Here is a 111847-nt window from a genome sequence, read left to right as displayed (position 1 = left end):
CTCGTCGAGCCCGACGTGTACTGCAGGTAAGCGGGGTCGGTCATGGCGACCGCGGCGGGCGGCTCGACGTCGTCCGGCTCGACGTCGTCAATCGCCAGCAGCACCTCCGGCCGGGACGCCAGGCTCGCCAGGAGGTCCGTCGACGTCAGGATGACCGACGGCGTGGCGTCGGCGAGGGCCGACTCGAGCCGGGCGCGGTTGGTGCGGCCGGCCGGGACGGACAGCGGCACCGCGACGCGCCCGGCGTACAGCGTCCCGAGGAAACCGACGACGTACCCGAGGTCCTGGCGGGCGACGATCGCCACCCGGTCACCCGGCCGGGTGACGCGACGCAGCTCGCGGGCGACCCCGCGGACGCGCGCGAGCACCTGCGGCCACGTCAGGGTGTGATCGACAGGCCCTGGGAACACCCGGCAGGTGAACGCGGGGCGGTCGGCGGCCGCGTTGCGGAGCAGGAGGTCCGTGAGGGGCGTGGTCAGGACCTCGTCCGGGACGGCTGCGGGCGGCACCGCCTCATCCTGCCCTACGGTGTGGATCCGATGGACGAGTTCGAACGGCACGGGATCGCCGTGGTCGAGGGCCGCGACGCGGCGGCGCGCGCCCTGCGGTCGCCGGAGCTGACGTCGGATCCCGGCCTCGGGTCACCCAGCGTGCTGCTGCGCGACGGCGACGGCCACGCACGGGTGCGCGGTGTGCTGCGGGAGATCATCGCCACGCTGGAGCCGTTCCCGGACGCGCTACGCGACGATGTCGAGACGGTCGTCGGCGCGCTGGGGACGTCGTTCGACCTCGTGCGCGACTTCGCGCGGCCGGTCGCGGGCCTGGTGACGTCGGCGGTGCTGGGCGTGCCGCTCGACGACGTCTTCCTGGACCACCTGGAAGCGACGACGGCGAACCTCGACGTCTTCGGCGGCACCGACCGGCAGGGCCAGGCGTCGGCGTTCCGGCTGTCGGTGCAGCTCAGCCGAGCTCCGGCCGAGCCAGGCAGCGGCCTGGCGGCCCTGCGCGCGGCGCACGCCGAAGGCCGGCTCGACGACGACGAGCTGGCGATCAACCCGGTCGTCCTGGCGCACGCGGCGTACGAGAACTCGCTGAACTTCCTGGCGAGCGCCGGACTCTCGCTGGCTTCGGGCGTCGCGCGGACGAGCGCGCGTGACCTGGCGGCGGAGATCTGCCCGGCCCGGTACGTCCTGCGCTTCGGCCCCGACGGCCCGGTGGCGATCTCCCTGACCGACGGCTTGCCGTTCGGCCTCGGCCGTCACGCGTGCCCGGGCTCCGGCGTCGCGCTGGCCGAAGCCGAGATCGCGCTACGCGCGCTGGCCGACGTCCTCAGCGGCGGGTGCCGGGTCGAGGACGTGCGGTGGAAGACCCACCCGGTGTTCCGCGGCCTGGCCTCGGCGCGGGTCCTCGTGAGTGTTTAGGGCGGTTAGAACCGCCCTAAACACTCACGAGAGCCGCGGCAGACTACGAAACGGCGGAGACCACTCCGGCGAGGCGGTCGGCGGCGGCCTGGGCGGTGGCCTGGGCCGGGGCCTCGACCATCACGCGGACCAGCTGCTCGGTGCCGGACGGGCGCAGCAGCACCCGGCCTTCCTCGCCCAGCTCGGCCTCGACCTCGCCGACGGCGTCGCGGACCTCGCTCGACCCCGCGACCGCCGCCTTGTCGGCGACCCGGACGTTGATCAGCACCTGCGGCAGGCGGTTCATCACGGCCGCCAGGTCGGCGAGGGACTTGCCCGTCTCGGCCATGCGGCTCATCAGGCGCAACGCCGTCAGCAGGCCGTCACCCGTGGTGGCGTGCGCCGGGAGGACGACGTGGCCGGACTGCTCGCCGCCGAGGGCGAAGCCGCTGGACCGCAGCTCCTCGAGGACGTAGCGGTCGCCGACCGCGGTGGTGACCACGGTGATGCCGTGGGCCCGCATCGCCAGGTGCAGGCCGAGGTTGCTCATCACCGTCGCGACCAGCGTGTCCTTGGCCAGCTCGCCGGACTCGGCCAGCGCGAGCGCCAGCACGGCCATGATCTGGTCGCCGTCGATCAGCTCGCCGGCGGAGTCGACGGCCACGCAGCGGTCGGCGTCACCGTCGTGGGCGATGCCGAGGTCGGCGCCGTGCTTGACGACGGCCTCGCGCAGCCGATCCGGGTGGTTGGAGCCGCAGTGCTCGTTGATGTTGACGCCGTCGGGCTCGGCGTACAGCGCGACGACCTCGGCGCCGGCACGGCGGTAGATCTCGGGCGCGGCGGCAGACGATGCGCCGTTCGCGCAGTCGACGACGACCTTGAGGCCGTCGAGCGAGTGCGGCGTGACCGCGAGGAGGTGCTCGGCGTAGCGGTCGAGGGCGTCTTCGACGTCCGTGACGCGCCCCACACCGGCGCCGGTCGGCCGGACGGCGTTCGAGGCCAGGCCGGCTTCGATCTCGTCCTCGATGCCGTCGGGGAGCTTGTGCCCGCCCGAGGCGAAGAGCTTGATGCCGTTGTCCGGCATGGGGTTGTGCGACGCGGAGATCATCACGCCCAGGTCGGCCTCGAGCGAGCCGACCAGGTAAGCGACGGCCGGCGTCGGCAGGACGCCGACCCGGCGCACGTCCGCGCCGGCGGAGGTGAGCCCGGCCACGACCGCGGCTTCGAGCATCTCGCCACTGGCGCGCGGGTCCCGGCCGACGACCGCGATGGGCCGGTGCGAGCGGTCGTGCGCGGCGAGGACGCGGGCGGCGCTGGCGGCGAGCGCCAGCGCGAGTTCGGGCGTCAGCTCGGCGTTGGCCAGACCACGTACCCCGTCGGTACCGAACAGGCGTGCCATCGATCGACCTCCTCAGAGCGGCTGCGGCAGCGCAACCACCACGACAACCTAGCGAGCGTTCCCGGGCGCACTACCCCACCCCCGAATGTCGCTCCGAGCACGGGAAATGCGACATCCGCCTGGGCGGGTCGGTAAAAACGCCGGAGCGCCCATCCGATAGACGGATGAGCGCTCCGGTGGGTTGCGCCAGAGGCGCGATCAGCGCTTGCTGTACTGCGGGGCCTTACGGGCCTTCTTGAGGCCGTACTTCTTCCGCTCCGTGGCGCGCGCGTCACGGGTCAGGAAGCCGGCCTTCTTGAGGGCCGGGCGGTCGTCCGCGTCGACCTCGATGAGCGCACGGGCGATGGCCAGGCGCAGCGCGCCGGCCTGACCCGAGACGCCGCCACCGTGCAGGTTGGCGAAGATGTCGAACGCGTCCGGCTTCTCGACCAGGACCAGCGGGTCCTTGATGAGCTGCTGGTGCACCTTGTTCGGGAAGTACTCCTCGAGGGTGCGGCCGTTGAGCTTGAACTCACCGGTGCCCGGGACGACACGCACGCGAACGACGGCCTCCTTGCGGCGGCCGACGGTCTGGGCGTTGCCGCCCGCGGCCCGCGACGGGCGCGGGGCGGTGGCGGACTCGCTGGTCGCCGCCGGGGTCTCGCTGGTGGCCACCGGGGTCTCGCTCGTCGCGACCGGCGTCTCGCTGGTGGCGACGGCAGCCTCGGGAGCTTCCGTGGTTTCGGGAGCCTCGGTGGCTTCCGGGGTCTCGACGGCGCCGGTCTCGGTCGCCTCGGTGGTGACCTCGGCGGTCTCGGGCTCGGTGCTGGTCACAGACTGTTCCTCACTCACTGCGCGACCTGCGCGATCTTGGTGATCTCGCGCACCTGCGGCTGCTGCGCGGTGTGCGGGTGCTGCGGGCCGGCGTAGACCTTCAGCTTCTTGGCCTGGGCACGGCCGAGCTTGTTCTTCGGCAGCATGCCCTTGACGACCTTCTCGAGAAGGTGTTCGGGCTTGGTGTCGAGCAGCTCGCCGAAGGACCGCTTGCGCAGACCGCCGGGGTAACCGCTGTGCCGGTAGGCGAACTTCTGCGTGCGCTTGTTTCCGGTGAGCGCGACCTTCTCGGCGTTGACGATGATGACGAAGTCACCGGTGTCCACGTGCGGGGCGTAGGTCGGCTTGTGCTTGCCGCGCAGCAGCGTGGCGACCTCGGTCGCGAGCCGGCCGAGCACGACATCCTCGGCGTCGATCACGTGCCAGGCACGAGTGACGTCGCCGGGCTTGGGGCTGTACGTGGGCAAGGGTCTACCTCGTCGTCAACATTGCGTGTGGGTTCTGTGCGGGCCTAGCGCGCTGATGCGCCGCAACGCACAACGACATATGAAGATACCCCCACGCTCGCCGCAGCCACGCATCGGGGGTGGGTGGAAGCGCCGGGACAGGCCCGGCCACTGCGGACTCTACCCGGTTTTCCGGCCGAAGTGCCCGCACGCGCGGCCCCGACACGCGAGGATGAGACGATCCGGGCGCCCGGAGCACGGGCACAGGCGAGCAGGGGACGGCGATGAGGAAACGACCGACGGCGATCTTCGTCCTGGGGGCGTTCCTGGCGCTCGTCAGCGCCTGCGGCCAGGCCAAGGCGGGCACGCCGCTGCCGAAGGGCGACGACGCGGCGGACTACGTCGGCGGCAAGTTCGAGCAGGTGATCGGCAAGCTCGAGGACAGCATCACCGACACCCGCGACGTCACCAACTCGCTCGACGCCTACTTCAAGTTCGACGACAAGTGGGTCCACAGCACCGTCACGTCGGCCCGCACCGGCAGCCCGGAGAACCGGGTCGTGCGGCACCGCTCGCTGAAGAACCCCGACGAGATCATCGACACGTACACCCCGGCCGACGGCCCGGTCGAGTACACCTACCTCGGCCCGATGTACGTCCAGAAGGGCGTCTCGCCGACGGCGTGGGTGTCGATGCCGAAGCCCGAAGCCGGCCTGATCCAGCCCTGCGTCTGGGGCGGGGTGCTGACCCCGTGCCGGATGGCCGACTCGACGGTGGACGCCTACCGGGCCGACAAGCGGGCGGTCCGCGGGGCGAAGAGCCTCGGCGACGGCAAGACCGCGCTGACGGTCAACGTGCCCTTCGAGGTCTTCGTCAAGAACCGGGTCGAGATCCTGCCGGCCAGCGTCACCAGCCTGATCGGGCCGGAGCTGAACAAGGCCATGGTGCCGACCACGATCACGCTGAACCCGGACGGCAGCCTGGTCTCGTTCGCGATGGACGCCAAGTTCGGCGGCGACAGCCACCAGGTCGAGCTCAAGTACGAGTTCAAGTTCACCGGCCCGGCGAGCCTGCAGGACATGCCGAAGCTGCCCGACGCGTCGCAGATCACCGTGCTGCCCGACCGCGCGGCGATGGACGACTTCTACCGCCGGCTCGGCGACGCGCAGGGCAACTGATCCGTGGCCGTCTCCCCCCGCCCGACCCGAGGTGATCCCCGATGACCCAGCCGCCCGACCAGCAGCCGCAGTGGTGGCAGCCGCCGGCCAACCCGCCGGCGCCGGGCCACCCGCAGTCCCCGGCGTGGCAGCCGGAGCAGCAGGCGACCGGCCCGCATTCCGGGCAGTGGCAGCAGAACGACGCCCCGGGCGCGGCCACCGGGTCCTACACCGGCCAGTGGGCCCCGCAGCAGCCCGGCCCGAGCGGGTCGTTCTCCGGGCCGTGGCAGGGACAGCCGAACGCCCCGTGGCAGCCGCAGCCGCCGGCACCCCAGCAGAGCACCCCGGGCGGCGGCCGGCCGCCACAGCAGCCGGGCCCGCAGTACGGCGGCGGGTTCCAGCCGTCGCAGTACGGCGGCCTCGGCGCGTTCGCCGCGGCGCCCGAGAAGCGGCCGAAGTCGAAGAAACCCTTGCTGATCGCCGGGATCGTGGTCCTGGTGCTCGTGCTCGGCGGCGGTGGCGCGTGGCTGCTCGGCGCGTTCCGCGGGGACGTCCTGGACCAGGAGTCCCTTCAGGACGGTGTGGTCAAGGTCCTGAACGAGAACTACGGCGAGCCGGACGTGAAGAACGCGCAGTGCCCGTCGAACGAGGCGGCCCAGAACGGCACGACCTTCGACTGCACGGTGCAGATCGGCGGCCAAGCCAAGAAGGTCACCGTGCGGGTGCTCAACGACCGGCCCGAGTACGAGGTCGGCGCGCCGCACTGAGTTCCCGGCTCGCCACCCGTCCGGCCGGTCAGGCGCGGTCGTGGAGGGTGACCTGGTAGCCGTCGGGGTCGGCGAAGGTGAACGTCCGGCCGAAGGGGCCGTCGATCGGCGCGGCGACGATGGTGTGGCCGCCGGCGACGAGAGCGTCGTGGATGGCCTGGACGTCGGTGGCGTGCAGCCAGATCGCGGCACCGATGCCGGGCTGGGCAACGGATGCGAGGTCGGTGCCGGGAACGACGTCGCGGAGTGCGAACGCGATCGGCTTCGTCTCGAAGACGACGGCGTGCGGCGGTCCGGCCGGCGAGCGGACGAGGCCGAGGTACTGCTCGTAGAACGCCTGTGAGGCAGCGAGGTCGCGCGCCTGGAGCGAGATGAAGTCGGGGCCGGTGACGGGCATGTGGTGCTCCTTCTTTCCGTGTCAGTCTTCTGACACGGCTCAATCTATGTCAGAATACTGACATGAGTCAAGACGGAGTCGGCGTCGACCTGGAGACGTCACTGGGCTACCTGCTGAAAGAGGCGTCGAGCGCCCTGCGCGCGGCCATGGACGAGGTGCTGCGGCCGCTCGGGATGAGCGTGACGCACTACTCCTGCCTCGAACTGCTGGCCCAGCGACCGGGCTTGTCGAACTCCGAGCTCGCGCGGGGCGCGTTCGTGACCCGGCAGTCGATGAACGTGCTGCTCCAGAACCTGGAACGAGAGGGCCACGTGACCAGGCCCGAGGCGGCCCCCGTCGGGAAGGTGCTGCCCACGCGGCTCACGCCTCGCGGCCGGCGGAGCCTCGAGAAGGCGACCGTGGCGGTGCGGTCCGTCGAGGTCCGGATGCTGGCCGGGATGACCGAAACCGAGCAGTCAGGCGCGTTCCGGATCCTGCGGAGCATGATCCGGTCCCTGCGCGACGGCGGCTAGCCGCTTCTCCATCTTCCGCGATGAGCCGGTTTTCCTTGTCCGGAAACGGAAAACGGCGGGCCCCGCACCGAAGTGCGGGCCCGCCGTGGTTCCCGGGGCTAGCGGCTCAGAACAGGCCTTCGACGGCGCTGTCCGTCGACTGGTAGCCGTCGGCGATCTGCGGCAGGGCGGCGGCGATCTGCGCCAGAACCTGCTTCAGGTCCTCGAAGCTCTGGTCCCACGCGCGCTGGGCCTGGTCGTACTGCTCCTTGGCGGAACCGGTCCAGGTGGTGATCAGCGGCTTCAGGTCGTCCTTGAGGCGGTCGAACGCCTGCTGCAGCTCGCCGCCGGTCTGCGTGCAGTCGTCCGCGGCAGCGCGGATGGTGGCGTAATTGACGACAATGCCGGCATCGGACATGACGTACTCCTTCAGAAATCAAGAATTTTGGGTGAATGAAAGAAAGACGAGGGTGAAGCTCAGCCGAGCGCGTCGAAGCCGCGGTTGACGGCGCCCAGGATCTCCTGCTGCTGCTGCTCGGACTTCTCGTACTTCGAACCGGCCTCGCGGAGGAGCTCCGCGATCTTCTGCAGCGCCTGGTTCATCTTGCGGGCGTCCTCGTCGAAGCGCTGCATGACGTGGTCGAACGCCTTCTGCGCGTCGCCCTGCCAGCCGGCGCGGGTGGCCTCGATGCGGTCGCGCAGCGTGGACAGGTTGCTGTCCATGCCCGCGCGGACCTCGGTGACCTTGCCCTCGGCGTCGGTGAACTGAGCAACTGTCCCTGTGAATCCAGACATGCTGGAAACCCCCTTCATAAGAGTGGTTGGCCGTGCCAGGTCGTTCGTTTGTACGGCCCTACGACGCAGACCCTGCCATGCCCGGTTCCCTCTTGTCGTGCTTCACCGGCAAGTAGTTGCTTGCGTGAACGCTCCCTCTGGGAACCGATCGCCGCCCGTTGCGGCGAATCACCCCGATCCGGCGACTCGTCACCCGAAAATACGTTCTCCACCAGCGGGGTTAGCACACGCACAGCGAACACGCGGTGAACTCACTGGCCACGATTCATGATTCGCATTTGGGAAAAGTCTTCGTCATCGTCACTCGTTCGAGGGGCCCGAGCGGGAGATTGCGAACGCGAAGGAACCGAATCGGGAACCACGGGGGTCTCGGGAGTCTCCGGAACCGCCAGTCCGCGGGCCCGGCGGAACCGTTCGGCGGCCGCCCGCAGGGTGCCGGGCGTCGGATCGCCGGACTTGGCGCCGCGACCCGTTCGCTTCAGCAATTCGACGTTTTCGCTGTGGTGGCGCTGATTGCGCGCCTTCGCGTTCCCGGAGACGCGCCGGGCGTGCGTCACGGCGTCCTGGCCGATCCGCTTGAAGGACGCCGCGGCGCTCTCGAATTCTTCGGACGGCACCGCGTGCCCTCCTCTCAGTTGAGGATTTCCACCGTCCGCACGGCCTGCGTGCAGGCGGCGGCGACCCGGTCGCGCAGCTCGGGCTGCACGTACTGGCAGCCGACGTGGACCCGGATCCGGCCCTTCGCCACGACGTACCAGTCGACCTGGATGTCGGGGCGGTCCGGCTTGACCTGGTGGTAGAAGATCACCGTGCGACCCGCGTACGAGGCGCTCGGGTTGTACGCACTGTACTGGTCCGGGTCGTTGTCGGCGCTCTTCTTGAGCTCGTCCGAGAGCTTCTGCGGGTCCGCCGTCGCGTCGTAGTCCATGACGTACTCCTGCGCGACGAGCAGGTCGTTGCCGTCCGCCGACTCCTGCGGGTGGATGACGACCTGGCGGTCGGCGACCCGATCGTCGGTCTGGACCCAGTCGGTGGGCGCGACGAACTTGAAGTCGTACTGCGAGAGCGTCCGGCCGGTCTCGGCCTGGGTGCTGTCGCGCGTGAAGAAGAGCACCCCGCCGACGACGAGCGCGGCCACGACGACCACCGCGACGGCCACGACCCCCCACAGCTTCTTGCGGTCCTTCGCGGGCGGCTCGGGCGCGGGCGGAGCCGCGGACGCGCCACCGGGCCGGCCACCAGGGCCACCAGGCCCGCCGGGGCCGCTCTGGGCGGGCTGACCGGCCGCCGGCGTCCACGGACGGGCCGCGGGCTGGCCGTGGGGCGGTGACGGAGGCGGCCCGGGACGGTTCGCGTTCGGCGGGGTGAACTGAGCCGGTGCGGACCGGGGTGGCGCCGGGCGCGGGGCGACGTCGCCGGGGCGGACGACCTCCGTGCGCTGCGCCGCCGGGTTCAGCGCGCCTCCCGGGACCGCGCCCATCCGGGCCATCGCCTCACCGGGCAGCGCGCCGGTGCGGTCCGGGTCGACCAGCACCGCGCGCAGCGCGCCGCGCGCGACCACCGTCTCCGGCTGGTCGAGGCTCGTCGGGACGACGCCGGTGCGTTCGTGCACCAGCCGGGAGATCATCGGGATCCGGCTCGACCCGCCGACCAGGAAGATCGCGGTGAGCTGCTTCGGCCGCAGGCCGGCGTCGCCGATCGACGCGACGGTCAGCTCCACCGCGCGCCCCAGCGGCGCCGCGATCAGCCGTTCGAGGTCCTCGCGGGTGACGTGCGCGTCGGCGAACGGCGGCGGCATCGGGACGTCGGTGTAGGCGTGCCGCGACAGGGTTTCCTTCGCCCCGCGCACGTCCTGGCGCAGCACACGGCGGCGTCGGCGGTCGACGAGCTCCCGGCCTTCGACGAGCTGGCGCCAGGCGTCCTGCTCCCCACCCGCCACGAGCTCGCCGACGTGCTCCAGCAGCGCCTGGTCGATGTCCGCGCCACCGAAGGCGGGATCACCGCGGGTGGCGAGGACCTGGAAGCCGCCGCGCTGCGGGCGGCCGGCCCGGTCCCGGGCGGTGTCCGGCGGGAGCCGGCGCACGACGCTGACGTCGACCGTGCCGCCGCCGAGGTCCAGCACCGCGAGCGCGTCGCCCGGGCGGCCGCTGAACTCGACGGTGCGGTCGTTGGTGACGTCCTGCGGTGCGAACGTCGCGGCGTGGTAGACCGCCGCCGCGACCGGCTCCGGCACCAGCGCGACCTCGCGCGCCAGCCCGCCGGCCGCCTGCCGCAGCAGCCGGGTGCGGATGGCACCCCAGTCCGCCGGGTGGGTCAGCACGAGCAGGTCGACCTCGGCCTCACCGGCCAGCCGGCGCGCCTCGGCGACCGCGCGGCCGAGCACGGCGTGCACGACGTCGGTGACCCGCAGGACGCTGTCGCCGAGCAGCAGCTCGCCCTCGTCGATCCGCCGCTTGGGGTTCGGTTCGTAGCGCGACGGGTCGACCGCCGCCTGCCGCTCGGCCTCCTGGCCGACGAACAGCGTGCCGTCGGCCGCCGCGTACACGGCCGAGGACATCAGCGGCTGGCCGTCGATCACCACGACCTGCGGATCGCGCCCGTTGACCGAGGCGACGACACAGGTACTCGATGTCCCGAAGTCCACCGCTACCCGCACTGTCACCCGATGCTCCCGCAATACTCGCCGCGATCCCCCGCGCCACCGCGATCACGCCGGCGGCGCGCACCCTCGGGGAGGAAACCTACCCCGTCGTCGAAGGTGCGCCCCGCTGCACCGTTCCCGATCCGGCCAAAAGCAGGCCGCCGCCCCCGGAGGACGCGACCGTTCCACGAAACCCTTCGGCCGTGGCTGTGGCCGGATCGGGGACGAACGGCGCAGTTCAGTCCGGTTGGATCCACGACACCTGGATCAGCTGCTTGCCGTGCTTGCGGGTCAGCATCAGGCCCCGGCCCGGCGGCATCGCACTCGGCTTGATGTTGCCGATCAGCGCACCTTCGTCGCGCGAACCGTTCATCACCATGCCCGGCGCCGCGATCTCCTTCAGCTTGCCGATGATCGGGTCGTACATCGCCTTGCTCGCACCACCGGTGCGCCGCACGACCACCAGGTGCAGGCCGACGTCCTTGGCCTGCGGCAGGAAGTCCGAGATCTTCCGCAACGGGTTGTTGGACGAGGTGGCCACCAGGTCGTAGTCGTCGACCAGGATGAACAGCTCCGGGCCCTTCCACCACGACCGCGTCTTCAGCTGCTCCTGCGTGACGTCCGGGCCGGGCAGGCGCCGCGTCATCGAGTTGAAGACGTCGTTGACCATGCTCTCCAGCTGCGCCGCCGACACCGCGTAGCCGAGCAGCGAATCGCCCTGGACGAACCCGAGCATCGAGCGCCGGTAGTCGACCAGCAGGATCAGCGCTTCCTTCGACGTGAACCGCTCGGAGATGCCCCGGGCGATCTGCCGCAGCAGGTTCGTCTTCCCCGACTCGCCGTCGGCGAACGCGTAGAAGTGCGGCTCGGCGTTGAAGTCCAGGTAGATCGGCTGCAGGTCCTCTTCGTTGACGCCGATCGGGATCAGCTTCGACTCGCGGGCCGTGTCGAGCTTCAGCACCTCGTCGTAGGTGATCATCTCCGGCAGCAGGCGGACCTGCGGCGCCACCCGGCCCCGCCACGCCGCCTTGATCTTCGCCACCGCGTCGGCCACGCCGGACGCGATCGTCTCCGCGTCACTCGAGCCGTCGATCCGCGGCAGGCCGCCGAGCAGGTGCAGCTTCTCGCGCGTCAGGCCGCGGCCCGGCCGCCCGGCCGGGATGTTGACCGCGATCCGGCGGTCGATGTCCGACTCTGTCGGGTCACCGAGGCGCAGCTCGAACCGGGTGCCGATCATGTCCTTGATCGCCGGGCGGATGTCCGCCCACCGGTTGGCGGAGATGATGACGTGCACGCCGTAGGACAGGCCCTGGGTGGCGAGCCGGGTGATCGTTGTTTCGAGCTCTTCGAAGTCGTCGCGCAGGGCCCGCCAGCCGTCGACGATCAGGAACGCGTCGCCGAACGGGTCCTGGTCCGGCCGGATCTCGCCGCGGCGCTTCCGGTTGCGGAACTCGGTCATCGAGTCGATGCCCATCGCCCCGAACCGGCCTTCCCGCTCGACGAGCAGGGTGGTCAGCTCGGCCACGATCCGGCGGGCCTTGTCCGGCTCGCGCCGGGCCACGGCCACCCCGCCGACGTGCGGCAGGTCGGCCAGCCCGGCCAGGGTGCCACCACCGAGGTCGAGGCAGTAGAACTGCGCCTCTTCCGGCGTGTGCGTCAGCGCCATCGACATGATCAGCGTCCGCAGCATCGTCGACTTGCCCGACTGCGGGCCGCCGACGATCACACCGTGGCCGGCCGCGCCGGCGAAGTCCGCCCACAGCGGGTCACGGCGCTGCTCGTAGGGCCGGTCGACGATGCCCAGCGGCACCTGCAGCCGGCCGTTGCCGAAGAAACCGACCGGGGACAGGCCGCGGTCGTCGGTCGGGTTCAGGTTCGGCAGCAGCGTGTCGAGCGAGTTCGGGTCCTTCAACGGCGGCAGCCACACCTCGTGCGCCGGCGGGCCCTGCCCGATCAGCCGCGAGACGATGACGTCCAGCTCGCTCGGCTCGACCGCCTCTTCGGGCTGCTGCCGCTCTTCGACCTTCGGCGCCGCGTCGAACAGCTCCGGTTCCGGTTCCTTCGGCAGCTCGACGAAGTCCGGGACGAACAGCTGCGGGCGCTTGTCCGCGCGCACCACCGTCGCCGCCGGGCCCGCGGCCTGGATGCCGGCCGGCCGGTACGGGCCCGACACGTAGGACGCCTTGAACCGCACCAGCGTCGAGGTGTCGAACTTCAGGTACCCGCCACCGGGGACCGAGGGCAGCTCGAACGCGTCCGGGACGCCGATCGCGGCGCGGGACTCCGCCGCGGAGAACGTCTTCAGGCCGATCCGGTAGGACAGGTGCGAGTCGAGCCCGCGCAGCTTGCCCTCTTCCAGGCGCTGCGACGCGAGCAGCATGTGCATCTGCAGCGACCGGCCCAGCCGGCCGATCGCGACGAACAGGTCGATGAAGTCCGGCTTCGCCGCGAGCAGTTCGGAGAACTCGTCGCAGACGATGAACAGCGCGGGCAGCGGGTCGAGGTCGGCGCCGTTCTCACGGGCTTTCTCGTACTCCCAGACGTTCTTGAAGTTACCGCCGTTCTTCAGCGCTTCCTGCCGGCGGTTCATCTCGCCGGCCAGCGCGTCCTTCATGCGGTCGACCAGCGTGACCTCGTCCGCGAGGTTGGTGATGACCGCGGAGACGTGCGGCGCCTTGTCGAGACCCAGGAAGGTCGCGCCACCCTTGAAGTCGACGAGGACGAAGTTGAGCGTGCTCGACGAGTGCGTGGCCAGCATGCCCAGCACCAGCGTGCGGAGGAACTCCGACTTGCCGGAACCGGTCGCGCCGATGCACAGGCCGTGCGGGCCCATCCCTTCGGCGGCGGCTTCCTTGATGTCCAGCTCGACCGGCTGGCCGTACTCGCCGACGCCGAACGGGACGCGGTAGCGGTCGCGGATCGGGCGGGGCCGCCACGCCTGCTGGACGTCGAAGGTCATCGGGTCGCCCGGGATGCCGAGCAGCTCCAGCAGCGACGGGTTGGACAGCAGCGGCTCTTCGTCGCTGACGTCCTGCCCGGCCGCGCCACCGACGCGGTAGGGCGAGATGAGCCGCGCGAGCGACTCCGTCTCGACGACGCTCAGGGTGTCCGGGCGGCCGAACCACTCGACGCCGCCGGCACTGCGCGCGCCGAGCCTGTCGGCCTCGACGACCAGCCGCAGCCCGCGGCGGGCGGCGAGGTTGCCGATGGAGTCGGACAGGTCGATCAGCGTGACGCCGACCAGGCCCTCTTCGAGGATGATCTGCTCTTCGCGGGTCACCTCGGCGTCGTCGACGATGATCACGACGTGCGGCTGGTCCGGCGCCGGGGTGGCGTTGCGGGAGAACCGCTGGCGGTCACGCAGTTCTTCGTCGAGCCAGTTTTCGATCTGGGCCAGCGAGCCGGCCATCATGCGGAGCTGGCCGATGCCGTCGGACATCGTGGGGTGCTGGGCGTGCGGCAGCCACTTCGCCCACTCCCACTCCTCCTTCGCGCGCCCCGCGGTGGCGACCGCGATCAGCACGTCGTCGGGGCTGTGGAAGGTGACCATCTGCGCGAGCATCGCGCGGGTCAGGCCGCGGGTCAGCGCCCGGTCGCCCTGCATGCTCACCGCGGCGAACCCGCGCAGCGTGATCTGGGTGGGCAGGTCCGGCACGATCGAGTGCGCGCGCACGAACCGGCGCAGCGCGAGGGTGGCGATCGGCTCCAGCTCGTCGACCGGCCCGGTCTGCGGCGGGACCAGCCGCGTCGCGAGGCGGTGCGAGCTGCGCCCGACGCGCAGGTGCAGGAAGTCCTGGTCGTTCTGGCGGCGCTCCCACATCCGGCGGCTGCCCGCCAGCGGCCACAGGGACTGGGGGTCCGGGTGCACCCACTCGAGCGCGGCCCGCTGGTCGACCATCGCCTCGCGGGCGCGATCGCGCATCTGGCCCAGGTAACGGAGGTAGTCCTTGCGGTCCTCGTCCATCTCGGCGCGCTTGGCGCCACCGCCCTTGCCGCCACCGCCGGCCATCATCCCGAGCGTGCCGACGACCATCATGCCGCCCATGGCCATCATCATCGGGTTCCGGTTGCTGGCCTGGAACATGAAGACCATCATCCCGAGCGACGCCACGATCATCACGATCGGCAGCGCCTTCATGACGATGTTGCCGGGGATGACGCGGGGCACCTCGGGCGGCGGCTCGAGGTGCACCTCACCACCCGGCGGGCGCGGTGCCGCCAGCCGCGGCGACTTCTTGAACTGCAGCGTGCTCATCGAAGGACCCCTCATTCAAACTCGACGATGGCGGCCACCGTTTAGTGCACAAGGTGCGCGGAACAACCTAGCGAACGTCGCGGAGGAATTCCGGCGGATACCGCAACCGCCTCTGTGACCCACGTCGGGCGTCCCTGCCCTCGTCCGGCGAGTGTACGGCCCACGACCGACAGTCATGATCGCTCGGGGAAATCTGCCTTCACACTGTCGGTTACAGCCGGTTCACCCTTGGCGACAAGCGTGCTAATCATGATCTGGCGATGATCACCACGCGGGGAGGGACCATGAACGGGAACAGCCGCCGATTGACACTGGCAGGCGTGGCGGCGGCAGCGTTGCTGACCGCAACGGCCGCGTCGGCATCCGGCGCGGGTGTGACCGCCGAATCCACGGCCGCCTGTCACGAGACACCTCACGAGCTGGTCGGAGGGCAATGGCAGAACCTGTACTTCTGCGCCGACGTCGTCGGCTACATCGGCGGCTCACAACCCACCACACGCGTCTATCTGGACCGTGCCGACTACGGCCCCAACCCGAGCAGCTGGGCGGGACACATCGGCGAGCGGGTCGGCGTGGACAGCACCCAGCATGACATCCAGCCCGGCGACCATTGGTGGCGTGTGTGCCGTCACGACGACGGAAGCAGCCCGTACTACTGCACCCACTGGTACCACCAGTAGCCGACCTCGTGCCGACCTGCGGCGGGCAGTGATTTTCGGACGTTCGATGATGTCGGCGCCCGGGTCCGGTATAAGTTCCCCCGGGAGCAGTATCAACCGAGCGGGGGCAGTGCAGTGGCTACGGGCACGACAGTTTTCAGCAGGGTGACGGTGGTGGCGCCCTCCACCCGGATCGACGTGGCGCTGCCCGCCGACGTCGCGGTGGCCGATCTCCTCCCGATGCTGCTCGACATGGCCAAGGAGTCGTCGCCCGACGGCGGCGCCCGCCACGGCGGCTGGGCGCTGGCGAAGCTCGGCGACGCCCCGCTCGACCCCAGCCGCACGCTCGCTTCGCTCGGTGTCGTCGACGGCGAGCTGTTGCAGCTGCGCAAGCGCAACGAGAACCCGCCGCCGCCGCTGTACGACGACGTCGTCGACGCGATCGCCGAGTCCTCCCCGGACAGCTTCCGGCCGTGGACCAAGGAAACGGCCAACCGCTTCGGGCACGTCGCGGGCGGGCTGGCGCTGGTCGTCGCCGCCGTCGCACTGTTCTTCAGCGGGTCGTTCTACGGCGGCAGCGCGCTCGGCGCGGCCATCGCCGGCGGCATCGGCGCGATCGCGTGCGTCGCGGTCGGCGCGACGCTCGCCAAGGCGTACCAGGCCGAGTCGACCGGCGTGCTGGTCGCCGCGGCCGGTGGCCTGCCACTGGCCTTCGTCAGCGGCTTCTACACCGTGCCGGGGCTGTCGCTGCGGGCCAACCTGCTGCTGGGCGCGGTCCTCGTGATCATCGTCGCCTCGGTCTGCATCATGGTCATCGGCGCCGGCATCACGACGTTCATCGCCGCCGCCACCGCGGGCACCTTCGGGGCGCTGGCGTTCCTGTTCGGCACGCTCATCGCGCACCCGGCCGCCGGCATCGCGGCCGGCACCATCGCCGTCGCGCTCGCCTGCATCTCGATCCTGCCCCGCGCCACGATCTGGCTCGCGAAGCTGCCGCTGCCGCACGTCCCGGGCAGCGCGGAGGAGCTCAAGGAAGACTCCGGCTTCCCCGACTACCGGGCGATCGAGCGCCGCACGGCCATCGCGCACAACTACATGACCGGCCTGATGATCGGCTGCGGCGCCACGGTCGCGGTGGCCGCCGTCATCGCTTCTTCCGGGCCCGGCGTGTTCGGCATCATCCTCGGCGTCGTCGCGACGCTCGTGCTGCTGCTGCGCGCCCGCGCGTACGCGAACGGCAGCCAGGCCATCGCCCTGCTCACCACGGGCATGGTCTCGGCGACCGGCATCGCGATCGGCTGGCTGACGACGTCGAGCCCGCAGAACCGCCTGCTCATCGTCTTCGGTGTGCTGATCCTGCTGGCCGCCGGCGCGCTCGTGGTCGGCGTGATCTTCCCGAACCAGCGCTTCTCGCCGCCGCTGCGGCGCACGGTGGAGATCATCGAGGCGCTCTGCATCGCGTCGGTGCTCCCGCTCGCCCTGGGTGTGATGGACCTCTACACCACCCTGCGGCACCTGAACTTCAAGTGACCGGATCGGGTGAATCTCGGATGGCTGCAGGACGCCGCTTCGGCGCGACCCGGCGAACGACCACGGCGTTGCTGGCCGGCACCATCGGCGTGCTCGCGCCGCTCGGCGTCGCACTGCCGGTGTGGGCGCAGACGGCCCCGGCGGACGGCTACTACGCGACCCCGCCGCCGGTCGACGACAGCAAGCGGCCGGTGGACGAAAAGAAGCCCGACAAGGCCTACACGCAGACCAAGGGCTGCGTCCAGCGCGCCGTCCTGGGCCAGAACATCCAGATCAACAACCGGCCGTGGGGCCAGGAGTACCTGCAGCTGGCGAAGGCGCAGGAGATCGTCCGCGCCGCCACCTCCGACCACTCCGCCGGCGGCGGTGTCAAGGTCGGGGTGATCGACACCGGTGTCACCGGGCACCCGTGGTTCCAGAACCGCCTCGAGTCGGGCGGCGACTACGTCGCGGCGACGACCCACGGCCAGCAACCCGGACTCGAGGACTGCGACGGCCACGGCACCGAGGTCGCCGGGATCATCGCGGGCCGGCCCGACAACCCCGAGGTCGGCTTCGTCGGCGTGGCACCGGACGCGACGATCGTGTCCTTCCGCCAGCTGAGCGAGAACTACGGGCCCCCCAAGGAGACCCCCACCCCGCCGGCCGGCACCACCAGCAGCTCGCCGTCGTCGAGCGAGAACCCGCCCGCCGGGTCGGAGTCGCAGCTGCCGCCGAGCACCGGCGCCGGAGGCGGCGGGGAGGGCGAGGGCACTTCGCCGGGACAGACGAACGGCGGCCGCCAGCTCGAAAAGGACGGCACGGCAGGCACCCTGAAGACGCTCGCGGAGATCCTGGTGCGGATCGCCGACCGCGGCGACATCAAGGTCGTGAACATGTCGGTCGACAACTGCCGGGTGGCCGACGGCACGATCACCCTGGGCGAGCAGCAGGTGCAGGCGGCCGTCCACTACGCGGCTTCGAAGGACGTCGTCATCGTCGCCGCGGCCGGCAACGTCGGGGACAAGTGCCTGCAGAACGACCAGCCGGACGCGCGCAAGCCGAAGACGGTCGTGACCCCGCCGTGGTTCGCGGACGACGTGCTGTCGGTCGGCGCGATCGACGAATTCGGCAGCGTGGCGCCGTTCAGTGTGCACGGCCCCTGGGTGGGCGTCGCCGCCCCAGGCACGAAGATCATCTCGCTGGACCCCGCCGAAGGATCGACGGGGCTGGCGAACCTGACGTTCGAAAGCGGCGACAAGGCCAGCGAAATCCAGGGCACCAGCTTCGCGGCGCCCTACGTCGCCGGTCTCGCGGCGCTGGTCCGGGCGAAGTACCCCGACCTCAAGGCGAAGCAGGTCGTCGACCGGATCAAGGAGACCGCCCAGCACCCGGCCGCACAGGGCGGGCGAGACAACTTTGTCGGCGCCGGCGTGATCGACCCGGTGGCGGCCCTGACGCAGAGCCTGCCGTCGGAGGTCGGGGTCGTGGCGTCGGACCCGGGCCCGCAGATGGCCCAGCTCCCCCCGGCCAACGACCGCAGCTCGACCCCGATGATCGTGGCCCTGGCCGGTACCGGTGGTGGTCTGGTGGCCCTGCTGATCACGCTCTTCGTGATGCGCACGATCCGCCGCAACCGCCCGGAGCCCACCGGCCCGGTGCGCTGACCGCCGGAGCTACTGCGCGGGCGGCTTGGGCTTCGGCGCCGTCTCGTCCTCGCCGATCACCGGTGGGGCGACCAGGTCCGGCTCGCCGAGCAGCTCCGACGACTTGATCATCGGCCGGTTCTTCGACGGGCGGCGAGCCTGACCGCCGCCTCCGCCGAAGCCGCCGATGCCCATCATCGGCATCATCGGCATGCCCGACGCGCTGTGGTCCGCGGTGTCCGCCACGACCGGGGCGACCGGCGCCTGCGGGACGGCCGCGTCCGCGGGACGGCCGGAGTCGGTGTGCTTGCTGTCCTCCGCCGACGACGCCGTCATGACCTCATCCGAGCCTGAGCCCGAATCCGAACCGGTCGAACCCGTCGAAGAAACCGCCGTCGCACCGGATTCCGTGTCCTGCAACCTAAACCGGTCCTGCGGGTACCGGTGGTTGATCTCGACGCTCCGGGTGACGACGTCGGGGTCGTCGACCCCGTCGCACAGCCGGTCGAACGCCTCCAGGACGTCGCGCGCGGTCTCGTACAGCCCCTTCGCCGACTCCTGCGTCTCCCGCAGCTGCGTCCGCGCCCGCCGGGTGCCGCCGCTGGGGAGCGTCATCGACTCCGACACCAGCTCTGCCGCGTCCACCAGCACTTCGACGAGGTCGACGACGACGTGGCGCAGGGTCGTCACCAGGTCGTCGAGGGCGCCGGCGAGGACGGTCAGCGCTTCCTGGAGGTCGCCGCCCGCGGCACCGATCTCGCGGATGTACGCGACGAACGCGTCCGCGTCCCGGCCTTCCCAGCCGCCGTCCAGGCGGCCGAGCCGGTCGTCGAGCCGGGCGGACACCTCGGCCGCCGCGGCGGCCGCCCGGCGCAACCGGCCGGCCTCGGCACCGAGGTCGCCCCAGCGGCCGATCAGCGGGCGGAAGTACGTCTCGACGGGGTCGATCAGCCCGAGCTGCCCCGAAAGGTCGGTGAGGTACGACAGGTACGGCTCGGCCGCGGCGGCGATGTCGTCGCCCGCCGCTTCCGGCCCGAAGGTGACGGCGGGAGCCGCCGCGGGGGCGGCCGTCCGCTTGGCCAGGGGGTGCGGGATGGAAGCGGTGGACGCTTCCGGTTCGGCGAACATCATTCGAGCCTCCCGGCGCGCTTGATCAGCTCCGCGGCCTGGGCGTCGTGGTCGCTGTGGCGCACCGTGACGTGCCGCAGCGCCTCCGCGGCGGACCGCAGCGCCTCGGCGCCGTCGGCCAGCTGCTGCCGCAACGCCCCGGCCGCGCGGCCGTACGACGCACCTAGGCCGATCTGCGCCCCCAGGGCGCCGTAGGACTCGTCGGAAACGCCTTCGCCGCCCACCTCGGCCGCCGCCGAATCCAGCTCGGCTGCGGCCTCCTCAGCCGTCTTGGCGTACTCGGCGACGACAACGCCGTCCATCCTCAAGCCGGCCACGGCACCTCCGCTCGCGAAAAGACCATCCGAGCGTGTGTGACGCGCAGAGCGGCCCGATGGTTCCGCTCAGCTGCCGGGCTGCGGGCCGGGCGTCGGGAACGAGCCGGCGTTCGGGTCGATCGGCACGGAGTCGAACTCCCGCAGGACGTCCTGCGTGTTCAGCGAAGCACCGGTCGGCAGCAGGCCGATGATCGACTCCGGCGCCGGTTGCCGGTTGTTCAGGCCGATCGCGTCCGCGGTCGCGGCGTCCGGGACGCTGTAGCGGATGCCGCGGTCGGAGATCAGCTGGATCGAGCCCTTGCCGAAGCTCGCCTTGCCGGTGGCGGACTGGACGACCGCGCCGAACCCGGGCTGCAGGTAGAACCCGTTGACCGGCACGCGGTTCGGGCCGGGCGTGGTGACCTTGATCGTGCTGAACTTGTCGCCGTGGCTGTTCTGGCCCGGCAGCTGGGTGTCGATGTACACCGAGGTGTGGGCGTCGCGGTTGTCGCCTTCGCCGACCACGGACCAGCCGAGGCACGAGACCGCCGAGTTCTTCGTCGCGTCGAGGACCGTCGGGACCGTGCGCGGGAAGTCGTCGACCTTGATGTAGTCCGGGTCGGTGGGCTGCAGGACGCGGACGCCGGACAGCTTGTCGAGGCCGAGGATCTGGATCCGGCTCGCGCTGCCGTGCTTCGCGACGCGGATGACGTCGGCCACCGCGTTCGACACCTGCTGGATGCCGCCCGTGGTGATGGCCCAGTACTGCGGCTGGGCACCGGTCGGCTGCGTGGAGAAGACGTCGCCCGCGGACAGGCCGTCGAAGTCGGCCGGCGCGTTGCCGTCCGCGATCACCGGCGGGGTCAGGCGCGCGACCTCGGGGATGGCGTTCAGCAGCCCCTGCGTGATCTTCCGCGGTTTCTGGTTCAGCTGCAGGGCCGTCGAGACCGCGTTGTGCGAGTCGCCGGTGTCGATCTCGGCGCGCACGGTGTTGGCGTTGGGGCGGTTCTGCGTGCTCGGCAGGCGGTAGATCAGGTACGTCTTGCCGTTGTCCGCCGCCGCCAGCAACGCTTCCTTGTCCCCCAGTTCGGTACCGAGGGCGCTCGGCGCGATTCCGCCGAAGACGTAGGTGTTGGTCTTGTTCACGCTGTCGGGCTGCGGCAGCGAAGGATCGAGCTGAACCTGGTCGCAGACGGCCCAATTCGCGGAAGTCCGCTGCGAATCCCCCGGAATCAGTTGCGGGCCGTCGGGAATTCCGGTCAGTTTTCCGCGCGGGATGTTCTTCAGCTGTTCATCGGAAACGACCGTGGGATTCTTCACAGCGGCCGGGCTCGCCGCGGCCGCCGGCGCCGCCACGCTGTTGCCGCCGGCCGCCCCGGACGACTGCTGCTTCGACTGGGCGAGCAGCAACAACCGCGCGGACGCGAGGTTGAAGGTCGGGACGAGCATCTTCGGGTTGCCCATCACCACGTAGACCGTGCCGGACTGCTCACCGATCACGATGCCGCCGGCCTCGGGCACCGACGGCGCCGGGCTGAGCAGGCCCCAGACGACGAACACGATGGCGCCGAGAGCGCCGAGCACAACACCGACGATCGTGGCCCTCGTGTGGGTGCGCATCGGGTCGTGCAGCATCACGGCATCACGCCGGACCAGTGCCGACTGCATCCGGCGCAGGACGAACTTGTACGCCTGAACCTGAGACTTAGTCGTGGGTGTTGATGGCATTCTCGACCTACAGCTCTCCCCGTCGCGGTACGGTTCCGCAGGATAGCCGTACGGGGACCGTCTGGTGTGGGGTTTCTACCAACTCAAGCTAGTGTCGGACTCCCCGGGACCCGGCTTCCGGGTACGCAGCAAGCACGAGGGGAAGAGAAAGCGCGGATGTCCGTCACCAACCCTCCACGTCCGCCTGGCCCGCCCGGGCCCCCGCCGCCCGGTCAGGGACGCCCCGGCCCGCCGCCTCGTCCGGGCAGACCGACCGGCCCCAACGTCCTTCCCGGTGGCCCTGGCGGACCCGGCGGGGTGCCGGGTGGCCCCGGTGGCGGACCCGGCGGCCCCCAGGGGCCCGGTGGTGGCCCCGGCGGACCCCCTCGCGGCCCCGGCGGACCCGGTCCCGGCCCTGGCGGACCCGGCGGACCGGGTCGTCCCGGTCCCGGTGGCCCGGGCGGACCCGGCGGCCCGGGAGGTCCCGGTGGGCCTGGCGGACCCGGTGGACCGGGCGGACCCAACGGTCCCGGCGGACCCGGCGGACCCCAGGGGCCCGGTGACTCCGACGGCCCGGCCAGTACCCCGGCCGGCGCGACCCGGATGGCCCCGCCCGCGCGGCGCCGGTCCTCTGGCGTGAACCTCGGCCCGCTCCCCGTGGCGAACCTCGTCGTGCTCGAGGTCGGTCTCGCGGTCGGGCTGGTGCTGCTCGCCATCGACATGTCGTTGAAGTACGTGGGGATCGGCATCCTCGCGGCCGCCCTGATCGTCGCGCTGCTGCGCTGGCGCGGCCGCTGGTTCACCCAGTGGGTCGGCCTGACGATGCGGTACTCCTTCCGGTCCCACGACCGCGTCGCCGAGCCGCTGCCGCCGAGCAGCGTCGAGGCGATGGCGGCCGAGGAGACCGCGGTGACCGGCGCGGACGACGCCCGCGTGAACCTGCTCCGCATCGCCGTCCCGGACCTCGTCGTCGCGCACGGCGTCGACCACGAGCGCCAGCAGGTCGGGCTCGCCTGGCACGACGGTTCTTGGACGGCCGTGCTGCTCGTCGAGCCCACCCCGGCGATGATCACCCAGGCCGGTGACGCGCCGAGCCTGCCGCTCGCGGCGCTCGCCCCGTGCCTGGAGGACCGCGGCGTGGTCCTCGACTCCATCCAGATGATCTGGCACTGCTACCCGGGCAGCGCGGCGCTGCCGTCGGACTCGCCCGCGCTGAGTTCCTACATGGAGGTGCTCGGCCCGCTGCCCGCGGCGGCGCGGCGGACGACGTGGGTCGCGATCCGGCTGGACCCGAAGCGCTGCCCGGCGGCGATCCGGGAGCGCGGCGGCGGCGTCGTCGGCGCCCACCGCGCGCTGATCGGCGCGCTTTCCCGCGTGCGCAACGCCTTGGAGTCCCAAGGCGTCCCGACCCGGCCGCTCGACCCGGACGAACTGCTGCGCGCGAGCATTTCCGCCGCGGAACTGACGTCGGTCGCCGGCTCGCCGGACAAGGTGATGCTGCAGGAGCGGTGGTCCGGCGTGACCGCGGCCGGCATCGGCCACGCGAGCTACGCGATCACCGGCTGGCCGAAGGGCAAGATCACCGGCAGCCTGAACGCGCTGACGAGCGTCCGCGCGCTGTCCGCGACGGTCGCGATGTCCATCTCACCGGCGTCGGACGAGGGCAAGATCGGCCTGCGCGGCGTGGTCCGGCTCAGCGCGCGCAACCCGCGTGAGCTCGACGCCGCCGACCAGCGGCTGCACGGCCTGTCCGAGCGGCTGGGCGTGGTTCTGACGCCGCTGCGCGGGCTGCAGGTCTCCGCGCTCGCCGCGACGTTGCCGATCGGAGGTACGGCATGACTTCCCGTCTCCGCGACGCCGGGCAGAACACCGGTGTGGCGCCGGAGTTCACCGTGGACCCCGCGATGCTCGACGCGATCAGCCCGTCGGGTGACCGCGGCGGCATCGTGCTCGGCTCAGGCCTCAAGGGCGAGCCGTTGACGATCTCGGCCCTGCGCTCGACGCCGACCCGCATCGTGCTGGTGGGCGGGCTGTACCTGGCCCGCCAGGTGGCGATGCGCGCGATGGCCGTCGGCGCGTGGGTCGTGGTGGCCACGGGCCGTCCGACCGAGTGGCAGGTGCTGTCCCGCGCGGCCGGCAGCCGCGACGGCCGGCCGTCCCCGCTGGTCCAGATCCGCCGGCTGTCCCCGGTCGAGCTGCCCCGCCCGTCGGAGGACGCTCCGCTGCTGGTGGTCACCGACGGCGGCCCGACCCCGCAGGACCTGTTCCCGCCGAGGTCGCCGTGGCAGACGACGATCTACGTCCTCCCGTACCTGCACCCCCAGGCGGGCGCGACGGCGAACGCGGCGGACCTGGTGCTGATGCAGCGCCTCCCGGCCGGCCAGGCCGAGCTGGCGGCCCGCATCTGGCGCCTGCCGCCGCAGATGATGCGCCAGCTGACGACCTTGAAGGACGACCAGGTGGTAGCCCTGGGCCGGAACCTCTGGCGACCACTGCGCCTGGTGACGACGGGCAAGGAGCAGCAGCTCCTGGGCCCGGTCCGCCGCGGCGACTGAGGTTTCCGAGTCAGCGAAAGCGGGTGGTTCCCGAGGGGAGCCGCCCGCTTTCGTCAAGGTGTACACCTGTGGGTGTTACCCGGGTTCGTTCGTCGCCTTGACACCAATCGCCCACCCCGCCCAAGATCATCTTGTGGTCGCAGTGAGCGGCCCGAGCGCGGAATTCTTGGGAGGGTCTTCGTGCGCGTATTCAAGTCGGTCGCCACTGTGGCGACTTCGATCGCTTTGCTCACAATGGTTTCCGTCTCCGAGGCGGGCGCACAGGTCGCTGCGACATGTCCCGCAGGCACGATCTGTCTCTATACCGGCGAGAACATGACCGGCCGGATGGCGACGTTCACCTGGGGCTCCCCCGACCTGCGCGGTCAGGGTGTCGACCACGCGATCTGGGTCGTCAGCAGCCATCCGCGAGGCATGTGCCTGTACAGCGGCTACAACTACACCGGCGCATCGAGTGGGATCAATGAAACCGTCACGCACGGCTTCCGCGTCAGTCCGGTCAGCTCGGTGAAGCCCTGCAACGGCTGACAACGACCCAAGGCTGGAGGGTGAACGGCAGCCCCGCCCGTCAGGGCGAGGTGCGGACGTTGCGCGTTTGCTCGGCTCGTGCGGCCAGTTCGGTGTCCGGCGGGTAGTCGACCGCTGTGAGGGTCAGGCCGTGGGCCGGGGCCACCGCGCTGTCGCGGACGCCGCTCGCCAAGACCTCGCCGGGCCAGCTCGGCCCGCGGCGGCCGTCGCCCACCAGGAGCAATGCTCCGACCAGGCTGCGGACCATCGAGTGACAGAACGCGTCCGCGGAGACCTCGACCTCCAGCAGGTGCTCGTCCACCCGGCGCCAGACCAGGCGTTGCAGCTCGCGGATCGTCGTGCCCGTGTCGCGCTGCTTGCAGTACGCCGCGAAGTCCTGCAGGCCCAGCAGCGCCGAAGCCGCGGAGTTCATCGCGTCCGTCGACAGTGGACGGTTCCAGGCCAGCGTGTCGTTGCGGCGCAACGGGTCCACGCCCCAGGGGGCGTCCGAGACGCGGTAGCGGTAGTGGCGGCGGACCGCCGAGAACCGGGCGTCGAAACCCGCCGGGGCCACGCGGGCGCCCAGGACGCGCACGTCGCCCGGCAGGAGGCGGTTCCAGCGCCCGGCCATGCGGGTCAGGTCCGGGATGCCCGCGGCCGACACCGGGACCCGGGTCGAGGCCGAAGGGGCCAGCGGCACGACGTCGACGTGCACCACCTGGCCGGCCGCGTGCACCCCGGCGTCCGTGCGGCCCGCCACGACCACCGACTTCGGCACCGAGGCGCCCGGCGGCTGGCGCTGCAGGGCCTCCTCCAGCTCCGCCTGGACCGTGCGGCGGCCCGGCTGGCGGGCCCAGCCCGAGAAGTCCGTGCCGTCGTAGGAGACGTCCAGGCGCAGACGAACGAGCCCGCCGTCCCCAGCGGGGATGGCGGGCTCGTTCGGAACGGCTTCCGTCGTCAGGACTCGTCGTCCTGCTGCGACGGCGGCAGCGAGAAGCCCGCGGCTTCCGCGGCTTCGGCGGTGGCGAACCACACCTCGGCCTTGGTCTGCTCGTAGTACGGGCTTTCCTCGGTGTGGTAGTACTTCGACTCGTCGTTGCCCTTGATCGGGAAGCCCTCGGGCTGCGTCCCGTCCTCGAGCGGCGCGTGGCTGCCCTCACCGTAGGGAGCCTCCGAAGCGGCTTCCTCGGCGGCCGGGGCGGCTTCGACAGCGGCGGCCGGCTTCTCGTCCTTGGCGAACTTGGTCTTGCGCGCGCGCTCGGCCTCGCTCGTCACGGTCTTCTCGTTCACCAGCTCGATGACGGCCATCTTGGCGTTGTCGCCCTTGCGGGCCATCGTCTTGGTGATCCGGGTGTAACCACCGGGACGCTCCGCGAAGTGCGGACCGATCTCGGCGAACAGCTTGTGGACGACGTCCTTGTCACGGACGACGCGCTGAACCTGACGGCGGTTGTGCAGGTCGCCCCGCTTCGCCTTCGAGATCAGCTTCTCGGCCAGCGGGCGGACCCGCTTCGCCTTCGCCTCGGTGGTGGTGATCTTGCCGTGCTCGAACAGCTGCGTGGCCAAGTTGGCCAGGATCAGCCGCTCGTGCGCGGCTGATCCGCCGAGCCGGGCTCCCTTGGTAGGGGTGGGCATTGGTTCTCCTACTAGTTCAGCTCGCAGCGTCCAGGCACAGAGCCCTAGAGCTGCTCGGTCTCTGCGTAGTCCTGGCCATCGTCGTGGCCGTCCGAAATCCCGTCGGCGATGCCACCGACACCCTCCGACCAGCCTTCACCGTCGTAGCTGGCGGCAGCCGCGGTCGGGTCGAACCCGGGCGGGCTGTCCTTCAGCGCGAGGCCGAGACCGACGAGCTTCAGCTTGACCTCGTCGATCGACTTGGCGCCGAAGTTGCGGATGTCGAGCAGGTCCGCCTCGGAGCGCGAGACCAGCTCGCCCACCGTGTGGATGCCCTCGCGCTTGAGGCAGTTGTACGACCGGACGGTGAGGTCCAGGTCCTCGATCGGCATCGCGTAGGCGGCGATGGTGTCCGCTTCCTGCGGCGACGGGCCGATCTCGATGCCCTCGGCGTCGACGTTCAGCTCGCGGGCGAGACCGAACAGCTCCACCAGCGTCTTGCCGGCCGACGCGACCGCGTCGCGCGGCGTGATCGACGGCTTGGTCTCGACGTCCAGGATCAGCTTGTCGAAGTCGGTGCGCTGCTCGACACGGGTGGCCTCGACCTTGTAGGTCACCTTCAGCACCGGCGAGTAGATCGAGTCGACCGGGATCCGGCCGATCTCCGCGCCCGCCTGCTTGTTCTGCAGGGCCGGAACGTAACCGCGGCCGCGCTCGACGACGAGCTCGATCTCGAGCTTGCCCTTGCCGTTCAGCGACGCGATGTGCAGGTCCGGGTTGTGCACGGTGACGCCGGCCGGCGGCACGATGTCGGCCGCGGTGACCTCACCGGGGCCCTGCTTGCGCAGGTACATGGTGACCGGCTCGTCCTCTTCCGAGGACACCACGAGCTCCTTGAGGTTCAGGATGATGTCGGTGACGTCTTCCTTCACCCCCGGAACGGTGGTGAACTCGTGCAGCACGCCGTCGATGCGGATGCTCGTCACGGCCGCGCCCGGGATGGACGACAGCAGTGTGCGCCGCAGCGAGTTGCCGAGGGTGTAACCGAAGCCGGGCTCCAGCGGTTCGATGGTGAACCGGGAACGGGTCTCGTTGACCGTCTCTTCGCCGAGAGCCGGCCGCTGGGAAATCAGCATTCTTCCTTGTTCCTTTCCAGACGACGCCCGCCATATGACGTCGAAGGGATGGCGAGGCGGCGGCGCACTGTGGGCGCCGCCGCCCGTAACCGGCCCGGAAGCCGGATTACTTCGAGTAAAGCTCGACGATCAGCTGTTCCTGAACCGGAACGTCGATCTGCGCACGCTCCGGCAGCTGGTGGACCAGCACGCGGAGGTTCGACGAAACGACCTGCAGCCACGCCGGGATCGGGCGGTCGCCGTAGGACTCCTTGGCCACGACCAGGGGCAGCATCGTGAACGACTTCGGCCGCACGTCGATGATGTCCCACTTCGAGACCTGGTAGGACGGGACGTTGACCTTGACGCCGTTGACCAGGAAGTGGCCGTGGCTCACCAGCTGACGCGCCTGACGGCGGGTGCGGGCGATGCCGGCGCGGTAGATCACGTTGTCCAGACGGGACTCGAGGATCTGCAGCAGGTTCTCACCGGTCTTACCCGGACGCCGGACGGCTTCCTTGTAGTACCGGACGAACTGGCGCTCGAGAACGCCGTAGGTGTAGCGAGCCTTCTGCTTCTCCTGCGACTGCAGGAGGTACTCGGACTCCTTGATGCGCCCGCGGCCGTGCTGGCCCGGCGGGTAGGGGCGACGCTCGAAAGCCTGGTCGCCGCCGATGAGGTCAACCTTGAGGCGACGCGAAATACGCGTCGCGGGGCCGGTGTAACGAGCCATTTCTTCTTACTCCTCCCCGTTCCTCAGACCCGGCGCCGCTTGGGCGGGCGGCAGCCGTTGTGAGGCTGCGGGGTCACGTCCTGGATGGTGCCGACCTCGAGGCCGGCCGCCTGCAGCGAGCGGATCGCCGTCTCGCGGCCCGAACCCGGGCCCTTCACGAAGACGTCGACCTTCTTCATGCCGTGCTCAGCAGCCTTGCGGGCGGCGTTCTCGGCGGCCATCTGCGCGGCGAACGGGGTGGACTTGCGCGAGCCCTTGAAGCCCACGTGACCACTCGACGCCCACGCGATCACGGCACCGGTCGGGTCCGTGATCGAGACGATGGTGTTGTTGAAGGTGCTCTTGATGTGCGCGTGACCGTGCGCGACATTCTTCTTTTCCTTGCGGCGGACCTTCTTGGTCCCCGCCGCGGTACGAGACTTCGGTGGCATGTTCTGAGGGTTCTCCTGTTAGCGCGCGTTCTCTTGGTGAGCGGCGACCGCTTCGGCCTGTCCGCGCCGGATGATCGAACCGGCGTCGGTGTACAGGTTGCGGAGCGCCATCGGGCGGGCGTAGAGCGCCTTGGGCGAGACACAGGCCGAGCCGCGACGCTGAGCGCCGCCCATCTGCACGACCTTCTTGCCCTGGACGCTCACTTCTTGCCAGCCTTCTTCTTGCCGGCGACCGTCTTCTTCGGACCCTTGCGGGTACGGGCGTTGGTCTTCGTGCGCTGACCGCGGACGGGCAGTCCGCGACGCCAGCGAAGGCCTTCGTAGCACCCGATCTCGATCTTCCGACGGATGTCGGCGTTCACCTCGCGGCGAAGGTCACCCTCGACCTTGAAGTTCTCTTCGATGTACGTACGCAGCTTCGCGAGGTCGTCATCGCTGAGGTCCTTGACGCGGGTGTCCGCGTTGAGCTCGGCAGCCTTGATGAGCTGCTTCGAGCGGGTACGGCCGATGCCGTAGATGTAGGTAAGCGCGATCTCCAACCGCTTTTCGCGGGGGAGGTCTACGCCAGCGAGTCGTGCCATTGGCGTTGATGCTCCTTCTTAGAATTCATCCTCAGGTCTGCTCCCCGTCCGGTTCCGGGACCGACTCGCCTGTCGTGCCCTCGGCTCGCGCTTCGGGTGTCCCGGCCCCGGCCTGAAGTCCGGGGGTGAACCGGATCACTCGCGTGACCCGGCAGGTGCGGGGAGGTTGTGTAGCCGTCAATCCACTCTGGTCGAGTGCGGGCGATCAGCCCTGCCGCTGCTTGTGCCGCAGGTTTTCGCAGATCACCATGATCCGGCCGTGACGGCGGATCACCTTGCACTTGTCGCAGATCTTCTTGACGCTCGGCTGGACCTTCACGTCTTCTGCTCTCCTGCTTCTGAGCTGCTCGTGATCACTTGTAGCGGTAGACGATGCGACCACGAGAGAGGTCGTAGGGCGAGAGCTCCACGACAACCCTGTCCTCGGGCAGGATGCGGATGTAGTGCTGCCGCATCTTGCCGCTGATGTGTGCCAGGACCTTGTGACCGTTCTCCAACTCGACGCGGAACATCGCGTTGGGGAGCGGCTCGACTACGCGGCCTTCGACCTCGATGGCCCCGTCTTTCTTCGCCATGTCCTCCGCATTTCCTTGTCAGCATTGCCTGTCGCTACACAGAGTGATCAGATGAGCACGAGTGCCTGTCTGGTGTGCAACGTCGGCACACTCGTGCCCGAGTCCCAGTACCGTGAATTCACGAACGCGCAGGATCCGGGCGCGATAAGTGCGCCGACTTGACAGTGTACGCAACCCGTGTCGCGACCCCCAAACCGGGGGTAACCATGCTAGAAGAAGGCGCAGGTCGCCGTACGGATGATCAACACCGACGGGTGAACGCGCAGGTCAGGCGTCTTCCGGAGCGGTGAGCACCCACGGGCCGTCTTCGGTGATCGCCACGGTGTGCTCCCAGTGGGCCGCGCGGGAGCCGTCGGCCGTGACGACCGTCCAGCCGTCGTCCAGCTCGCGGGTCTCGCCGCCACCGCCGGTGAGCATCGGCTCGATCGCCAGGGCCATGCCGGGCTTCAGCCGCGGGCCCTTGCCCGGCTTGCCGACGTTCGGCAGGAACGGGTCCATGTGCATCTGACGGCCGATGCCGTGGCCGCCGTACTCGACGATCATCCCGTAGTCGATGCCGTCGTCCTTGGCCGCGCGCTCGGCGGCCGACTGGACGGCGTAGGAGATGTCGGTGAGCCGGCCGCCGGCGCTGACTGCCTCGATCCCGGCCCACATCGCCGCTTCGGTCGCCGCGGACAGCGCCAGGTCGGCCTTCGCGACTTCCCCGATGGCCAGTGTGACGGCGGAGTCGCCGTGCCAGCCGTCGAGGATCGCGCCGCAGTCGACCGAGATCAGGTCACCGTCGGCGAGGACCTGGGTCTTCGCCGGGATGCCGTGGACGATCTGCTCGTTCACCGACGCGCAGATCGACGCCGGGAAACCGTGGTAGCCCTTGAACGACGGCACCGCGCCGGCGTCCCGGATGGTCTGCTCGGCGAGCTCGTCGAGCTCGGCGGTGCTGACCCCCGGGACCGCGGCGGCGCGGACGGCGGCGAGCGTACGAGCGACGACGAGCCCCGCGGCCCGCATCGACTGCAGCTCGCCCGGGGTCTTGACCTCGATCATGCGCCCACGCCGGAGCACTTGCAGAACACGCAATCCTCCGAGATTCACGTGCGGTCGCGCAGCGCTTTCAGCACGCGGTCCGAGATCTCCTCGACACTGCCGACGCCGTCGACGGTCACCAGGATGCCGGCGTAGTACTCGAGCAGCGGCGCGGTGTCCGACACGTAGATCTGCTGACGGCGGCGGATGACGTCTTCGGTGTCGTCCGCGCGGCCCCGCGACATGAGGCGGCCGACGACGACGTCCTCCGGCACCTGCAGCTGGATCACCGCGGTGAGGGAAGCGTCCGCCTCGCCGAGGATCTCGCCGAGGACCTCGGCCTGCTTGGTGTTGCGGGGGAAGCCGTCGAGCAGGAAGCCGGCCTTCGCGTCCGGCTCCGCGAGCCGCTCACGGACCATCTCGTTCGTCACCGAGTCGGGCACGAGCTCCCCCGAGTCCAGGTAGCGCTTGGCTTCCTGGCCGAGCGGGGTCTCCTGGCCGACGTGGGCGCGGAACAGGTCGCCGGTCGAGATGTGCGGGATCCGCAACTGCTCGGACAGCGCCACCGCCTGCGTACCTTTGCCCGCGCCGGGCGGACCCACGAGAACCAGCCGCGTCACTTCAAGAACCCTTCGTAGTTGCGCTGCATCAGCTGGCTTTCGATCTGCTTCACGGTGTCGAGCCCGACACCGACCATGATCAGCACAGCCGTGCCACCGAACGGGAAGTTCTGGTTGTTCCCGCTACCGGTCAACGACAGGAAGAAGTTCGGGAGGATCGCGATGATACCGAGGTACAGCGAGCCCGGCAGGGTGATCCGGCCGAGCACGTAGCTCAGGTACTCCGCGGTCGGCCGGCCCGGGCGGATGCCCGGGATGAACCCGCCGAACTTCTTCATCTCATCCGCACGCTCGTCCACGTTGAACGTGATCGTGATGTAGAAGTACGTGAAGAAGATGATCAGGGCGAAGTACAGCGCGATGTGCACCCAGCTGGACTGGTTCACGATGTAGTTCTTGATGAAGACCTGCCAGCCGGAGTTGGCGTTCTGGTCGCCGACGAGGCGGCTGATCAGGTCCGGCAGGTACAGCAGGGAAGACGCGAAGATGACCGGGATGACGCCGGCCTGGTTCACCTTGATCGGCAGGTAGGTCGACGTGCCGCCGTACATCCGGCGGCCGATCATGCGCTTGGCGTACTGCACCGGGATCCGGCGCTGCCCCTGCTCGACGAAGATGACGCTGGCGATGATCACCAGGCCGAAGACGCAGACGATCGTCAGGCCGAGACCACCCGCGTTGCTGAGGATGTTGCCGCCCTCGACCGGGATGCGCGCGGCGATGTTCAGGAAGATCAGGACGGACATGCCGTTGCCGACACCGCGTTCGGTGATCAGCTCACCCAGCCACATCATGACGGCGGTGCCCGCGGTCATGGTGATGACGATGATCGCCAGCGAGTAGACGCTGTTGTCCGGGATGATCGGCGAGTCGCAGTCCGGGAAGAGCTGCTTGCGGTCCGCGAGCGCGACCACACCCGTGGCCTGCAGGATCGCCAGCGCGACCGTCAGGTACCGGGTGTACTGGGTCAGCTTGCCCTGGCCGGACTGCCCTTCCTTCTTCAGCTCCTCGAACCGAGGGATGACGACGGTCAGCAGCTGGATGATGATGCTCGCCGTGATGTACGGCATGATGCCGGTCGAGAAGAGCGACAACTGCAGCAGCGCACCACCGCTGAACAGGTTCAGCAGCTGGTAGACGCCCTCCTGCTGCGCCTGGGAGCTGCACGCCTGAACGGCTCCGTACGAGATCCCGGGGGCCGGAATGGTCGCACCGATTCGGTAGACCGCGACGATGGCTAGCGTGAACAGGATCTTCTTGCGTAGATCCGGCGTCGCGAGAGCCGAGCGGAAGGCGCTGAGCACGCGGGGGACCTCCTCGGCGTCGTCGGCTGTCCTAACCGACGATCGGCTTGGCCGGCACGGGTGGCCGGCGGGAACACAGCACTACTGGCACGCAAGCCAGGAACGCTTCGGGGCACACTCGTCCCGAAGCGTGTCGCCGACTCTAACAGCTTCACAGGGCGTGTCCGCAGTGCGTGTGCGTTTTCCGTACCAAGGTTGCTCCGGCGGGTTGATCCACTTCGGCGACTTGGCTGTATTCCTTGACACACCGGGCCGTGATCATGGTGGATCCGGGCCCTTTCCGGGTCAGGAACCGGCCGTCGCGAGGACGCCGGCGAGGCCGACCAGGACCACTCCGGTACCGCGGTCCACGTTGCGCCGCGCGCGTGGCGACGGCTTGATCGACTTCACCGCGGCGCCGACGCCGACGTAGGCCGAGCCGGCCAGGAACTCGGCCAGCAGGTACACCCCGCCCAGCAGCGCGATCTGCGCCGGAAAGGGCCCGTGAGCTGGCTCGATGAACTGCGGGACGAAGGCGGTGAAGATGAGGATGGCCTTCGGGTTGGTGATCGCGACGCCGAACTCCTTGCGCGCGACCCGCCACGCGGACATTGGCACGGCGGGCTGTTCGGCCGCTTCGGCGGCGTCGTCGGCGGCGTCACGGCGGCGGATCGTGGACCACAGCAGGCGCGATCCGAGCCAAAGCAGGTAGGCGGCCCCGGCCCACTTGATGATCGTGAGCGCGGTTTCGGAGGCGGCGAGCAGCTGCCCGAGCCCGGCCGCCACGGCCGTGATCAACAGCGTGAACGCGACCAGCCTGCCGACCAGTCCGGCGAGCCCGCGGCGAACACCGTGCGTCATGCCGTGGTGCAGACCGAGCAGGTTGTTCGCCCCTGGCGTAAGCGCGACGAGCACCGACGCGCCGAAGAAGAGCAGTACCCACACGACGACCACCTCCACGTCCACCGTAACGACGGCGGCGAGCGGTTAACGGCGCTCGGGATCCTCCGGCGGCAGCACGGTGATGGCGATGCCGGAGAGCGGGGTGGGCGTGTCCGCGTAGGCGGCGCCGGGGTCCGCCCAGGCCGGGCTCGGCTCGGCGGGCGTCAGGTGGCCCAGCACCGCGGACGCGGCGGCGAGGACGACGCCGATGATCAGCGACCACAGACCGAGGCCGAGGCTGACGTCCAGGCCTTCGTCGCCGAGACCGGAGGAGAACCCGAAGGCGCTCATCCCGATGGTGGCGGCCACGCCGGCGGCGAAGCTCGCCCCGATCACGGTGAGCCGGGCACCGAGCCGGCCGGATCGCCTCGTGAAGCTGAAGACCGCCGCGGCCGCCAGCACCGCGACCGCGATCACGATCGGGATCCCGACGGGCGCCGCAGGCTGGTCGATCGAGTAGTTGCCCTCCGCGGAGACCTGGCTGCTCCAGGCGGACTGGGTGAAGACCAGCTTGGGCGTGAAGAACGTCTGCTGGGGCGTCACGTGCTGCTCGATCCGGAGCAGCGGCAGGAAGCTCGCGCCGAGGACCAGCAACGTCCCGAGCACCACGAGGAGCGGCGCGAGCACCCGCGGCGGTCCGGTGGCCGGTTTCGGAGACTCCGGAGCGGGCGTCTCGGCCGGTGCCTGCGGCGCGGCAGGCGGCGAGCCGGGCAGGATCGCGACCGGGACCGGCTCGGTGGGCGGGCTTTGGCTGTCGGACAGCGAAAGCTGCGGTTGCGGCGCTCCGACCGGGAAGGCGCCGGCCGGTTCGGGCCGGGGCGCCTCGACGGGGAACGCCAAAGGCGACCCCTCTGCCGCTGGTCGCTCTGCCGGGGACTTCACCGCATCGGGATCGGCCGGGCCGAACAGGTCCCCCGTCGCAGAGCCCGACGTCTCCACCGGGAAGGCCAGCGGCGACGCGGGGGCGTCCGGCTCCGCAGGCCGTGGTGACCCGGGACGCGCCGGTTCCGGCGTTCCGGAGGGCTCCGCAGGCCGCGGCCCGTCGGACGGGTCTGGCGGGTTCGGGTCCTGCGGCGATCTGTCCACTCTGCGATCTTCCGCGCCGGATCCGGTATCGGCAAGAAACTCCGGTTCAGCGCCCCGGTCGCTCGGGCGGTGCTTCCGGCGGGAGGACCGTGATCGAGACTCCGTCGAGCGCCTGGACCGCCGGCATCGCGAACCCCGACGGCGGGGTGTCCGTGTCGGCGTAGGCCACCGCCGGGTCGGCCCAGTCCGCGCCGCGGTGGCCGTCCGCGCGGTGGGTCAGCACCGCCGCGGCCGCGGCCACCAGCGTGCCGCCGATGAGGAGCCACATGCCCGGCTCGGTGGACAGGTCGATGCTGCCGTAGTCCGCACGCGCCCCCTGGCCGAGGCCGACCACCTCGATGGTGAGGACGACGCCGGCGGCGAAGACCACGCCCACCTGGCCCAGCCACCCGCCCAGGCGCCGGCGGGCGAAGAGGAGGCCCGTCGCGGCGGCGAGCAGCACCACCATCACGATGATCGGGAAGCCGAAGGGCGCGCTGGGCCGGGCGAGGGACTCCTGCGCGGTGAACTCGATCCGGGTCCCCCACGCCGACGTCGTGATGACGGCCATGGCGCCGGCCTGCAGCTGGGAAAGCGGGTACACGGCGCGGAAGAGCGGCAGGAACAGCCCGCCGGCCATGAGCACGGTGGCCAGCGCGTAGAGCCCCGGTGCGAGGAGAGCCCGCTTCCGCCGCGGCGTCGTGGCGGGCGGCGGGGGCTGCTGAGGGGTGTCCACTCGCTGATCTTCCAGGCGAAATGCCCGGTGGGCAAGGCTGCCGCGCGAGGCGCGGAAACGCCGAAGGCCCGCCTGGCTGGGCCAGGCGGGCCTTCGGTCAGTACTGCGAACGAGCTCAGTTGGTGGTGGCGGAGCCACCGGCCGCTTCGAGCTTCTCCTTGGCGGAGCCGGAGAAACCGTCGGCGGTCACGTCGAGCTTGACGCCGTCGACGTCACCGTTGCCGAGCACCTTGACGAGCTTGCCCTTGCGGACGAGACCCTTGGAGACGAGCTCCTCGGCGCCGACCTTGCCACCGTCCGGGAAGACGCGGGCGATGTCGCCCACGTTCACCGGCTGGTACTCGGTGCGGAAGCGGTTCTTGAAGCCGCGAAGCTTCGGGAGCCGCATGTGGATGGGCATCTGCCCACCCTCGAAGCCGGCGGGCACGTTCTTCCGGGCCTTGGTGCCCTTGGTACCGCGACCGGCGGTCTTGCCCTTCGAACCCTCACCACGACCGACGCGCATCTTCTCGCGCTTGGCGCCCGGAGCCGGACGCAGGTGGTGGATCTTGATGGCCGTCATGCCTGGACCTCCTCGACCTCCACCAGGTGGCGGACGGTGTGGATCAGGCCGCGCACCTGGGGGGTGTCATCACGCACGACGCTCTGGCGGATCTTGCGCAGCCCGAGGGTGCGCAGCGACTCGCGGTGAGCGTGCTTCGTGCCGATCTTGCTCTTGATCTGGGTGACTTTGAGCTGAGTCATGTCAGGACCCCTGACCCGCGCGCTGGCGCAGCATCCGGGCCGGAGCGACGTCCTCGAGCGGGAGACCGCGGCGGGCCGCGACCTCTTCGGGACGCTGCAGACCCTTCAGGGCCGCCACAGTCGCGTGCACGATGTTGATCGCGTTGTCGGAGCCGAGCGACTTCGACAGCACGTCGTGCACGCCCGCGCACTCCAGCACCGCGCGCACCGGGCCACCGGCGATGACGCCGGTACCGGCGGAAGCCGGACGGAGCAGCACGACACCGGCGGCTTCCTCACCCGTGATCGGGTGGGGAATGGTGCCACCGACGCGGGGGACGCGGAAGAAGTTCTTCTTCGCTTCCTCGACGCCCTTGGCGATCGCCGCGGGAACTTCCTTGGCCTTGCCGTAGCCGACGCCGACCTGACCGTCACCGTCACCGACGACGACGAGGGCGGTGAAGCTGAAGCGACGACCACCCTTGACGACCTTGGCGACGCGGTTGATCGTCACGACCTTCTCGAGGTGCGGGGTCTTGTCCTGGCCGGCCCCGCCACGGCCGCTGTCGCGCCGGTCCCGGCCGCCACCGCGACGGTCATTGCGGTCGTTGCCGCCCTGCCCGCCGGGTCCGCCCTGTCCGCCGCCGAATTGCCGTGTACGTCCCGGCATCAGGCTGTCCCTTCTTGCTTCTGCAACTGCATGGTCGTCAGAACTCCAACCCCGCCTCACGGGCGGCGTCGGCGAGCGCGGCGATGCGGCCGTGGTAGGCGTTGCCCCCACGGTCGAACACCACTGCCGAGATCCCGGCGTTCTTGGCCCGGGCCGCGACGAGTTCCCCGACCTTGGCGGCCTTGGCCTTCTTGTCGCCGTCCAGCGCCCGCACGTCCGCCTCGAGGGTGGACGCCGACGCCAGCGTGTGGCCGGCGAGGTCGTCGATGACCTGCACGGCGATGTGCCGCGAAGACCGCTTGACGACCAGGCGCGGACGCTGTTCGGTGCCCGCGACCTTCTTGCGGAGCCGGAAGTGCCGACGGGTCTTCGCAACGCGGCGGCGGGTCGAGATGTCCTTGCCCACCGGCTTGCGCTTCGTAGTCGTGTCGCTCATGATCACTTACCCGTCTTTCCGACCTTGCGGCGGATCTTCTCACCCTCGTACCGCAGGCCCTTGCCCTTGTACGGGTCCGGGCGCCGCAGCTTGCGGATGACGGCCGAGATCTGGCCGACCTTCTGCTTGTCGATACCGGAGACCGAGAACCGGGTCGGGGTCTCCACCTTGAAGGTGATGCCTTCCGGGGCTTCGATCTTCACCGGGTGCGAGTAGCCCAGGGCGAACTCGAGGTCCGAGCCCTTGGCCTGCACGCGGTAACCGACACCGTGGATCTCGAGCTTCTTCTCGTAGCCGGCGGTGACGCCCACCACGAGGTTGTTCACGAGCGTGCGGGTGAGGCCGTGCATGGCCTTGCTGTAGCGCTCGTCGTCCGGGCGCTTGATCAGCAGGGTGCCTGCCTCGTCGCGCTCGACCGTGATCGGCTCGGCGATGGTGTGTTCCAGGGTCCCCTTGGGGCCCTTGACGCTGATGCGCTGACCGTCGATGGTCACCTCGACCCCGGAGGGGACGGCGACCGGCAGCTTTCCGATGCGTGACATGTCTGTGCCCCCTTCCTTACCAGACGTAGGCGAGGACTTCGCCGCCCACGCTGTTTCGCTTGGCCTGACGGTCCGTCTGCAGCCCCGAAGACGTCGAGAGGATCGCGACGCCGAGGCCACCCAGAACGGACGGCAGTTCGGTCGATTTTGCGTAGACCCGCAGGCCGGGCTTGGACACGCGCCGGAGGCCGGCGATGCTGCGCTCACGGTTGGGGCCGTACTTGAGCTCGACGATCAGGTTCTTGTGCTTCTCGCCCGGCTCGTCGCGGTAGCTCGCGATGTAACCCTCGCGCTTGAGGATCTCCGCGATGTTCGCCTTGAGCTTCGAGTGGGGAAGCACGACCTCGTCGTGGTACGCCGAGTTCGCGTTACGCAGACGGGTCAAGAAGTCTGCGATCGGGTCGGTCATCGTCATGGTGACCTGTCAACCTTTCTCGCCTGGTTCCCCGCTACCCGGGAGTTCCGGGCAGCGGGGCCTGTGGCGAAGTGGGAGTTAAAGATAAAGAAACGCTTCTACCAGCTGGACTTGCGGACCCCGGGCAGCTCGCCCGCGTGCGCCATCTCGCGAAGGCAGATCCGGCAGAGCCCGAACTTGCGGAACACCGCGTGCGGGCGGCCGCACCGCTGGCAACGGGTGTAGCCGCGCACGGCGAACTTCGGCTTCTTCGAGGCCTTGTGGACCAGTGCTTTCTTGGCCATCGGCTCAGTTCTCCTTGAACGGGAAGCCGAGCTTGCGCAGCAGCGCCCGGCCCTCGTCGTCGTTCGTGGCGGTCGTGACGACGGTGACGTCCATGCCGCGCGGGCGGTCGATGGAGTCAGGGTCGATCTCGTGGAACATCGACTGCTCGTTGAGACCGAACGTGTAGTTACCGTGGCCGTCGAACTGCTTCGGCGAAAGCCCGCGGAAGTCGCGGATACGCGGCAGCGCGATGGTCAGCAACCGGTCGAGGAACTCCCACATCCGGTCGCCGCGCAGCGTGACGCGCGCACCGATCGGCTGACCCTCGCGCAGCTTGAACTGCGCGATGGACTTGCGAGCCTTCCGGACCTCGGGCTTCTGGCCGGTGATCAGGGCGAGGTCCTTGACCGCACCGTCGATCAGCTTGCTGTCGCGAGCGGCGTCACCGACGCCCATGTTCACGACGACCTTCACGACGCCCGGGATCTGGTGGACGTTGACGAAGGAGAACTCCGCCTGCAGCTGGCCCTTGATCTCTTCGCGGTAGCGCACCTTGAGGCGCGGCGCGACCTTCTCTGCGGTGGTCATCAGATGTCCTTACCGTTCCGGCGCGAGATCCGGACCTTCTTGCCGTCCTCGCCGATGCGGTAACCCACCCGGGTCGGCTTGCCGTCCGCGTCGACCACCATCACGTTCGAGATGTGGATGGCGGCCTCCTGGGTGACGATGCCACCGGACTGCGCGCCGCGCTGGGTCTGGCTGATCCGCGTGTGCTTCTTGATCCGGTTCACGCCCTCGACCAGCACTCGGTCGCGCTCGGGGTAAGCCTGGATGACCTTGCCCTTGGCGCCCTTGTCCTTGCCGGCGATGACGACGACCGTGTCGCCCTTCTTCACCTTCATGACTTACAACACCTCCGGCGCGAGCGAAATGATCTTCATGAACTTTCGGTCACGCAGCTCGCGGCCCACCGGGCCGAAGATGCGGGTGCCGCGGGGCTCGTTGTCGTTCTTGATGAGCACGGCGGCGTTCTCGTCGAACCGGATGTAGGAACCGTCCGGACGACGACGCTCCTTGACCGTGCGGACGATGACCGCCTTGACGACGTCGCCCTTCTTCACCCCGGCAGCCGGGATGGCGTCCTTCACGGTGGCGACGATGATGTCGCCGATGCCGGCGTAGCGCCGCCCGGAGCCACCGAGAACCCGGATGCAGAGGATTTCCTTCGCACCCGTGTTGTCGGCTACCCGAAGCCGCGACTCCTGCTGGATCACGTCAACTCCTGTATGTCGCGCCGGTTCTCGCCAGCTCGTGAAAGGTCACAGTGAGCGAGCCTTGCGGAACTAAGGACTCTCGAGAGAGCCCTGCTTACTTGGCCTTCTCCACGATCTGCACCAGGCGCCACCGCTTCGTCGCCGACAGCGGGCGGGTCTCCATCAGGGTGACCCGGTCGCCCACGCCCGCCTCGTTGTTCTCGTCGTGCACCTTGACCTTGGTGGTGCTGCGAACGACCTTCGAGTAACGGGGGTGCTTCTTGCGGTCTTCGAGCTCGACCACGATCGTCTTGTTCATCTTGTCCGAAACCACGTAGCCCTCGCGGACCTTGCGGTCGTTCCGGGCCGGCGTCTCGGTGGTGGGCTCGCTCATGCGGCACCTTCACTCTCGGCGTCGGGGGCCACGGACAAGCCGAGTTCGCGCTCGCGCATGACCGTGTAGATCCGCGCGATGTCCGTGCGGACGGTGCGCAGACGGCGGTTGTTGTCGAGCTGCCCGGTCGCCATCTGGAAGCGGAGGTTGAAGAGCTCCTCCTTGTATTCCTTCAGACGCAGGACGAGCTCTTCCGCGGTGAGCTCACGCAGCTCCGATGCCAGAGCGGCACCTGCCTTCGCCATCAGAACTCACCACCTTCACGGGTCACGATGCGGCACTTCATGGGCAGCTTGTGGATCGCGCGACGGAGCGCCTCGCGGGCGGTCTCCTCGTTCGGGAAGCTGATCTCGAACATCACGCGACCCGGCTTCACGTTGGCGATCCACCACTCGGGCGAACCCTTACCGGAACCCATGCGGGTTTCGGCCGGCTTCTTCGTCAGCGGGCGGTCCGGGTAGATCGTCGTCCACACCTTGCCACCACGCTTGATGTGACGGGTCATGGCGATACGAGCGGACTCGATCTGCCGGTTCGTCACGTAGCTGTGCTCAAGCGCCTGGATGCCGTACTCGCCGAAGCTGACCTTCGTGCCACCCTTGGCGGCGCCGTGGCGCTTCGGGGAGTGCTGCTTCCGGTGCTTGACCCTGCGCGGGATGAGCACGTCTCAGCCCTCCGTCTTTTCTGCGGTCTCGGTGGCCGGGGCCGCCTCGGTCGTGGCGGCAGCGGCGGCGCGACCGGCTTCGGTCGAGGTGGCGGTCGTGCCCGACGCGCCGGAACGACGCGGACGGGCCGGCCGGTCACTGCGCTCGCGACGCGGCGCGCGCTCGGCGGCGTCACGGGCTTCGCGGGCCTTCAGGCCACCGACGAGCTCACCCTTGTAGATCCACACCTTGACGCCGATGCGACCGAACGTCGTCTTGGCCTCGAAGAAGCCGTAGTCGATGTCGGCGCGCAGCGTGTGCAGCGGGACACGGCCGTCGCGGTAGTGCTCGGAACGGGACATCTCGGCACCGCCGAGACGACCGCCGCACTGCACGCGAATGCCCTTGACCTGCGGCGAACGCATGGAGGTCTGGATCGCCTTCCGCATCGCGCGGCGGAACGCCACACGGTTGGAGAGCTGCTCCGCGACCGCCTGGGCGACCAGCTGGGCGTCGGCCTCGGGGTTCTTGACCTCGAGGATGTTCAGCTGGACCTGCTTCTTGGTCAGCTTCTCCAGCGCGCCGCGGATCCGGTCGGCTTCCGCGCCGCGGCGGCCGATGACGATGCCCGGCCGGGCGGTGTGGATGTCGACGCGGACGCGGTCACGGGTGCGCTCGATCTCGACCTTGGAGATGCCGGCGCGCTCCATGCCCGTCGCCAGCAGCTTCCGGATCTTGACGTCCTCGGCCACGTACTCGGCGTACTGCTTGTCGGCGTACCAGCGCGACTTCCAGTCCGTGGTGATACCCAGGCGGAAACCGTGCGGGTTGATTTTCTGGCCCACTACCGGCCACCTGCCTTCTTCTTGCTCTGAGCCTTCTGCGCGGCGGCCGGACGCGACTCCACCTCGACGGTGATGTGGCTGGTCCGCTTGCGGATCCGGTACGCGCGCCCCTGGGCCCGCGGGCGGATGCGCTTGAGGGTCGGGCCCTCGTCGGCGTACGCGTTCTTGACCCAGAGCGTCTCCGGGTCCAGCTGAAGGTTGTTCTCGGCGTTGGCCACGGCGCTCGCGAGCACCTTCGCGACCGGCTCGCTCGCCGCCTGGGGGGCGAAGCGGAGCACGGCCAAGGCGTCGGCGGCGCTACGTCCCTTGATGAGCTCGATGACCCGGCGCACCTTGGTAGGCGAATCCCGGACAAAGCGAGCCCGCGCGTAAGCCACAGGCAGAGCCTCGGCTACGTCGTTCTGGGCGTTCATCGCTAGTTCCTTGATCTCTCGTGCCCGCTCAGCGGCGGCGCGACTTCCGGTCGTCCTTGATGTGACCCTTGAAGGTCCGAGTCGGGGCGAACTCCCCCAGCTTGTGACCCACCATTGCCTCGGTGACGAACACCGGGACGTGCTTGCGGCCGTCGTGCACCGCGATCGTGTGACCCAGGAAGTCCGGGATGATCGTGGACCGACGCGACCAGGTCTTGATGACGGTCTTCTTGCCCGACTCGTTGAGAACGTCCACCTTCTTGAGCAGGTGGTCGTCCACGAAGGGGCCCTTTTTGAGGCTACGTGGCATGTTCTTCTACCTCCCTGCTCAGCGCTTGTTCTTGCCGGTACGGCGACGGCGGACGATCATCGCGTCGGATGCCTTGCGGCGACGCGTGCGACCTTCGGGCTTACCGTTCGGGTTGACGGGGTGACGACCACCGGACGTCTTGCCCTCGCCACCACCGTGCGGGTGGTCGACCGGGTTCATGACGACACCACGGACCGTGGGGCGCTTGCCGCGCCAGCGGTTGCGGCCGGCCTTGCCCCAGTTGATGTTGGCGTGCTCGGAGTTGCCGACCTCGCCGATGGTGGCGCGGTTGCGCACGTCCACGTTGCGGATCTCACCCGAGGGGAGACGCAGCTGGGCGTACGGACCGTCCTTGGCGACGAGCTGCACCTTCGCGCCCGCGGACCGCGCCATCTTCGCGCCGCCACCGGGGCGGAGCTCGATCGCGTGGATCACGGTACCGACCGGGATGTTGCGCAGCGGCAGGTTGTTGCCCGGCTTGATGTCGGCGCGGGGGCCGTTCTCAACCGTGTCACCCTGACGAAGCTTCTCCGGTGCGATGATGTAGCGCTTCTCACCGTCGGCGTAGTGCAGCAGCGCGATGCGAGCGGACCGGTTGGGGTCGTACTCGATGTGCGCGACCTTGGCGGGAACGCCGTCCTTGTCGTTCCGGCGGAAGTCGATCAGCCGGTACGCACGCTTGTGGCCACCACCCTTGTGCCGGGTGGTGATCTTGCCGGACGAGTTGCGACCGCCCGTGCCGCTCAGCGGACGCAGCAGCGACTTCTCGGGAGTCGAGCGGGTGATCTCGGCGAAATCCGAGACGCTCGAACCGCGACGACCCGGGGTCGTCGGCTTGTACTTGCGGATGCCCATGTCAGCTCAGTCCTTTACGCGGTGGGTCCGCCGAAGATCTCGATCGCCTTGCTCTCAGGCGAAAGAGTCACGATGGCGCGCTTCGTGTCCTTGCGCTTGCCGAAGCCTGCGCGAGTCCGCTTCCGCTTGCCCTGGCGGTTGGCCGTGTTGACGCTGACCACCTTGACGCCGAACACCTTTTCGACCGCGATCTTGATCTGGGTCTTGTTGGCGTCCGGACGAACGATGAACGTGTACTTGTGGTCCTCGAGCAGTCCGTAGGACTTCTCGGAGATCACCGGCGCGAGCAAGATGTCGCGGGGATCGGCAATGGCGACCGAACTCACTGCTCGTCACTCCCTTCCGAAACCTCGCTCGACCGCGCGGAAGCCTTCGCGCTCTTGCCCCGGGCGGGGCCGGCGACGAAGCCGTCGTAAGCGGCCTTGGTGAACACGACGTCGTCGTTGACCAGCACGTCGTAGGTGTTGAGCTGGTCGAACCAGATCAGGTGAACCTCGGGGAGGTTCCGCAGGGAAACCCAGCTGTACTCGTCGTCCCGGTGCAGCACCACGAGCACGCGCGTCGCCTGCGTCACCGCGGCGAGAACGGCCTTGGCGGCCTTCGTGGACGGCTTCTCACCCGTCACCAGTTCGGTGACGATGTGCAGCTGGCCGGCGCGAGCCCGGTCCGAGAGGGCGCCACGCAGAGCGGCGGCCTTCATCTTCTTCGGGGTGCGCTGGGAGTAGTCACGCGGCGTGGGGCCGTGGACGACGCCACCGCCGACGAACTGCGGCGCACGGGTCGAACCCTGGCGGGCACGGCCGGTGCCCTTCTGGCGGTACGGCTTCTTGCCGCCACCGCGAACCTCGCCACGGGTCTTCGTGTCGTGCGTGCCCTGGCGGCCGGCGGCCTGCTGGGCCACCACCACCTGGTGCATCAGCGCGACATTGGCCTGCACGTCGAAGATCTCCTCGGGGAGGTCCACGGTGCCGTCGGCTTTACCGGCCGGGGTCTTCAGCTCGACGCTTGTCATTCGGAGTTACCACCCTTCGCGGCGCTGCGCACGAACAGCAGGCCGCCCTTGGGACCGGGCACGGCGCCCTTGATCAGCAGCAGGCCGTCCTCGGCACGCACCGCGTGCACGGTCAGGTTCTGCGTGGTGACGCGGTCGGAACCCATCCGACCGGCCATGCGCACGCCCTTGAAGACGCGGCCCGGGGTGGCACAGCCACCGATCGAGCCCGGCCGGCGGTGCACCGCCTGCGCACCGTGGCTCGCGCCCTGGCCCTTGAAGCCGTGGCGCTTCATGACGCCCGCGTAGCCCTTGCCCTTGCTGGTACCGGTGACGTCGACCTCGACGCCGGCGGCGAACACCTCGGCGGTGATCTCCTGGCCGACCTCATAGGTCTCGGCGTCGGTGGTGCGCAGCTCGGCAAGGAAGCGGCGCGGCGTCACGCCCGCCTTGTCGTAGTGGCCGGTGCGCGGCTTGTTCACCCTGCGCGGGTCGACCGCGCCGAACGCCAGCTGCACGGCCGTGTAGCCGTCCTTGTCCTGGGTCCGAACCTGGGTCACCACGTTCGGACCGGCCTTGACGACCGTGACCGGGACGACCCGGTTCAGTTCGTCGAAGACCTGGGTCATGCCGAGCTTGGTGCCCAGGATGCCCTTCATTTGCCTGTCAGACATGAGTCTCTTATCTCCGCCGCTCGCCCAACGCTTACTGGATGTTGACGTCGACGCTCGCCGGCAGATCGATGCGCATGAGCGCGTCGACCGTCTTCGGCGTCGGGTCGAGGATGTCGATCAGACGCTTGTGCGTGCGCATCTCGAAGTGCTCGCGCGAGTCCTTGTACTTGTGCGGCGAGCGGATGACGCAGTAAACGTTCTTCTCGGTGGGCAGCGGCACCGGCCCGACAACACGGGCGCCGGTGCGCGTGACCGTCTCCACGATCTTGCGCGCCGAGGTGTCGATCGCCTCGTGGTCGTAGGCCTTGAGCCGGATGCGGATCTTCTGTCCCGCCATGGTGGCTGCTCGTTCCTTGTCGTCTCGTGCCGCTATCTCACAAAACCCGCCCCGGATGTTGCCATCCGGTCCCGAGTTTCCGCAGTTCAACGGCCCTGTCCCCGGTCCACGCGGTCGGGCGTGTCGCGCCCGACGCACAGACGGATCCCGCGGGATCGTCGTCTTGCCTGGTCTTCCTCAACGTGAGGAGGCTATGTGCCGACACGCTTTCGCAAGCACTGCCGGCTCACCGCCTTTGCCCGCTCGCCTCACCCGAAGGAAAGTGCTCCGCGGACCGTGGCCACTCGCACCGAGGCGGCCGGATCCCCGAAAGGATCGGCCGCCCCAGGACGAGCAACCTGAATAGTGTCGCACACGTGATTTGACGCCCCGGACCCGGGGGTGTATCAGCCCCGGGCGGGGCGCCGAATCACTTGATGATCTTGGTGACCTGACCCGCACCGACGGTGCGGCCACCCTCGCGGATGGCGAAGCGCAGGTTCACGTCCATGGCGATCGGCTGGATCAGCGCCACCGAGATGTCGGTGTTGTCGCCCGGCATGACCATTTCGGTGCCCTCGGGGAGGGTCACGACGCCGGTCACGTCCGTGGTGCGGAAGTAGAACTGCGGGCGGTAGTTGTTGAAGAAGGGGGTGTGACGGCCACCCTCGTCCTTCGACAGGATGTAGACCCGGCCCTCGAAGTCGGTGTGCGGGGTGGTGGTACCCGGCTTCACGACGACCTGACCGCGCTCGACGTCCTCACGCTTGATACCGCGGACGAGGAGGCCGACGTTGTCGCCCGCCTGGCCCTGGTCCAGCAGCTTGCGGAACATCTCGACACCGGTGACAGTCGTCTTGGTCGACTTCTCCTTGATGCCGACGATCTCGACCTCTTCGTTCACGTTGACCACGCCACGCTCGACGCGGCCGGTGACGACAGTGCCGCGACCGGTGATCGTGAAGACGTCCTCGATCGGCATGAGGAACGGCTTGTCGAGCTCGCGCACCGGGTCCGGCACGTTGTCGTCGACAGCGTTCATCAGCTCGAGAACGGCTTCGCCCCACTTCTCGTCGCCCTCAAGGGCCTTGAGGCCCGAGACGCGCACGACCGGAGCGTCGTCGCCCGGGAACTCCTGCGAGGACAGCAGCTCACGGACCTCCAGCTCGACGAGCTCGAGGATCTCCTCGTCGTCGACCATGTCGGCCTTGTTCAGCGCGACCACGATGTAGGGCACGCCGACCTGGCGGGCGAGCAGCACGTGCTCACGGGTCTGCGGCATCGGGCCGTCGGTCGCCGCGACCACGAGGATCGCGCCGTCCATCTGAGCGGCACCGGTGATCATGTTCTTGATGTAGTCAGCGTGACCGGGGGCGTCGACGTGCGCGTAGTGACGCTTCTCGGTCTGGTACTCGACGTGCGAGATGTTGATCGTGATACCGCGCTGACGCTCTTCGGGCGCGTTGTCGATCTGGTCGAACGCACGCGACTCGTTGAGCGCCGGGTACTTGTCGTGCAGAACCTTGGTGATCGCCGCGGTCAGCGTGGTCTTGCCGTGGTCGACGTGACCGATGGTCCCGATGTTGACGTGCGGCTTGCTCCGCTCGAACTTCGCCTTCGCCACTGGAATGTCCTCCTGGACTGATTTCGCTTTGTGCTCGGGGGCCGGCGTGGCTGCCGACCCCCGAATGTTCCTTCGTCGGTGCTGCGGACGTTCAGGAGTTCCCTTAATGCCCGCGCGCGGTGGGGGGAGTTACTCCCCCGTCGCCTTCGCGATGATTTCCTTCGCGACGTTCGCGGGAACCTCGGCGTAGGAGTCGAACAACATGGAGTAGTTCGCCCGGCCCTGGGTGCGGGACCGAAGGTCACCGACGTAGCCGAACATCTCCGACAGCGGGACCAGCGCCTTCACGACGCGGATGCCCGCCCGCTCCTCCATGGCCTGGATCTGGCCACGACGGGAGTTGAGGTCACCGATGACATCGCCCATGTAGTCCTCGGGCGTGGTCACCTCGACCGCCATCATCGGCTCCAGGATCACCGGGCCGGCCTTCTTCGCGGCTTCCTTCATCGCCATGGAACCGGCGATCTTGAACGCCATCTCCGAAGAGTCGACCTCGTGGTAAGCACCGTCCAGCAAGGTGAACTTCAACCCGACGAGCGGGTAGCCGGCCAGGACGCCGTACTGCATCGCGTCCTGCGCGCCCGCGTCGACCGACGGGATGTACTCCCGCGGCACGCGGCCACCGGACACCTTGTTGACGAACTCGTAGAGCGCGCCATCGGTGCGCTCGAGCGGCTCCAGCTTCACGATGACCTTCGCGAACTGGCCGGAACCACCGGTCTGCTTCTTGTGGACGAAGTCGAGCTTCTCCACCGTCTTCTTGATCGTCTCGCGGTAAGCGACCTGCGGCTTGCCGATGTTCGCCTCGACCTTGTAGTCGGACTTCATCCGGTTCACCAGCACCTCGAGGTGCAGCTCGCCCATACCCGCGATGATCGTCTGGCCGGTGTCCTCGTCCAGCTTGACCTGGAACGTCGGGTCCTCTTCGGCCAGCTTCTGGATCGCCAGGGACAGCTTCTCCTGGTCGGCCTTCGTCTTCGGTTCGATCGCGACCCGGATGACCGGCTCGGGGAACGTCATCGACTCGAGCACGATCGGGTTCTGCGGGTCCGCCAGGGTGTCACCCGTGGTGGTGTCCTTCAGCCCGATGACCGCGTAGATGTGGCCGACCTGGGCGTCATTGACCGGGTTCTCCTTGTTGGAGTGCATCTGGAAGATCTTCCCGATGCGCTCCTTCCGGTCCTTGGTCGCGTTGACGACCTGGGCGCCGGCGGCGACCTTGCCCGAGTACACCCGGATGTAGGTCAGCTTGCCGAAGAACGGGTGCGCGGCGATCTTGAACGCGAGCGCGGCGAACGGCTCGTCGACCGACGCCTTGCGGGACGCGACGGTCTCGCCGTCGGGCAGCAGGCCCTCGACGGCCGGGACGTCCAGCGGGGTCGGCAGGTAGTCGATGACCGCGTCGAGCATGGGCTGCACGCCCTTGTTCTTGAACGCGGAACCGGCCAGCACCGGGAAGACCTGGCTGGTGATGGTGAGCTTGCGGATGCCGGACTTGATCTCGGCCTCCGTGAGCTCCTCACCCTCGAGGAACTTCTCCATCAGCGTGTCGTCCGCCTCGGAGACGGTCTCGATCAGCTTCTCGCGGTACTCCGCGGCCAGCTCGGCCAGCTCGGCCGGGATGTCCTCGACGGAGTAGTCCTCGCCCTTCTGGACCTCGCCACGCCAGGTCAGCGCCTTCATGCGGACCAGGTCGACGACGCCTTCGAAGTCGTTCTCGGCACCGATCGGCAGCTGGATGACCAGCGGCCGGACGCCGAGACGATCGATGATCGTCTTGACCGTGTAGTAGAAGTCCGCGCCGAGCTTGTCCATCTTGTTGACGAAGCAGATGCGCGGGACGTCGTACTTGTCCGCCTGCCGCCAGACCTGCTCGGACTGCGGCTCGACGCCTTCCTTGCCGTCGAAGACCGCGACCGCGCCATCGAGCACCCGGAGGTTGCGCTCCACCTCGACGGTGAAGTCGACGTGGCCCGGGGTGTCGATGATGTTGATCTGGTGGTCGTCCCAGAAGGTGGTGGTGGCAGCCGAGGTGATGGTGATACCCCGCTTCTGCTCCTCCTCCATCCAGTCCATGGTGGCGGCGCCGTCGTGGACTTCACCGATCTTGTAGTTGACCCCGGTGTAGAACAGGATCCGCTCGGTGGTCGTCGTCTTGCCGGCGTCGATGTGGGCCATGATGCCGATGTTGCGGACCTTGTTCAGGTCGGTCAGCACGTCACGTGCCACGAGAGTGTTCCCCTGTTCTCAAGCTTGGGGCCCGGCATGGCTTGATCGACAGCCGGGCGATCATCACCAGCGGTAGTGCGCGAAGGCCCGGTTGGACTCGGCCATCTTGTGCGTGTCCTCGCGGCGCTTCACGCTGGCACCGAGGCCGTTGGAAGCGTCGAGGAGCTCGTTCTGCAGGCGCTCGATCATCGTCTTCTCGCGACGAGCCTGCGAGAAGGAGACCAGCCAGCGCAGCGCCAGGGTCGTGGAGCGACCCGGCTTGACCTCGATCGGCACCTGGTAGGTGGCGCCACCGACGCGGCGGCTCTTCACCTCGATGGTGGGCTTCACGTTGTCGAGAGCGCGCTTCAGCGTGACGACCGGGTCGGTGCCGGACTTCTCGCGAGCGCCTTCGAGCGCGCCGTACACGATGCGCTCGGCGAGGGAGCGCTTCCCGTCCTTCAGCACCTTGTTCACCAGCTGGGTGACCAGCGGGGAGGCGTAGACGGGGTCGGAGATCAGCGGCCGCTTGGGGGCCGGACCCTTGCGGGGCATTAGCTCTTCTCCTTCTTCGCGCCGTAGCGGCTGCGCGCCTGCTTGCGGTTCTTCACACCCTGGGTGTCGAGAGAACCACGGATGATCTTGTAGCGGACACCCGGAAGGTCCTTCACACGACCACCGCGCACGAGCACCATCGAGTGCTCCTGCAGGTTGTGGCCCTCACCGGGGATGTAGGCGGTGACCTCGATGCCGCTGGTCAGCTTCACACGCGCGACCTTGCGCAGCGCCGAGTTCGGCTTCTTGGGGGTCGTGGTGTACACGCGAGTGCACACGCCACGCCGCTGCGGGCTCCCCTTGAGGGCCGCGGTCTTCTGCTTGGCAGCCTTGTCCTGGCGGCCCTTGCGGACCAGCTGCTGGATCGTGGGCAATGGACCAGCTTCCTGTCGTGATCTTGCTTCTACGTGTCTTCACCGGCCCCCGCGGTCGGGCGTGTCGGCCCGCGTCACGGTCTCTCGACCGGTAACTTCCCGTAGGGATTTTCCGTCGCAACCCCGACCTGCCGAAGCCGGTGACCGGGTGCCTGAGCACCCCGCCCATGCCGCACGGCACGCGGAGCGGCCCGACGCCTGCCGGGCACGGTCTCCAAAGATACCCGCCCATCTACCGGACGGGCGAAGCGGGGGGTCTGAAGGTCGACGAACCCTCAGCCTACCTCTCAACACGGGCGGAGCGCCGGACATTCCGCAGGGTGGCGCGGCCGGGCCCGACGGGGCCGGGAACGCCGCCACGGCCCCGTTTCGCGCCCCGCCGCTCAGTCCTCTTCGGGCTTCGCGTGGTCCGGCTTGCCCGGGTTCGGGTCACGCGAGAGATCGATCAGCGGGTGCACACCGGCCCCCTCGGGCGCCGCGTGGCTGCCGCTCTGCTTGCGGTCTTCCTCTTCGGACCGTCCGGCCCCTTCGGTGCTGCTCATCACACACTCCTAGCGCTTGTCCCCTGCTTCCCCTTGCGGCCGAAACCTACCCATTTCCCGATCGGGTGACGCAGTGGGATCGGATCCGCCGTTCCCTGCGTCACACCGTCGCCGAGGGGCCACGATGGGTGGACCACGTACCGGGCGTTCGGGAGGAAGCAGGACATGTCGGCGGAGTTCGACCAGCTGGTCGCCGAGTTCCAGCGGTTCGAGGCAGGTATCCGGGACGCCGACGAGCGGTTCGCCGGGCTGGACGGGATGCGGCAGGAGCTGACCGGGCTGCGGGCGACCGCGGCGTCGCCGGACGGCGGGGTCACGGTGGTCACCGGGCCGGGTGGCGCGGTCCTCGACGTCACGTTCACCGACGCGGCGCTCGCGAAGGGGCCGCAGGCGCTGTCGGCGGCCCTGGTGGCGACGCTGCGGGAAGCCGTCGGCGCGGCCGCGCGCCGGCAGGCCGTCATCGTCCAGGAGCACGTGGGCGACGACGGGCTCGTCGAGCAGGTCCTCGAAACGCAGGCCGAGGCGTTCGGAACCAGCGTCGAAGAACTGCGGTCGAAGCTGGCGGAAGAGACCGCGCCGCCGGTCGCAGCTCCCGAGGACTTCTCCGAAGACCGGGTCCTGCGGAAGGCCGACGCCCCGGACCCGCCGGCGGCCCCGCCCGCGAGCGGCGGGTCCGCGGGCGACAGCTTCCTGCGCAACCTGTTCGAAGAGGAGGACTGATGCCCGACGGTGCCGGTGGTTACCAGGTCCGGGTGGACGCGCTGCACAGCTACGCCGGCGTGCTCGGCAAGTACCGCGAGCAGGGCGCGAAGTTCACCGAGAAGGTCGGCCAGGCCGACGTCGGGGACAAGTCCTGGGGCGTGGTGGGCCTGTTCACCAAGCACGGGTACGACGAGACGCTGCGCGAGCTGCGTGACCTGCTGGGGTCGATGGCCGACGGCCTGACCTCGGCGCAGGAGAAGTTCACCGACGCGGCGCGCGTCTACCAGGGCACCGAGGACGACCACAAAGCCTTCTTCGGGCAGGTCGAGGTCCTGCTCGACGGGCCGAAGAAGCCGTAGGGGGACCGACGATGGCGGAGTTCCAGGACGTCGCGAGCGGCGTCACGGTCAAGCCGGACGACCCGGCCACCGTGCTCGGGGTGAACGCCGGCAACGCGGTCAAGGCGACGCCGTTCGCGGGCAGCGCTGTGACCGTCGGCCAAGACGCCGTCTCGGTGGTCAAGGCCGTCGCCGCGCCGCACCCCGACGGCGCGGACATCACGCTCGGGCTCACCTCGATCGCCACCGACACGGCGGGCTTCATCCAGTCGAGCTCCAGCACGATCACCGACATCGCCACCGACCCGCTCGGCTGGCTCGTCGGCCAGGGGCTGAACTTCCTGCTCAGCGCCATCCAGCCGATCCAGGACGCGATCCACTTCGTCAGCGGCGACGGCCCGGCGCTCGGCGTCGCGGCGGAGAACTTCTCCGCGATCGCCACCGGTCTGGACCAGCTGGCGAAGAACTTCGCCGAGGTCGCCGACTCTTCGCTCGCGCAGTGGCAGGGCGACGCGGGTGACGCGGCCCGCCGGTCGCTCGGCGAGTTCGCGCACGGCATCGGCGGCGTCTCCGCGAAGTCCGGAGACCTGGCGCAGATGCTGCAGCTGAGCAGCATGCTGATGAGCTTCGTCGAGGACCTGATCAAGGCGATCCTGACCGAGCTGATCACCTGGCTGATCATGATCTGGGTGCCGGCGCTGGCCGCCGCGGTGCCGACCTGCGGCGCGTCGGTGGCCACCGCGGGGACGGCGTCCGAGGTCAAGCTCGGCACCACCACGGCGAAGACGACGCAGAAGGTGTCCAAGGTCCGCGAGCTGCTGCAGAAGATCCTCGCCTGGCTGGAGAAGATGAAGGCCGAGCTGGCCGCGTCGAAGCTCGGCCGGGTGTTCGCCGGCTCCGACACCGGCAAGGCGCTCGCGAAGATCACCAAGGGCAACGAAGGCCGGACGCTGCTCGAGAAGACCATGGGTGAGAACGGGATGCTCGGCAAGCGCTGGGCCAAGGCCTGGGAGAACCCGGTCAAGGACGCGGCGGGCAACGTCCAGTACACGCCGACGATCCTGAAGACCGGCGCCACCGAGGTCCTGAAGAAGGGCGGCGAGGCCGCGGTCAAGGGCGTGCTCGGGTTCGACCCGGCCAACCCCGGCGACAACCCGGCCAAGACGGTCAACGACCACCTCGGCAAGCTCAACAGCCACGTCAAGAACGCCAAGAAGGCGAGCGACTACGGCGAAACGGGCCGGGACCAGCCGGACGACGAGACCCGCGCGGACCTGGACTTCTGACGATGCACCTCGCCGATGGTGGCAACGCCGGAGCGGTGATCCTCGGGATCGCGCTCGTCGTGGTGGTGATCGCGGCCGTCGTCGGGCTCTGGTGGCGGTCGCAGACGAAGTCGTTGGAGAACCGGAAAGAGCACTGGTTCAAGGCCTTCGCGGCCGAGCGCGGGGGCACGTTCCACAGTGGCGTCCCGGGCGAAGAGGGCGCGGCGCCCACGTTCGGCGTCGTCCACCCGACCGGCCGGCCGCTGGCGGACCACCCGCGCGAGACCTGGGTCGAGTTCCGCCACCGCGACCGGCCGGTGATCGGGATCGACGACCAGGAGCCGTACCGCAACTTCGACGACCACACCCACCTGCGCGACACCCACGTCACCCAGGTGCGCGTGCCGGAGTGCCCGGAGCTGCGGATCGTCGCCGGCCGGGCGATGACCATGCCGACGCTGCCGCCGGACTCGCGCCTCGAGGGCGAGCTCGCCCGCTGGCTGGCCGCGCACCCGCGGTTCGCGCAGCGGGACGTCGTCGTCGAGCACGGGTCGGCGCGGACCTGGGGCCCGGGCTGCGCGACGCGGCAGAACCTCGTGGCCGAGGCCGACTACCTGGCCGACCTGGCCGGGAACCTGCCCGCGGCCCTGTGGGAGCACTCGCCGCGGTAGCCGTCAGCGGCGGCGGGACGTCAGGTGCGTGAGGCCGGCCGACAAGGCGAACACCACGCCCAGGCCCACGACGTACGGCCCGGCGAGCAGGGCGAACCCGGCGCCGATGTTGGCGTCCGGCTCGTCGGAGGTGGCCCGGAAACCGATCGCGCCCACCGACAGCAGGACCGCACCCGCCGTGATCAGCAGGACGGCCACGATCGTGAGGCGCTTCGTGACAGGCGTCATGCCTTCATGGTGCCCGGGGTCGGGCGCCGCCGCTGAATTCGGTGGACAGCTTCCCCAGGATGGGGATGTGGAGTGGAACATCACCGAGGTCCCCGTCAGTCACCCGGACGCCGTCGCGATCATGCGCGAGTACATGGAGGAAGTCGCTTCGCGGTACTACGGCCGCCCGGTCACCGACGCGGAGATGGCGATCGCGCTCGCCGACGAGCCGGGCACCGACCTGGTCGCCCCGACCGGGGCGTTCCTGCTGGGCCGGTGGGACGGCGTGCTCGCCGGCTGCGTCGGCACCCGCGTCCTCGAGCCGGGGGTCGGCGAGCTGACGAAGATGTACGTCAAGCCCGCCCACCGCGGCTCGGGAGCGGCCCCGCGGCTGGTCGCGGCGGCCGAGGACGCGGCCCGCCGGCTCGGCGCGCGGCACATGCGGCTCGACACCCGCCACGACCTCGTCGAGGCCCGGGCGCTCTACGCGCGGACCGGGTACGCCGAGGTCGAGCCCTTCAACGACGACCAGTACGCCGAGCACTGGTTCGCGAAAAGCCTGGCCTAGCAACGGTCTTCCCGGCTTCGAGCAGCTCGTCGCCGACGTCGGGCCGGAGCTGGACCGCTGCGTCGTCAACGGCCGGGACGCAGGCCGAGCGGCTGGATGCGGACCTCGACGTCGATGGCGGCCTGCTGCTCACGGACTTCGCCGCCCCGGCGGGATCTGGCTGCGGGGCCGTGCGGATCGGTGACGAGCTGCGGCTGTGTGGCGGTCACCGCGGCGATCGCGATCACCGCGATGCCGAGTCACCGTCCAAACCGGACCGTGCGACGAAGTAGCTCGACACCGCGAGGTGCTGCGGTGTGTCGGTTTCGTGGGAGAAACCGTCGCCGCCGAGCGTCAGGTTTGTCGTAGGCGCCCCGATGCGGGCCGCGCCCGGCGTGCCGGGGTTGATCGGGGCCGCGCCGACGACGGTCGGCAGGTCGCCGCCCCGCCCTGCTGCGCCTTCGCGTTCGTGTCGACCCGGCCCTGGACCTCCTCGATCGTGTCGTCCGCCGAGAGCGTGCCTTTCTGCCGCCCGACGATCGCGCGGTAGAGATACTTGTCGTCCGGGCTCGGCTGGATCCAGCCGCCGTTGGAGCCGGCGCCGTTCGAGTCGCTGTTCGGGCAGATCGCCTTGTTCTCGTCACCGGCCCAGACCAGCAGCCACTTCTTCGGCATACCCTCGGCGCGCGCCGCGAGATTCTTCGTCACCAGGTGTTTCGATCGCATTCGTCTCCCTGTTCCCTTTCCGGGCGGAAATGGCGCGCCGAACCACCGATTCGCCGGGGAATTGTTGGGGCACAACGGAAATTGTCACCAGCCAGGACCGCGAAATACGGTTGGTCACAATGGCGCAGCCCCGGCGCCTGAACGCCGGGGCTGCTCGTTACTTACTCGTTGTGAATTCCCGGGAACTCCGGGTCAGAATCGGTTGCCGCAGTCCGAGCAGAACATCGCGCCGGCCTTGTTGCTCTCGCTGCCGCAGCCGCCGCAGCGCACCTTCATCGCCAGCGCGGTGCCGCACGACTGGCAGAACTTGCCGCCTTCGGCCTTGAGGCCACAGCCCGGGCAGGACACCTTCGCGCGGGTGTCGATGTCGAGACCGGACGTCCAGTCCCGCTCGCGGGCCTTGTCCCAGATCTGGTCGCGCTGCGCGGAAGCCTGCGCGCGCGAGATCTCCTCGGCGACGCTCGGCGAGCAGCGCAGGCACTGGCCGATCTCCTCGTTCCAGCACTGGTCGTGGCACATCCAGTCGCCGCAGCCGCGGCACTGCCGGAAGCTCGGGGTGATCTCCTTGACGGCCGCGGCCAGCGCGCGGTCCTTGGCGGGCGAGTTCGTCGCGCGGTCGTAGCGCCACTGGTCGGCCGAGTTGCTCAGGTCCCGCAGCGTCCCGCCGAAGAACGAGCCGACGGTGCGAAGCACGCTTCGCCCGGTTTCCATGTTGTCGCGCTGGAACGCGGAACGGAAACCGTTCCCACAGCGTTCACAGCGGAACTCGAACTGGTACCCCTGCGTGTTGGAGAGGTCCGAGAAGTTGTCCGTGAAGGGCACAGAGTCAGCCACAGCCCATCTTCCCCAGCCGACCGCGGTCACGGTGACGGAAGATTTGCCGACAACGGCTCGGCTACCGGACGTCACGACCGCGGGCGCGAAAACCGTTACACCGCACGCAAATCGGCCAAAAGCCGTCAAGTCTCCCCCTGAGCGGCGGCTGATCGCGAGACGATTTCCTGCTAGACGTGCGGTATGCCGATTTCCACCCGGATACGCACCCTCGCCGTCACTCTCGCGGCCCTGTCCACCTTCGCCGTCCCCGGCCCGGCCGAGGCGACCACCACGTCGCACGAGTTCGTCGCCCTGTCCGATGTCGCGCCGTCGATCCTGCAGGACATCCGCTACGCCACCCCGCACAACTTCGTCGGCCGGCGCGTCGACGGGTACCTCGAGCCCACCTGCGTCCTGACCCGGCAGGCCGCCGAGGGCCTGCGCACCGCCCAGGCGCGGCTGCGAAAGCTGGGCTACACGCTCAAGGTCTACGACTGCTACCGGCCGCAACGCGCGGTCGACCACTTCGTGCGGTGGGCGAAGGACCTCGCCGACGAGAAGATGAAGGCCGAGTTCTACCCGAACGTCGCCAAGGACCGGCTCTTCGAGGACGGCTACATCGCCGAGAAGTCCGGGCACAGCCGCGGCAGCACCATGGACCTCACGCTCGTCAGGATCCCGCCGCGGCCGCAGCGGCCCTACTTCCCTGGCGAACCGCTGAGGCCGTGCTTCGCGCCGCAGGGCAGCCGCTTCCCCGACAACATGGTCGACATGGGCACGGGTTACGACTGCTTCGACCCGCTCGCCCACACCGACAACCCGGCGATCACGGGCATCGCGCGGCAGCACCGCGACCTGCTCCGGACCACCCTGATCGCGGCGGGCTTCCACAACCTGCCCGAGGAGTGGTGGCACTACACCCTGGACAACGAGCCGTTCCCGGACACGTACTTCGACTTCCCGGTGAGCCGCCACGGCCTCCCGTGAACGACGGTCCCCCGGTCCACTGTGGACCGGGGGCACTGTCTCGCTCAGCTCTGTCACCGCAGCCCGGCGGCATGTGAGCAAGCCGGTCAGCGCCACGGCCCCGGCGCAAGAGCCGTCACCGCGGGCACGCCGGTAAACGGGAAGGGCCCCCGCCGGAAACCGGCGGGGGCCCTTCTCGTGGATCAGCTTCGTCAGCGGAAGTCGCGGCCGAAGTCGTAGTCGTCCAGCGGGACCGCGGCACCGGTGCCCGTACCGAACACGTCCGGGGTGTAGTAGCCGTCGTCGTAGGACGGGATCGCGTACGCGGCGACCCGGGCCTCTTCCGTCGGCTGCACCTGGATGTTGCGGTACTTGTTGATGCCCGTACCGGCCGGGATCAGCTTACCGATGATCACGTTCTCCTTGAGGCCCACGAGCCGGTCCGAGCGGCCGTTGATGGCCGCGTCGGTCAGGACGCGCGTGGTCTCCTGGAACGACGCCGCCGACAGCCACGAGTCCGTGGTGAGCGACGCCTTCGTGATCCCCATCAGCACCGGACGGCCCGAAGCCGGCTCGCCGCCTTCGGAGACCGTCGAGCGGTTGCGTGCCTCGAACTTGGTCCGCTCGGGCAGCTCGCCCGGCAGGAAGTCCGTGCCACCCGAGTCGATGACCGTCACCCGGCGCAGCATCTGCCGGACGATGACCTCGATGTGCTTGTCGTGGATCGACACACCCTGGGCCCGGTACACCTTCTGGACCTCGTCGGTGAGGTGCATCTGCGCCTCACGCGGGCCCATCACGCGCAGGACCTCGTGCGGGTCCGGGGTGCCCTCGAGCAGCTGCTGCCCGACGTTGACGTGGTCACCGTCGCCCAGCGGGCCGTTCGGGGTGTTGGCGAGCCGCTGACGCTTGGACAGCTTGTCGAAGACGATCTCTTCGCCGCCGTCGTCCGGGATCAGCGTGATCTTCCAGAACCGCTCGCTCTCCTCGATGCGCACACGGCCATCGACGTCGGCGATCGGCGCCTTGCCCTTCGGGACCCGGGCCTCGAACAGCTCCTGGACACGGGGCAGACCGGTCGTGATGTCGTCACCGGCGACACCACCCTGGTGGAACGTACGCATCGTCAGCTGCGTACCCGGCTCACCGATCGACTGGGCCGCGACGATACCCACGGCCTCGCCGACGTCGACGAGCAGACCGGTCGCCATCGAGCGGCCGTAGCAGGTCGCGCAGATGCCGACGGCCGACTCGCAGGTCAGCACCGAGCGGACCTTGACCTTCGAGATGCCGCTGGAGATCAGCTTGTCGATGGCCGGGTCGCCGATGTCGTCCGCGGCGTTCAGCACGACGTTGCCCTTGGCGTCCACCGCGTCCGTCGCGAGGTTCCGCGCGTACACGCTGGTCTCGACGTGCTGGTCACGCAGCACCTTGCCGTCGCCGATGTCCTCGCCGATCGGCATCATGATGCCGCGCGTGGTGCCGCAGTCGACCTCGCGGACGATGACGTCCTGCGAGACGTCCACCAGACGACGGGTCAGGTAACCCGAGTCGGCGGTACGCAGCGCCGTGTCCGCCAGGCCCTTGCGGGCACCGTGCGTCGCGATGAAGTACTCCGCCACCGACAGGCCTTCACGGAAGTTGGCCTTGATCGGACGCGGGATGTACTCACCCTTCGGGTTCGACACCAGGCCACGCATGCCGGCCAGCGACCGGACCTGCGTCATGTTGCCCGCCGCGCCCGACTTCACGATCATGGCGATCGGGTTGTCGTCCGGCAGCGCCGTCTCCATGATCTTGTGGACCTCTTCGGTGGCCTGCGTCCACACCTTGACGAGCTCGTTGTTGCGCTCGGTGTGCGACAGCTGACCACGCTGGTAGCGCTTCTCCACCTGCGAGGCCTTGCCCTCGTACTCGTCGAGGATGGCCTTCTTGCCCACAGGCACCAGGACGTCGGAGATCGCCACGGTGACACCCGACCGGGTCGCCCAGTAGAAACCGGCGTCCTTCAGCCGGTCCAGGGTCTGCGCGACCTGGGTCATCGAGTACCGCTCGGCGAGGTCGTTCACGATCGCGGCCTGCCGCTTCTTCGGCATCGGCTCGTTGATGAACGGGTAGTCCGCCGGCAGCAGCTCGTTGAACAGCACGCGGCCCAGGGTCGTCTCGGCCAGCCAGGTCTTGCCCGGCTCCCAGCCCTTTTCCGCGAGCCGGGCCTCGTCGGCCTTCGCCGGCTGACGGTCCTTGACGCGGATCTTGATCGGGGCGTGCAGGCTCAGCGCCTTGCGGTCGTAGGCCATGATGGCCTCGGCCGGCGAGGAGTACGCGCCGCCCGCGCCGTCGGCCTTCTCGTTGAGCCGGGTCAGGTGGAACAGGCCCGTCACCATGTCCAGTCGCGGCATGGCGAGCGGACGGCCCGACGCCGGCGACAGGATGTTGTTCGCCGACAGCATCAGGATCCGGGCCTCGGCCTGCGCCTCGGCCGACAGCGGCAGGTGCACCGCCATCTGGTCACCGTCGAAGTCCGCGTTGAACGCTTCGCAGACCAGCGGGTGCAGCTGGATGGCCTTGCCCTCGACCAGCTGCGGCTCGAAGGCCTGGATGCCGAGGCGGTGCAGGGTCGGTGCGCGGTTCAGCATCACCGGGTGACCGGTGATGACCTCTTCGAGCACGTCCCACACCTGCGGCCGCGAGCGCTCCACCATCCGCTTGGCGGACTTGATGTTCTGCGCGTGGTTCAGGTCGACCAGCCGCTTCATGACGAACGGCTTGAACAGCTCGAGCGCCATGTCCTTCGGCAGACCGCACTGGTGCAGCTTCAGCTGCGGCCCGACGATGATGACCGAACGGCCCGAGTAGTCGACGCGCTTGCCGAGCAGGTTCTGGCGGAACCGGCCCTGCTTGCCCTTGAGCAGGTCGGACAGCGACTTCAGCGGCCGGTTGCCCGGGCCGGTGACCGGACGGCCGCGGCGGCCGTTGTCGAACAGCGCGTCGACGGCCTCCTGCAGCATCCGCTTCTCGTTGTTGACGATGATCTCGGGCGCGCCGAGGTCGATCAGCCGCTTGAGGCGGTTGTTGCGGTTGATCACGCGGCGGTACAGGTCGTTCAGGTCCGACGTCGCGAACCGGCCACCGTCGAGCTGCACCATCGGGCGCAGGTCCGGCGGGATGACCGGGACGGCGTCGAGCACCATGCCGCGGGGGTCGTTGCCGGTGGCCTGGAAGGCCGCGACGACCTTGAGCCGCTTCAGCGCGCGGAGCTTCTTCTGCCCCTTGCCGTTGCGGATGGTGTCGCGCAGGTTGTCGGCTTCGGCCGCGACGTCGAACTCGGTGGCCAGCTTCTGGATGGCCTCCGCGCCCATGCCGCCGGTGAAGTACTCGCCGTAGCGGTCGACGAGCTCGCGGTAGAGCAGCTCGTCGGCGATCAGCTGACGGGTGTCGAGCTTCGTGAAGGTCGTCCAGACCTCTTCGAGGCGGTCCAGCTCGCGACCGGCGCGGTCACGCAGCTGACGCATCTCGCGCTCGCCGCCTTCCTTGACCTTGCGGCGGACGTCGGACTTGGCGCCCTCCGCCTCCAGCTCGGCCAGGTCGGCTTCCAGCTTCTGGGCGCGGGACTCGATGTCCGCGTCACGCTTGGTCTCGAGGTTCTTGCGCTCGACGCCGATCTCGTTCTCGAGGGTCGGCAGGTCGTTGTGGCGCAGCTCCGTGTTCACGCCGGTGATGACGTAAGCAGCGAAGTAGATGATCTTCTCGAGGTCCTTCGGCGCCAGGTCCAGCAGGTAGCCGAGGCGGGACGGAACGCCCTTGAAGTACCAGATGTGGGTGACCGGAGCGGCCAGCTCGATGTGGCCCATCCGCTCACGGCGCACCTTGGCGCGGGTCACCTCGACGCCGCAGCGCTCACAGATGATGCCCTTGAAGCGGACGCGCTTGTACTTGCCGCAGTAGCACTCCCAGTCCCGGGTCGGGCCGAAGATCTTCTCGCAGAAGAGGCCGTCCTTCTCGGGCTTGAGCGTGCGGTAGTTGATGGTCTCCGGCTTCTTCACCTCACCGAAGGACCACTGGCGGATGTCGTCAGCGGTGGCAAGGCCGATGCGGAGCTCATCGAAGAAATTGACGTCCAGCACGTCTTTGCATCCCCTTGGGGTTGATTCGACTAGAGGGGTTGGCGGGCGAGCTGGGACCCGCGGGAGGCAGGTCCCAGCTCAGCTCGCGATCAGTGCACGACGTCGTCCACCGAGGGCGACTCGTTGCGGGACAGGTTGATGCCGAGGTTCGCCGCCGCGCGCTCGAGGTCCTCGTCGTCGGAGTCGCGCATCTCGATGGCCGCACCGTCGCTGGAGAGCACCTCGACGTTCAGGCACAGCGACTGGAGCTCCTTGAGGAGCACCTTGAACGACTCCGGGATACCCGGCTCGGGGATGTTCTCCCCCTTGACGATGGCCTCGTACACCTTGACGCGGCCGACCACGTCGTCCGACTTGATCGTCAGCAGCTCCTGCAGCGTGTAGGCAGCGCCGTACGCCTGCATCGCCCAGCACTCCATCTCACCGAAGCGCTGGCCACCGAACTGCGCCTTACCACCCAGCGGCTGCTGCGTGATCATCGAGTACGGACCGGTGGAGCGGGCGTGGATCTTGTCGTCGACCAGGTGGTGCAGCTTCAGGATGTACATGTAGCCGACGGCGACCGGGTACGGGTACGGCTCGCCGGAGCGGCCGTCGAGCAGCGTGGCCTTGCCGTTCTCCTTGACCATGCGCTCGCCGTCGCGGTTCGGCTTGGTCGCCCCGAGCAGCCCGGTGAGCTCCTCTTCCTTCGCGCCGTCGAACACCGGGGTCGCGGTGTTCGTGCCGGGCGCGACGTCGTAGAGCTCCTCGTTGAGGTTCTTCGCCCAGTCGGGGTTGCCCTTGATCTCCCAGCCCTGCGAGGCCAGCCAGCCCAGGTGCAGCTCGAGGATCTGGCCGATGTTCATCCGTCGCGGCACACCGTGCGTGTTCAGGATGATGTCGACGGGCGTGCCGTCCTCCATGAACGGCATGTCCTCGGCCGGCAGGATCTTGCCGATGACGCCCTTGTTGCCGTGGCGCCCGGCGAGCTTGTCGCCCGGCTGGATCTTGCGCTTCTGGGCCACGTAGACGCGGACCAGCTCGTTGACGCCCGGGGGCAGCTCGTCGTCGTCCTCGCGCGAGAACACGCGGATGCCGATGACCTTGCCGGTCTCGCCGTGCGGCACCTTCAGCGAGGTGTCGCGGACTTCGCGGGCCTTCTCGCCGAAGATCGCGCGGAGCAGACGCTCTTCCGGCGTCAGCTCGGTCTCGCCCTTGGGCGTGACCTTGCCGACGAGGATGTCGCCGTCGCGGACCTCGGCACCGATCCGGATGATGCCGCGCTCGTCGAGGTCCGCGAGGACCTCTTCGGAGACGTTCGGGATGTCCCGGGTGATCTCCTCGGCGCCCAGCTTGGTGTCGCGGGCGTCGATCTCGTGCTCCTCGATGTGGATCGACGTGAGCACGTCGTCCTGCACCAGGCGCTCCGAGAGGATGATCGCGTCCTCGTAGTTGTGGCCCTCCCACGGCATGACCGCGACGAGCAGGTTCTTGCCGAGCGCCATCTCACCGTTTTCGGTGGACGGGCCGTCGGCGATGACCTGACCCTGCTCGACCCGGTCGCCCTCGTTGACGATCGGGCGGTGGTTGAAGCAGGTGCCGTGGTTCGAGCGGCGGAACTTGTACAGTCCGTAGCTCTTCCGCGTGCCGTCGTCGTGCATGATCGTGATCAGGTCCGCCGAGAGCTCCTCGATGACACCCGACTGCTCGGCGACGAGCACGTCACCGGCGTCGACCGCGGCACGCAGCTCCACCCCGGTGCCGACGTACGGCGCCTGGTTGCGGAGCAGCGGCACGGCCTGGCGCTGCATGTTCGCACCCATCAGGGCGCGGTTCGCGTCGTCGTGCTCGAGGAACGGGATCATCGCCGTCGCGACCGAGACCATCTGCCGCGGCGAGACGTCCATGTAGTCGATGTCGAGCGGGTCGATCAGCTCGACCTCGCCGCCCTTGCGGCGGGCCATGACCCGGTCTTCGACGTAGGTGCCGTCGTCGGTGATCGGTGCGTTGGCCTGCGCCTTGACGTACCGGTCCTCCTCGTCCGCGGTCAGGTAGTCGACCTGGTCGGTGACCCGGCCCTCGACGACCTTGCGGTACGGCGTCTCGATGAAGCCGAACGGGTTGACCCGCGCGTAGGAGCAGAGCGAGCCGATCAGGCCGATGTTCGGGCCTTCCGGCGTCTCGATCGGGCACATCCGGCCGTAGTGCGACGGGTGGACGTCCCGGACCTCCATGCCGGCGCGCTCACGGGACAGACCACCCGGGCCGAGGGCCGACAGACGACGCTTGTGCGTCAGGCCCGACAGCGGGTTGTTCTGGTCCATGAACTGCGACAGCTGCGAGGTGCCGAAGAACTCCTTGATCGCCGCGCCGATCGGGCGGATGTTGATCAGGGTCTGCGGGGTGATCGCCTCGACGTCCTGCGTGGTCATGCGCTCACGCACGACTCGCTCGGTGCGCGACAGGCCGACCCGGATCTGGTTCTGGATCAGCTCGCCGACGGTGCGCAGGCGACGGTTGCCGAAGTGGTCGATGTCGTCGGTCTCGACCGGGATCTCGGTGCCGTTGTCGGCGTCCATCCGGTCCTCGCCGGCGTGCAGCCGGACCAGGTACTCGATGGTGGTGACGATGTCCTCTTCGGTCAGCGTCCCCGTGTCGTACGGCGTCGACAGGCCGAGCTTCTTGTTGACCTTGTACCGGCCGACCTTGGCCAGGTCGTAGCGCTTCGCCTTGAAGAACAGGTTCTCCAGCAGGGTCTGCGCGCTCTCCTTCGTGGGCGGCTCGCCCGGGCGCAGCTTGCGGTAGATGTCGAGCAGGGCCTCGTCGGTGCCGGCCGTGTGGTCCTTCTCGAGGGTCGCCAGCAGCGTCTCCGAGAAGGAGAAGCGCTCGCGGATCGCCTCGGTGGTCCAGCCGAGCGCCTTCAGCAGCACGGTGACCGGCTGGCGGCGCTTGCGGTCGATCCGGACGCCGACGGTGTCGCGCTTGTCGACGTCGAACTCGAGCCACGCGCCGCGGCTCGGGATCACGCGGACGCTGAAGACGTCCTTGTCGGTCGTCTTGTCGACGTCCTTCGAGTAGTAGACGCCCGGCGAGCGGACCAGCTGGGACACGACGACACGCTCGGTGCCGTTGATGATGAAGGTGCCCTTGTCGGTCATCACCGGGAAGTCGCCCAGGAAGACCGTCTGGCTCTTGATCTCGCCCGTGTTGTTGTTGACGAACTCCGCCGTGACGAACAGCGGGGCCGCGTACGTCATGTCCTTGTCCTTGCACTCCTCGATCGAGGCCTTGACCTCGTCGAAGCGCGGAGCGGAGAAGGACAGGGACATCGAGCCGGAGAAGTCCTCGATCGGGGAGATCTCGTTGAGGACCTCTTCGAGGCCGCCGACCGGGTTTTCTTCACCTTCTTCGACACGGCGTTCGAACCACGCTTCGTCCCCGGTGAACCACTGGAACGACTGGATCTGGACGTCGAGCAGGTTGGGGGTGTTGAGCGGTTCGCGAATCTTTGCGAAGGAAACCCGCTTGGGCGCGCCGGGGATTCCCGTGGACTCCGAGCGAGATTCAGCCGAGGTGGTCGCAGCAGTGGCCTGGTTCGCGGGAGAGACTGCCAAGATGCGTCCTTCCGGGGACATGAGCGGTGACGGCCGCCATAGCAACAGCTATGAGCGACTGTCAAGGGTGCCGTGTGCCCACTATCCTAACTACCGGCTCCGGGCAGCCTGAAAGAGGGCAGCGCAAAGAGGCAGTCTAGCCCGAACGGCGCGGTCTGTCCAGGGGGCGCTCCCGATGGGGCCCAGCCTGCTTCGCGACGTCTTCAGGTATGCCTCCAGGCGACCCGGTTGTCCCTCCCGCAAGGGCTGCCGGTTTCGCCGTCGGGAGTAAGCGTGAACCCACCGGGCGCGAGAGTCAAGATGCCACACGGGGGTCCCGCCGGTTGGCGCAGCGTGGAAGTAGGTCTGCGGAGCGTGAGCGGCCGAATATCCTCCCAGCTACCGGCCAGTAGCGCCACCACTGTCCGCTGGACCTGCGGGTTTGCCGAGTTCTTGTGCCGTGCGGCCGGCGTTCCGGACCACTTCGGACGGCCCCGGGTTCCGCCATCGGTGGCGTGTCGCGGCGGTTTGCGTGAGCGGTTGACGCCCCGCGGGGGCGACGTCACACCCACACCAGGAGTCCCGCGCGCCCCGGCCCGTCCGGGCTCTTCCCGGGGCTTCCCGGCGCCTCCGCGGGGCTCGGTGGTCCGGTCGGCCGCCGTCGTCGGCGACGGGGGTGCTGGAGGTCGCCGAGAGCCGCCGAGACGGGTCCGGTGGGGCGAGCGGAGTGACTCGGGCGGGTCACAGCTCGCCCACCGGTCCTCCGGGGCCGTCGACCGGTCGTGCCGGGGCGCTCGGACCCGGCCGGTGAGCCGGACCCGCGTCGGCTCGTTGGGGCGCCGAGTGCCGTCAGCCGGGCGCGTCGGGGCGCTCAGGTGCGGCCGGTGAGGCCGACCCACTCCGGCAGCGGCTCGCACGCCTCGAGCCACTGGTCCGGGATCGGCGTGCCGTCCGCGGCCAGGACGCCGCCCACGATGGCCGACACCGTGTCGACGTCCTCGGCCACCTGGGCCGCCGTCCAGAGGGCGTCGGTGAAGTTGTCGCCGAAGCGGGCCGCGATCCACAGGGCCAGCGGGACCGTGTCGTGCGCGGCCGTCTCGCGGCCCGTGCCCAGCTTGGCGGCCGCCTCGCGGGCGTCGGAGAACTTCAGGGCCCACGTCAGCCCGTCGCGCACCCGGCCGGGCGGGACCAGCGGGATCACCTCGTCCAGCAGGTCCGCGCCGGCCAGTCCGGGCGACGCGGCCCGCAGCGCGGCCGCCGCCGCGACGGCCACCGCGCCCGCGACGCCTTCGAAGTGCGAGTGCGTGACCACCGCGGACAGCTCGGCCTGGCGCAGCGCCTGCGGCAGCTGGTCGCAGAACCACGCGCCCAGCGGGGCCACGCGCATCGCGCCGCCGTTGCCCCAGGAGCCGCGGCCGTCGCGCTCGGCGACCTCCGGCCACGGCTGCCCGGCCTTGATCCGGGTCAGGCGCCACTCCGCGCCGGGGCCGTAGCCGCGGCCGGGGTCGAAGTGCTCGGCGAACGAGGCGGCGAGGGCGTCCTGGTCGAGGTGGCCGTGCCGCGCCAGGACGGCGACGATCGAACACGCCATCTCGGTGTCGTCGGTCCAGGTCCACGGCGCGGCCGGCAGCCGCCGGCCGGCGACGTCCGGGTGGTCGCCGGGCAGGAGTATCTGCGCACCGAAGGCGTCACCGACCGCTAGGCCGACGAGGCTGGCGTGCGCCTGCTCGAATCCCATCGGCCCACCGTAGCGGCGGGACTACCGCCCGCTGCGCACCGCCGGCGCCCCGGGATCGACGAGCGGCAGCGCCCGTCGCCCGGCGGCTTTTACTTGGTCGGAGACGGCGAAGCCGGGGCCGACGATGACGGAACCGCGGTCGCGGCCGGCACCTTGGGCGCGTTGTACGTGTCCATGTCCGTGATCTTCCACTTGTCGCCCTGGAGCTGGGCGTTCAGGTGGAGCTGGGCGGTGCCGGCGGTCGTCTTCTTGGTGTCCGTGCGGGTCGAGGTCTGGTCGACGAAGACCATCACCTTCGCCAGGTCGTCGTTGAGCATGATCACCGCGGCCCGGGTGACCTTGCACGTGACGATCATCTTCTGGGCCGGCGCGAGCCGCTTCACCTCGCCCATGAGCGAGTTGTACTTGTTGCGGACGTCGTCGTTGGCGAGCAGGTCGTTCGCCGCGTCCTCGGTCTTCTTGATGTTGTTGAAGTCGTAGGAGAACAGGGACTCGGCCGCCTTCGAGACGGCGTCCTTCACCTGCGCGGTCTTCGCGACGTCCAGCAGCGCGGTGTTGCTGGTCGCGTTCGAGACCTGGACCTCTTCCATCTTGAAGAAGAACGCCAGCCCGCCCAGGACCAGCGCGACGAGCACCAGCGCGCCGGCCACGAGGTACGGCCGCTGCGCGCGGGACGTCGCGAGCCCCGCCGGCTTGTCGGCGGACTCCTCGGGAACCTCGTCGACCTCGGTCGGCTTCGCGATCCCGGTGTCGCGCTTCTTCCGCCGCGGCGCCGGGCGGACCGGCTCGGCCTCGACGTCGGCGTCCGGGTCTGCAGGAGCTGCCGGCTCACCCGTGAGCGCGTCGACCTTCGGGTCCTCGTCGGTGCCGATCGCGGCGAACACGGCGGTGTCCTCGGCGGGCGCCGTGGCGAAGCCACCAGCCGTTTCGAACGGCTCCTCGGCCGGCGGCTTCGCCACGGGCCGGGGCACCGGCCGCGGTGCCGGGCGCGGCCGCGGCTTGCGCGTCTCGGCCGGCGGCGAAGCGGACTCGGGCACGGCGGGGAGCTGGCCGGTCCGCTCGGCGGGCGACTCGTCCGTCGAGGGCTTGCGCAGCCCGGCCACGCGGGGCCGGCGCACCGGCGGGGTGCTGCGGGGCGGCTGGCGGCGGGAGGGGGGCACTACAGCTCCTTCTGGGTGACGCTCTACTGGCCGGCCGCGACGAGGGGGACGCTGTCGATGCCGGACAGCTTCCAGTCGTCGCCCACGCGGGTCATCGACACTTCGAGGCGCAGCGGCTTCGCGCTGCTCTTGTCCCCCTGCGTGACGGTCGTGGCGATCGCGGCGAGGAAGCTGGCCTTGCCTTCGTGGTCGTCGAGCTCCTCGACGGCGATGTCCTGGACGTCGGTGGTGACCTTGGTCTTGGCGTCCGAGAGAGCCTTGCGGAACGTCGGCGCCGACTGGTCGATCTGCTGCGACATCGTGGCGTCCGAGACGGACTTCTGCCGGGCGAAGAAACCGTCCAGGTCCTGGTAGTCGACCTCGGTGTAGGCCTTCAGCGCGTTGGTGCCCGCCTTGACAACGGCTTCGCGCGAGGCGGCCAGCCCGGCGTTGGAGTCGGACGCGGCCGCCCACCACTGGATCCCGAAGAGCGCGGCGGCGATCAGCGCGGCCAGGGCCAGCGCCGCGGCCCCGAGCACCAGGATCCGCGAGGAGGACTCGTTCGGCGACGACGCCGCCGAAGACGCCCCGGCTTCCTCTTCGGGCTCCGCCACCGCGACGGCGGCCCGCTCGTCCGAACTCATAACACTCCAGGGTAGGTAACGGTCATCAAGTCCGCGTCAGGCGAGCCCGAGCAGCGAACCCAGGCTGTTGAGGCTGACGCCGGGGCTGCCGATGATGCCGGGCACGCCCCGCGTGTTCCGCTCCTCGGCCAGCTCGTCGGCCGGCCGGTTCGCGTTCGCCGCGACGTCGCTGTTGCTCGGCGCCACCGGCACCCCGTTGTACGGGGCGTTCTGCGCGCCGCGCACGTTGATCGGGCTGCCCTTCGGTTCGGCACAGTACGCGTCTTCCTTCGCCGGCTTCGCCGAAAGGTCGGCCCCCGTCCGGTACTGCTGGTACGGGATGTAGCCCTTGGTGCAGGCCGGCGGGTTGAAGAGGTTGAGCACCAGCCCGAGGTGCGCGGTGCCGTCACCCGGCGCCACGCTGCTGGCCGCGCCGGCCAGCGCCGGGTACGTCACCAGGCCCTGTTCGATGCCGTCCAGCCGGGTCACGGTCAGGTTGGCCGTGGTGAGCAGGTTCGCCGTCAGCGCGCCCAGGCCCGGGCCGGACTCGGCCAGCACCTGGCTGATCTGCGACGCCACCTGCGGCGTGATGCCGATGAGCTTGCGCAGGTCGCCGTCGGAGTTCTTCAACGTGCCGGTGAGCTCGTTGAGGCTCTTGCTGAACGACGCGAAGTTCTGCGCCTCGTCGTTCTGCGTGTCGAGCACCTGGCCGCCGGCGTCGAGCAGCTGGATCGTCTGCGGCAGGTACTGCTGCGCCGTCGTGGTGAAGCTGCGCGCGGTGTCGAGCAGCTTCTGCAGGTCGCCGCCGGTGCCCTGGAAGGCGTCGTAGGACTCGTCGACGACGGTGCGCAGCGAGTCGACCGGGACCGACGCCGCGAGCGAGTCGAGGTCGCCGATCAGCCGGTCGGTGCTGACCGGGGTGGTCGTCTTGTTCGCCGGGATGACCGAGCCCGCCGCGAGGTACGGGCCCTTGTCGCCCTTGGGCCGCAGGTCGACGTACTGCTCACCGACGGCCGAGCGGTTGGCGACGACGGCGTCGAGGTCCGCGGGGACCTGCGGCGCCGACGGGTCGATGTCGAGGTCCGCCTCCAGGCCGGTCTGGGTGAGCCGCAGCTCCCCCACCCGGCCGACGTTGAAGCCGCGGTAGGTGACCTCGGCGTTGGTGAAGATGCCGCCCGACTCGTTGAGCTCGAGCTTCACCGTGTAACCGCTGTTGCCGAACACCGTGCCGAGCCCGGCGAACCGGATCAGCGCGTACACGATGGCGGCGATCGAGATGATCGCGAACGCGACCAGCTGGAACCTCGTCCTGCGCACCAGCATCAGCCGTTACCTCCCGACAGGAGACCGAAGAGCCCGGACAGGCCGGACGACTTCCCGGGTTGACCCGTCTGACCGCTGTCACCGGGGATCGGCAGCGGCGGCGGCTGGTTGGCGGGCGTGCCCTCGACGCCACCGGTCAGGCCCGGGAGCGGGAGCTGCCCGTTCAGGATGTTCTGCCGGCTGTTGCCCAGGTTGCTGACGATGTTCTGCAGGTTCAGGTCGACCTTGGCGTACAGGTTGAAGTAGTCGCCCTTGACGCCGTTGACGGCCTGGTCGCTGAACGGGAACGTCAGCAGGATCTGCAGTGCCTTCGGCAGGTCGTTGCCCGCCTCGCCGAGCTTCTGCAGCGTCGGCGTCAGCGCCTTCAGGTCGGCGACGAGGTCCTTCTGCGACGCGTTCACCGTCTCGGTGGCCACGCCGGAGAGGTTGTTCAGCGCGTTGAGCATCGTGACGAGCTGGCCGCGCTGCGACTCGAGCACGCCGAGGCCGGGCCCGAGGTTGTCGACCGCGCCGACCAGCTTGTCCTTCTGGTCGTTGAGCGTCGAGGAGAGCCGGTTGAGCCCGTCGAGGGCGCGGGTGATGTTCTTCGACTGGTTGTCCAGGTTGGTGACCAGCAGGTTCGCGTTGTCCAGCAGCGCCTTGATGTCCGGCTCGCGGCCCGACGTCGCGTTGTTGAGCTCCTTGGTGATGGTGTTGAGCTGGTCGACACCACCGCCGTTGAGCAGCAGGGACAGCGCGCCGAGCAGCTCTTCGACCTCGACGCTGCGGTTCGTCCTGGCCAGCGGGATCGTCGCGTTGTCGGCGAGCTTGCCCTGGGCCTGGTCGTCACCGGGCGAAGCCAGCTCGACGTACTTCTCGCCGAGCAGGCTGGACTGCTTCACGTTGGCCAGCGCGTTGGCCGGCAGCTTGACGTCGCCGTTGACCTTGAGGGTCACCAGCGCGTGCCAGCCGTCCTTGGTGAGGCCGACGTTCTCGACCTGCCCGACCGGCACCTCGTTGACCTTCACGCCCGCCTTCGGCGTCAGGTCGAGGACGTCCCGGAACTCGACGTTCACCGTGTACGGGTGGTCGCCGAGGTCGGCGCCGCCGGGCAGCGGCAGGTCGTAGATGCCCTTGAACGAGCAGCCGGTGAGCACCAGCGCGGACGCCGTCACCAGCGCTCCGACGGTCAGCAGCTTCCTCACTGGCCACCTCCGAAGAGCTGCCCGGCGATGGGCAGCGGCAATGGCGGCAGCTGACCGGACTGCAGGGCCTGCAGGGTCTGCGCCAGGGACGGCAGCGGGATCACCTTGTCGACCACGCCGGCGATGTTCTCGCAGGCGTTGCCGAGCACGTCCGGGATGCTGTTGGTGCCGACCTGCTTGAGCAGCCGGCAGATCATCACCAGCGGTGGCTGGGTCAGCTCGTTGAGGTTCGGCCGGGCGTCGAGCGTGCCGGCCGCGCCGTTGTAGGTGTTGACCAGGTTGCTCAGGCCGACCGGCGCGACGTCGAGGATCTCGGCGAGCGAGCTGCGCTGGTCGACGAGCACGTTGGTGATGCCGGCCAGCTTGTCCACATTGGACTTGAGCCGGTCGTGGTTCTGGTCGATGAACGCCTGTACCGAGGTGAGCGTGGTGCCCAGCTGCTGCACGGTCGCGGCCAGGTTGTCCTTTTCGGACGCCAGGTAGCCGCTGACGTCGGCGAGCTGGCCCTCGAAGGTGCGGACCTGGCTGTCGGAGTCGGCCAGCGACTGCGAGAACTTGCCGAGGTTCTCGACCGTGGAGAACAGGTCGTCCTTGTTGCCGGCCAGCGTGCCGGCCGCCTGGCCGAGCTTGGTGATCGTGTCGTGCAGGGCCTGGCCGTTGCCGTCGACGTTGGCCGCCGCGGTGTTCAGCAGGTTCGACAGCGACCCCTGCTTGTTGACGCCGTTGGGGCCGAGGGTCTCGCTGACCTTGGCGAGGCTGGCGGCGAGCTGGTCGACCTCGAGGGGCACCTCGGTGCGGTCGAGGCCGATGACGGCGCCGTCGGAGATCCGCGGGCCGCCGGTGTAGGCCGGGGCCAGCTGGACGTAGCGGTCCGAGACCAGCGACGGCGCCACGATCAGCGCCTTGGCGTCGGCCGGGACGGCGACCGAGCGGTCGTACTCGAAGTCGACCTTCACCTGGTTGCCCATGGGCTGGATCTTGGTGACCGTGCCCATGTCGACGCCGAGCATCCGCACGCTGTTGCCCTCGTACAGGCCGACGGTGCCGGCGAAGTACGCGGTCAGGTGGTTGCGGCCGGCGTCCTTGAGCGTCCACCAGATCCCGCCGGCGACGACGAGCGCGAGGACGATCGCGATGGTGAAGCCCCGGGTCAGGGACTGGCCGAAGCGGGTGTCACTCATTTCGTGTAGCACCCCTCTTCGTTGAGCGGACCGAACGACGGCAGGACCAGGCCGCAGATGTAGTTGTCGAACCAGCGGCCGTTGCCGATGGTGTTGGTGAAGACGCGGATGAACGGCGCGAACTTCGCGATGCCCTGGCCCAGCGCGTCCTGGTTGCGCTGCAGCATCGACGTCAGCTGGTCGAGCTGGGTGAGCACCGGGTCCAGCTGCTTGCCGTTGTCGTCGATCAGGCCCTGCAGCTGCGTCGCCAGCTCGCGGGAGCCGTTGAGCAGCGACGTGATCGCGTCCTCGCGCTTGGCCAGCTCGCCGAGCAGCGCGTTGCCGTCGGTGAGCAGCTTCTGCACCTCGGCGTCGCGGTCGACGAGCGTCTGCGACACCTCGCGGGTGTTGGCCAGCAGGTTCGACAGCTGGCTGTCGCGCGAGGCGATCGTGTCGGACAGCTTCGACAGCCCCGACAGCGCGCCCTTCACGTCCTGCGGCGTGTTGGCGAAGGTCCCCGAGATGGTGTCGAAGCTCTGCGCCAGCTGCTTGGTGTCGATGTCGTCGACGGTCTGCGAGAGGCCGCGGAACGCGTCGAGGACGTCGTAGGGGGCCATCGTGCGGTCCCGCGGGATGGCCGCGCCCGGGTTGAGCGCGCCCTCGCCCTGCGGGTCCAGCGACAGGTACTTCTGCCCGAGCAGCGTCTTGATCTTGATCGCGGCGCTCGTCCGGTCGCCCAGCCAGGCGTCCTTGACCTTGAACGACACCTTCACCGACGCGCCGTCGAGCGCGATGTCGCTGATCTTGCCGACCTTGACGCCGGCGATCCGGACGTCGTTGTCGGTCTGCAGCCCGGACGCCTCGCTGAACTCGGCGGTGTAGGTCGTGCCGCCGCCGATCACCGGCAGGTCCTCGGAGTTCAGCGCGGCGATGAACGCCAGCGCGAGGACGGCGATGCCGACCAGCGCGATCGGGACGGGGTTGCGCTTCTGGAAGGACTTCATCCCGTGCACCTCTCCCGGTTGAGGGGCACCAGCGGGATCGCGACGTTGTTGATCAGTGGCGGCAAGCTGACGCTCCCGGAGAACTCGCAGGCGTAGAAGTTGAACCAGGAGCCGTAGTCCGCGGTGCGGGTCAGCGTGCTGACCTTCTCCGGCAGGAACTGGATGAAGTGCTCCAGCTCCGGCTCGTTCTTGTTGAGCTTGTCGGTCAGCGTGCCCAGCGCGCTGATGTCGTTCTTCAGCGGTTCGCGGGCCTCGCCGAGCAGGCCGGACGTCGTCTGGGCCAGGTTGCCGAGGCTCTCGATCGCGTCGCCGATCGGCTTGCGGTCCGCGGCCAGCCCGGACACCAGCTGCTGCAGCTTCACGATCAGGTCGTTGAGCTGCGGGGTGTGCGCGTTGACCGTGTCGAGCACCGAGTTGAGGTTGTCGATGACCTGGCCGATGACCTGGTCCTTGTCGGCGATCGTGGTGGCCAGCGACGCGGTGTGCGACAGCAGGCTCTCCACGGTGCCGCCCTCGCCCTGCAGGACCTGGATGACCTCGTAGGACAGCTTGTTGACGTCGTCCGGGTTGAGCGCGGTGAACAGCGGCTTGAAGCCGTTGAACAGCTCGGTCAGGTCCAGCGCCGGCTGGGTCCGGTCCAGCGGGATGGTGCCGCCGGGGCCGAGCGTCTTGCCGGAGGTGTCGGCCCCCTCGCCGAGCGAGACGTAGCGCTGGCCGACCAGGTTGCGGAACTTGATCTGCGCGGTCACCCCGGCCGGCAGCTGCCGGCCGGCGTCGACCTCGAACTCGACCTCGGCCTGGCGCTTGTCGACGATCTTGACGTCCTTGACCTGCCCGACCCGGACGCCGGCGATGCGGACGTCGTCGTTGGGCAGCAGGAGCGTCGCGTCGGTGAAGCGCGCCTTGTAGGCGTTGGTGCTGGTCGTGTTGATGTTGGCGATGCTGATCCCGAGGATCGTCGTGAACAGCACGGTGACGACCACGAAGACGCCGAGCTTGATCAGCGGTGCGAGCAGTCCCCTCACTTGACCGTCACCTCCGCGCCCCGGTACAGCGGGCCGACGAGCAGCGCGCTCCAGCTGGGGACGTCCGCGGCGTTCATGCCGAGCTGCGGGCCGAGCAGGTCGGCCAGGAAGCCCTGCTCCGCCGTGGAGTAGGCCAGGTCGCCACCGGAACCGTTGCTGCCGGTCGCGTCGGCCTTGAAGTTGGCCGGGTTGAGGCCCTCACCGACGGTCTTCGGCGCGGTCTGGTGGATCGTGCCGTCCTTGAAGGCGCCGTCCGGCGGCTCCGAGGGGAACGGGTTCGGCAGCTTGTCCGAGTCGTAGCACCGCGGGCCGCGCTTGTCGTCGAACCGCGGCTCTTCCTTGCCCGCTTCGTACGGCGCGCGCGGCACGACGACCTCGATCGTCGCGTGCAGGCCGGGCTGGTCGGTGCCCTTGCCCAGCGCCTGGTCGATCAGCGGGACGTTCTTGGCCATCTGGGAGATCACGCAGGGGTACTCCGGCGCGTACTTCGCCAGCAGCTCGGCCGTCGGCCGGGCGGTGGAGGCGAGGGAGATGATGTTGTCCTTGTTGTTCTGCAGGAACGTCTGCAGGTCCACGGAAGCCTGGGTCAGGGTGCCGTAGAGGTTCGACAGGTTCTGCTGCTGGTCGACCACGGTGCGGGTCGTCGTGCTCAGGTTGTCGAGGCTCTGCACCAGGTCCGGCGCCGAGTCCTTGAGGTGGTCGGAGAACTCCGCGAGCGCCTTGAGGTTGTGCTGCAGCTCCGGCTCGTGCGGGTTCAGCTCGCCGATGTAGCTGCCCAGCTGGGTGAGCGTGTCACCGAGCTGGTCGCCGCGGCCGGACAGCGCGGTCGAGATCGCGGTGAGCGTCGCCGACAGCTTCTGCGGCTGGACCGCCTGCAGCACCGGCAGCAGGTGCGAGAACGCCTGCTCCAGCTCGACCGCGCTCGACGTCCGGTCCTGCGGGATCACGTCGCCGTTGGCGAGCGTCTTCGCCGACGGCTTGGCGGGGATCTCCAGCGAGACGAAGCGCTCACCGAAGAGCGTCTTCGGCAGGAACCGCGCCGAGACGTTCTCCGGGATCAGCTTCGCCGACTCCGGGTTCAGCGCGAGCGTCAGCTCGGCGCCGTCGGCAGTGGCCGAGATGTCCTTGACCGAGCCGACGATCAGGCCGCGGACCTTGACGTCGGACTGCTGGATCAGCTGGTTGCCGATCTTGTCGGCCCGCAGCTTCACCATGACGAATGAGGTGAAGGCCTTGTCGTAGAGCGCGATGGAGAGCGCCACGCCGCCGACCATCACGGCGACCAGCAGCAGGCCCAGCAGCCTGCGTCGCAACGTGGTCATCCCGCGATCCTTACCGTGACGTCGGTTCCCCAGATGGCGAAACCGATGAAGAAGTTCATGATCGAGACCGTGACGATCGAGAGCCGGACCGCCTTGCCCACCGCCACGCCGACACCGGCCGGGCCACCGGTGGCCCGGTACCCGAAGTAGCAGTGCGACAGGATGATCAGGACGCTGAAGAGCAGCACCTTGATGAACGAATAGAGCACGTCCTGCGGTGGCAGGAACAGGTCGAAGTAGTGGTCGTAGGTACCGGCCGACTGGTTGTAGATGTAGATCACGACCAGTCTCGACGCGAGGTACGAGCTCAGCAGGCCGATGATGTAGAGCGGGATGACCGCGACGAACCCGGCGATGATCCGGGTCGTCACCAGGTACGGCAGGCTCGGCACGCCCATCACCTCGAGCGCGTCGATCTCCTCGGAGATCCGCATCGCGCCGAGCTGCGCGGTGAACCCGGCGCCGACCGTCGCGCTCAGGGCGAGGCCGGCGACCAGCGGCGCGATCTCGCGGGTGTTGAAGAACGCCGTCAGGAAGCCGGTGAAGGCCGACGTCCCGATCGAGTTCAGCGCCGAGTAGCCCTGGAGGCCGACGAGGACACCGGTGAACAGCGTCAGGCCGACCATCACGCCGACCGTGCCGCCGATGACCGCCAACGAGCCGGAACCGAAGCTCACCTCGGCCAGCAGCCGGAGGACTTCCTTGGTGTAGCGGCGCAGGGTCCGCGGCGTCCACAGCAGCGCGCGGCCGTAGAACGACATCTGGTCACCGAGGGTGTCCAGCGTCTGGAGAGGTCGGTTGGCGACGCGTTTCGCGCCCTGGAGGAACGTCATGGCGCTAGTCCAGCTTTCCGGGCACGATCTGCAGGTAGATCAGGGTGATCACGAAGTTCACGACGAACAGCATGAGGAACGTGATGACCACCGACTGGTTCACCGCGTCCCCGACGCCCTTGGGGCCTCCGGTGGGGTTGAGACCCCGGTAGGACGCGACGACGGCGGCGATGAACCCGAAGATCAGCGCCTTCAGTTCACCGACCCACAGGTCGGGCAGCTGGGCCAGGGCGGAGAAGCTCGCCAGGTACGCACCCGGCGTCCCGCCCTGCAGCACGACGTTGAAGAAGTAGCCGCCCAGCACGCCGATGACGCTGACCATGCCGTTGAGCAGCAGCGCGACGAGCATCATCGCGAGGGTGCGCGGGACGATCAGCCGCTGCACGGCGGAGACGCCCAGCACCTCCATCGCGGCGATCTCTTCGCGGATGGTCCGGGCGCCGATGTCGGCGCAGACGGCCGAGCCGCCCGCGCCCGCCACCAGCAGCGCGGTGACCAGCGGGCTGGCCTGCTGCACGGTGGCGAGCACGGAGCCCGCGCCGGTGTAGGACTGCGCGCCCAGCTGGCGGGCGAGCGAACCGAACTGCAGCGAGATGACCGCGCCGAAGGGGATGGCCACGAGAGCCGTCGGCAGGATCGTCACGCTCGCGATGAACCAGGCCTGCTGGATGAACTCCCGCAGCTGGAACGGGCGCTGGAAGATGCCACGAACGATGTCGAGGCCGAGAGCGAACAGGTTCCCGGTTTCGCGGAGGATGCCGATCCCGGGGATCTTCGCCTGTGAAGCGGGAGAGCTCACCTGCCACCTGGCCCGTTGTTCGGCGGCGGGGGCATCCGGTGCGAGCCACCGGGTCTCGGCTGCTGGCCGCCGGGAATCCGGGCGACCTGGTCGGCGGGCAGCTGGCCGTGGTGCTGGTTCGGGACGCCGTCACCCTGGCGCGCGCCGGCCGGGACCTGCTGCTGTTGCTGCTGGGCCTGCGCCACCTGCCGCGGGCTGACGCCGTAGTGGCGCTGCTCCTCGGGGCTCAGCGAGGCGATGATGCTCTGCTGCGCGGCGTCCGGCAGCCGGTGCATGATCTCCATGACCCGGTCCTTGCGGCGGACCGCGCCCATCCGGGTCGGCACCCCCGGCGTCGTCTGCATCTGCGGCGGCACGCCGGTGACGTCCTCGACGCCGCCCGCGTGGTGCCCGGCGTCGAACATCGCCTGCTCGGCGGCCATCTGCGCGGAGTCCTTCTCCTCGGACATGCCGATCGGACCCTGCATCTTGCCGTTGAGGAACTGCTTGACGACCGGCTCTTCGCTGGTCAGCAGCACCTCGCGCGGGCCGAACATGACCAGTTCCTTGCGGAAGAGCATGCCCAGGTTGTCCGGCACGGTCCGGGCCAGGTTGATGTTGTGCGTGACGATCAGGAACGTCGCGTCGATCTGCGCGTTGACGTCGAGGAACAGCTGCGAGATGTAGGTGGTGCGGACCGGGTCGAGGCCGGAGTCCGGCTCGTCGACCAGGATGATCTCGGGGTCCAGCACGAGCGCGCGGGCCAGGCCGGCGCGCTTGCGCATCCCGCCGGAGATCTCGCCCGGCAGCTTCTTGTCGGCGCCGGCGAGACCGGTCATCTCGAGCTTCTCGCGGACGATCTGCCGGATCTCGGTCTCGGACTTCTTCGTGTGCTCCCGCAGCGGGAACGCGACGTTGTCGTAGAGGTTCATCGAGCCGAACAGCGCGCCGTCCTGGAAGAGGACGCCGAAGAGCTTCCGGATCTCGTAGAGCTTGTGCTCGGAGCAGGTGACGATGTCCACCCCGTTGATCACGCAGCGGCCGCGATCCGGCTTGAGCAGCCCGATCATCGACTTGAGGAACACCGACTTACCGGTTCCCGACGGGCCGAGCATCGCCGACACCTCGCCCGGAGGCAGCGTCAACGTGACGTCCCGCCAGATGGCCTGCTTACCGAAGGACTTCGTCAGACCTTCGATGACCACCTCGGCACCCATCGCACCTCCAGGAGCTGTTCCGCGTCATTGCGCCCGCTGCCACACCCATGCCACCCCACGTCGGCGGCGGATGTGGGCCTCCGGGCCCCGAGAACCCGCGTCAACCAGGTGCAACGAGCTGAGTGCGAACAGGTTACTCACGAGTTTTCTTTTCTGGCCAGCCCCGACGGCATCGTCACCCCGCCGTGATCGGCAACTAGCGGCAACTTAGTCGACGGAATGCGTGGTCGCAGGGCAACCAAGCCCCGAACCCACGATTTAGGGACCCCGGGGCCGACCGGACACCGCTCCTAGGGGATCGCACAGCGAAGGGGCGGGCACCCGGTGGGTGCCCGCCCCTTCACGAGGTGGTGCGTAGGCGCTTACGCGCCCGAGATCACTTGATGGAGATCTTGGCGCCCGCAGCCTCGAGCTTCTCCTTGGCGGCCTCGGCGGCCTCCTTGTCGACCTTCTCCAGGAGGGCCTTGGGAGCGGCCTCGACCAGCTCCTTGGCCTCCTTCAGGCCCAGACCCGAGACGACCTCACGGACGACCTTGATGACCTGGATCTTCTTGTCGCCCGCGCCCTCGAGGACGACGTCGAACTCGTCCTGCTCCTCGACCGGGGCGGCAGCGGCGGCGACCGGCGCGGCGGCAGCGGCCGGAGCGGCGGCGGTGACGTCGAAGGTCTCCTCGAACTCCTTCACGAACTCGGACAGCTCGAGGAGGGTGAGCTCCTTGAAGGCGTCGATCAGCTCGGCGGTGCTCAGCTTCGCCATGATGGCTTCCTCTCAGAAAAACGAACTAAGAAAACGTTCGGGATGGGGGGTGGATCAGCTCTCGGCGGGTGCTTCGGCTGCTTCGGTACCGGTGGCGTTGCGCTGCTTCTCCTCCAGCGCGGCAGCCAGGCGGGCGACCTGGGACGCCGGCGCCTGGAACAGCGCGGCGGCCTGGGACAGCTTCGCCTTGAACGCGCCCGCCGCCTTGGCGAGCAGGACCTCACGGCTGTCGAGATCGGCGATCTTGTTGATCTCGTCCACGGACAGCGCTTTGCCGTCCATGTAGCCGCCCTTGATCACAAGCGCGTTGTTGTCCTTCGCGAAGTCGCGAAGCGCCTTGGCGGCGTCGACCGCTTCACCCTCGACGAAGGCGATGGCGGTCGCGCCGACGAACAGGTCTTCGAGCCCCGTGACGCCGGCGTCCTCGGCGGCCCGCTTGACGAGGGTGTTCTTCGCGACCCGGTACTTGGCACTGGTGCCGAGAGCGCGGCGCAGCTGAGACAGCTGGGACACGGAGAGGCCGGTGTACTGGGTAACGACGGTGGCCGAGCTGCTGCGGAAGCTCTCCGCGATCTCGGCGACGGCCGCCACCTTGTCGGGCTTCGCCATGGTCGCCTCCTCTCTTGGCTAGTGTTTCCACTGGCCCGAAGAGCCCCCGAAACGACAAAACGCCCTCGCGCAACAGGCGCGGGGCGTTGATGGGCACACGAGTGTGTCCGGCCTCGTTCCTCCTGCGCGGGCCGCCCGGCGATGCGGGGCCTTCGTTCCTCGTGTCCGTGGGGGCACTCGGATAACCAGCGGTCTTCGGTAGAACTGTCGGTAACTATAGCTGGTGGGTTTGACGGGCTTCGTTCGCCCCTCCGCTGACCTGCGTTTAGGGCGGCTGGGGGTTCCTTCGCGTGCTCCGGAGGGCATCATGGTCACGTGGCGGAGCAGCGTGATGACGGAAAGCCGGGCGCGGAAGTCGAACCGGCGGGCTCGAACACGCCCGCTACGCCGCCTTCTCCACCCTCGCCGCTTTCTCCGCCGCCGGTCGATCCGGCGGAGCTGGAGCAGTTCCGCCAGTTCCAGCAGTTCCAGGACTACCTGAGGTTCACCCAGACCCAGCAGGGCAACCAACCGGCGCCACAACCTGGAGCGGGTCAGGTCCAGCAGTATTCGGGCGGTCAGCCACCGCTCCCGCCGGGCCCGTCGCACGAACTCGTCCCGGCGGAGCGCCGCCGACGTCCCGCACCGAAGTGGCTGACGTGGCTGGGCAAGAAGATCATCGCGTGGGTGCTGGCGTTCGTGGTGCTGGTGGTGGCGGGAACGTGGCTGTACAACCACTACTTTCCCAGCGACAAAGGCGAGGACACGCAGACCTTCGTGCAGCACGGAGGGGGCAAGTACCACACCAACCAGAGCCTGCCCACCGACCCGTTCCAAGCGGTACGCGGGATCTACGACGCGATCGGCAAGCCGGATTCACCGGAGAGCAAGGTCGACCACGTCTGTCTCCTGATGAGCAACGAGGCCCAGCTGCAGTTCGGCCGCGACCTCGGTTACCCGGACTGCGCTTCGGCCGTACCGGCCTTGAGCGGCAAGGTCACGGACATGAACTCCTACATCTACGCCGTGCGACCCATCTCCAGCATGCTGATCCAAAGCCCGATGACCATTCACTCGTGCTGGTACAGCGTGCAGGGCGGACCGCTTCTGGGAAGCTTCACGCTCACCAAGGTGGAGCTGGGGCAGTGGCTGATCACCGGTCATTCCAACGACCCGGGCACGTGCCCCGCTCCCCCGACGGGGAATCGCTAGCGCGGGTGCGGGGCCGACAGGAACGACATCAAGGCCTCCGAGAACGCCGGGGCCATGACCGCCGTCATGTGGTCGCCCGGGATTCGGACCAAGCGCGCTCCGGCGATCGCCGCCGCCAGGCGTTCGGGTTCTGCTGCCAAGACGTCCTGGTCGCCCGCCAGGACCAGCGTCGGGACGCCGATGGCCGACAGGTCCACCACTCCCTCGCGCGACGCCAGTGCCACCGCCGCCAGGGCCTGGCGGTCGCCGCCGACGGCGTCGGCCAAGAGGCGGAAGGGGACTCCGGATGGTGGGACCGTGGTCGGGTCCTCCGCCAGCAGAGCCGAGGCGATGTCGGCCGGCTTGACGACGCGTAGGTCCACCCCGCCGAAGTCGACGATGCCTGAGCCCACGCCGCCCGTCGCGAGGCGGCGGATGCGCTTGTCCGCCGCCGTTGCTGCCAGGGCGATGATCGCGCCCATCGAGTAGCCGACCATCGAGACCTCGTCGAGGGCCAGCTCGTCCAGCAACGCTGAGACGTCGCGGGCCATCGTCGTCTCGGTGTAGCGGGACTCGTCGTGCGGTTTCTCCGAGCGGCCGTGGCCGCGGGCGTCCAGGGAGATGACTGTGAGGCCGGCCCTGCGCAGGGCGGCGACGACGCCGGTGGAGATCCAGTTCGCGTTCGTGTCGGCGGCGAAACCGTGCTGCAGCAGCACCGGGCGGGCGGCGCCTTCGCCCTCCCACACGGTGTAGTTCAGCTGGAGCCCGTCGAACGACGCGAAAGTCGGCATGACGTCCATGAGACACGAAGAAAGGGCGCCCCCGCAGCAAGCGGGAGCGCCCTTTCCGGTGATGTCCGACTCAGACGTTCGCGTCCTCGGAGAGGAGGTTGCGGGTCCGCAGCGGGTCGACCGGGATGCCCGGGCCCATCGTCGTGGCGAAGGTGACCTTCTTCAGGTAACGACCCTTCGCGGACGACGGCTTGGCGCGGAGGATCTCGTCCAGCGCCGCCGCGTAGTTCTCGACCAGCTTCTCGGTGTCGAAAGAAGCCTTGCCGATCACCAGGTGCAGGTTGGCCTGCTTGTCGACGCGGAAGTTGATCTTTCCGCCCTTGATGTCCTGGACCGCCTTGGTGACCGCGGGGGTCACGGTGCCGGTCTTCGGGTTCGGCATCAGGCCACGCGGGCCGAGGATGCGGGCGATGCGGCCCACCTTGGCCATCTGGTCCGGCGTCGCGATCGCGGCGTCGAAGTCGAGCCAGCCACCCTGGATGCGCTCGATCAGCTCGTCGGTGCCGACCGCGTCGGCGCCGGCGGCTTCGGCCTCGGCGGCCTTGTCGCCGACCGCGAAGACGATGACGCGGGCGGTCTTACCGGTGCCGTGCGGCAGGTTCACGGTGCCGCGGACCATCTGGTCGGCCTTGCGCGGGTCCACACCGAGACGCATCGCGACCTCGACGGTCGCGTCCATCTTGGTCTTGGAGGTTTCCTTCGCCAGCTTCGCGGCGTCGAGGGGCGCGTACAGCCGCGCCTTGTCGATCAGCTCCGCAGCCTGGCGGTAAGCCTTGCTGTGCTTGGTCATGCTTCTGTCCTTAACTTCTCAAAACGGATCAGTGTGGTGACGAGCCGCACTGGGCTCTCCCACTGGAGCAGCGCGAAATCGCGCCGATTTCTGGACTGAGCGATTCGATCGGCCCCTCGGGCCGAGCGGATCGGGAGGGAAGAAATCGGCTTTGGGCGATTTCGCCGCCTCGACGGAGTCGAGGCAGAAGACTCAGACGACCGTGATGCCCATGGAGCGGGCGGTGCCGGCGATGATCTTCGCCGCCTGGTCGATGTCGTGCGCGTTGAGGTCGGACTCCTTGGTCTTCGCGATCTCGCGGACCTGGTCCCAAGTGACCTTGGCGACCTTGGTCTTGTGCGGCTCGCCGGAGCCCTTCTCGACACCAGCGGCCTTGAGCAGCAGGCGTGCGGCCGGCGGCGTCTTCAGCTTGAAGTCGAACGACCGGTCCTCGTACACGGAGATCTCGACCGGGACGACGTCCCCACGCTGCGACTCGGTCGCGGCGTTGTAGGCCTTGCAGAACTCCATGATGTTGACGCCGTGCTGGCCCAGAGCCGGGCCGACCGGCGGAGCGGGGTTGGCCGCGCCCGCCTTGATCTGCAGCTTGATGATCGCCGCAAGCTTCTTCTTCTTGGGTGGCATTTCTTTTCCTGTCCTGTACTACGTTCCCCGCGTACCTGCCGTGGACGTGGGGACTGCGACCGCGCGGCGGCCGTCAGATCTTGGAGACCTGCGTGAACGACAGCTCGACCGGGGTCTCCCGGCCGAAGATCGACACCAGGACCTTCAGCTTCTGCCCGTCGACGTTGACCTCGGAGATCGTCGCCGGCAGGGTCGCGAACGGGCCGTCCATGACCGTGACCGACTCGCCGATCTCGAAGTCGACCTCGACGGCCGGGCCACCGAGCGGGGCCGAGGCCGAGCCGGACTCGCCCTTGCCCTTGGCCGGGGCTTCGTTCTCGACCTTCGGGGCGAGGAACTTCAGCACCTCGTCCACGGTCAGCGGCGACGGCCGCGAGGTGGCGCCGACGAACCCGGTGACACCCGGCGTGTTGCGCACCGCGCTCCACGAGGCGTCGTTCAGGTCCATCCGGACCAGGATGTAGCCGGGCAGCACCTTGCGCTGCACCTGCTTGCGCTGGCCGTTCTTGATCTCGGTGACCTCTTCGGTCGGGACCTCGATCTGGAAGATGTAGTCCTCGACGTCCAGCGTCGTGGTGCGGGTCTCGAGGTTGGTCTTCACCTTGTTCTCGTACCCGGCGTAGGAGTGCACGACGTACCACTCGCCCGGCGCGGCCACCAGTTCGGCGCGCAGCGTGGCGACCGGGTCGTCGTCCGCCGCGGCGGGCTCGGCCTCGGCGCTCTCGGCGTCGGCGTCGTCCGCCACCTCGGCGGTTTCGGCCTCTGCGGAGTCGGCTTCCTCGGAGGCGGCTTCGTCGACCTCTTCGGCTTCGGGCACGTCGACGGGTTCCAGGTGTGCGGACTCCTCGTCACCGAGTGCCGCGTGCACCTGCTCGTCGGAAAGCTCGGTCAGCTCCTGACCGGCTGCTGTGCCGTTGTCGGAGGTCACGTTCCGTCCTCTCAGTTGATCATTGCCGGGGTCAGGCCGGGACCTGGAGCCCCATCGGCGCGCGCCGGGGCCGCGTCAGCCGAATACGTGGCCGATGCCCCACTTGAACAGCAGGTCCAGGCCACTCACCAGGGCCACCATGAACACCACGAAGACCAGCACGACCGCGGTGTAGGTGACCATCTGCTTGCGGTTCGGCCAGATGACCTTGCGCAGTTCCGCCCACACCTCGCGGACGAAGCGCACCAGCCGCGCGAACACGGAGGCCTTCTTCGGCTTCTGGTCCCGCTTCGGGGTCGGAGCGCCCTTCGCGTCGGCGGACTTCTCCCCCGACTTCCCGGCCGGCCGCGCCTTGTCGTCCGCACGTGCCGCGGACTTGCCCGCCGGACGAGCGGTCGCGCGGCGTTCACGCCTGGCAGCGGCTGTGACCGGGCGGGACTGGCTCTCGGGCTTCGACCCGGTGCCGTCCTGCTCCTGCTCGCCGCCGCTGGCGTCGCTGTCGCTCACGACCACTCCTTCGCTCCACCAGTTCCGTTACGCAGGGGTGACAGGACTTGAACCTGCAACCTGCGGTTTTGGAGACCGCTGCTCTGCCAATTGAGCTACACCCCTGTGAGGTCCCGATCGCTCGGGGCCCCCGTGGACGCCTTCCAGCATCCCCACCATCCAGGCGGGGATGACCGTAGTGCTTTCCAAGTCCCGAAGTCTACGGCAACCCCTGGGAGAGTCCGCAACCGCGCCCCCCGAGCGACCGCCGAACCCCGGTCGGCCTGCGGGAAACTCCCCGCCGACCTGGTGATCATGCCAGGATGTCCGCCATGACGAGCAACCCGGAGTCCCGCTCACCGGTGAGCGGGACGCGACTCGGGCTCGCCCTGCCCCAGTACGGCGCCCTCGCCGATCCCGCCGCCGTCGCGCGCTTCGCCGTCGCCGCGGAGGAACTCGGCTTCGGCTCGCTGTGGGTCGGCGACCGGATCCTGACGCCGCTCGAGCCGTCCGATCTCTACCCGGGCGGCGGAACGCCGGAGCACCCGTACCCGGAGGAGTTCAAGACCTTCGCCGACCCGTTCACGACGCTGGCGACGGCGGCAGCGGTGACGGACACGGTCCGCTTGGGCATGAGCGCCCTGACCGGCCCGGTCTATTCCCCCGTCCTGCTCGCCAGGGCGCTGACCTCGCTCGACCTCGCCAGCGCGGGACGGCTGGACGTCGGCTTCGGACTCGGTTGGCTGCGCGAGGAGTACTTCGCGACGGGCGTGCCGTGGGCGGGCCGGGGCGAGCGGCTCGACGCGGTGCTCGACGCGCTCGACGCGATCTGGACCGGTGACCCGGTGGCGCACGAGGGCCCGCAATGGCGGATCGCGCCGTCGACGGTCGGCCTGCGCCCGGCGCAGGATCCGCGGCCACCGGTGCTGCTCGGTGGCTTCGCGCCACCGGCGCTGGCCCGCATCGGCCGCCGCGCGGACGGCTGGCTGGCCGGCTGGATGCCCCGGCAGTACCTCAAAGCCCTCTGGACGGTGGCGCTCGAAACGGCCGAAAAAGCCGGCCGGGACCCCGGCACCCTGCGGCGGGTACTGCGGATCAACCCGCGCGCGGGCACCGGGGTCGAGTCGGTCGCGGACGTCCTGCCGTGCCTGGACGTGGCCCGCGAAGAGGGCATCACGGAGGTGCTGGTCGACCTGCACTACGTCGCGAAGGACGTCGACCACGCACTGGAGCTGGCCGGCGAACTGGCCGGCTGAGCCTCAGGCCTCGCTGTCGGCGAGCGTGGCGAGCGCCTGCGCCTTGGCCGCGAACTTCCAGTTCGCGAGGTCGCGGATCGTCTTGATCTTCAGCTCGGCGAGCAGCTCGTCGTGCTTCGGCGTGAGCCCCTCGAGCGCGGACGGCGGGGCGTCCAGCAGCTCCTTGATCGACTTGTCCTCGTAAGCCTTGTCGACGAGCTTGTTCAGGTTCAGGGCCACAGCGCTTGCCTGCCTTTCCTCGGTTCGACTTGTTCAGCGGGGCCCACCCTCGCTGTGATCCTCGTCGCACGCAAGTGTCGATCCCTCGTTCAGGTTCACCCACCCAAAGGCCAGTTAGTTCTAGTACAGTTAGAACTATGCTCGTACGGATCGATCCGAGTTCGACCGTCCCGCTCTTCGAACAGGTGGCGGGTTCCCTCCGCCGCGCCCTCGCCGCGGGCAGCCCGGCGCAGGGCGACCAGCTGCCGCCGGCCCGCGAGCTGGCGACGTCGCTCGAGATCAACGTCCACACCGTGCTGCGGGCGTACGCGCTGCTGCGCGACGAAGGCCTCATCGACCTGCGAAGACGGCGTGGTGCCGTGGTGCTCGGCGGTGCGCCGTCGCGGGCCCGGCTCACCGAGCTGGTCGCGGCCGTGGTCGACGAGGCGAAGCGTGCGGGCGTCGGCCTGGACGAGCTCACCGGGGTGATCAAGGAGAAGTACTCATGACCAAGCTGATCCGGGTCCTGATCGCGACGGCCGTGCTGCCGGGCGCGGTCCTGGCCGTCGTCGCCGTGCTCGCGAACGCGTGGGCGGACCGGCTGCCCGACCCCATCGCGACGCACTGGAACGACGGGCCGGACAACGCGAGCTCCCTCGGGCTGTTCGTCACCGTGTGCCTGGCGCTCGGCGTGGTCGTGACCGCGGTCGTGGTCGTCATCGCCGTCGTCGCGCTGCGCAACGGCCGCCCGCTGCCGCGCCTGGCCGTCGGGATGGGCGCCGGGCTCGCCGCGATGCCGTCCGCCGTCCTGGTTTCGACGCTCGTGCTGAACCTCGACGCGCCGGACTGGCACGCGGCACGAGGGGGCGCCTTGGTCCTGCTCTTCCTGCTGGGCGTGGCCGGGCTCGGCGTCGTGGCCGGGTTCATCGGCGGCCTGCCCGCGCCGGCTCGCGAGCACCGGACCGGCGCGAACCGGCCGAGCGTCGGGCTCCGGCCGGGGCAGCGGGCGTTCTGGTCGGGCCGCGCGGCGAACCCGGCGATGCTCTGGGCGCTGCTGGCGATCCCCGGCGCGATCGCGTTCCTGCCCGCCGGGCTCCCGTGGCCGACGGCCGTCTGGATCGGCTTCGTCGGCGCGGTGGTCGCGGCGTTGACCTACCGGCTGCGGGCGAAGGTGGACGGCACGGGCGTGACGATCCGCTTCGGCCTCATCGGCTTCCCGTGGCGGCACCTCGAGCTGAGCGACATCCGCGAGGCCACCGTGCGCGAGCTGACGACGTTCGGCGACGGCGGGCTCGGCCTGCGCTTCAACGCGGTCACCGGCACGACGGCGTACAAGGTGCGCGGCGGCCCGGCGCTGGAGCTGACCTTGGCGAACGGCCGGACCGTGCTGGTGAGCGTCGACGATCCGGAGACCGGCGCCGGCCTGGTGAACGACCTGATCGCCCAAGGCGTCACCCGGATTGACTAGGTGCACCGGCGACGGCGGCCGGTAGAAACGGACGAGTGGCGAAAAAGAGCGGTGGGGGCGGCTGCCTCGTGGTCGTGCTCGTGGTCGGGTTGCTGATCTTCGGGTACTACAAGTGGCAGCACGGCTCGTCCGCGGCGCCCCCGGACGGCGCGGACACCGGCGGCGGCAGCGGCCGCTACGTGGCCCTGGGGGACTCGTACACGTCTTCGCCGCGCACCGGCGGGCAAGCAGGCCAGCCGGCGGGCTGCGAGCGCACGGACGACAACTACCCGCACCTCGTGACAGCGAAGGTAAAGCCGGCCGAGTTCGCCGACGTCAGCTGCGGCGGCGCGACGACCGCGAGCCTGAGCAGCACGCAGAAGACGTCGAACGGCTCGAACCCGCCCCAGCTGGACGCCGTCAACGGGAAGACCACGCTGGTGACGCTCGGCATCGGCGGCAACGACGTCGGCTTCCTGGGGATCGCGCCGTCCTGCGCGACGGCGCACCCGTCGGCGTCACCCTGCAAGGACAAGCTGACCGCGGGCGGGCACGACCAGATCGCCGAGCGGATCGCGAGCACCGCGCCCAAGGTGGGCGCGGTGCTCGACAAGATCCACGCGAAGGCGCCGCAGGCGAAGGTGATCGTGGTCGGCTACCCCACGGTCCTCCCGGACGGCGACGGCTGCTGGCCCGTGCTGCCGTTCGGCTCGGGCGACGTCGCGTACTTCCGCGACGGGCTCGCCGACCTGAACTCGATGCTCGAGGACCAAGCGAAGTCCCACCGCGCGGGCTTCGCCGACACCGCGACGCCGGGCAAGGGCCACGATGTGTGCGCCGACTCGGACAAGCGCTGGGTGGAGGGCCTGCTGCCGGCCTCGCCCGCCGTGCCGATGCACCCCAACGCGCGCGGCGAGCAGGGCATGGCCGACGTCGTGGTGACCCTGCTGAAGCTGCCTTAGCGGTCAGACGCGCACAAGGACCTGCGGCTTGCCCAGCACGGTCTTGCCGTCGGACTTCACCACGAGGTCGATGCGGGCGATGCCGTCGTCCTGCAGCGCGCCGACCTTGCCGGTGATCTCCACCAGCGCGCCTTCCGGGGTGTTCGGGACGACCACCGGGCGCGTGAAGCGGGCGCTGAAGTCGACCAGTCGGCCCGGGTCGCCGAGCCAGTCCGTCACCACGCGGCCGGACACGGCCATCGTGAGCATGCCGTGCGCGATGACGTCGGGGAGGCCGACGTCCTTCGCGAACGCCTCGTTCCAGTGGATCGGGTTGAAGTCGAGCGCCGCGCCGGCGTAGCGGACCAGCTGGTCGCGGGTGATCCGGACTTCGAGGGCGGGCAGTTCGTCGCCGACGTTCACGCGGCCTCCCCCCGCACCACGAGCTGCGCGCGCGTGGTGGCGATGTGCGCGCCGGCGCTGTCGGTGATCTCGGCGCGCAGGTTGATGAAGTCGTTGCCGGCCCGGGCCATGATCCGGTCGATGTGCGTCGTCAGCAGCAGCGTGTCCCCGGCGTGTGCCGGGCGGCTGTAGGAGAACTGCTGGTCGCCGTGCACCATCCGCGAGTAGTCGAGGCCGAGCTCGGGGTCGGTGACGATCGAGTTGATCGAGGCGAGGTTGATGATCGTGAGGAACGTCGGGGGCGCGATGACGTCCGGGTGGCCGGCGGCGCGCGCGGCCTCCGGGTCCCGGTAGACCGGGTTCTGGTCACCGATCGCGTCGGCGAACTCCCGGATCTTCTCCCGGCTCACTTCGTAGCTGGTCTGCGGCGGGTAAACCCGTCCGGTGAACGACTCGTCCAAGGGCACGCCGACGAGGCTACCAACAGCAAAGAGCCGCCCCGGTGATCCAGGGCGGCTCTTCGAAGCTGGTGCGAACGCGCTACGCGGTCAGCGGGTTTCCTTGTGCGTCCGGTGCGTACCGCAGTTCGGGCAGAACTTCTTCATCTCCAGGCGATCCGGGTTGTTGCGCCGGTTCTTCTTGGTGATGTAGTTGCGGTGCTTGCACTCTTCGCACGCCAGCGTGATCTTGGGTCGCACGTCGGTGGCAGCCACAGCGTTTCCTTCTCTCTCAGGTCCCGGGGCGAGCCCCAGTCGTTACCGCGTAGCGGTGGCCGGACTTGAACCGGCGACACAGCGATTATGAGCCGCTTGCTCTGCCAACTGAGCTACACCGCCCTGACATGCCCAACCCCGGGGGTCCAGGGGGCGTAGCCCCTTGGCGGGGGTCTGGGGGTTCGACCCCCAGATGGACACCGCGAAGCGAGCCAGGCTCGGGATTTCTCCGAGCATAGCTCGCCTGATCGCGGAGCCCCTTTACGGAATCGAACCGTAGACCTTCTCCTTACCATGGAGACGCTCTGCCGACTGAGCTAAAGGGGCCTGGCCTCTCGCGAGGACTTGGAAAGATTACCAAGTCCCGTCACCCGGCTGTGCAACCGGGGTCCCGTTAGTGCAAAACCTCAGGTCAGCAGGGTCAGGACGGTCTCCGAGTGCCGCCCCGGCGAGCGCGCGGTGCGGGCCTGCAGCCACGCCTCCAGGCGGTCCTCCGGCAGCGGCCGCGAGATGAGGTAGCCCTGCGCGACGTCACAGCCCATCGCCTCGAGCTGGTCGCGCGCGACGTCCTCTTCGACGCCTTCCGCGACCACCGTCAGGCCCAGCGAGTGGCCCAGCTCGACGATCGAGCGCACCACGGCCAGGTCGCCGAGGTCGGTGCCCATGCCGAGGACGAAGCTCTTGTCGATCTTGACCTGGTCCACCGGCAGCTGCCGCAGGTAGGCCAGCGACGAGTAACCGGTGCCGAAGTCGTCCACCGCGAGCGTGATGCCCAGCGAGTGCAGCTCGCGCAGGATCGGCAGCGCCTTCTGCGGGTCGGACATCACGCCGGACTCGGTCAGCTCGAACGTCAGCAGCTCGGGCGGGATGCCGACGCGGTCCAGCTCGCGGGCCACCTTGTTCGGGAAGTCCTCGTCGGCCAGGTTGCGCACCGACAGGTTGACCGCCACCGAGATCCGCAGGCCCTCGTCGAGCCACTTGCGGCAGCGCTTCAGCGCCTCGCCGAGCACGAACGACGTCAGCACGCCGATCAGGCCGGCCGCCTCGATGGCCGGGACGAACTCGTCCGGGCCGAGCCGGCCGAACTCCGGGTGCACCCAGCGGACCAGCGCCTCGACGCCGGCCACCTGCCGGTTCGGCAGGGTGATCTTCGGCTGGTAGTGGACGCTGACCTGGCCGTCTTCGAGGGACTGCCGGAACTGCGTGACCATCTGGAAGCGGCGCAGGAAGATCTGGCCCATGCTCGGCACGTAGCCGCGGACCTCCTCACCGCCCTTGGTAGCGCGAACAGCGACGTCGGCGCGCTGCAGCAGGCCTTCGATGTCGACGGCGTCGCCGGTTTCCTCCGCGGACGTCGTCGCGTAGCCGATCATCGCGTTGGCCTCGACCGAAAGCCGGTCCACCGGGTACGGCGCGGACAGCTCTTCGCGCAGTCGCTCGGCCGCCTGGTGGGCGTCCTCGGGCGGGGTGCCGACGAGCAGCGCCGCGAACGACGCGCCTTCGAGCCGGGCCAGCGGGACGTCGGGGCCGAGCGCGTCGCGGATGCGGCGGCCGGCGGCGATGACCATCCGGTCGGCCCAGGCGTAGCCCAGCGCGTCGGAGACGGTCGAGAAGACGTCGAGGTCGATCCGCAGCACGACGGCGTTCGCGAAGTCCCGCAACGGTTCCTTCGCCACCTGCCGGAAGCCCGGCCGGTTGAGGTGCCCGGTGAGCGGGTCGTGGTAGGCGTCGTGGCGCAGGGTCGCGAGCAGCCGCCGGTTGTCCAGCGACGTCGCGAGGTGGCTGGCCATCGTGCCGAGCAGCTGGACGTCGTACTTGCCGAAACCGCGCCAGCGGGACAACCGGTCGTGCGCCTCGACGACGCCGAGCAGCTGGTTCGCGCTGCGCAGCGGGACGACGAGCGCCTCCTGCGCGCCGCGGTCGAGCAGCGCCGCGCGGACGTCGGGGTTGGCCTCGGTGATCCGGAAGTGCCGGACGTGCGCGCCGGGCAGGCGCAGCAGCGGGTCGTCGGCACCCGGGTCGGCGGCCGGCAGGTCGTCGCCCGCGACGACCACGCGCATGGTGTCCTTCGGCTCCAGCCGCAGCCGCAGCACGACGCGGCCGGCGGCGAGCTGGTCCTTGATGCGCTCGGCGATCGTCGCCCACTCGCGGACGTCGACGCCGCCGACGAGCTCGTCCGCGCGGCTGGCCGGGCGCGCCGCGGCCTGCTGGCCGGAGCGGGCGACCATCAGGCTGACGTCCGAGAGCGCCTCCATGTCCCGCTGCTCGCGCAGCAGGTCGGAGTAGGCCCAGTACAGCGCGGTGAGGCCGAGGAAGACGGCGAGCACCAGCGGCCACGCCTTGGGCGTGTTCGAGATGACGAGGTAACCGGAGAGGCCGACCGACGCGTTGACGAACCCGACGACCAGGATCCGTGCGGTGAGCCGGACGGCGGTGCTCACGCGCATCCGGCGGCGCAGCACGCGCACCGCGGCCAGCGCGAGCAGCGTGCTGACGAGCGGCGCGGTCAGCGTGCCGGCGAGCGCGGCGACCCACGGGATCTCGCTGCCCGCACCGGCGCCGACGGCGACCTTCACCAGGCCGGCGACCGCGAAGGCGCCGGTGATCTCGAGCAGGAACGCGCCCGCGTTGTAGAGGACGCGGCCGGCGACCTTCCGCGCGAGCAGCGTGCCGATGCCCGCGACCAGGTGCGCGGCCAGCACGACCTCGAACGGCGCGATGAAGAAGCCGATGACGAGCGGGATCTCGGTGAAGGAGATGGTCCACGAGATGCCGCTGCGGACGTCGACATTGATGCCGAGCTGCTCGGCGAGCAGGAACGCGACCGCGAGGACCGGGCCGATCCACAGCAGCTTGCTGTCCCAGTGGAACGGCAGCCACGAGCCGACCGCGAACGCGGCGACGAGTCCCAGGCTCAGTACCGCGAAGGTGTAGGCGCGGAACCGGCGTTCGTCGGTCCGTGCCTCGGCGGAGGCCACGGGGAGCGGCGCGGTCGCGGGACCGCCCGGCCCGGGCTGCGCCACGGCGTCGCCGTGCGCGTTGGTCTCCGGCATCCGTTCTTCCCTCCCGGATTGCCCACCGGTCCTGATCCGTGACGTCAGGTGTGGACAAGGGCCATACCGTACCCCGTAGGGCGTACTCATGTCCCTTTCGAGACAGTAGGAGATCACCCCAGGGTTAACAATGCCTCGATAGCGCTGACCTGCGTGGACCAAGGGGTGAAACATCAGGTATCCCCTATCCCCGAGGCACCCTCTACGCATTCCGGGCCGGTTAGCGCTTCAATGTGCCCCATGCACAGCGATGTGATTGCCACCGAGCACGCGACGCGGCTCGCGGCGGTGGACCCCCTCCTCCCCGGCTCCTCCCCCTTCGAGAGCACCGAAAACGCGGTGGTGCTGGACGTCGACCTCGGCGACTCGGCCGCCACCGGGCGCGCGTCCCGCGTCCAGGTGGACCGCGACGCCCCCAACGCGCCGTGGCGCGCGCTCACCGAGCACCGCCTCGACCTCCAGCTGGCGGGTCCGCAGCCGGCCGCCGCGCTCGACGCCCTCCTCACCCGATGGGATGAACATCTGCGCGCGGTCGCCGAACCGGGCGACACCGAGACCGCCGCGGTCCTCCCGCGCGCCAGCCGGGACGCCGCCGGCACGCGCGAAATGCTGCACCACGGCTTCGCGCCGCTGCGCGTGGTCGCGGTCCGCCCGGCCGACCGGATGATCCCGGAGGGCCCGCGCGGCACCCCGGGCGTCAAGATCCGCCGGGCCGAGCCCGGTGACCTCGACACCGCGGTGGCGCTGGGGATGGAGCTGCACTCCTTCGACGCCCAGTACGGCACGGTGAACCTGCGCTCGGGCGTCGAGGACATCCTGGCCAAGGACCTCGCCGAGCAGCTCAACCGGCCGGAACCGCCGTTGTGGATCGCCGAGCTGTACGGCCGGGCGCTCGGCATGGTGAACGTCCAGCACCCGGGCGAGACCGGCTGGATCAGCGACCGCGTCAAGGCCGAGCGCGTCGGCTACCTGTCGTCCTTGGCCGTCGCCGAGGCGGCGCGGTCCTCCGGTGTCGGTACCGCGCTGTCGGCCCACGCCCACCAGGTGCTCGACGAGGAGGGCACCGACGTCGTCCTGCTGCACCACGCCGCGGCGAACCCGCTTTCGACGCCGTTCTGGTACGCCCAGGGCTACCGGCCGCTGTGGACGTATTGGCAGCGTCGCCCAGCCGTTCGGTGAACTACTGGCGGATTACCGGTCGCACTCCGTCCTTATAGGCTGGCGCCAGGACTCGAGGGATGGGGAGCCGAAGTGAACGAGCGGGACGCCGCGCCCAGAGCACCCGAGGGCGTCGACACGGAGAAGCCGTCCGCGGCCCGGATCTACGACTGGTACCTCGGCGGTACCCAGAACTGGGCCGTGGACCGCGAGTTCGGGCGGCGCGTCGAACAGCAGTGGCCGCTCGTGCGCCCCGGCTCCAAGCAGAACCGCGAGTTCATGAACCGCGCCGTGCGCGCGGCGCTCAAGGCCGGGATCCGCCAGTTCGTCGACCTCGGCTCCGGTGTCCCCACGGCCGGCAACGTCCACGAGGTCGTCGAGGCCGAGCTGCCGGACGAGCACGACGCGACGGTCGTCTACGTCGACTACGAGCCGGTAGCCGTCGCCCACGCGACGCTCATCCTCGAAGAGGAGGCGGCGACCGACTGGGCCGGCATCGTCCAGGCCGACATGCGCGACGCCAAAGCCGTGCTGCGCGCCGAAGAGACGAAGCGGCTCATCGACTTCTCGAAGCCGGCCTGCGTGCTGATGATGGCGGTGCTGCACTTCGTCGGCCCGGACGACGACCCGCACGGCCTGCTCAAGGCGTACCGCGACGCGCTCGCGCCGGGCAGCTGGCTGGCGATCTCGCAGATGAGCGAGGGTGACGGCGAAGGCGAGTCGCTGGCCGGGCTGAGGTGGTTCGTCGAGCAGTACCGGAAGACGAGCAACCCGGTGTGGCTGCGCACCCGCGAGGAGATCGTGCCGCTGTTCGGCGACTGGCCGATCCTGGAACCGGGCGTCGTGCACCTGCCGGACTGGCGGCCCGACCGGAAGCTGAACGTCCTGGAAGCCGAAGCCCGCCCGTACGCGTGGTGCGGTATCGCGGAGAAGCCGCTCGGATGAGCGAAAACGCGCCGATCGCACCCGCCGGGGTGGACACGGAGAAGCCGTCCGCCGCGCGCGTCTACGACTGGTACCTCGGCGGCAACCACCACTGGGCGGTCGACCGCGAGTTCGGCCGCCGCGTGGAGAAGGTGTGGCCGCTGATCCGGCCGATCTCGCGGCAGAACCGGGCGTTCATGAACCGCGTCGTCTCGGCCGCGATGGACGCCGGCGTCCGCCAGTTCGTCGACCTCGGCTCCGGTGTGCCCACCGCGGGCAACGTGCACGAGATCGTCCGGGAGCTGCTGCCCGACGGCGAACGCGCGTCGGTGGTCTACGTCGACTACGAGCCGGTGGCGGCCGCGCATTCCCGGCTGATCCTGGAGAAGGAAGACGCGACGGACTGGGCGGGCCTGGTCGAGCGCGACATCCGTCGGCCCGTGGAGATCTTCGCGGACGACGTCGTGTCGGACCTGATCGACTGGTCGCGGCCGGTGTGCCTGCTGATGATCACGGTGATGCACTTCGTCGGCCCGTCCGACGACCCCGACGGCCTGATGGCGACGTACCGCGCGAAGCTGGCGCCGGGCAGCTGGCTGGCGCTGACGCACGGCACCTGCCGCGACGACGCCCCACCGGCCCGCGCGGCCGAGGTGAAACGATTCATCGACGCCTACCGCGCCACGACGAACCCCGCGTGGCTGCGCACGGCGGAAGAACTGCTCCCCTGGTTCGGCGGCTGGCCGCTCTTGCCGCCGGGGATGACATCGTTGCCGGACTGGCGCCCCGACGAGCGTCCGACGGTGCTGGATCTGGAGACGCGGCCCTTCGCCTGGTGCGCGGTCGCACGCCGCCCAAGCCTCTGACCTGCGCTTTCCCTGATCGCTGTGGGCGAACGCACCATCGGAAACAAACACACCCATCGGAGAGTTGAGCAAGGCAGACTCAACTACCCGAGGAGTGCACATGTCCGACACCCGCCTCCTGCCCGTGCTCCCGCTCGATGACGACGTCGTGCTGCCGGGCATGGTCGTCCCGCTCGACCTCACCGACACCGAGACGCGGGCCGCGGTGGAGTCCGCCCAAGCCGGCACGCCCAGCCAGGCGTCCTTCCCCGGCATCCGGTCGACCGGCACCGCCAAGGCCGAAGTCCTGATCGTGCCGCGCGTCCACGGTGAGTACGCCGAGTACGGCACCGTCGCGACCGTCGAGCGCATCGGGCGCGTGCCCGGTGGCAAGGCCGCCGTCCTGCTGCGCGGCACCGCCCGCGCGCTCGTCGGCCGGATGGCCGACGGCCCCGGTGCCGCCCGCTGGGTGCACGCCGAGGACGCCCCCGAAACCACCGGCGACCAGACCGCGAAGCTCGCGGCCGAGTACAAGGCCGTCGTCATCTCGATCCTCCAGCAGCGCGGCGGCTGGCAGCTGATCGACGCCGTCCAGCAGGTCGAGGACCCGTCCGCGGTCGCCGACCTGTCCGGCAACGCGCCGTACCTGGACACCGACCAGAAGGTCGAGCTGCTCACCACGCTCGACGTCACCGCCCGCCTGGAGAAGGCGCTCGAGTGGAGCAAGGAGCACCTGGCCGAGCTCGAGGTCACCGACACGATCCGCAAGGACGTCTCCGAAGGCATGGAGAAGCAGCAGAAGGAGTTCCTGCTGCGCCGCCAGCTCGAAGCGATCCGCAAGGAGCTGGGCGAGCTCGACGGCAGCACCGACGACACGGACTACCGCGCCCGCGTCGAAGGCGCCGAGCTGCCCGACGCCGTGAAGAAGGCCGCGCTGGCCGAGGTGGACAAGCTGGACCGGACGTCCGAGCAGTCCCCCGAGGGCGGCTGGATCCGCACCTGGCTGGACACCGTCCTGGAGCTGCCCTGGAACGAGCGCACCGAGGACGTCTACGACATCGCGGCCGCGCGTGCCGTCTTGGACGCGGACCACGCGGGCCTGGACGACGTCAAGGAACGCATCATCGAGTACTTGGCCGTCCGGAAGCGTCGCGCGGAGTCGGGTCTCGGCCCGGTCGGCGGACGTCGTTCCGGCGCGGTGCTCGCCCTCGCGGGCCCTCCCGGGGTCGGCAAGACGTCGCTGGGTGAGTCCGTCGCGAAGGCCATGGGCCGCAAGTTCGTCCGGGTCGCCCTCGGCGGCATCCGCGACGAGGCGGAGATCCGCGGCCACCGCCGCACCTACGTCGGCGCGCTACCCGGCCGGATCGTCCGCGCCATCAAGGAAGCCGGCTCGATGAACCCGGTCGTGCTGCTCGACGAGATCGACAAGATCGGCGCCGACTACCGCGGCGACCCGACCGCGGCGCTGCTCGAAGTGCTGGACCCGGAACAGAACCACACGTTCCGCGACCACTACCTCGAGGTCGAGCTGGACCTGTCCGACGTCGTGTTCCTGGCGACGGCCAACGCCCTGGAGACCATCCCCGGCCCGCTGCTGGACCGGATGGAACTGGTGACGCTGGACGGCTACACCGAGCACGAGAAGGTCACCATCGCCCGCGACCACCTGCTCCCGCGCGAGCTGGAGCGCGCCGGCCTGAGCACGGACGACGTCGCGCTGACCGACGCCGCGTTCAGCCGGATCGCCGCCGAGTACACCCGCGAGGCGGGTGTGCGCGCCGCGAACCGCACGATCGCGAAGGTGCTGCGCAAGATCGCGACGAAGGTGGCGCTCGACCAGGCCACCCTGCCGCTCACGATCGACGATGCCGACCTGCCGGATTACCTCGGCCGGCCGCGCCACCTGCCGGAGTCGTCGCTGCCCGCGTCGACCCAGCGGACCGCGACCCCGGGCGTGGCCACGGGCTTGGCTGTGACGGGGGCCGGCGGTGACGTCCTCTACATCGAGGCGTCGCTGGCGGACCAGGAGTCCGGCGCGTCCGGGCTGCAGCTGACCGGCCAGCTCGGCGACGTGATGAAGGAGTCCGTCCAGATCGCGCTGTCCTACCTGCGCTCGCACGGCGCGGAGCTGGAACTGCCGGTCGGTGACCTGAAGAACCGCGGCATCCACGTCCACGTGCCGGCCGGCGCGGTCCCGAAGGACGGGCCGAGCGCGGGCGTCACGATGACGACGGCGCTGGCGTCGCTGCTCTCGGGCCGCGTGGTGAAGGCGGACGTCGCGATGACCGGCGAGGTGTCCCTGACCGGCCGCGTCCTCCCGATCGGCGGCGTCAAGCAAAAGCTGCTGGCGGCCCACCGCGCGGGGATGAAGACGGTGATCATCCCGCAGCGCAACGAGCCGGACCTGGACGACGTCCCGGCCGAGGTGCTGTCCCAGCTGGACGTCCACGCGGTGGCGAACGTCCGCGAGGTCCTCGACCTCGCCCTGACGCCGGCTTCGACGCCGGTCGCCCAGGCGGCGTAACCCCGAACGCCGCCACAGAACGGCCGGTTTCCCTGTCCCCCAAGGGAAACCGGCCGTTTCCCTATGTCCGGACCGGGGCGGTCGACTCGCGTTCGACCAGTGAGACGTCGATCGTCACCGGGTGCTTCGGGCGTTCGCTCTTCTCGATCGAGTCCATCAGGATGGACACCGCCGTCGATGCCTTGCGGGCGATGTCCTGCGACACCGTCGTCAGCTTCGGCGTCACGTAGTTGCACAGGTCGAGGTCGTCGAAGCCGACCACCGAGATGTCCTCCGGGACGCGTGCGCCCGCCTCGGTCAGGCCGTGGACGATGCCGACCGCGAGGATGTCCGCCGTTGCGAACAACGCCGTCATGCCCGGGTGGCGGTCAGTCAAACCCAGGCCCAGGTCGTGGCCTTCGGCGTATGTCGTGTTGACCGTCTCCACCAGGTCCGGCCGGGTGACGCCGGCGTCCGCGAACGCCTGGCAGAAGCCCTCGAAGCGTTCGTGGACCACGCCTACGCCGCTGAACGCGGGGGCGGCGAACAGGATCCGGCGGTGGCCGAGGTCCAGCAGGTGCCGGGCCGCTAGGCGGGCGCCCGCGAAGTCGTCCGAGCGCGTGCCTGTCGTCAGGCGGTTCGCCGAGTAGCTGTCGATCGCGACGACGTGGACCGCGCCGATCGTCTTCTTCGTCAGGTTGCCGACCTCCTCGTCGAGGAAGCCCAGCAGGATCGCGCCGTCGAGGCTCCACGACCGCAGGGCCTCGGCGACCTCGTCCGGGTGGGCGACGCCGCGCAGCAGCAGGTGGTAGCCGTACTTGCGCAGCTCGCGCTCGATCAGGCCGACGATCGCCATGGTGTGCGGGCTGATCATCAGGCTGTCCTCGTCGGCGGCCGGCACCAGCAGGCCGACCAGCCGCGACGCCTTCGTCGCGAGGCTGCGGGCCGACGCGCTCGGGACGTAGCCGAGCTCGGCCGCGATGCGCTGGACCTTCTCGATGGTCCCGGGTGAGACGCGCGCGCGGTTGCCGTTCATCACGTTCGACACGGTCATCATGCTCACGCCCGCCTGCTCGGCGACCTCCCGCAGCGTGACGCGCACCCTCGGACTCCTCTCGCTCACCCCGGGCCCCAAGGTTACGGGACCGGCCGTTGACAAGCGGCCGGGGACGACATTACCGTCTATCGAGGTATAGCGCTAAACCTAATCGCCGCGGACCTGGGTCCGCACCCTTCGCCGCGCTCCGGAAACCGTTGAGCCAGAACGGGAGTCCCGTGACCACCGACCTCTCGACCAGCCCGCTGACCACACCCGCCGAGCAGGCGGCACCGTGGTGGCGCGGTGCCGTCATCTACCAGATCTACCCCCGCAGTTTCGCCGACGGGAACGGCGACGGCACCGGTGACCTCGCCGGCGTCCGCGCCCGCCTGCCCCACCTGAAACGCCTCGGCGTGGACGCCATCTGGTTCACGCCCTGGTACTCCTCGCCGCTGGCCGACGGCGGTTACGACGTCGCCGACTACCGCGTCATCGACCCGGCGTTCGGCACCCTCGACGAGGCCGAACAGCTGATCGCCGAAGCCGCCGGGCTGGGCATCAAGACCATTGTGGACATCGTCCCCAACCACGTCTCGGACCAGCACGAGTGGTTCCGGGCCGCACTGGCCGCCGGGCCGGGATCGCCGGAGCGCCAACGGTTCTGGTTCCGCCCGGGCCGCGGCGAGCACGGCGAACGGCCGCCGACGGACTGGGAGTCCAGCTTCTCCGGCGGCACCTGGACCCGCACCACGAACCCGGACGGCACGCCCGGCGACTGGTACCTGCACCTGTTCGCGCCCGAGCAGCCGGACCTCAACTGGAACCACCCGGACGTCCGCGCCGAGCACGAGCGCGTGCTGCGCTTCTGGTTCGACCGGGGCGTCGCGGGCATCCGCATCGACTCCGCGACCATGCCGGTCAAGGACCCGATGCTGCCCAACGAGGTGACGCCGGACGCGCACCCGTTCGTCGACCGCGACGAGATCCACGATATCTACCGCGGCTGGCGGGCCGTCGCCGACTCCTACGCCGAGCCGCGGGTGCTGGTCGGCGAGGTCTGGCTGGCCGACCCGCACCGCTTCGCCCGCTACCTGCGGCCGGACGAGATGCACACGGCGTTCAACTTCGACTTCATGATGCGCCCGTGGGACGCCGGCGAGCTGCGCACGGCAATCGTGTCCACTTTGGACGCCCACGGCCCGGTCGGCGCGCCGCCGACGTGGGTGCTGTCCAACCACGACGTCACCCGCGCGGCCACCCGCTACGGCCGCGAGGACAGCTCGTTCGGCTTCGTGGGCCGGGCCTTCGGCATCCCGACGGACCTCGCGAAGGCGCAGCGCCGGGCCCGTGCGGCCGCCCTGCTGTCGGCAGCCCTGCCCGGCTCGCTGTACGTCTACCAGGGTGACGAGCTGGGCCTGCCCGAGGTCGAGGACCTGCCTCTGGACGTCCTGCAGGACCCGATGCACTTCCGCTCCGGCGGCACCGACCCCGGCCGCGACGGCTGCCGCGTCCCGCTGCCCTGGACGTCCGACGCGGACAGCGCGTTCGGGTTCGGTGCCGGAACCCCGTGGCTCCCCCAGCCGGCGAACTGGGGTGACTACTCGGTCGAGCGGCAGGACGGCGATCCGCGGTCGATGCTGACGCTCTACCGCACCATGATCGCGCTGCGCCGGGCCGAACCGGCGTTGCGTGGGGAGGAGTTCGCCTGGGCGGGCGAAGACGGCGACGACGTCCTCGCCTTCCGCCGTGGCGACGACCTGCTCTGCCTGGTCAACTTCGGGGAAACCCCGATCGACCTGCCGTCCCACCTCGAAGTCCTGCTCGCCAGCGAAGAGCCGGCCGGCGCCCAGTTGCCCACCGACACAGCCGTCTGGCTGCGAGTCCAGTAACCCGCGTCGAAACCGCTAGGAGTGACGATGAAGTCCTCGAAGATCGCCGCGGTCTGCCTGTGCGCCGCCGCCGCGCTGACCGCCTGTTCCGGTGGCGACGACACCACCACCGCCGACGGCAAGACCGTCGTCAAGGTGTCCATCGAACCGGGCCTCGACCAGGGCGCGGTCGCCGCGTTCAACACCCGGGTCACGCAGTTCGAAACCGCGAACCCGAAGATCGACCTGGTCCCGCAGGAGTTCAAGTGGGACGCGACGACGTTCACCGCGCAGCTGGCGGGCGGCACGCTCCCCGACGTCCTGACCATGCCGTTCACCGACGGCCGCGGCCTGATCGAACGCCGTCAGCTCGCCGACATCAGCGGCCTGGTCGACCAGCTGCCGTACGCGAAGAAGTTCAACCCCGAGGTCGCGAAGGCGGGCTCGGCCGACGACGGCAAGATGTGGGCCGTCCCGATCGCCGCCCACGGCCAGGCGCTGCACTACAACCGGACGCTGTTCAAGCAGGCCGGCCTCGACCCGGACAAGCCACCGTCCACTTGGGACGAGATCCGCACGGACGCGAAGCAGATCGCCGGGAAGACCGGCCAGGCCGGGTACGCCCAGCTGACCACGGACAACACCGGCGGCTGGATCCTCGCCACGCTCGACTACGCCTTCGGCGGCCGCACCGAGCAGCTGGCCGGCGACAAGGCGACGGCCACGCTGAACACGCCGCAGATGGCCCGCGCGCTGCAGACCATCCACACCATGCGCTGGGACGACAACAGCATGGGCGCCAACTTCCTCTACGACTGGAACGGCATCAACCAGGACTTCGCCGCCGGCCGGATCGGGATGTACGTCTCCGGCGGCGGCAACTACGGCTCGCTGAAGGCGCAGAACGCGATCAAGGCGGACGACTACGGCGTCACGGCCCTCCCGCTCGACGGCTCGAACGCCGGTGTCCTCGGCGGCGGCACGCTCGCCGGCGTCAACGCCAAGGCGAACGACGCCGTCAAGGCCGCGGCCGTGAAGTGGATCGACTTCTACTACCTGAGCAAGCAGGCCGACCAGGCCGCGGCGGTGGCCGACGCGAAGGCGACCGCGGACTCCGGCGAGGCCGTCGGCTCGCCCGAGCTGCCGGTGTTCGACAAGGCGACCTTCGACCAGCGGCTGGGCTGGATCGCGCAGTACGTCAACGTGCCGGTGAAGCAGATGACGCCGTACACGGACAAGATGTTCGGTCAGCCGCTGATCCCGGAGCCGACGCGGTCCACCCAGCAGGTCTACGGCCTGCTCGACCCGGTGGCGCAGAAGGTCCTGACCGACCGCGGCGCGGACATCCCCGCCCTGCTGGCCGACGCGCAGACGCAGGCCCAGGCGTTGCTGGACAAGCCGTGACGCTCACGGCGGCCCGGCCGGCGGTGGCGACCTCGCGCCCGCCGGCCCGGGCCCGCCGCCGGCGCACCCCGATGACGTGGGTGCGCGGCGGCGGCCTCGGCACGCTCCTGTTCCTGCTGCCGATGCTGGCCGTGTTCGGGCTGTTCTCGTGGCGGCCGATCGGCCAGGCCGTCGTGATGAGCTTCCAGCAGACGAACCTCGTCTCCGACCCGGTGTTCGTCGGGCTCGACAACTACAAAGCCGTGCTCAGCGACCCGCAGCTGTGGAACGCCGTCGGCAACACGCTGTGGTTCGCCGTGCTCGCGCTGCTGCTCGGCTACCCGATCCCGCTCCTCGCCGCGGTGCTGATGAGCGAGGTCCGCCGGGCGAAGGGCCTCTACAGCGCGCTGGCCTACCTGCCGGTGGTGATCCCGCCGGTGGTGGCCGTGCTGCTGTGGAAGTTCTTCTACGACGCGAGCCCGAACGGCGTGTTCAACACCGTGCTGGGCGCCGTCGGGATCAGCCCGGCGCCGTGGCTGCAATCGGCGTCGACGGCGATGTTCTCGCTGGTCGCGGAGGCGACGTGGGCGGCGGCCGGCGCCACGATCATCATCTACCTCGCCGCGCTGACCAGTGTCCCGCCCGAGCAGTACGAGGCGGCCGAGATCGACGGCGCGTCGGTCTGGGGCAAGGTCTGGCACGTCACGCTGCCGCACCTGCGCGGCGTCCTGCTGATCACGTTCATCCTGCAGATCGTCGGCACCGCGCAGGTGTTCCTCGAGCCGTTCCTGTTCACCGGCGGCGGCCCGGCGCGGTCGACGACCACGATCCTGCTGCTCGTCTACGACTACGCCTTCGCCGACAGCCTCGGCGGCGACTACGGGGCCGCGACCGCGTTGAGCGTCCTGCTCGCCCTGGTCCTGGGCCTGTTCTCCGCCGTGTACTTCCGCCTCACCCGCTCCTGGAGCAAGTCATGACGCGCGCCCTGCTCTCGCCGTCGGACTGGCGGCGGCCCGCCGTCCGCCGCACGACCCGCACCCTGCACGCTTTGTTGCTCACGGCGTTGTTCCTGGCCGGCCTGGGCCCGATGCTGTGGCTGGCGAAGGCGGCGGTCACGCCGACGCAGGACACGCTGCGCGACCCGCTGGCCTTGTGGCCGCACGGGATCGACTTCGCCAACCTCTCGACGGCGTGGACGCGCGTGCAGATCGACAAGTACTTCCTCAACACCGTGTGGGTCGCCGCCGGGTCGTGGCTGGTGCAGCTGATCGTCGCGACGACGGCCGGGTTCGCGCTGTCGGTGCTGCGGCCGCGCTACCGGCGCGTGCTCACCGGCGTCGTCCTGACGACGTTGTTCGTGCCGGCCGTCGTCCTGCTGGTGCCGCTGTACCTGTCGATGGTCGACTTCTCGCTGATCAACTCGTTCTGGGCGGTCTGGCTGCCTTCGGGCGCCAGCGCGTTCAACATCCTTCTCGTGCAACGGTTCTTCGACAACCTCCCGCGTGAGGTGTTCGAAGCCGCTCGCGTCGACGGTGCGGGCCCGCTGAGGTTGTTCTGGTCGGTCGTGCTGCCGATGTCACGCCCGATCCTCGGCGTCGTCTCGGTGTTCGCGATCGTGGCCGCCTGGAAGGACTTCCTGTGGCCGATGCTGGTGCTGCCCGACCCGGCGGTCCAGCCGCTCTCGGTCCGGCTGCCGGCGCTGCAGAAGTTCGTCGAGCTGGACGTCTTCCTCGCCGCTCTGGCTATTTCGACGGTCATCCCCGTCGTGCTGTTCCTCGTGTTCCAGCGGATGTTCCTGCGCGGCAACGCCTTGAGCGGAGCCGTCAAAGGCTGATTCTCTTTGTTGGGAGAAAACAGATGCGCAGATTCCCTGTTCTGGCCGTCGCGGTGCTCACTTTCACCGCTCTCTTGGGCACGGTCCCGGCACACGCCGCGACCACTCGTCTCGAAGCCGAATCCGCTGCTCTTTCAGGCGGTACCGTCGTCGAAACCGACCATCCCGGCTTCAGCGGTTCCGGGTTCGTCGGCGGCTACACCGACGGCCACCGCGGTACCGCGCGGACGACGTTCTCCGTCTCTGCCGCGTCGGCCGGTTCGTACACCCTCGCGCTCGCCTACGCGAACGGCACCGGCTCTTCGCGCACCGTCACCTTGACCGTGGATTCCACGGCACAGCAGATTTCTTTGCCCGCTACGGCTTCCTGGGACAGCTGGGGCTCGGCGAGTGTCGCCGTCCCCCTCGGCGCGGGCGCGCACAGCGTGTCCTACACCTTCGGCCCAGGTGACAGCGGGAACGTCAACCTCGACCGCCTCGACGTCACGCCGTCCGCGACCGGGCAGGCGGGCCCGCTGTTCGAGGCCGAGAACGCGACGCTCACCGGCGGCGCGGTCGTCTCGACCGAGCACCCCGGCTACAGCGGGAGCGGGTTCGTCGGCGGTTACACCGACGGCAACAAGGGCAACGCCCGGACGTCGTTCGCCGTCAAGGTGACCACCGCCGGGGCGCAGTCGCTCGCCCTGCGGTACGCGAACGGCACCGGTACCGCCATGACGCTTTCGCTCTATGTCGACAGCGTCCGCCAGCGCCAGGTGTCGCTACCGGCGTCGGCGAACTGGGACACCTGGACGTCGGCGACCGAGTCCGTGACGCTGACCGCGGGCGACCACACGGTGGCGTACGCCTTCGACAGCACCGACTCCGGCAACGTGAACCTCGACAACCTGACCGTGACGCCGTCGGTGCCTTCGCAACCCGCTGGTCCTGGCGAGGCGGAGGCGGCCTTCGTGTCCGGCGGTGCGACCGTCGGCACGGCGACCACGGGCTTCACCGGGCCGGGTTACGTGACCGGCTTCGGGACCGCGGGCGCGCGTCTGGTGCGCACGTTCGCGATGGCGTCGGCGGGCACGGCGACCGCGACGATCCGGTTCGCCAACGCGGGCACCCTCGCGGTGGCGGCGAACGGCCGTGACGCCGGGACGGCGACCTTGCCGTCCGGCACCGGCTGGCGGACGGCCACCGTCTCGGTGCCGGTCCGCGCCGGCGTCAACACGCTGCAGCTGGCCGGCACCGGCAACGACGTCCTGGTCGACAGCGTCGTCGTCGCCAACGAGACGGCGCTGGCCGCGCGGGGCGCGACGACGCCGTACACCGAGTACGAGGCCGAAGCCGGGACGACCACCGGGACCGTGCTCGCCGCGGACCGGACGTTCCACACGGTCCAGGCCGAGTCGAGCGGCCGCCGCGCGGTGCGGCTCGGCGCGACCGGGCAGTCGGTGAGCGTCACGCTGACCAAGCCCGCGAACGCCGTCACCCTGCGGTTCTCGATCCCGGACAGCGCGGACGGCGCCGGGCAGACCGCGCCGCTGGCGCTCTACGCGAACGGGACGAAGATCCGCGACCTGTCCCTGACGTCGAACTACAGCTGGGTCTACGGCGTGTACCCGTACACGAACGTGCCGTCGCAGGGCAGCCCGCACCGGTACTACGACGAGACGCGTGCTTCGATCGGCGACTGGCCCGCGGGCACGGTCCTGAAGCTGCAGAAGGACGCGTCGAGCACGGCCGCGTACTACGACGTCGACCTGCTGGACGCCGAGCAGGCGCCCAGTGCGGCGACCGCCCCGGCGGGCGCGTTGTCCATCACGTCGTACGGCGCGGTGCCGGACAACGGGTCGGACGCGACATCGGCGATCAACGCCGCGATCGCCGCGGGCGCGGCCCAGAACAAGCCGGTGTGGATCCCGGCCGGGACGTTCCGGATCACGTCGAAGATCAACGTCGCGAACGTGCGCGTTTTCGGCGCGGGGCCGTGGTCGTCGGTGATCCAGGGCACCGGTCCGCGCGGTGGCTTCTTCGGCACGGGCAGCAACGTCACGCTGGCCGACTTCGCGATCTTCGGTGACGTCCGGATCCGCGACGACAACGGCTCGGACGGCGCGCTGGACGGCAACTTCGGCACCGGGTCGCTGATCCAGAACCTGTGGATCGAGCACACCAAGGTCGGGCTGTGGGCCGACTCGGGCACGAACGGCCTGTACGTCGTCGGCACGCGGATCCGCGACACGTTCGCGGACGGCGTCAACATCCACGCCAAGGACGCCGGCACGAGCAACGTGCGCGTGGACCAGTCGATGGTCCGCAACACCGGCGACGACGGGCTGGCGATGTTCTCCGAAGGCAACACGGTGGCCGGGAGCGCGTACACGTTCAACACGGTCCAGTCGCCGGCGCTGGCCAACGGCATCGGCGTCTTCGGCGGGTCCGGCAACCGCGTCGAGGACAACGTCGTCGCGGACAACGTCACGGCGGGCTCGGGCATCACGGTCGGCACCCGCTTCAACCCGGTCCCCCTGTCGGGCACGACGTCGATCCGCCGCAACACGCTCGTCCGGACGGGCAGCTTCGAGTACAACTGGAACTCGGCGATCGGCGGCCTCTGGATCTACGCGGATTCGGCACCCATCGCGGCCCCGATCGTCGTCGAGGACCTGACGCTGACCGACAGCGGTTACCAGGGCGTGCTGCTGAGCTTCCAGAAGTCGATCACGCAGCTGAGCTTCGACCGCGTCACGATCGCCGGAGCGGGCACGTACGGCATCGAGACGAACGCGACGGGCAGCGCATCGATCGCACATACAACGGTGACGGGCGCCACGTCCGGAGGGCTGCTCAACGACGGCGGCTACACGCTGGTGAGAGGAGCCGGGAACTCGGGCTTTTAACGCAAACGGCCCCGGTGACCTGCGAGGTCACCGGGGCCGCTGGGCGTGGCGGGTGAGGGATTCGAACCCCCGTAGGCGTAAGCCAACTGGTTTACAGCCAGTCCCCTTTGGCCACTCGGGTAACCCGCCCAAGCCGGTTGTACCGGCCGGGGAGAAGCTTACCCAAGCACTCCCGGCGGGGGTCAACCGGGATACCCGGGACTAGGCTGGGTGCCCCTGACTAGCGAGTACGAGGTGTGAGGACACGTGGCGGATCCCTCTTTCGACGTCGTGAGCAAGGTCGACCACCAGGAGGTGGACAACGCGCTGAACCAGGCGAGCAAGGAGCTGGGCACGCGCTTCGACTTCCGCGGCACGGGCACGACGATCAACTGGTCCGGCGAGGAGGCGATCGCGATCGAGTCCGAGACCGAGGAGCGCGCCCTGGCCGCGGTCGAGGTCTTCAAGGAGAAGCTGATCAAGCGCAGCATCTCGTTGAAGGCGTTCGAAGCGGACGAGCCGGCCCTGTCGGGCAAGATCTACAAGCTCAGCGGCAAGATCATCCAGGGCATCGCCTCGGACAAGGCGAAGCAGATCGCCAAGTTCATCCGCGACGAGGGCCCGAAGGGCGTGCAAGCCCAGATCCAGGGCGACCAGCTGCGGGTGTCGGGCAAGAAGAAGGACCAGCTGCAGGACGTGATCGCGTTGCTCAAGGGCAAGGACTTCGAGATCGCGTTGCAGTTCACGAACTACCGCTGACGCACCCTCGTTGACCTGCGGGTATCCCCTGTCGGGTGCCCGTGGGTACAACGTCGGCGAGTGCCCTCAGCTCCGGTCCGCGTCGCGTCGGTAGCTGTAGTGGATCAAGCCCTCGTGGTACTTGCCCACCCTGTCGTACAGCGCGCGTGCTGGGGCGTCCGCCAGTGTGTTCCAGTACAGGCCCGGGAAACCCTGCTCCTTCGCGTCCCGCGCCACCCAGTCGATCATCGCTGTCGCGATGCCCCGCCGGCGGGCTTCCGAGGCCACGAACAGGTCCGCCAGGTAGCACTTCGCGGCGTACCAGATGCTCGCGTGGAACAGGTAGTGCGCGGCGCCCACCACCTCGCCGTTCAGGCGGGCGGCGATTCCGCGGGTCCGGTCGTCGTCCAGCAGGCGGCGCCAGGTGCGTTCGTAGGCTTCGTCGGCTCGTTCCACCTCGAAGTGCGCGTCTTTGCCTCGGGCCAGGACCTCCCAGCGGGCGCGGTCGGATTCGGTCAGGAAGCTGATCTCCACCAACGAATGCCTCCGCTCAGGACGGCGTGATCGTCCAGCTCGTCTCGTAGCCGTCCACCCTCAGGTACGCCGGACCTCGAACGTCCCGGTCCACCTCGACGTCGCCGATCTCGTTGACCAGCAGGTCGCCGGTCTCCTCGGACTGCACCCACAGCGCTATGTTGCCGCGGGTCTTGGCTTTGAGGTGGACGCGCGTGATGCCCGCCGGGACCCGCAGGACCGCGTCGCCCTTGCCGGTTGACGGCTTGGCGGCGCTCGCCTCCGGGAGGCTTCGGTAGTCCGCGATCGTCGCCGTCCAAGGGGCGTCCGCCAGGACCGTCACCTTCCTCGTGGGGCGGTCCGGTTCCGTGTTCAGCCAGGTTGTGCCCTTGTACGCGCCGATCGCGTTGACCAGGCCGAACTCGCCGCCGTCGGTGCTGATGATCACGTTGCCCGCGCACTTCGGGCAGTCGAACGTGAAGAAACCCAGCTGGTCCGCCGGCCACGTCACCGCGAACTGGCCTTCGCCCTTGCCCGTGTGCGTCTCCGGCGGCAGGTCACGCGGCGCGGCCGGCGCAGTCGTCGGAGGAGCCGCAGGCACCGCAGGCACCGCAGACGCGGAAGCACCAGCCGCCACGATCACGCCGTACCCGGTCCCCGACGCGCACCCCGACGCCAGCACCACGGCCGCCAGCGCGCACACCAATTTCCTCATCAGATCCCCCTCAGTGATCTTTCGGCCGGCTTTGCCCCGGCGTTACCGTCGCCTTGTGTGATCGATCACCCAATCGGGCGCAGGCAAACCCCGAACGTGCGAACGCCGCGCGACCGTCCACAGCAGACCGCCCGCAGCGTGTTGTAATCGCGCGGTCACCGCGTGGAGAGGGTCAGGATGCGCCGTTTGCTCGTCTTCGTGCTTCCGCTGGTCCTCGTCACCGCCCTGCTGACGCCCGCGAGCGCCGCCGAGCGCCGGCAGCTCGTTCCCGGCTACGGCTCCTACGCCCGGCTCGTGCGGCTCGAGCACTCCGCCTTCGGACGCGGGCGCATCATCGCCGCGCTCACCAGCGAAGACGCCGGGGGCAAGTTCACCCCCGTCATGGAGAGCACCGACGAAGGCGCGTCCTTCCACGAGATCGCCGAGATCCACGACCCCGACGGCCGCTACGGCATGTGCTGCGGCACCCTCTACGAACTCCCGCAGCGCGTCGGCCGGCTCCGCGCGGGCACCCTGCTGTGGGCCGCGTCCTACCGGCAGGACGCCGGGGCACAACGCCGCGTCGGGATCAAGATCTGGGCCAGCAAGGACGGCGGCCGCTCCTGGGGGTTCCTGGCCGAAGCCGCCCGCTCGCACAACATCGACGGCATCTGGGAGCCGGAGTTCACCGTCGACGCCGGGGGCACGCTCTGGCTGCACTTCGCCGACGAGACGCAGGCCCCGAAGTACGCGCAGGTGCTCAACCGCGTCGCCTCGACCGACGGCGTGAACTGGGGCACCAAGCAGCTCACCCTGGCCATCCCGCCGGACCGGGTCCGCCCGGGCATGCCGATCATCCGGCGGCTGCCCGACGGCCGGTACTACTTCGCCTACGAGATCTGCAACTTCCGCGACCGCTACTGCGACCCGTACTTCAAGATCTCGCCCGACGGCGCCAACTGGGGCAGCCCGACCGACCCCGGCACCCGCGTCAACACCGCGAATGGCAACTACTTCCAGCACGCGCAGACGATCACGCTGTTCCCCGGCGGGCCGAACGGCGTCCGGATCGTCATGGTCGGGCAGATCTACACCGACGCCAAGGGCAAACCGCAGCCCGGCAACGGCCAGGTCCTGCTCGCGAACGACAACTTCGGCAGCGGCAACTGGTACGAGCTGCCCGCGCCGGTGCACATCACCGGCATCTACAACAACTTCTGCCCCAACTACTCCTCGACGCTGCTGCCGGTCGACGACGGCAAGAACGTCCTGGAGATCGCCACCGAGTACAACCTCGGCTGCAAGGCCTACTTCGGCAAGGGGCCGGCCTTCTAGCGCTTCCCCATCACGGCTCCACCCGTTGCCCCGTAGGGTGGGCCGCGGCGGTGGACCGAGCAGAGGGAGGCAGCGAATGAAGGGCATCGTGCTGGCCGGAGGCAGCGGGACACGCTTGCACCCGATCACCCAGGCGGTGTCGAAGCAGCTGCTCCCCGTCTACGACAAGCCGATGGTCTACTACCCGATCTCGGTGCTGATGCTGGCCGGGATCCGCGAGATCCTCATCATCTCCACCCCCGCTGACCTGCCGATGTTCCGCAAGCTGCTGGGCAACGGCGACCAGTTCGGCCTCGCGTTCACCTACGCCGAGCAGGCCAGTCCCAACGGGCTGGCCGAGGCGTTCGTGATCGGCGCGGACTTCATCGGCGACGACGACGTCGCGCTGGTGCTCGGCGACAACATCTTCTACGGCCAGGGCTTCTCCAGCCGGCTGCAGGCCGCGGTCCGGGACCTCGACGGCTGCGTCCTGTTCGGCTACCCGGTCAAGGATCCCGAGCGCTACGGCGTCGGCGAGGTCGGCGCGGACGGCAAGCTGGTCTCCATCGAGGAGAAGCCGGCCAAGCCCCGCTCGAACAAGGCGATCACCGGGCTGTACTTCTACGACAACCAGGTCGTCGAGATCGCGCGGGCGCTCAAGCCGTCGCCGCGTGGCGAGCTGGAGATCACCGACGTCAACCTCACCTACGTGCGCCAGGACCGCGCGACGCTGATCGAGCTGAGCCGCGGGTTCGCCTGGCTCGACACCGGCACGCACGATTCGCTGCTCGAGGCCGGGCAGTTCGTGCAGGTGCTGGAGCACCGGACCGGCGTGCGCATCGCCTGCCTCGAGGAGATCGCGCTGCGGATGGGCTTCATCGACGCCGACGAGTGCTACGCGCTGGGCTCGAAGCTCGCGAAGTCCGGCTACGGCGACTACGTCAAGGCCGTCGCCGTGGCGGCGGGAGCCGCGGCCTAGAACAGCTGGTCACGCAGCGTCGGCCCGGCGTACTCGGTCCGGAAGACACCGCGTTCCTGCAGGTGGGGGACGACCTTCTCGACGAACTCGTCGAGCCCGCCGGGGGTGAGGTGCGGGGCGAGGACGAAGCCGTCGGCCGCGTCGGACTGGACGTACTCGTCGATCGTCCCGGCCACGGTCGCGGGCGAGCCGACGAACTGCTGGCGCGCGGTGGCCTCGATCACCAGCTCGCGGATCGACAGCTTCTTCTCTTCGGCGAGCGCTCGCCACTTCGCGGCCAGCGCGGCCGGGTCCTTCTCGTGGCGGACGCGGCCCCAGGTCAGCGGCGCGGCGTCCGGGTCAGGGTCGATGTCGGGCAGCGGCCCGTCGATGTCGTAGGCCGACAGGTCGCGGCTCCACACCTGCTCGAGGAACTGGATCGCGGTGGCCGGGCGGACCTGCTGGTACCGGATCTCCCGCGCGCGCTCCGCGGCTTCGGCGTCGGTGTCGCCGAGGACGAACGCCGCGGCCGGCATGATCAGCAGCTCGCCGGGCTCGCGGCCGTAGGTGCTCAGACGCCGCTTGACGTCGTGGAAGAACGCCTGGCCGTCTTCGAGCGTGCCGTGCCGGCTGAAGATGACGTCGGCGGCCTTCGCGGCGAACTCGCGGCCTTCGTCGGAGTCGCCGGCCTGGATGACGACCGGCTGCCCCTGCGGTGTGCGCGGCAACGTGAACTCACCGTGGATGTCGAACTGCGGTCCACTGTGGACGAACTTGCCGGGGTCGCGCGCGAAGACGCCGTTCTCCTTGTCCCCCACCAGGGTTCCGGGCTGCCAGCTGTCCCACAGCTCGCGCACGGTGGCCAGGAACTCCTCGGCGCGCGCGTACCGGTCCTCCCGCTTGAGGAAGCCGCCGCGCCGGAAGTTCCGGCCGGTCCAGGCGTCCGGCGACGTCACGACGTTCCACGCCGCGCGCCCGCCGGAGAGGTGGTCGATGCTCGCGACCTGGCGCGCCACCTCGTAGGGCTCGTTGAACGTCGACGACAGCGTCCCGGCCAGGCCGAGGTGGGTGGTGACGGCCGACAGCGCGGCCAGCACCGCGGTCGTGTTGGGCCGGCCGACGACGTCGGTGTCGAGGATCTTGCCCGCGTGCTCGCGCAGCCGCAGGCCTTCGGCGAGGAACAGGAAGTCGAGCTTGCCGCGTTCGGCCGTTCGGGCGAGGTGCTCGAACGACGCGAAGTCGATCTGGCTGCCCGCCGCCGGATCGCTCCACACCGTGGTGTTGTTGACGCCGGGGAAGTACGCGGCCAGCTTGATCTGCTTGGTCATCTCAGGCTCCCGGGGTGACGGCGTACTGGTTGACCGCGCGGCCGAGCCCGAGGTGCTCGCGCAACGTCGAGCCGCGGTAGCCGGGCCGGAACGCGCCGGCCG

121 protein-coding genes, 4 tRNA genes and 1 pseudogene (2 of these 126 cut by a window edge) are annotated in these 111847 nt (G+C 69.5%); 33 read left to right on the top strand and 93 right to left on the bottom strand.

Annotation, left to right across the window (positions count from 1 at the left end):
• Positions 1-509 carry the start of a fatty acyl-AMP ligase gene (locus OG439_RS42420; protein ID WP_326946038.1) on the bottom strand. It extends 1042 nt beyond the left edge of the window, so 509 of the gene's 1551 nt are visible here — the first part of the coding sequence; the start codon lies at positions 507-509; its stop codon lies beyond the left edge, outside the window.
• A gap of 30 nt (positions 510-539) precedes the next feature.
• Here OG439_RS42420 and OG439_RS42415 point away from each other — a divergent pair, with 30 nt between their 5' ends.
• Entirely contained in the window at positions 540-1421 is an 882-nt protein-coding gene (locus tag OG439_RS42415) for a cytochrome P450 (RefSeq protein ID WP_326946037.1), read from the top strand.
• A gap of 43 nt (positions 1422-1464) precedes the next feature.
• On the opposite strand, the gene glmM is transcribed toward OG439_RS42415, so the two are convergent.
• The 3 genes from glmM to rplM form a co-directional block, all read right to left on the bottom strand.
• On the bottom strand, positions 1465-2799 hold the full coding sequence (gene glmM / locus OG439_RS42410) for a phosphoglucosamine mutase (protein WP_326946036.1): 1335 nt from the start codon (positions 2797-2799) through the stop codon (positions 1465-1467).
• A 198-nt stretch (positions 2800-2997) separates the two neighbouring features.
• Positions 2998-3453, bottom strand: a complete 456-nt coding sequence (gene rpsI / locus OG439_RS42405) for a 30S ribosomal protein S9 (RefSeq protein WP_326951748.1) — start codon at positions 3451-3453, stop codon at positions 2998-3000.
• A 173-nt stretch (positions 3454-3626) separates the two neighbouring features.
• Complete coding sequence (gene rplM / locus OG439_RS42400) at positions 3627-4079, bottom strand: 50S ribosomal protein L13 (protein ID WP_247060576.1); 453 nt, start codon at positions 4077-4079, stop codon at positions 3627-3629.
• A gap of 263 nt (positions 4080-4342) precedes the next feature.
• Between rplM and OG439_RS42395 the strand changes: the two genes are divergently transcribed.
• Both OG439_RS42395 and OG439_RS42390 read left to right on the top strand, forming a co-directional pair.
• Positions 4343-5236, top strand: a complete 894-nt coding sequence (locus tag OG439_RS42395) for a hypothetical protein (protein WP_247060575.1) — start codon at positions 4343-4345, stop codon at positions 5234-5236.
• A 41-nt stretch (positions 5237-5277) separates the two neighbouring features.
• The gene (locus OG439_RS42390) at positions 5278-5982 is read left to right on the top strand and encodes a DUF4333 domain-containing protein (protein ID WP_326946035.1); all 705 of its coding nucleotides are present in this window, start codon (positions 5278-5280) and stop codon (positions 5980-5982) included.
• 28 nt (positions 5983-6010) lie between these two features.
• On the opposite strand, the gene OG439_RS42385 is transcribed toward OG439_RS42390, so the two are convergent.
• Positions 6011-6379 (bottom strand): VOC family protein, encoded by a 369-nt coding sequence (locus OG439_RS42385; RefSeq protein ID WP_326946034.1) that lies wholly within the window; start codon positions 6377-6379, stop codon positions 6011-6013.
• 62 nt (positions 6380-6441) lie between these two features.
• On the opposite strand from OG439_RS42385, the gene OG439_RS42380 reads away from it, so the two are divergent.
• Positions 6442-6891 carry a MarR family winged helix-turn-helix transcriptional regulator gene (locus tag OG439_RS42380; RefSeq protein WP_326946033.1) on the top strand — a complete coding sequence of 150 codons (450 nt, stop codon included), beginning with the start codon at positions 6442-6444 and terminating at the stop codon, positions 6889-6891.
• Positions 6892-6997: 106 nt separating this feature from the next.
• Here the strand turns inward: OG439_RS42380 and OG439_RS42375 are convergent, their stop codons facing one another.
• The 5 genes from OG439_RS42375 to eccCa form a co-directional block, all read right to left on the bottom strand.
• Positions 6998-7288: a WXG100 family type VII secretion target gene (locus tag OG439_RS42375; RefSeq protein WP_247060571.1), complete on the bottom strand. Its 291-nt coding sequence runs from the start codon at positions 7286-7288 to the stop codon at positions 6998-7000.
• A gap of 59 nt (positions 7289-7347) precedes the next feature.
• Entirely contained in the window at positions 7348-7665 is a 318-nt protein-coding gene (locus tag OG439_RS42370) for a WXG100 family type VII secretion target (protein WP_326946032.1), read from the bottom strand.
• Between the two features lie 251 nt (positions 7666-7916).
• Positions 7917-8282, bottom strand: coding sequence for a hypothetical protein (locus OG439_RS42365; protein ID WP_247060568.1), 366 nt, complete (start codon positions 8280-8282; stop codon positions 7917-7919).
• A gap of 14 nt (positions 8283-8296) precedes the next feature.
• Entirely contained in the window at positions 8297-10327 is a 2031-nt protein-coding gene (locus OG439_RS42360; RefSeq protein WP_326946031.1) for a type VII secretion-associated protein, read from the bottom strand.
• Positions 10328-10544: 217 nt separating this feature from the next.
• The gene (gene eccCa / locus OG439_RS42355; RefSeq protein ID WP_326946030.1) at positions 10545-14561 is read right to left on the bottom strand and encodes a type VII secretion protein EccCa; all 4017 of its coding nucleotides are present in this window, start codon (positions 14559-14561) and stop codon (positions 10545-10547) included.
• Positions 14562-14821: 260 nt separating this feature from the next.
• Between eccCa and OG439_RS42350 the strand changes: the two genes are divergently transcribed.
• The 3 genes from OG439_RS42350 (at position 14822) to mycP (ending at position 18396) form a co-directional block, all read left to right on the top strand.
• Positions 14822-15241, top strand: coding sequence for a hypothetical protein (locus OG439_RS42350; protein WP_326946029.1), 420 nt, complete (start codon positions 14822-14824; stop codon positions 15239-15241).
• 144 nt (positions 15242-15385) lie between these two features.
• Positions 15386-16750 (top strand): type VII secretion integral membrane protein EccD, encoded by a 1365-nt coding sequence (eccD, locus tag OG439_RS42345; protein ID WP_326946028.1) that lies wholly within the window; start codon positions 15386-15388, stop codon positions 16748-16750.
• 20 nt (positions 16751-16770) lie between these two features.
• On the top strand, positions 16771-18396 hold the full coding sequence (gene mycP / locus OG439_RS42340) for a type VII secretion-associated serine protease mycosin (RefSeq protein WP_326946027.1): 1626 nt from the start codon (positions 16771-16773) through the stop codon (positions 18394-18396).
• Positions 18397-18405: 9 nt separating this feature from the next.
• On the opposite strand, the gene OG439_RS42335 is transcribed toward mycP, so the two are convergent.
• The 3 genes from OG439_RS42335 to eccB form a co-directional block, all read right to left on the bottom strand.
• Positions 18406-19503 (bottom strand): WXG100 family type VII secretion target, encoded by a 1098-nt coding sequence (locus OG439_RS42335; RefSeq protein ID WP_326951747.1) that lies wholly within the window; start codon positions 19501-19503, stop codon positions 18406-18408.
• A complete protein-coding gene (locus OG439_RS42330; protein ID WP_326946026.1) occupies positions 19503-19820 on the bottom strand; it encodes a hypothetical protein in 318 nt (105 codons plus the stop codon). The genes OG439_RS42335 and OG439_RS42330 overlap by 1 nt, the downstream gene beginning before the upstream one ends.
• A 66-nt stretch (positions 19821-19886) precedes the next feature.
• A complete protein-coding gene (eccB, locus tag OG439_RS42325) occupies positions 19887-21527 on the bottom strand; it encodes a type VII secretion protein EccB (RefSeq protein ID WP_326946025.1) in 1641 nt (546 codons plus the stop codon).
• 582 nt (positions 21528-22109) lie between these two features.
• On the opposite strand from eccB, the gene eccE reads away from it, so the two are divergent.
• From eccE to OG439_RS42310, 3 genes are all read left to right on the top strand, one after another.
• Positions 22110-23345: a type VII secretion protein EccE gene (eccE, locus tag OG439_RS42320; protein ID WP_326946024.1), complete on the top strand. Its 1236-nt coding sequence runs from the start codon at positions 22110-22112 to the stop codon at positions 23343-23345.
• Positions 23342-24061 (top strand): hypothetical protein, encoded by a 720-nt coding sequence (locus OG439_RS42315; RefSeq protein ID WP_247060552.1) that lies wholly within the window; start codon positions 23342-23344, stop codon positions 24059-24061. The genes eccE and OG439_RS42315 overlap by 4 nt, the downstream gene beginning before the upstream one ends.
• A gap of 180 nt (positions 24062-24241) precedes the next feature.
• Positions 24242-24589, top strand: a complete 348-nt coding sequence (locus OG439_RS42310) for a peptidase inhibitor family I36 protein (protein WP_326946023.1) — start codon at positions 24242-24244, stop codon at positions 24587-24589.
• A gap of 40 nt (positions 24590-24629) precedes the next feature.
• On the opposite strand, the gene truA is transcribed toward OG439_RS42310, so the two are convergent.
• The 41 genes from truA to OG439_RS42105 all read right to left on the bottom strand — a co-directional run bounded on the left by truA (position 24630) and on the right by OG439_RS42105 (position 50334).
• Positions 24630-25460: a tRNA pseudouridine(38-40) synthase TruA gene (gene truA / locus OG439_RS42305; protein ID WP_326951746.1), complete on the bottom strand. Its 831-nt coding sequence runs from the start codon at positions 25458-25460 to the stop codon at positions 24630-24632.
• 65 nt (positions 25461-25525) lie between these two features.
• On the bottom strand, positions 25526-26203 hold the full coding sequence (gene rplQ, locus OG439_RS42300) for a 50S ribosomal protein L17, sunset domain variant (protein ID WP_442788253.1): 678 nt from the start codon (positions 26201-26203) through the stop codon (positions 25526-25528).
• Between the two features lie 44 nt (positions 26204-26247).
• Positions 26248-27318, bottom strand: a complete 1071-nt coding sequence (locus tag OG439_RS42295; RefSeq protein WP_004558887.1) for a DNA-directed RNA polymerase subunit alpha — start codon at positions 27316-27318, stop codon at positions 26248-26250.
• Positions 27319-27424: 106 nt separating this feature from the next.
• The gene (gene rpsD / locus OG439_RS42290; protein WP_247060548.1) at positions 27425-28030 is read right to left on the bottom strand and encodes a 30S ribosomal protein S4; all 606 of its coding nucleotides are present in this window, start codon (positions 28028-28030) and stop codon (positions 27425-27427) included.
• Between the two features lie 23 nt (positions 28031-28053).
• Positions 28054-28461: a 30S ribosomal protein S11 gene (gene rpsK / locus OG439_RS42285; protein WP_247060546.1), complete on the bottom strand. Its 408-nt coding sequence runs from the start codon at positions 28459-28461 to the stop codon at positions 28054-28056.
• Between the two features lie 18 nt (positions 28462-28479).
• Positions 28480-28665 carry a hypothetical protein gene (locus OG439_RS42280; RefSeq protein WP_020643221.1) on the bottom strand — a complete coding sequence of 62 codons (186 nt, stop codon included), beginning with the start codon at positions 28663-28665 and terminating at the stop codon, positions 28480-28482.
• The gene (gene rpsM, locus OG439_RS42275; RefSeq protein ID WP_004558883.1) at positions 28662-29042 is read right to left on the bottom strand and encodes a 30S ribosomal protein S13; all 381 of its coding nucleotides are present in this window, start codon (positions 29040-29042) and stop codon (positions 28662-28664) included. The genes OG439_RS42280 and rpsM overlap by 4 nt, the downstream gene beginning before the upstream one ends.
• A gap of 205 nt (positions 29043-29247) precedes the next feature.
• Positions 29248-29361, bottom strand: a complete 114-nt coding sequence (rpmJ, locus tag OG439_RS42270) for a 50S ribosomal protein L36 (protein ID WP_004558882.1) — start codon at positions 29359-29361, stop codon at positions 29248-29250.
• A gap of 34 nt (positions 29362-29395) precedes the next feature.
• Complete coding sequence (gene infA / locus OG439_RS42265) at positions 29396-29617, bottom strand: translation initiation factor IF-1 (RefSeq protein WP_004558881.1); 222 nt, start codon at positions 29615-29617, stop codon at positions 29396-29398.
• Between the two features lie 267 nt (positions 29618-29884).
• Positions 29885-30661, bottom strand: a complete 777-nt coding sequence (map, locus tag OG439_RS42260) for a type I methionyl aminopeptidase (protein WP_247060544.1) — start codon at positions 30659-30661, stop codon at positions 29885-29887.
• Positions 30662-30705: 44 nt separating this feature from the next.
• The gene (locus tag OG439_RS42255; RefSeq protein ID WP_247060543.1) at positions 30706-31260 is read right to left on the bottom strand and encodes an adenylate kinase; all 555 of its coding nucleotides are present in this window, start codon (positions 31258-31260) and stop codon (positions 30706-30708) included.
• On the bottom strand, positions 31257-32564 hold the full coding sequence (secY, locus tag OG439_RS42250; RefSeq protein WP_247060542.1) for a preprotein translocase subunit SecY: 1308 nt from the start codon (positions 32562-32564) through the stop codon (positions 31257-31259). Before secY ends, OG439_RS42255 begins: the two co-directional genes overlap by 4 nt.
• 285 nt (positions 32565-32849) lie before the next feature.
• A complete protein-coding gene (locus tag OG439_RS42245; RefSeq protein WP_326946022.1) occupies positions 32850-33509 on the bottom strand; it encodes a LysE family translocator in 660 nt (219 codons plus the stop codon).
• 21 nt (positions 33510-33530) lie between these two features.
• A complete protein-coding gene (locus OG439_RS42240) occupies positions 33531-34325 on the bottom strand; it encodes a hypothetical protein (RefSeq protein ID WP_326946021.1) in 795 nt (264 codons plus the stop codon).
• A gap of 292 nt (positions 34326-34617) precedes the next feature.
• Positions 34618-35286, bottom strand: coding sequence for a hypothetical protein (locus tag OG439_RS42235; protein ID WP_326946020.1), 669 nt, complete (start codon positions 35284-35286; stop codon positions 34618-34620).
• Positions 35287-35401: 115 nt separating this feature from the next.
• Entirely contained in the window at positions 35402-35848 is a 447-nt protein-coding gene (gene rplO / locus OG439_RS42230) for a 50S ribosomal protein L15 (protein WP_326946019.1), read from the bottom strand.
• Entirely contained in the window at positions 35845-36030 is a 186-nt protein-coding gene (gene rpmD / locus OG439_RS42225; RefSeq protein ID WP_247060536.1) for a 50S ribosomal protein L30, read from the bottom strand. Before rpmD ends, rplO begins: the two co-directional genes overlap by 4 nt.
• A gap of 1 nt (position 36031) precedes the next feature.
• Complete coding sequence (gene rpsE, locus OG439_RS42220) at positions 36032-36679, bottom strand: 30S ribosomal protein S5 (protein ID WP_247060534.1); 648 nt, start codon at positions 36677-36679, stop codon at positions 36032-36034.
• A 37-nt stretch (positions 36680-36716) separates the two neighbouring features.
• Positions 36717-37115, bottom strand: a complete 399-nt coding sequence (rplR, locus tag OG439_RS42215; RefSeq protein WP_247060532.1) for a 50S ribosomal protein L18 — start codon at positions 37113-37115, stop codon at positions 36717-36719.
• 2 nt (positions 37116-37117) lie between these two features.
• Positions 37118-37657 (bottom strand): 50S ribosomal protein L6, encoded by a 540-nt coding sequence (gene rplF / locus OG439_RS42210; protein ID WP_326946018.1) that lies wholly within the window; start codon positions 37655-37657, stop codon positions 37118-37120.
• Positions 37658-37673: 16 nt separating this feature from the next.
• On the bottom strand, positions 37674-38072 hold the full coding sequence (gene rpsH, locus OG439_RS42205) for a 30S ribosomal protein S8 (protein ID WP_247060528.1): 399 nt from the start codon (positions 38070-38072) through the stop codon (positions 37674-37676).
• 98 nt (positions 38073-38170) lie between these two features.
• Positions 38171-38356 (bottom strand): type Z 30S ribosomal protein S14, encoded by a 186-nt coding sequence (locus OG439_RS42200; protein WP_020643210.1) that lies wholly within the window; start codon positions 38354-38356, stop codon positions 38171-38173.
• Positions 38357-38360: 4 nt separating this feature from the next.
• The gene (gene rplE / locus OG439_RS42195; RefSeq protein WP_247060525.1) at positions 38361-38924 is read right to left on the bottom strand and encodes a 50S ribosomal protein L5; all 564 of its coding nucleotides are present in this window, start codon (positions 38922-38924) and stop codon (positions 38361-38363) included.
• Complete coding sequence (rplX, locus tag OG439_RS42190; protein WP_326946017.1) at positions 38924-39238, bottom strand: 50S ribosomal protein L24; 315 nt, start codon at positions 39236-39238, stop codon at positions 38924-38926. The genes rplE and rplX overlap by 1 nt, the downstream gene beginning before the upstream one ends.
• 3 nt (positions 39239-39241) lie before the next feature.
• Positions 39242-39610 carry a 50S ribosomal protein L14 gene (gene rplN, locus OG439_RS42185; protein ID WP_004558867.1) on the bottom strand — a complete coding sequence of 123 codons (369 nt, stop codon included), beginning with the start codon at positions 39608-39610 and terminating at the stop codon, positions 39242-39244.
• Between the two features lie 94 nt (positions 39611-39704).
• Positions 39705-39983, bottom strand: coding sequence for a 30S ribosomal protein S17 (gene rpsQ, locus OG439_RS42180; RefSeq protein WP_013222609.1), 279 nt, complete (start codon positions 39981-39983; stop codon positions 39705-39707).
• Positions 39980-40228 (bottom strand): 50S ribosomal protein L29, encoded by a 249-nt coding sequence (rpmC, locus tag OG439_RS42175; RefSeq protein WP_247060522.1) that lies wholly within the window; start codon positions 40226-40228, stop codon positions 39980-39982. The genes rpsQ and rpmC overlap by 4 nt, the downstream gene beginning before the upstream one ends.
• Positions 40228-40647: a 50S ribosomal protein L16 gene (rplP, locus tag OG439_RS42170; protein WP_004558864.1), complete on the bottom strand. Its 420-nt coding sequence runs from the start codon at positions 40645-40647 to the stop codon at positions 40228-40230. The genes rpmC and rplP overlap by 1 nt, the downstream gene beginning before the upstream one ends.
• Positions 40648-40650: 3 nt before the next feature.
• The gene (rpsC, locus tag OG439_RS42165) at positions 40651-41472 is read right to left on the bottom strand and encodes a 30S ribosomal protein S3 (protein ID WP_247060521.1); all 822 of its coding nucleotides are present in this window, start codon (positions 41470-41472) and stop codon (positions 40651-40653) included.
• Entirely contained in the window at positions 41472-41885 is a 414-nt protein-coding gene (gene rplV, locus OG439_RS42160; RefSeq protein ID WP_247060520.1) for a 50S ribosomal protein L22, read from the bottom strand. The genes rpsC and rplV overlap by 1 nt, the downstream gene beginning before the upstream one ends.
• Before the next feature lie 28 nt (positions 41886-41913).
• Positions 41914-42195 carry a 30S ribosomal protein S19 gene (rpsS, locus tag OG439_RS42155; RefSeq protein ID WP_026468892.1) on the bottom strand — a complete coding sequence of 94 codons (282 nt, stop codon included), beginning with the start codon at positions 42193-42195 and terminating at the stop codon, positions 41914-41916.
• An 18-nt stretch (positions 42196-42213) separates the two neighbouring features.
• Positions 42214-43050, bottom strand: a complete 837-nt coding sequence (gene rplB, locus OG439_RS42150) for a 50S ribosomal protein L2 (protein ID WP_247060519.1) — start codon at positions 43048-43050, stop codon at positions 42214-42216.
• 14 nt (positions 43051-43064) lie between these two features.
• The gene (rplW, locus tag OG439_RS42145; RefSeq protein WP_091618496.1) at positions 43065-43376 is read right to left on the bottom strand and encodes a 50S ribosomal protein L23; all 312 of its coding nucleotides are present in this window, start codon (positions 43374-43376) and stop codon (positions 43065-43067) included.
• Positions 43373-44062 (bottom strand): 50S ribosomal protein L4, encoded by a 690-nt coding sequence (gene rplD, locus OG439_RS42140; RefSeq protein ID WP_247060518.1) that lies wholly within the window; start codon positions 44060-44062, stop codon positions 43373-43375. The genes rplW and rplD overlap by 4 nt, the downstream gene beginning before the upstream one ends.
• The gene (gene rplC, locus OG439_RS42135; RefSeq protein WP_247060517.1) at positions 44059-44715 is read right to left on the bottom strand and encodes a 50S ribosomal protein L3; all 657 of its coding nucleotides are present in this window, start codon (positions 44713-44715) and stop codon (positions 44059-44061) included. The genes rplD and rplC overlap by 4 nt, the downstream gene beginning before the upstream one ends.
• Before the next feature lie 31 nt (positions 44716-44746).
• A complete protein-coding gene (rpsJ, locus tag OG439_RS42130) occupies positions 44747-45052 on the bottom strand; it encodes a 30S ribosomal protein S10 (RefSeq protein ID WP_003102098.1) in 306 nt (101 codons plus the stop codon).
• A gap of 409 nt (positions 45053-45461) precedes the next feature.
• The gene (tuf, locus tag OG439_RS42125) at positions 45462-46655 is read right to left on the bottom strand and encodes an elongation factor Tu (protein WP_326946016.1); all 1194 of its coding nucleotides are present in this window, start codon (positions 46653-46655) and stop codon (positions 45462-45464) included.
• 129 nt (positions 46656-46784) lie between these two features.
• Entirely contained in the window at positions 46785-48884 is a 2100-nt protein-coding gene (gene fusA, locus OG439_RS42120; RefSeq protein ID WP_326946015.1) for an elongation factor G, read from the bottom strand.
• Positions 48885-48947: 63 nt separating this feature from the next.
• The gene (gene rpsG, locus OG439_RS42115) at positions 48948-49418 is read right to left on the bottom strand and encodes a 30S ribosomal protein S7 (protein ID WP_247060514.1); all 471 of its coding nucleotides are present in this window, start codon (positions 49416-49418) and stop codon (positions 48948-48950) included.
• Positions 49418-49792 (bottom strand): 30S ribosomal protein S12, encoded by a 375-nt coding sequence (rpsL, locus tag OG439_RS42110; protein WP_003102113.1) that lies wholly within the window; start codon positions 49790-49792, stop codon positions 49418-49420. Before rpsL ends, rpsG begins: the two co-directional genes overlap by 1 nt.
• 383 nt (positions 49793-50175) lie before the next feature.
• Positions 50176-50334, bottom strand: a complete 159-nt coding sequence (locus OG439_RS42105; RefSeq protein ID WP_247060512.1) for a hypothetical protein — start codon at positions 50332-50334, stop codon at positions 50176-50178.
• 165 nt (positions 50335-50499) lie between these two features.
• On the opposite strand from OG439_RS42105, the gene OG439_RS42100 reads away from it, so the two are divergent.
• From OG439_RS42100 to OG439_RS42085, 4 genes are read left to right on the top strand one after another with little or no spacing between them, the layout of a single operon-like run.
• On the top strand, positions 50500-51054 hold the full coding sequence (locus OG439_RS42100; protein ID WP_326946014.1) for a YbaB/EbfC family nucleoid-associated protein: 555 nt from the start codon (positions 50500-50502) through the stop codon (positions 51052-51054).
• Positions 51054-51395 carry a hypothetical protein gene (locus tag OG439_RS42095; RefSeq protein ID WP_247060508.1) on the top strand — a complete coding sequence of 114 codons (342 nt, stop codon included), beginning with the start codon at positions 51054-51056 and terminating at the stop codon, positions 51393-51395. Before OG439_RS42100 ends, OG439_RS42095 begins: the two co-directional genes overlap by 1 nt.
• 11 nt (positions 51396-51406) lie before the next feature.
• Positions 51407-52660 carry a hypothetical protein gene (locus OG439_RS42090; RefSeq protein WP_326946013.1) on the top strand — a complete coding sequence of 418 codons (1254 nt, stop codon included), beginning with the start codon at positions 51407-51409 and terminating at the stop codon, positions 52658-52660.
• A gap of 2 nt (positions 52661-52662) precedes the next feature.
• Positions 52663-53310 carry a hypothetical protein gene (locus tag OG439_RS42085; protein WP_326946012.1) on the top strand — a complete coding sequence of 216 codons (648 nt, stop codon included), beginning with the start codon at positions 52663-52665 and terminating at the stop codon, positions 53308-53310.
• A 3-nt stretch (positions 53311-53313) separates the two neighbouring features.
• Here OG439_RS42085 and OG439_RS42080 read toward each other — a convergent pair whose 3' ends face one another.
• Positions 53314-53538, bottom strand: a complete 225-nt coding sequence (locus OG439_RS42080) for a hypothetical protein (RefSeq protein WP_247060505.1) — start codon at positions 53536-53538, stop codon at positions 53314-53316.
• Between the two features lie 67 nt (positions 53539-53605).
• Here OG439_RS42080 and OG439_RS42075 point away from each other — a divergent pair, with 67 nt between their 5' ends.
• The gene (locus OG439_RS42075; RefSeq protein WP_326946011.1) at positions 53606-54085 is read left to right on the top strand and encodes a GNAT family N-acetyltransferase; all 480 of its coding nucleotides are present in this window, start codon (positions 53606-53608) and stop codon (positions 54083-54085) included.
• A gap of 65 nt (positions 54086-54150) precedes the next feature.
• Here OG439_RS42075 and OG439_RS42070 read toward each other — a convergent pair whose 3' ends face one another.
• The 3 genes and pseudogenes from OG439_RS42070 to OG439_RS42060 all read right to left on the bottom strand — a co-directional run bounded on the left by OG439_RS42070 (position 54151) and on the right by OG439_RS42060 (position 55624).
• A complete protein-coding gene (locus tag OG439_RS42070) occupies positions 54151-54312 on the bottom strand; it encodes a hypothetical protein (RefSeq protein ID WP_326946010.1) in 162 nt (53 codons plus the stop codon).
• 11 nt (positions 54313-54323) lie between these two features.
• A pseudogene (locus OG439_RS42065) lies at positions 54324-54727 on the bottom strand (hypothetical protein); the annotation flags it as partial.
• Between the two features lie 255 nt (positions 54728-54982).
• Positions 54983-55624 carry a zinc ribbon domain-containing protein gene (locus tag OG439_RS42060; protein WP_247060500.1) on the bottom strand — a complete coding sequence of 214 codons (642 nt, stop codon included), beginning with the start codon at positions 55622-55624 and terminating at the stop codon, positions 54983-54985.
• A gap of 183 nt (positions 55625-55807) precedes the next feature.
• Between OG439_RS42060 and OG439_RS42055 the strand changes: the two genes are divergently transcribed.
• Positions 55808-56593, top strand: coding sequence for a M15 family metallopeptidase (locus OG439_RS42055; RefSeq protein ID WP_326946008.1), 786 nt, complete (start codon positions 55808-55810; stop codon positions 56591-56593).
• A gap of 191 nt (positions 56594-56784) precedes the next feature.
• Here the strand turns inward: OG439_RS42055 and OG439_RS42050 are convergent, their stop codons facing one another.
• From OG439_RS42050 to rplJ, 16 genes are all read right to left on the bottom strand, one after another.
• The gene (locus tag OG439_RS42050; RefSeq protein WP_326946007.1) at positions 56785-60696 is read right to left on the bottom strand and encodes a DNA-directed RNA polymerase subunit beta'; all 3912 of its coding nucleotides are present in this window, start codon (positions 60694-60696) and stop codon (positions 56785-56787) included.
• Positions 60697-60785: 89 nt separating this feature from the next.
• On the bottom strand, positions 60786-64289 hold the full coding sequence (gene rpoB, locus OG439_RS42045; RefSeq protein WP_247060497.1) for a DNA-directed RNA polymerase subunit beta: 3504 nt from the start codon (positions 64287-64289) through the stop codon (positions 60786-60788).
• 850 nt (positions 64290-65139) lie between these two features.
• Positions 65140-66006 (bottom strand): ADP-ribosylglycohydrolase family protein, encoded by an 867-nt coding sequence (locus OG439_RS42040; RefSeq protein ID WP_326946006.1) that lies wholly within the window; start codon positions 66004-66006, stop codon positions 65140-65142.
• A gap of 89 nt (positions 66007-66095) precedes the next feature.
• Positions 66096-67109: a hypothetical protein gene (locus OG439_RS42035; protein ID WP_326951745.1), complete on the bottom strand. Its 1014-nt coding sequence runs from the start codon at positions 67107-67109 to the stop codon at positions 66096-66098.
• Between the two features lie 80 nt (positions 67110-67189).
• Positions 67190-67789 carry a hypothetical protein gene (locus tag OG439_RS42030; RefSeq protein ID WP_247060493.1) on the bottom strand — a complete coding sequence of 200 codons (600 nt, stop codon included), beginning with the start codon at positions 67787-67789 and terminating at the stop codon, positions 67190-67192.
• Between the two features lie 36 nt (positions 67790-67825).
• Positions 67826-69091, bottom strand: coding sequence for an MlaD family protein (locus tag OG439_RS42025; protein WP_326946005.1), 1266 nt, complete (start codon positions 69089-69091; stop codon positions 67826-67828).
• Positions 69091-70275: an MCE family protein gene (locus OG439_RS42020; RefSeq protein WP_326946004.1), complete on the bottom strand. Its 1185-nt coding sequence runs from the start codon at positions 70273-70275 to the stop codon at positions 69091-69093. Before OG439_RS42020 ends, OG439_RS42025 begins: the two co-directional genes overlap by 1 nt.
• A complete protein-coding gene (locus tag OG439_RS42015) occupies positions 70272-71456 on the bottom strand; it encodes an MCE family protein (protein ID WP_326946003.1) in 1185 nt (394 codons plus the stop codon). Before OG439_RS42015 ends, OG439_RS42020 begins: the two co-directional genes overlap by 4 nt.
• Complete coding sequence (locus tag OG439_RS42010; RefSeq protein ID WP_326946002.1) at positions 71453-72439, bottom strand: MCE family protein; 987 nt, start codon at positions 72437-72439, stop codon at positions 71453-71455. The genes OG439_RS42015 and OG439_RS42010 overlap by 4 nt, the downstream gene beginning before the upstream one ends.
• Positions 72436-73464 carry an MCE family protein gene (locus OG439_RS42005; protein ID WP_326946001.1) on the bottom strand — a complete coding sequence of 343 codons (1029 nt, stop codon included), beginning with the start codon at positions 73462-73464 and terminating at the stop codon, positions 72436-72438. The genes OG439_RS42010 and OG439_RS42005 overlap by 4 nt, the downstream gene beginning before the upstream one ends.
• The gene (locus OG439_RS42000; RefSeq protein WP_326946000.1) at positions 73461-74786 is read right to left on the bottom strand and encodes an MCE family protein; all 1326 of its coding nucleotides are present in this window, start codon (positions 74784-74786) and stop codon (positions 73461-73463) included. Before OG439_RS42000 ends, OG439_RS42005 begins: the two co-directional genes overlap by 4 nt.
• A complete protein-coding gene (locus OG439_RS41995) occupies positions 74783-75619 on the bottom strand; it encodes an MlaE family ABC transporter permease (RefSeq protein ID WP_003060266.1) in 837 nt (278 codons plus the stop codon). The genes OG439_RS42000 and OG439_RS41995 overlap by 4 nt, the downstream gene beginning before the upstream one ends.
• 4 nt (positions 75620-75623) lie before the next feature.
• Positions 75624-76418: an MlaE family ABC transporter permease gene (locus tag OG439_RS41990; RefSeq protein WP_247060481.1), complete on the bottom strand. Its 795-nt coding sequence runs from the start codon at positions 76416-76418 to the stop codon at positions 75624-75626.
• Positions 76415-77614: an ABC transporter ATP-binding protein gene (locus OG439_RS41985; RefSeq protein ID WP_326945999.1), complete on the bottom strand. Its 1200-nt coding sequence runs from the start codon at positions 77612-77614 to the stop codon at positions 76415-76417. The genes OG439_RS41990 and OG439_RS41985 overlap by 4 nt, the downstream gene beginning before the upstream one ends.
• Positions 77615-77990: 376 nt before the next feature.
• A complete protein-coding gene (gene rplL / locus OG439_RS41980; protein ID WP_326945998.1) occupies positions 77991-78371 on the bottom strand; it encodes a 50S ribosomal protein L7/L12 in 381 nt (126 codons plus the stop codon).
• A gap of 54 nt (positions 78372-78425) precedes the next feature.
• Positions 78426-78980 (bottom strand): 50S ribosomal protein L10, encoded by a 555-nt coding sequence (gene rplJ / locus OG439_RS41975; protein WP_247060478.1) that lies wholly within the window; start codon positions 78978-78980, stop codon positions 78426-78428.
• Positions 78981-79295: 315 nt separating this feature from the next.
• Between rplJ and OG439_RS41970 the strand changes: the two genes are divergently transcribed.
• Positions 79296-80171 carry a hypothetical protein gene (locus tag OG439_RS41970; RefSeq protein WP_326945997.1) on the top strand — a complete coding sequence of 292 codons (876 nt, stop codon included), beginning with the start codon at positions 79296-79298 and terminating at the stop codon, positions 80169-80171.
• On the opposite strand, the gene OG439_RS41965 is transcribed toward OG439_RS41970, so the two are convergent.
• The 6 genes from OG439_RS41965 to OG439_RS41940 all read right to left on the bottom strand — a co-directional run bounded on the left by OG439_RS41965 (position 80168) and on the right by OG439_RS41940 (position 83895).
• Positions 80168-80941 (bottom strand): alpha/beta fold hydrolase, encoded by a 774-nt coding sequence (locus tag OG439_RS41965; protein ID WP_326945996.1) that lies wholly within the window; start codon positions 80939-80941, stop codon positions 80168-80170. The two genes, OG439_RS41970 and OG439_RS41965, sit on opposite strands and share 4 nt — an antisense overlap.
• 70 nt (positions 80942-81011) lie before the next feature.
• On the bottom strand, positions 81012-81731 hold the full coding sequence (rplA, locus tag OG439_RS41960; RefSeq protein WP_326945995.1) for a 50S ribosomal protein L1: 720 nt from the start codon (positions 81729-81731) through the stop codon (positions 81012-81014).
• 192 nt (positions 81732-81923) lie between these two features.
• Positions 81924-82355, bottom strand: a complete 432-nt coding sequence (rplK, locus tag OG439_RS41955) for a 50S ribosomal protein L11 (protein ID WP_155548843.1) — start codon at positions 82353-82355, stop codon at positions 81924-81926.
• Positions 82356-82428: 73 nt separating this feature from the next.
• Positions 82429-83283, bottom strand: a complete 855-nt coding sequence (gene nusG / locus OG439_RS41950; protein WP_326945994.1) for a transcription termination/antitermination protein NusG — start codon at positions 83281-83283, stop codon at positions 82429-82431.
• Positions 83284-83358: 75 nt separating this feature from the next.
• Entirely contained in the window at positions 83359-83796 is a 438-nt protein-coding gene (gene secE, locus OG439_RS41945) for a preprotein translocase subunit SecE (RefSeq protein WP_247060469.1), read from the bottom strand.
• Between the two features lie 26 nt (positions 83797-83822).
• Positions 83823-83895 (bottom strand) — tRNA-Trp (locus tag OG439_RS41940).
• Between the two features lie 206 nt (positions 83896-84101).
• Between OG439_RS41940 and OG439_RS41935 the strand changes: the two genes are divergently transcribed.
• Positions 84102-85025, top strand: a complete 924-nt coding sequence (locus tag OG439_RS41935; protein ID WP_326945993.1) for a TIGR03619 family F420-dependent LLM class oxidoreductase — start codon at positions 84102-84104, stop codon at positions 85023-85025.
• Positions 85026-85028: 3 nt separating this feature from the next.
• Here the strand turns inward: OG439_RS41935 and OG439_RS41930 are convergent, their stop codons facing one another.
• Positions 85029-85244, bottom strand: coding sequence for a hypothetical protein (locus tag OG439_RS41930; protein WP_326945992.1), 216 nt, complete (start codon positions 85242-85244; stop codon positions 85029-85031).
• Between the two features lie 137 nt (positions 85245-85381).
• Here OG439_RS41930 and OG439_RS41925 point away from each other — a divergent pair, with 137 nt between their 5' ends.
• The 3 genes from OG439_RS41925 to OG439_RS41915 are packed head-to-tail and all read left to right on the top strand — an operon-like array spanning position 85382 to position 87632.
• Positions 85382-85732, top strand: a complete 351-nt coding sequence (locus tag OG439_RS41925; RefSeq protein WP_326945991.1) for a GntR family transcriptional regulator — start codon at positions 85382-85384, stop codon at positions 85730-85732.
• Positions 85729-86691 (top strand): hypothetical protein, encoded by a 963-nt coding sequence (locus tag OG439_RS41920; protein ID WP_326945990.1) that lies wholly within the window; start codon positions 85729-85731, stop codon positions 86689-86691. The genes OG439_RS41925 and OG439_RS41920 overlap by 4 nt, the downstream gene beginning before the upstream one ends.
• Positions 86692-86726: 35 nt before the next feature.
• Positions 86727-87632: an SGNH/GDSL hydrolase family protein gene (locus OG439_RS41915; protein WP_326945989.1), complete on the top strand. Its 906-nt coding sequence runs from the start codon at positions 86727-86729 to the stop codon at positions 87630-87632.
• Between the two features lie 3 nt (positions 87633-87635).
• Here the strand turns inward: OG439_RS41915 and OG439_RS41910 are convergent, their stop codons facing one another.
• The 6 genes from OG439_RS41910 to OG439_RS41885 form a co-directional block, all read right to left on the bottom strand.
• On the bottom strand, positions 87636-88034 hold the full coding sequence (locus tag OG439_RS41910; protein ID WP_247060461.1) for a MaoC family dehydratase: 399 nt from the start codon (positions 88032-88034) through the stop codon (positions 87636-87638).
• Complete coding sequence (locus OG439_RS41905; RefSeq protein ID WP_326945988.1) at positions 88031-88480, bottom strand: MaoC family dehydratase N-terminal domain-containing protein; 450 nt, start codon at positions 88478-88480, stop codon at positions 88031-88033. Before OG439_RS41905 ends, OG439_RS41910 begins: the two co-directional genes overlap by 4 nt.
• 81 nt (positions 88481-88561) lie before the next feature.
• Entirely contained in the window at positions 88562-88726 is a 165-nt protein-coding gene (gene rpmG, locus OG439_RS41900; protein WP_005152047.1) for a 50S ribosomal protein L33, read from the bottom strand.
• Between the two features lie 50 nt (positions 88727-88776).
• A tRNA-Met gene (locus tag OG439_RS41895) sits at positions 88777-88849 on the bottom strand.
• Positions 88850-88980: 131 nt separating this feature from the next.
• Positions 88981-89053 (bottom strand) — tRNA-Thr (locus tag OG439_RS41890).
• An 80-nt stretch (positions 89054-89133) separates the two neighbouring features.
• Positions 89134-91779 carry a putative bifunctional diguanylate cyclase/phosphodiesterase gene (locus OG439_RS41885; protein ID WP_326945987.1) on the bottom strand — a complete coding sequence of 882 codons (2646 nt, stop codon included), beginning with the start codon at positions 91777-91779 and terminating at the stop codon, positions 89134-89136.
• Positions 91780-92019: 240 nt separating this feature from the next.
• Between OG439_RS41885 and OG439_RS41880 the strand changes: the two genes are divergently transcribed.
• From OG439_RS41880 to lon, 4 genes are all read left to right on the top strand, one after another.
• The gene (locus OG439_RS41880; RefSeq protein WP_326945986.1) at positions 92020-92958 is read left to right on the top strand and encodes a GNAT family N-acetyltransferase; all 939 of its coding nucleotides are present in this window, start codon (positions 92020-92022) and stop codon (positions 92956-92958) included.
• A 72-nt stretch (positions 92959-93030) separates the two neighbouring features.
• Positions 93031-93882: an SAM-dependent methyltransferase gene (locus tag OG439_RS41875; protein WP_326945985.1), complete on the top strand. Its 852-nt coding sequence runs from the start codon at positions 93031-93033 to the stop codon at positions 93880-93882.
• Positions 93879-94727 (top strand): SAM-dependent methyltransferase, encoded by an 849-nt coding sequence (locus OG439_RS41870; protein ID WP_326945984.1) that lies wholly within the window; start codon positions 93879-93881, stop codon positions 94725-94727. Before OG439_RS41875 ends, OG439_RS41870 begins: the two co-directional genes overlap by 4 nt.
• Positions 94728-94827: 100 nt before the next feature.
• Entirely contained in the window at positions 94828-97230 is a 2403-nt protein-coding gene (gene lon, locus OG439_RS41865; protein ID WP_326945983.1) for an endopeptidase La, read from the top strand.
• A 61-nt stretch (positions 97231-97291) separates the two neighbouring features.
• Here lon and OG439_RS41860 read toward each other — a convergent pair whose 3' ends face one another.
• On the bottom strand, positions 97292-98311 hold the full coding sequence (locus OG439_RS41860; RefSeq protein WP_326945982.1) for a LacI family DNA-binding transcriptional regulator: 1020 nt from the start codon (positions 98309-98311) through the stop codon (positions 97292-97294).
• Between the two features lie 173 nt (positions 98312-98484).
• On the opposite strand from OG439_RS41860, the gene OG439_RS41855 reads away from it, so the two are divergent.
• Genes OG439_RS41855 through OG439_RS41835 form a run of 5 tightly spaced genes read left to right on the top strand, consistent with a single transcriptional unit; the run spans position 98485 to position 106221 of the window.
• Positions 98485-100137, top strand: a complete 1653-nt coding sequence (locus OG439_RS41855; RefSeq protein WP_326945981.1) for a glycoside hydrolase family 13 protein — start codon at positions 98485-98487, stop codon at positions 100135-100137.
• 27 nt (positions 100138-100164) lie between these two features.
• On the top strand, positions 100165-101520 hold the full coding sequence (locus tag OG439_RS41850) for an ABC transporter substrate-binding protein (RefSeq protein WP_326945980.1): 1356 nt from the start codon (positions 100165-100167) through the stop codon (positions 101518-101520).
• Entirely contained in the window at positions 101517-102476 is a 960-nt protein-coding gene (locus tag OG439_RS41845) for a carbohydrate ABC transporter permease (RefSeq protein ID WP_326945979.1), read from the top strand. The genes OG439_RS41850 and OG439_RS41845 overlap by 4 nt, the downstream gene beginning before the upstream one ends.
• The gene (locus OG439_RS41840; RefSeq protein WP_326945978.1) at positions 102473-103333 is read left to right on the top strand and encodes a carbohydrate ABC transporter permease; all 861 of its coding nucleotides are present in this window, start codon (positions 102473-102475) and stop codon (positions 103331-103333) included. The genes OG439_RS41845 and OG439_RS41840 overlap by 4 nt, the downstream gene beginning before the upstream one ends.
• A 23-nt stretch (positions 103334-103356) precedes the next feature.
• Positions 103357-106221 carry a carbohydrate-binding protein gene (locus tag OG439_RS41835; protein ID WP_326945977.1) on the top strand — a complete coding sequence of 955 codons (2865 nt, stop codon included), beginning with the start codon at positions 103357-103359 and terminating at the stop codon, positions 106219-106221.
• Positions 106222-106267: 46 nt separating this feature from the next.
• Here the strand turns inward: OG439_RS41835 and OG439_RS41830 are convergent.
• Positions 106268-106350: transfer RNA gene (locus OG439_RS41830), tRNA-Tyr, on the bottom strand.
• Positions 106351-106467: 117 nt separating this feature from the next.
• Here OG439_RS41830 and OG439_RS41825 point away from each other — a divergent pair.
• Positions 106468-106959, top strand: coding sequence for a YajQ family cyclic di-GMP-binding protein (locus OG439_RS41825; RefSeq protein ID WP_247060445.1), 492 nt, complete (start codon positions 106468-106470; stop codon positions 106957-106959).
• A 66-nt stretch (positions 106960-107025) separates the two neighbouring features.
• Here OG439_RS41825 and OG439_RS41820 read toward each other — a convergent pair whose 3' ends face one another.
• Positions 107026-107472 (bottom strand): GNAT family N-acetyltransferase, encoded by a 447-nt coding sequence (locus tag OG439_RS41820; RefSeq protein WP_326945976.1) that lies wholly within the window; start codon positions 107470-107472, stop codon positions 107026-107028.
• A 16-nt stretch (positions 107473-107488) separates the two neighbouring features.
• Positions 107489-108166, bottom strand: coding sequence for a hypothetical protein (locus tag OG439_RS41815; protein ID WP_326945975.1), 678 nt, complete (start codon positions 108164-108166; stop codon positions 107489-107491).
• A gap of 177 nt (positions 108167-108343) precedes the next feature.
• Here OG439_RS41815 and OG439_RS41810 point away from each other — a divergent pair, with 177 nt between their 5' ends.
• Both OG439_RS41810 and rfbA read left to right on the top strand, forming a co-directional pair.
• Positions 108344-109480, top strand: a complete 1137-nt coding sequence (locus OG439_RS41810; RefSeq protein WP_326945974.1) for a sialidase family protein — start codon at positions 108344-108346, stop codon at positions 109478-109480.
• Positions 109481-109556: 76 nt separating this feature from the next.
• The gene (gene rfbA, locus OG439_RS41805; protein WP_247060435.1) at positions 109557-110438 is read left to right on the top strand and encodes a glucose-1-phosphate thymidylyltransferase RfbA; all 882 of its coding nucleotides are present in this window, start codon (positions 109557-109559) and stop codon (positions 110436-110438) included.
• On the opposite strand, the gene OG439_RS41800 is transcribed toward rfbA, so the two are convergent.
• Positions 110435-111745 carry an NtaA/DmoA family FMN-dependent monooxygenase gene (locus OG439_RS41800; protein ID WP_326945973.1) on the bottom strand — a complete coding sequence of 437 codons (1311 nt, stop codon included), beginning with the start codon at positions 111743-111745 and terminating at the stop codon, positions 110435-110437. The two genes, rfbA and OG439_RS41800, sit on opposite strands and share 4 nt — an antisense overlap.
• Before the next feature lies 1 nt (position 111746).
• Positions 111747-111847 carry the end of an LLM class flavin-dependent oxidoreductase gene (locus OG439_RS41795; RefSeq protein ID WP_326945972.1) on the bottom strand. The gene runs 994 nt beyond the window's last position, so 101 of the gene's 1095 nt are visible here — the last part of the coding sequence; its start codon lies off the right edge, out of view; it ends in the stop codon at positions 111747-111749.

It is taken from the genome of Amycolatopsis sp. NBC_01307 (assembly GCF_035975215.1).
In the GTDB taxonomy this organism is placed as follows: domain Bacteria; phylum Actinomycetota; class Actinomycetes; order Mycobacteriales; family Pseudonocardiaceae; genus Amycolatopsis.
This window is presented reverse-complemented; position numbering and strand designations above follow the sequence as displayed.

Coding starts and splice junctions, on each gene's coding strand:
- rplB (WP_247060519.1), bottom strand. CDS start 43,050: ATGGGCATCCGCAAGTACAAGCCGACGACCCCGGGTCGTCGCGGTTCG.
- OG439_RS42295 (WP_004558887.1), bottom strand. CDS start 27,318: ATGCTGATTTCCCAGCGGCCGGCTCTCGGCGAAGAGACGGTCAACGAG.
- OG439_RS42350 (WP_326946029.1), top strand. CDS start 14,822: ATGATCACCACGCGGGGAGGGACCATGAACGGGAACAGCCGCCGATTG.
- mycP (WP_326946027.1), top strand. CDS start 16,771: ATGGCTGCAGGACGCCGCTTCGGCGCGACCCGGCGAACGACCACGGCG.
- rplQ (WP_442788253.1), bottom strand. CDS start 26,203: ATGCCCACCCCTACCAAGGGAGCCCGGCTCGGCGGATCAGCCGCGCAC.
- OG439_RS41935 (WP_326945993.1), top strand. CDS start 84,102: ATGACGAGCAACCCGGAGTCCCGCTCACCGGTGAGCGGGACGCGACTC.
- OG439_RS42090 (WP_326946013.1), top strand. CDS start 51,407: ATGGCGGAGTTCCAGGACGTCGCGAGCGGCGTCACGGTCAAGCCGGAC.
- rplK (WP_155548843.1), bottom strand. CDS start 82,355: ATGCCACCCAAGAAGAAGAAGCTTGCGGCGATCATCAAGCTGCAGATC.
- OG439_RS41885 (WP_326945987.1), bottom strand. CDS start 91,779: ATGCCGGAGACCAACGCGCACGGCGACGCCGTGGCGCAGCCCGGGCCG.
- OG439_RS41815 (WP_326945975.1), bottom strand. CDS start 108,166: ATGAGGAAATTGGTGTGCGCGCTGGCGGCCGTGGTGCTGGCGTCGGGG.
- rpsD (WP_247060548.1), bottom strand. CDS start 28,030: ATGGCTCGTTACACCGGCCCCGCGACGCGTATTTCGCGTCGCCTCAAG.
- OG439_RS41810 (WP_326945974.1), top strand. CDS start 108,344: ATGCGCCGTTTGCTCGTCTTCGTGCTTCCGCTGGTCCTCGTCACCGCC.
- OG439_RS42010 (WP_326946002.1), bottom strand. CDS start 72,439: ATGAAGTCCTTCCAGAAGCGCAACCCCGTCCCGATCGCGCTGGTCGGC.
- infA (WP_004558881.1), bottom strand. CDS start 29,617: ATGGCGAAGAAAGACGGGGCCATCGAGGTCGAAGGCCGCGTAGTCGAG.
- rpsE (WP_247060534.1), bottom strand. CDS start 36,679: ATGCCGGGACGTACACGGCAATTCGGCGGCGGACAGGGCGGACCCGGC.
- rplR (WP_247060532.1), bottom strand. CDS start 37,115: ATGAGCGACACGACTACGAAGCGCAAGCCGGTGGGCAAGGACATCTCG.
- OG439_RS42390 (WP_326946035.1), top strand. CDS start 5,278: ATGACCCAGCCGCCCGACCAGCAGCCGCAGTGGTGGCAGCCGCCGGCC.
- OG439_RS42000 (WP_326946000.1), bottom strand. CDS start 74,786: ATGACCACGTTGCGACGCAGGCTGCTGGGCCTGCTGCTGGTCGCCGTG.
- OG439_RS42100 (WP_326946014.1), top strand. CDS start 50,500: ATGTCGGCGGAGTTCGACCAGCTGGTCGCCGAGTTCCAGCGGTTCGAG.
- rplL (WP_326945998.1), bottom strand. CDS start 78,371: ATGGCGAAGCTGAGCACCGCCGAGCTGATCGACGCCTTCAAGGAGCTC.
- rplA (WP_326945995.1), bottom strand. CDS start 81,731: ATGACCAAGCACAGCAAGGCTTACCGCCAGGCTGCGGAGCTGATCGAC.
- eccCa (WP_326946030.1), bottom strand. CDS start 14,561: ATGAGCACGCTGCAGTTCAAGAAGTCGCCGCGGCTGGCGGCACCGCGC.
- OG439_RS42080 (WP_247060505.1), bottom strand. CDS start 53,538: ATGACGCCTGTCACGAAGCGCCTCACGATCGTGGCCGTCCTGCTGATC.
- OG439_RS42375 (WP_247060571.1), bottom strand. CDS start 7,288: ATGTCCGATGCCGGCATTGTCGTCAATTACGCCACCATCCGCGCTGCC.
- rpmD (WP_247060536.1), bottom strand. CDS start 36,030: ATGACTCAGCTCAAAGTCACCCAGATCAAGAGCAAGATCGGCACGAAG.
- rpsG (WP_247060514.1), bottom strand. CDS start 49,418: ATGCCCCGCAAGGGTCCGGCCCCCAAGCGGCCGCTGATCTCCGACCCC.
- OG439_RS41965 (WP_326945996.1), bottom strand. CDS start 80,941: ATGCCGACTTTCGCGTCGTTCGACGGGCTCCAGCTGAACTACACCGTG.
- OG439_RS42025 (WP_326946005.1), bottom strand. CDS start 69,091: ATGCTGGTGCGCAGGACGAGGTTCCAGCTGGTCGCGTTCGCGATCATC.
- rplD (WP_247060518.1), bottom strand. CDS start 44,062: ATGACAAGCGTCGAGCTGAAGACCCCGGCCGGTAAAGCCGACGGCACC.
- OG439_RS42105 (WP_247060512.1), bottom strand. CDS start 50,334: ATGAGCAGCACCGAAGGGGCCGGACGGTCCGAAGAGGAAGACCGCAAG.
- rplC (WP_247060517.1), bottom strand. CDS start 44,715: ATGTCTGACAGGCAAATGAAGGGCATCCTGGGCACCAAGCTCGGCATG.
- OG439_RS42200 (WP_020643210.1), bottom strand. CDS start 38,356: ATGGCCAAGAAAGCACTGGTCCACAAGGCCTCGAAGAAGCCGAAGTTC.
- lon (WP_326945983.1), top strand. CDS start 94,828: ATGTCCGACACCCGCCTCCTGCCCGTGCTCCCGCTCGATGACGACGTC.
- rpsQ (WP_013222609.1), bottom strand. CDS start 39,983: ATGAGCGAGCCCACCACCGAGACGCCGGCCCGGAACGACCGCAAGGTC.
- OG439_RS41880 (WP_326945986.1), top strand. CDS start 92,020: ATGCACAGCGATGTGATTGCCACCGAGCACGCGACGCGGCTCGCGGCG.
- OG439_RS42395 (WP_247060575.1), top strand. CDS start 4,343: ATGAGGAAACGACCGACGGCGATCTTCGTCCTGGGGGCGTTCCTGGCG.
- OG439_RS42095 (WP_247060508.1), top strand. CDS start 51,054: ATGCCCGACGGTGCCGGTGGTTACCAGGTCCGGGTGGACGCGCTGCAC.
- OG439_RS42370 (WP_326946032.1), bottom strand. CDS start 7,665: ATGTCTGGATTCACAGGGACAGTTGCTCAGTTCACCGACGCCGAGGGC.
- OG439_RS42380 (WP_326946033.1), top strand. CDS start 6,442: ATGAGTCAAGACGGAGTCGGCGTCGACCTGGAGACGTCACTGGGCTAC.
- rpsK (WP_247060546.1), bottom strand. CDS start 28,461: ATGCCACCGAAGTCTCGTACCGCGGCGGGGACCAAGAAGGTCCGCCGC.
- OG439_RS41995 (WP_003060266.1), bottom strand. CDS start 75,619: ATGACGTTCCTCCAGGGCGCGAAACGCGTCGCCAACCGACCTCTCCAG.
- OG439_RS41850 (WP_326945980.1), top strand. CDS start 100,165: ATGAAGTCCTCGAAGATCGCCGCGGTCTGCCTGTGCGCCGCCGCCGCG.
- OG439_RS41870 (WP_326945984.1), top strand. CDS start 93,879: ATGAGCGAAAACGCGCCGATCGCACCCGCCGGGGTGGACACGGAGAAG.
- OG439_RS42335 (WP_326951747.1), bottom strand. CDS start 19,503: ATGTTCGCCGAACCGGAAGCGTCCACCGCTTCCATCCCGCACCCCCTG.
- OG439_RS41985 (WP_326945999.1), bottom strand. CDS start 77,614: ATGGGTGCCGAGGTGGTCATCGAAGGTCTGACGAAGTCCTTCGGTAAG.
- OG439_RS42315 (WP_247060552.1), top strand. CDS start 23,342: ATGACTTCCCGTCTCCGCGACGCCGGGCAGAACACCGGTGTGGCGCCG.
- rpsH (WP_247060528.1), bottom strand. CDS start 38,072: ATGACGATGACCGACCCGATCGCAGACTTCTTGACCCGTCTGCGTAAC.
- eccE (WP_326946024.1), top strand. CDS start 22,110: ATGGCCCCGCCCGCGCGGCGCCGGTCCTCTGGCGTGAACCTCGGCCCG.
- rplJ (WP_247060478.1), bottom strand. CDS start 78,980: ATGGCGAAGCCCGACAAGGTGGCGGCCGTCGCCGAGATCGCGGAGAGC.
- rplO (WP_326946019.1), bottom strand. CDS start 35,848: ATGACGGCCATCAAGATCCACCACCTGCGTCCGGCTCCGGGCGCCAAG.
- map (WP_247060544.1), bottom strand. CDS start 30,661: ATGATCGAGGTCAAGACCCCGGGCGAGCTGCAGTCGATGCGGGCCGCG.
- glmM (WP_326946036.1), bottom strand. CDS start 2,799: ATGGCACGCCTGTTCGGTACCGACGGGGTACGTGGTCTGGCCAACGCC.
- rplX (WP_326946017.1), bottom strand. CDS start 39,238: ATGAAGGTGAAGAAGGGCGACACGGTCGTCGTCATCGCCGGCAAGGAC.
- OG439_RS42085 (WP_326946012.1), top strand. CDS start 52,663: ATGCACCTCGCCGATGGTGGCAACGCCGGAGCGGTGATCCTCGGGATC.
- rpsM (WP_004558883.1), bottom strand. CDS start 29,042: ATGGCACGACTCGCTGGCGTAGACCTCCCCCGCGAAAAGCGGTTGGAG.
- eccB (WP_326946025.1), bottom strand. CDS start 21,527: ATGCCATCAACACCCACGACTAAGTCTCAGGTTCAGGCGTACAAGTTC.
- rpmC (WP_247060522.1), bottom strand. CDS start 40,228: ATGGCGAAGGCAGGTGCCGCTCTGGCATCGGAGCTGCGTGAGCTCACC.
- rplF (WP_326946018.1), bottom strand. CDS start 37,657: ATGTCACGCATCGGAAAGCTGCCGGTCGCCGTCCCCTCCGGGGTCGAG.
- OG439_RS41835 (WP_326945977.1), top strand. CDS start 103,357: ATGCGCAGATTCCCTGTTCTGGCCGTCGCGGTGCTCACTTTCACCGCT.
- rplV (WP_247060520.1), bottom strand. CDS start 41,885: ATGAACGCCCAGAACGACGTAGCCGAGGCTCTGCCTGTGGCTTACGCG.
- OG439_RS42040 (WP_326946006.1), bottom strand. CDS start 66,006: ATGGGATTCGAGCAGGCGCACGCCAGCCTCGTCGGCCTAGCGGTCGGT.
- rplE (WP_247060525.1), bottom strand. CDS start 38,924: ATGACCACCGCAGAGAAGGTCGCGCCGCGCCTCAAGGTGCGCTACCGC.
- rpsS (WP_026468892.1), bottom strand. CDS start 42,195: ATGCCACGTAGCCTCAAAAAGGGCCCCTTCGTGGACGACCACCTGCTC.
- OG439_RS42385 (WP_326946034.1), bottom strand. CDS start 6,379: ATGCCCGTCACCGGCCCCGACTTCATCTCGCTCCAGGCGCGCGACCTC.
- OG439_RS42030 (WP_247060493.1), bottom strand. CDS start 67,789: ATGAGTTCGGACGAGCGGGCCGCCGTCGCGGTGGCGGAGCCCGAAGAG.
- OG439_RS41920 (WP_326945990.1), top strand. CDS start 85,729: ATGACCAAGCTGATCCGGGTCCTGATCGCGACGGCCGTGCTGCCGGGC.
- OG439_RS41840 (WP_326945978.1), top strand. CDS start 102,473: ATGACGCGCGCCCTGCTCTCGCCGTCGGACTGGCGGCGGCCCGCCGTC.
- rfbA (WP_247060435.1), top strand. CDS start 109,557: ATGAAGGGCATCGTGCTGGCCGGAGGCAGCGGGACACGCTTGCACCCG.
- OG439_RS42015 (WP_326946003.1), bottom strand. CDS start 71,456: ATGAGTGACACCCGCTTCGGCCAGTCCCTGACCCGGGGCTTCACCATC.
- OG439_RS41800 (WP_326945973.1), bottom strand. CDS start 111,745: ATGACCAAGCAGATCAAGCTGGCCGCGTACTTCCCCGGCGTCAACAAC.
- OG439_RS41925 (WP_326945991.1), top strand. CDS start 85,382: ATGCTCGTACGGATCGATCCGAGTTCGACCGTCCCGCTCTTCGAACAG.
- OG439_RS42415 (WP_326946037.1), top strand. CDS start 540: ATGGACGAGTTCGAACGGCACGGGATCGCCGTGGTCGAGGGCCGCGAC.
- rpsJ (WP_003102098.1), bottom strand. CDS start 45,052: ATGGCGGGACAGAAGATCCGCATCCGGCTCAAGGCCTACGACCACGAG.
- OG439_RS42055 (WP_326946008.1), top strand. CDS start 55,808: ATGCCGATTTCCACCCGGATACGCACCCTCGCCGTCACTCTCGCGGCC.